General features: G+C 65.7%; 120 protein-coding genes and 5 pseudogenes (1 of these 125 running past the window's edge). 80 read left to right on the forward strand and 45 right to left on the reverse strand.

What is annotated here, in order from left to right; genetic code table 11:
• Positions 1-840: 840 nt before the first annotated feature.
• A pseudogene (locus AWC16_RS25350) lies at positions 841-1,002 on the forward strand (YnfA family protein); the annotation flags it as partial.
• Here the strand turns inward: AWC16_RS25350 and AWC16_RS19000 are convergent.
• The 4 genes from AWC16_RS19000 to AWC16_RS19015 form a co-directional block, all read right to left on the reverse strand.
• A complete protein-coding gene (locus AWC16_RS19000) occupies positions 999-1,262 on the reverse strand; it encodes a hypothetical protein (protein WP_007172605.1) in 264 nt (87 codons plus the stop codon). The pseudogene AWC16_RS25350 and the gene AWC16_RS19000 sit on opposite strands and share 4 nt — an antisense overlap.
• A 143-nt stretch (positions 1,263-1,405) precedes the next feature.
• Complete coding sequence (locus tag AWC16_RS25795) at positions 1,406-1,744, reverse strand: transposase (RefSeq protein WP_033718757.1); 339 nt, start codon at positions 1,742-1,744, stop codon at positions 1,406-1,408.
• An 11-nt stretch (positions 1,745-1,755) separates the two neighbouring features.
• Entirely contained in the window at positions 1,756-4,125 is a 2,370-nt protein-coding gene (locus tag AWC16_RS19010; RefSeq protein ID WP_109561506.1) for a copper-translocating P-type ATPase, read from the reverse strand.
• Between the two features lie 55 nt (positions 4,126-4,180).
• Complete coding sequence (locus AWC16_RS19015; protein ID WP_033718771.1) at positions 4,181-4,477, reverse strand: DUF1490 family protein; 297 nt, start codon at positions 4,475-4,477, stop codon at positions 4,181-4,183.
• A gap of 121 nt (positions 4,478-4,598) precedes the next feature.
• Here AWC16_RS19015 and AWC16_RS19020 point away from each other — a divergent pair, with 121 nt between their 5' ends.
• From AWC16_RS19020 to AWC16_RS19030, 3 genes are all read left to right on the forward strand, one after another.
• Positions 4,599-5,030: a heavy metal-responsive transcriptional regulator gene (locus AWC16_RS19020; RefSeq protein ID WP_007170246.1), complete on the forward strand. Its 432-nt coding sequence runs from the start codon at positions 4,599-4,601 to the stop codon at positions 5,028-5,030.
• 3 nt (positions 5,031-5,033) lie between these two features.
• Entirely contained in the window at positions 5,034-5,804 is a 771-nt protein-coding gene (locus AWC16_RS19025; RefSeq protein WP_007170247.1) for a DUF2182 domain-containing protein, read from the forward strand.
• A gap of 440 nt (positions 5,805-6,244) precedes the next feature.
• Positions 6,245-6,577, forward strand: a complete 333-nt coding sequence (locus AWC16_RS19030; protein ID WP_007170248.1) for a YnfA family protein — start codon at positions 6,245-6,247, stop codon at positions 6,575-6,577.
• 242 nt (positions 6,578-6,819) lie between these two features.
• Here AWC16_RS19030 and arsB read toward each other — a convergent pair.
• A pseudogene (gene arsB, locus AWC16_RS19045) lies at positions 6,820-8,327 on the reverse strand (ACR3 family arsenite efflux transporter).
• Positions 8,328-8,428: 101 nt separating this feature from the next.
• Complete coding sequence (arsM, locus tag AWC16_RS19050; RefSeq protein WP_007170251.1) at positions 8,429-9,229, reverse strand: arsenite methyltransferase; 801 nt, start codon at positions 9,227-9,229, stop codon at positions 8,429-8,431.
• An 88-nt stretch (positions 9,230-9,317) separates the two neighbouring features.
• Here arsM and AWC16_RS19055 point away from each other — a divergent pair, with 88 nt between their 5' ends.
• Positions 9,318-9,704, forward strand: coding sequence for an ArsR/SmtB family transcription factor (locus AWC16_RS19055; protein WP_007170252.1), 387 nt, complete (start codon positions 9,318-9,320; stop codon positions 9,702-9,704).
• 53 nt (positions 9,705-9,757) lie between these two features.
• On the opposite strand, the gene AWC16_RS19060 is transcribed toward AWC16_RS19055, so the two are convergent.
• The 11 genes from AWC16_RS19060 to AWC16_RS19110 form a co-directional block, all read right to left on the reverse strand.
• Complete coding sequence (locus tag AWC16_RS19060; RefSeq protein WP_033718775.1) at positions 9,758-12,046, reverse strand: heavy metal translocating P-type ATPase; 2,289 nt, start codon at positions 12,044-12,046, stop codon at positions 9,758-9,760.
• A 64-nt stretch (positions 12,047-12,110) separates the two neighbouring features.
• The gene (locus AWC16_RS19065) at positions 12,111-12,407 is read right to left on the reverse strand and encodes a DUF1490 family protein (RefSeq protein WP_033718759.1); all 297 of its coding nucleotides are present in this window, start codon (positions 12,405-12,407) and stop codon (positions 12,111-12,113) included.
• Positions 12,408-12,488: 81 nt separating this feature from the next.
• The gene (cmtR, locus tag AWC16_RS19070) at positions 12,489-12,845 is read right to left on the reverse strand and encodes a Cd(II)/Pb(II)-sensing metalloregulatory transcriptional regulator CmtR (RefSeq protein WP_007170255.1); all 357 of its coding nucleotides are present in this window, start codon (positions 12,843-12,845) and stop codon (positions 12,489-12,491) included.
• Between the two features lie 71 nt (positions 12,846-12,916).
• Positions 12,917-13,738: a hypothetical protein gene (locus tag AWC16_RS19075; protein WP_065018912.1), complete on the reverse strand. Its 822-nt coding sequence runs from the start codon at positions 13,736-13,738 to the stop codon at positions 12,917-12,919.
• Between the two features lie 79 nt (positions 13,739-13,817).
• Positions 13,818-14,843 (reverse strand): TniB family NTP-binding protein, encoded by a 1,026-nt coding sequence (locus AWC16_RS19080; protein WP_007172501.1) that lies wholly within the window; start codon positions 14,841-14,843, stop codon positions 13,818-13,820.
• Positions 14,831-16,906, reverse strand: a complete 2,076-nt coding sequence (locus AWC16_RS19085; RefSeq protein ID WP_224860251.1) for a Mu transposase C-terminal domain-containing protein — start codon at positions 16,904-16,906, stop codon at positions 14,831-14,833. Before AWC16_RS19085 ends, AWC16_RS19080 begins: the two co-directional genes overlap by 13 nt.
• A gap of 5 nt (positions 16,907-16,911) precedes the next feature.
• Positions 16,912-17,562 (reverse strand): TnsA-like heteromeric transposase endonuclease subunit, encoded by a 651-nt coding sequence (locus tag AWC16_RS19090; RefSeq protein WP_396879274.1) that lies wholly within the window; start codon positions 17,560-17,562, stop codon positions 16,912-16,914.
• Positions 17,563-17,978: 416 nt separating this feature from the next.
• A complete protein-coding gene (locus tag AWC16_RS19095) occupies positions 17,979-18,668 on the reverse strand; it encodes a hypothetical protein (protein ID WP_085266305.1) in 690 nt (229 codons plus the stop codon).
• A gap of 18 nt (positions 18,669-18,686) precedes the next feature.
• Complete coding sequence (locus AWC16_RS19100) at positions 18,687-19,607, reverse strand: ParA family protein (protein ID WP_085266306.1); 921 nt, start codon at positions 19,605-19,607, stop codon at positions 18,687-18,689.
• A 2,042-nt stretch (positions 19,608-21,649) separates the two neighbouring features.
• On the reverse strand, positions 21,650-22,507 hold the full coding sequence (locus AWC16_RS19105) for a helix-turn-helix domain-containing protein (protein ID WP_085266307.1): 858 nt from the start codon (positions 22,505-22,507) through the stop codon (positions 21,650-21,652).
• Positions 22,504-23,748 (reverse strand): helix-turn-helix domain-containing protein, encoded by a 1,245-nt coding sequence (locus tag AWC16_RS19110; RefSeq protein ID WP_085266308.1) that lies wholly within the window; start codon positions 23,746-23,748, stop codon positions 22,504-22,506. Before AWC16_RS19110 ends, AWC16_RS19105 begins: the two co-directional genes overlap by 4 nt.
• Positions 23,749-24,493: 745 nt before the next feature.
• On the opposite strand from AWC16_RS19110, the gene AWC16_RS19115 reads away from it, so the two are divergent.
• From AWC16_RS19115 to AWC16_RS24075, 7 genes are all read left to right on the forward strand, one after another.
• Positions 24,494-24,814 carry a WhiB family transcriptional regulator gene (locus tag AWC16_RS19115; RefSeq protein WP_420094308.1) on the forward strand — a complete coding sequence of 107 codons (321 nt, stop codon included), beginning with the start codon at positions 24,494-24,496 and terminating at the stop codon, positions 24,812-24,814.
• Complete coding sequence (locus tag AWC16_RS19120; protein ID WP_085266309.1) at positions 24,811-25,179, forward strand: DUF6197 family protein; 369 nt, start codon at positions 24,811-24,813, stop codon at positions 25,177-25,179. Before AWC16_RS19115 ends, AWC16_RS19120 begins: the two co-directional genes overlap by 4 nt.
• Before the next feature lie 143 nt (positions 25,180-25,322).
• Positions 25,323-25,676: a hypothetical protein gene (locus AWC16_RS19125; protein WP_133055993.1), complete on the forward strand. Its 354-nt coding sequence runs from the start codon at positions 25,323-25,325 to the stop codon at positions 25,674-25,676.
• Between the two features lie 628 nt (positions 25,677-26,304).
• Positions 26,305-26,904, forward strand: a complete 600-nt coding sequence (locus AWC16_RS19130) for a DUF1643 domain-containing protein (RefSeq protein ID WP_085266311.1) — start codon at positions 26,305-26,307, stop codon at positions 26,902-26,904.
• Positions 26,905-28,250: 1,346 nt separating this feature from the next.
• Positions 28,251-29,426, forward strand: a complete 1,176-nt coding sequence (locus tag AWC16_RS19135) for a hypothetical protein (protein WP_085266312.1) — start codon at positions 28,251-28,253, stop codon at positions 29,424-29,426.
• On the forward strand, positions 29,427-31,535 hold the full coding sequence (dnaB, locus tag AWC16_RS19140; protein WP_085266313.1) for a replicative DNA helicase: 2,109 nt from the start codon (positions 29,427-29,429) through the stop codon (positions 31,533-31,535).
• Between the two features lie 151 nt (positions 31,536-31,686).
• Positions 31,687-32,892 carry a hypothetical protein gene (locus tag AWC16_RS24075; RefSeq protein WP_133055994.1) on the forward strand — a complete coding sequence of 402 codons (1,206 nt, stop codon included), beginning with the start codon at positions 31,687-31,689 and terminating at the stop codon, positions 32,890-32,892.
• A gap of 396 nt (positions 32,893-33,288) precedes the next feature.
• Here AWC16_RS24075 and AWC16_RS24080 read toward each other — a convergent pair whose 3' ends face one another.
• Positions 33,289-34,230, reverse strand: coding sequence for a hypothetical protein (locus AWC16_RS24080; protein ID WP_133055995.1), 942 nt, complete (start codon positions 34,228-34,230; stop codon positions 33,289-33,291).
• A 224-nt stretch (positions 34,231-34,454) separates the two neighbouring features.
• On the opposite strand from AWC16_RS24080, the gene AWC16_RS24085 reads away from it, so the two are divergent.
• From AWC16_RS24085 to AWC16_RS19160, 3 genes are all read left to right on the forward strand, one after another.
• A complete protein-coding gene (locus AWC16_RS24085; protein WP_112683160.1) occupies positions 34,455-35,249 on the forward strand; it encodes a hypothetical protein in 795 nt (264 codons plus the stop codon).
• Positions 35,250-35,325: 76 nt separating this feature from the next.
• Positions 35,326-35,706, forward strand: a complete 381-nt coding sequence (locus tag AWC16_RS24090) for a hypothetical protein (protein WP_085266316.1) — start codon at positions 35,326-35,328, stop codon at positions 35,704-35,706.
• Positions 35,707-35,831: 125 nt separating this feature from the next.
• Positions 35,832-37,136 (forward strand): IS256 family transposase, encoded by a 1,305-nt coding sequence (locus AWC16_RS19160; protein WP_006242318.1) that lies wholly within the window; start codon positions 35,832-35,834, stop codon positions 37,134-37,136.
• A gap of 452 nt (positions 37,137-37,588) precedes the next feature.
• Here the strand turns inward: AWC16_RS19160 and AWC16_RS19165 are convergent, their stop codons facing one another.
• The 7 genes from AWC16_RS19165 to AWC16_RS19195 form a co-directional block, all read right to left on the reverse strand.
• Complete coding sequence (locus tag AWC16_RS19165) at positions 37,589-37,993, reverse strand: hypothetical protein (protein ID WP_085266317.1); 405 nt, start codon at positions 37,991-37,993, stop codon at positions 37,589-37,591.
• A gap of 137 nt (positions 37,994-38,130) precedes the next feature.
• Entirely contained in the window at positions 38,131-39,150 is a 1,020-nt protein-coding gene (locus AWC16_RS19170; RefSeq protein WP_085266417.1) for an IS110 family RNA-guided transposase, read from the reverse strand.
• Positions 39,151-39,502: 352 nt separating this feature from the next.
• Complete coding sequence (locus tag AWC16_RS19175) at positions 39,503-40,759, reverse strand: DUF3322 and DUF2220 domain-containing protein (RefSeq protein WP_085266318.1); 1,257 nt, start codon at positions 40,757-40,759, stop codon at positions 39,503-39,505.
• Complete coding sequence (locus AWC16_RS19180) at positions 40,707-44,102, reverse strand: ATP-binding protein (RefSeq protein WP_085266319.1); 3,396 nt, start codon at positions 44,100-44,102, stop codon at positions 40,707-40,709. The genes AWC16_RS19175 and AWC16_RS19180 overlap by 53 nt, the downstream gene beginning before the upstream one ends.
• Entirely contained in the window at positions 44,089-44,838 is a 750-nt protein-coding gene (locus AWC16_RS19185; protein WP_085266320.1) for a DUF4194 domain-containing protein, read from the reverse strand. The genes AWC16_RS19180 and AWC16_RS19185 overlap by 14 nt, the downstream gene beginning before the upstream one ends.
• Entirely contained in the window at positions 44,838-46,283 is a 1,446-nt protein-coding gene (locus AWC16_RS19190) for a DUF3375 family protein (RefSeq protein ID WP_085266321.1), read from the reverse strand. Before AWC16_RS19190 ends, AWC16_RS19185 begins: the two co-directional genes overlap by 1 nt.
• 255 nt (positions 46,284-46,538) lie before the next feature.
• Positions 46,539-48,014, reverse strand: a complete 1,476-nt coding sequence (locus AWC16_RS19195; RefSeq protein ID WP_085266322.1) for a serine/threonine-protein kinase — start codon at positions 48,012-48,014, stop codon at positions 46,539-46,541.
• Between the two features lie 195 nt (positions 48,015-48,209).
• Between AWC16_RS19195 and AWC16_RS19200 the strand changes: the two genes are divergently transcribed.
• The 10 genes and pseudogenes from AWC16_RS19200 (at position 48,210) to AWC16_RS24095 (ending at position 55,007) form a co-directional block, all read left to right on the forward strand.
• A complete protein-coding gene (locus tag AWC16_RS19200; protein ID WP_085266323.1) occupies positions 48,210-48,437 on the forward strand; it encodes a hypothetical protein in 228 nt (75 codons plus the stop codon).
• A gap of 7 nt (positions 48,438-48,444) precedes the next feature.
• Complete coding sequence (locus AWC16_RS19205; RefSeq protein WP_085266324.1) at positions 48,445-48,792, forward strand: hypothetical protein; 348 nt, start codon at positions 48,445-48,447, stop codon at positions 48,790-48,792.
• A 96-nt stretch (positions 48,793-48,888) separates the two neighbouring features.
• Entirely contained in the window at positions 48,889-49,092 is a 204-nt protein-coding gene (locus AWC16_RS19210) for a hypothetical protein (protein WP_085266325.1), read from the forward strand.
• 400 nt (positions 49,093-49,492) lie between these two features.
• On the forward strand, positions 49,493-49,777 hold the full coding sequence (locus tag AWC16_RS19215; RefSeq protein ID WP_085266326.1) for a hypothetical protein: 285 nt from the start codon (positions 49,493-49,495) through the stop codon (positions 49,775-49,777).
• Between the two features lie 142 nt (positions 49,778-49,919).
• The gene (locus AWC16_RS19220) at positions 49,920-51,848 is read left to right on the forward strand and encodes a hypothetical protein (protein WP_085266327.1); all 1,929 of its coding nucleotides are present in this window, start codon (positions 49,920-49,922) and stop codon (positions 51,846-51,848) included.
• A gap of 11 nt (positions 51,849-51,859) precedes the next feature.
• Positions 51,860-52,543 carry a hypothetical protein gene (locus AWC16_RS19225; protein WP_133055996.1) on the forward strand — a complete coding sequence of 228 codons (684 nt, stop codon included), beginning with the start codon at positions 51,860-51,862 and terminating at the stop codon, positions 52,541-52,543.
• A 176-nt stretch (positions 52,544-52,719) separates the two neighbouring features.
• Positions 52,720-53,325 (forward strand): annotated as a pseudogene (locus AWC16_RS19230) (HNH endonuclease family protein); the annotation flags it as partial.
• A gap of 228 nt (positions 53,326-53,553) precedes the next feature.
• Positions 53,554-53,679, forward strand: a complete 126-nt coding sequence (locus AWC16_RS25685) for a hypothetical protein (RefSeq protein WP_272937821.1) — start codon at positions 53,554-53,556, stop codon at positions 53,677-53,679.
• Between the two features lie 628 nt (positions 53,680-54,307).
• Positions 54,308-54,739, forward strand: a complete 432-nt coding sequence (locus AWC16_RS19240) for a hypothetical protein (protein WP_133055997.1) — start codon at positions 54,308-54,310, stop codon at positions 54,737-54,739.
• 43 nt (positions 54,740-54,782) lie between these two features.
• The gene (locus AWC16_RS24095; protein WP_112683156.1) at positions 54,783-55,007 is read left to right on the forward strand and encodes a hypothetical protein; all 225 of its coding nucleotides are present in this window, start codon (positions 54,783-54,785) and stop codon (positions 55,005-55,007) included.
• Between the two features lie 32 nt (positions 55,008-55,039).
• On the opposite strand, the gene AWC16_RS19250 is transcribed toward AWC16_RS24095, so the two are convergent.
• On the reverse strand, positions 55,040-55,540 hold the full coding sequence (locus tag AWC16_RS19250) for a hypothetical protein (protein WP_085266333.1): 501 nt from the start codon (positions 55,538-55,540) through the stop codon (positions 55,040-55,042).
• Positions 55,541-55,704: 164 nt separating this feature from the next.
• Here AWC16_RS19250 and AWC16_RS19255 point away from each other — a divergent pair, with 164 nt between their 5' ends.
• The 5 genes from AWC16_RS19255 (at position 55,705) to AWC16_RS19270 (ending at position 59,716) form a co-directional block, all read left to right on the forward strand.
• Positions 55,705-55,983, forward strand: coding sequence for a hypothetical protein (locus AWC16_RS19255; protein ID WP_085266334.1), 279 nt, complete (start codon positions 55,705-55,707; stop codon positions 55,981-55,983).
• Between the two features lie 423 nt (positions 55,984-56,406).
• Positions 56,407-58,260, forward strand: coding sequence for a hypothetical protein (locus AWC16_RS24100; protein WP_133055998.1), 1,854 nt, complete (start codon positions 56,407-56,409; stop codon positions 58,258-58,260).
• Positions 58,261-58,317: 57 nt separating this feature from the next.
• A complete protein-coding gene (locus AWC16_RS19265) occupies positions 58,318-59,046 on the forward strand; it encodes an Rv3717 family N-acetylmuramoyl-L-alanine amidase (RefSeq protein ID WP_085266336.1) in 729 nt (242 codons plus the stop codon).
• A gap of 110 nt (positions 59,047-59,156) precedes the next feature.
• Positions 59,157-59,489 (forward strand): hypothetical protein, encoded by a 333-nt coding sequence (locus AWC16_RS24105; RefSeq protein WP_133055999.1) that lies wholly within the window; start codon positions 59,157-59,159, stop codon positions 59,487-59,489.
• Positions 59,462-59,716, forward strand: a complete 255-nt coding sequence (locus tag AWC16_RS19270; RefSeq protein ID WP_085266337.1) for a hypothetical protein — start codon at positions 59,462-59,464, stop codon at positions 59,714-59,716. Before AWC16_RS24105 ends, AWC16_RS19270 begins: the two co-directional genes overlap by 28 nt.
• Before the next feature lie 25 nt (positions 59,717-59,741).
• Here AWC16_RS19270 and AWC16_RS19275 read toward each other — a convergent pair whose 3' ends face one another.
• On the reverse strand, positions 59,742-60,068 hold the full coding sequence (locus AWC16_RS19275; RefSeq protein WP_085266338.1) for a hypothetical protein: 327 nt from the start codon (positions 60,066-60,068) through the stop codon (positions 59,742-59,744).
• Between the two features lie 200 nt (positions 60,069-60,268).
• On the opposite strand from AWC16_RS19275, the gene AWC16_RS19280 reads away from it, so the two are divergent.
• Both AWC16_RS19280 and AWC16_RS19285 read left to right on the forward strand, forming a co-directional pair.
• The gene (locus AWC16_RS19280; RefSeq protein ID WP_112683153.1) at positions 60,269-60,994 is read left to right on the forward strand and encodes a hypothetical protein; all 726 of its coding nucleotides are present in this window, start codon (positions 60,269-60,271) and stop codon (positions 60,992-60,994) included.
• A gap of 173 nt (positions 60,995-61,167) precedes the next feature.
• A complete protein-coding gene (locus AWC16_RS19285; protein ID WP_085266340.1) occupies positions 61,168-61,467 on the forward strand; it encodes a hypothetical protein in 300 nt (99 codons plus the stop codon).
• A 16-nt stretch (positions 61,468-61,483) separates the two neighbouring features.
• Here the strand turns inward: AWC16_RS19285 and AWC16_RS19290 are convergent, their stop codons facing one another.
• A complete protein-coding gene (locus AWC16_RS19290) occupies positions 61,484-61,906 on the reverse strand; it encodes a hypothetical protein (RefSeq protein ID WP_133056000.1) in 423 nt (140 codons plus the stop codon).
• A gap of 639 nt (positions 61,907-62,545) precedes the next feature.
• Positions 62,546-62,935 carry a heavy metal-responsive transcriptional regulator gene (locus AWC16_RS19295; protein WP_006246584.1) on the reverse strand — a complete coding sequence of 130 codons (390 nt, stop codon included), beginning with the start codon at positions 62,933-62,935 and terminating at the stop codon, positions 62,546-62,548.
• A 105-nt stretch (positions 62,936-63,040) separates the two neighbouring features.
• On the opposite strand from AWC16_RS19295, the gene merA reads away from it, so the two are divergent.
• From merA to AWC16_RS19320, 5 genes are read left to right on the forward strand one after another with little or no spacing between them, the layout of a single operon-like run.
• Positions 63,041-64,465, forward strand: a complete 1,425-nt coding sequence (gene merA / locus AWC16_RS19300; RefSeq protein WP_006246583.1) for a mercury(II) reductase — start codon at positions 63,041-63,043, stop codon at positions 64,463-64,465.
• A gap of 37 nt (positions 64,466-64,502) precedes the next feature.
• A complete protein-coding gene (gene merB, locus AWC16_RS19305) occupies positions 64,503-65,162 on the forward strand; it encodes an organomercurial lyase MerB (RefSeq protein ID WP_085266342.1) in 660 nt (219 codons plus the stop codon).
• A 31-nt stretch (positions 65,163-65,193) separates the two neighbouring features.
• A complete protein-coding gene (locus AWC16_RS19310) occupies positions 65,194-65,487 on the forward strand; it encodes a hypothetical protein (RefSeq protein WP_006246581.1) in 294 nt (97 codons plus the stop codon).
• Positions 65,484-66,008 carry a TlpA family protein disulfide reductase gene (locus tag AWC16_RS19315; RefSeq protein WP_006246580.1) on the forward strand — a complete coding sequence of 175 codons (525 nt, stop codon included), beginning with the start codon at positions 65,484-65,486 and terminating at the stop codon, positions 66,006-66,008. Before AWC16_RS19310 ends, AWC16_RS19315 begins: the two co-directional genes overlap by 4 nt.
• Before the next feature lie 3 nt (positions 66,009-66,011).
• Positions 66,012-66,890, forward strand: coding sequence for a cytochrome c biogenesis CcdA family protein (locus tag AWC16_RS19320; protein WP_048472691.1), 879 nt, complete (start codon positions 66,012-66,014; stop codon positions 66,888-66,890).
• A gap of 48 nt (positions 66,891-66,938) precedes the next feature.
• On the opposite strand, the gene istB is transcribed toward AWC16_RS19320, so the two are convergent.
• Together istB and istA are read right to left on the reverse strand one after the other, a co-directional pair.
• Complete coding sequence (gene istB, locus AWC16_RS19325; RefSeq protein WP_006246577.1) at positions 66,939-67,748, reverse strand: IS21-like element helper ATPase IstB; 810 nt, start codon at positions 67,746-67,748, stop codon at positions 66,939-66,941.
• Entirely contained in the window at positions 67,745-69,463 is a 1,719-nt protein-coding gene (gene istA, locus AWC16_RS19330) for an IS21 family transposase (RefSeq protein ID WP_008720624.1), read from the reverse strand. The genes istB and istA overlap by 4 nt, the downstream gene beginning before the upstream one ends.
• Positions 69,464-69,593: 130 nt before the next feature.
• Between istA and AWC16_RS19335 the strand changes: the two genes are divergently transcribed.
• From AWC16_RS19335 to AWC16_RS19385, 12 genes are all read left to right on the forward strand, one after another.
• Positions 69,594-71,222: a DEAD/DEAH box helicase gene (locus AWC16_RS19335; protein WP_085266343.1), complete on the forward strand. Its 1,629-nt coding sequence runs from the start codon at positions 69,594-69,596 to the stop codon at positions 71,220-71,222.
• Positions 71,223-71,415: 193 nt separating this feature from the next.
• Entirely contained in the window at positions 71,416-71,676 is a 261-nt protein-coding gene (locus tag AWC16_RS19340; protein ID WP_133056001.1) for a hypothetical protein, read from the forward strand.
• 49 nt (positions 71,677-71,725) lie between these two features.
• Positions 71,726-72,055: a hypothetical protein gene (locus AWC16_RS19345; protein ID WP_085266345.1), complete on the forward strand. Its 330-nt coding sequence runs from the start codon at positions 71,726-71,728 to the stop codon at positions 72,053-72,055.
• A gap of 48 nt (positions 72,056-72,103) precedes the next feature.
• Positions 72,104-72,301: a hypothetical protein gene (locus AWC16_RS24110; RefSeq protein WP_133056002.1), complete on the forward strand. Its 198-nt coding sequence runs from the start codon at positions 72,104-72,106 to the stop codon at positions 72,299-72,301.
• A 336-nt stretch (positions 72,302-72,637) separates the two neighbouring features.
• Positions 72,638-72,940 carry a hypothetical protein gene (locus AWC16_RS19355; RefSeq protein WP_085266347.1) on the forward strand — a complete coding sequence of 101 codons (303 nt, stop codon included), beginning with the start codon at positions 72,638-72,640 and terminating at the stop codon, positions 72,938-72,940.
• 42 nt (positions 72,941-72,982) lie between these two features.
• Positions 72,983-73,216 (forward strand): hypothetical protein, encoded by a 234-nt coding sequence (locus AWC16_RS19360; RefSeq protein WP_085266348.1) that lies wholly within the window; start codon positions 72,983-72,985, stop codon positions 73,214-73,216.
• Complete coding sequence (locus AWC16_RS19365) at positions 73,213-73,434, forward strand: hypothetical protein (RefSeq protein ID WP_085266349.1); 222 nt, start codon at positions 73,213-73,215, stop codon at positions 73,432-73,434. Before AWC16_RS19360 ends, AWC16_RS19365 begins: the two co-directional genes overlap by 4 nt.
• Positions 73,427-73,726, forward strand: a complete 300-nt coding sequence (locus AWC16_RS19370) for a hypothetical protein (protein WP_085266350.1) — start codon at positions 73,427-73,429, stop codon at positions 73,724-73,726. Before AWC16_RS19365 ends, AWC16_RS19370 begins: the two co-directional genes overlap by 8 nt.
• Positions 73,723-74,163 (forward strand): NUDIX hydrolase, encoded by a 441-nt coding sequence (locus tag AWC16_RS19375; RefSeq protein ID WP_085266351.1) that lies wholly within the window; start codon positions 73,723-73,725, stop codon positions 74,161-74,163. The genes AWC16_RS19370 and AWC16_RS19375 overlap by 4 nt, the downstream gene beginning before the upstream one ends.
• Positions 74,164-74,188: 25 nt before the next feature.
• Entirely contained in the window at positions 74,189-74,362 is a 174-nt protein-coding gene (locus AWC16_RS24510; protein ID WP_165759269.1) for a hypothetical protein, read from the forward strand.
• Positions 74,363-74,534: 172 nt separating this feature from the next.
• Positions 74,535-74,891, forward strand: coding sequence for a hypothetical protein (locus tag AWC16_RS19380; RefSeq protein ID WP_085266352.1), 357 nt, complete (start codon positions 74,535-74,537; stop codon positions 74,889-74,891).
• Between the two features lie 222 nt (positions 74,892-75,113).
• Positions 75,114-75,362, forward strand: coding sequence for a hypothetical protein (locus tag AWC16_RS19385; protein ID WP_085266353.1), 249 nt, complete (start codon positions 75,114-75,116; stop codon positions 75,360-75,362).
• Between the two features lie 41 nt (positions 75,363-75,403).
• Here AWC16_RS19385 and AWC16_RS19390 read toward each other — a convergent pair whose 3' ends face one another.
• The 5 genes from AWC16_RS19390 to AWC16_RS19410 are packed head-to-tail and all read right to left on the reverse strand — an operon-like array spanning position 75,404 to position 76,651.
• A complete protein-coding gene (locus tag AWC16_RS19390) occupies positions 75,404-75,637 on the reverse strand; it encodes a hypothetical protein (RefSeq protein ID WP_085266354.1) in 234 nt (77 codons plus the stop codon).
• On the reverse strand, positions 75,634-75,849 hold the full coding sequence (locus tag AWC16_RS19395) for a hypothetical protein (protein WP_133056003.1): 216 nt from the start codon (positions 75,847-75,849) through the stop codon (positions 75,634-75,636). Before AWC16_RS19395 ends, AWC16_RS19390 begins: the two co-directional genes overlap by 4 nt.
• Before the next feature lie 33 nt (positions 75,850-75,882).
• Positions 75,883-76,179, reverse strand: coding sequence for a hypothetical protein (locus tag AWC16_RS19400; protein ID WP_112683151.1), 297 nt, complete (start codon positions 76,177-76,179; stop codon positions 75,883-75,885).
• Entirely contained in the window at positions 76,172-76,399 is a 228-nt protein-coding gene (locus AWC16_RS19405) for a hypothetical protein (protein WP_085266357.1), read from the reverse strand. The genes AWC16_RS19400 and AWC16_RS19405 overlap by 8 nt, the downstream gene beginning before the upstream one ends.
• Positions 76,400-76,432: 33 nt before the next feature.
• Positions 76,433-76,651 carry a hypothetical protein gene (locus AWC16_RS19410; RefSeq protein WP_133056004.1) on the reverse strand — a complete coding sequence of 73 codons (219 nt, stop codon included), beginning with the start codon at positions 76,649-76,651 and terminating at the stop codon, positions 76,433-76,435.
• A gap of 537 nt (positions 76,652-77,188) precedes the next feature.
• On the opposite strand from AWC16_RS19410, the gene AWC16_RS19415 reads away from it, so the two are divergent.
• The 5 genes from AWC16_RS19415 to AWC16_RS19435 all read left to right on the forward strand — a co-directional run bounded on the left by AWC16_RS19415 (position 77,189) and on the right by AWC16_RS19435 (position 79,866).
• Complete coding sequence (locus AWC16_RS19415) at positions 77,189-78,097, forward strand: alpha/beta fold hydrolase (RefSeq protein WP_085266359.1); 909 nt, start codon at positions 77,189-77,191, stop codon at positions 78,095-78,097.
• Positions 78,098-78,193: 96 nt separating this feature from the next.
• On the forward strand, positions 78,194-78,529 hold the full coding sequence (locus tag AWC16_RS19420; RefSeq protein ID WP_085266360.1) for a hypothetical protein: 336 nt from the start codon (positions 78,194-78,196) through the stop codon (positions 78,527-78,529).
• Positions 78,530-78,539: 10 nt separating this feature from the next.
• Complete coding sequence (locus tag AWC16_RS19425) at positions 78,540-79,148, forward strand: hypothetical protein (RefSeq protein WP_085266361.1); 609 nt, start codon at positions 78,540-78,542, stop codon at positions 79,146-79,148.
• A gap of 110 nt (positions 79,149-79,258) precedes the next feature.
• A complete protein-coding gene (locus AWC16_RS19430) occupies positions 79,259-79,471 on the forward strand; it encodes a hypothetical protein (RefSeq protein ID WP_085266362.1) in 213 nt (70 codons plus the stop codon).
• Entirely contained in the window at positions 79,468-79,866 is a 399-nt protein-coding gene (locus AWC16_RS19435; protein ID WP_085266363.1) for a hypothetical protein, read from the forward strand. Before AWC16_RS19430 ends, AWC16_RS19435 begins: the two co-directional genes overlap by 4 nt.
• A gap of 42 nt (positions 79,867-79,908) precedes the next feature.
• Here the strand turns inward: AWC16_RS19435 and AWC16_RS19440 are convergent, their stop codons facing one another.
• From AWC16_RS19440 to AWC16_RS19450, 3 genes are read right to left on the reverse strand one after another with little or no spacing between them, the layout of a single operon-like run.
• Positions 79,909-80,883 carry a Gfo/Idh/MocA family protein gene (locus AWC16_RS19440; protein ID WP_085266364.1) on the reverse strand — a complete coding sequence of 325 codons (975 nt, stop codon included), beginning with the start codon at positions 80,881-80,883 and terminating at the stop codon, positions 79,909-79,911.
• Entirely contained in the window at positions 80,880-81,971 is a 1,092-nt protein-coding gene (locus AWC16_RS19445) for a Gfo/Idh/MocA family protein (protein WP_234812350.1), read from the reverse strand. Before AWC16_RS19445 ends, AWC16_RS19440 begins: the two co-directional genes overlap by 4 nt.
• 15 nt (positions 81,972-81,986) lie before the next feature.
• Positions 81,987-83,438 carry a hypothetical protein gene (locus tag AWC16_RS19450; protein ID WP_133056005.1) on the reverse strand — a complete coding sequence of 484 codons (1,452 nt, stop codon included), beginning with the start codon at positions 83,436-83,438 and terminating at the stop codon, positions 81,987-81,989.
• A 122-nt stretch (positions 83,439-83,560) separates the two neighbouring features.
• Between AWC16_RS19450 and AWC16_RS19455 the strand changes: the two genes are divergently transcribed.
• The 7 genes from AWC16_RS19455 to AWC16_RS19480 all read left to right on the forward strand — a co-directional run bounded on the left by AWC16_RS19455 (position 83,561) and on the right by AWC16_RS19480 (position 87,862).
• Positions 83,561-83,935 carry a hypothetical protein gene (locus tag AWC16_RS19455; protein ID WP_085266366.1) on the forward strand — a complete coding sequence of 125 codons (375 nt, stop codon included), beginning with the start codon at positions 83,561-83,563 and terminating at the stop codon, positions 83,933-83,935.
• Positions 83,936-84,172: 237 nt separating this feature from the next.
• Entirely contained in the window at positions 84,173-85,318 is a 1,146-nt protein-coding gene (locus AWC16_RS24115; RefSeq protein WP_133056006.1) for a hypothetical protein, read from the forward strand.
• A gap of 414 nt (positions 85,319-85,732) precedes the next feature.
• A complete protein-coding gene (locus AWC16_RS19465; RefSeq protein ID WP_133056007.1) occupies positions 85,733-85,993 on the forward strand; it encodes a hypothetical protein in 261 nt (86 codons plus the stop codon).
• Positions 85,994-86,200: 207 nt separating this feature from the next.
• Entirely contained in the window at positions 86,201-86,473 is a 273-nt protein-coding gene (locus AWC16_RS19470; RefSeq protein WP_085266369.1) for a hypothetical protein, read from the forward strand.
• A gap of 183 nt (positions 86,474-86,656) precedes the next feature.
• Positions 86,657-86,851, forward strand: a complete 195-nt coding sequence (locus tag AWC16_RS19475; protein ID WP_133056008.1) for a hypothetical protein — start codon at positions 86,657-86,659, stop codon at positions 86,849-86,851.
• Positions 86,852-87,136: 285 nt separating this feature from the next.
• Positions 87,137-87,445 (forward strand): hypothetical protein, encoded by a 309-nt coding sequence (locus AWC16_RS24120; protein WP_133056009.1) that lies wholly within the window; start codon positions 87,137-87,139, stop codon positions 87,443-87,445.
• A 135-nt stretch (positions 87,446-87,580) separates the two neighbouring features.
• Positions 87,581-87,862 (forward strand): hypothetical protein, encoded by a 282-nt coding sequence (locus tag AWC16_RS19480; RefSeq protein WP_085266371.1) that lies wholly within the window; start codon positions 87,581-87,583, stop codon positions 87,860-87,862.
• Positions 87,863-87,928: 66 nt separating this feature from the next.
• Here AWC16_RS19480 and polA read toward each other — a convergent pair.
• Positions 87,929-89,677: pseudogene (gene polA / locus AWC16_RS19485) on the reverse strand (DNA polymerase I); the annotation flags it as partial.
• A 222-nt stretch (positions 89,678-89,899) separates the two neighbouring features.
• Between polA and AWC16_RS19490 the strand changes: the two are divergent.
• From AWC16_RS19490 to AWC16_RS19510, 7 genes are all read left to right on the forward strand, one after another.
• On the forward strand, positions 89,900-90,961 hold the full coding sequence (locus AWC16_RS19490; RefSeq protein WP_109561504.1) for a DNA cytosine methyltransferase: 1,062 nt from the start codon (positions 89,900-89,902) through the stop codon (positions 90,959-90,961).
• 246 nt (positions 90,962-91,207) lie between these two features.
• Positions 91,208-92,047, forward strand: coding sequence for a hypothetical protein (locus tag AWC16_RS19495; RefSeq protein WP_133056010.1), 840 nt, complete (start codon positions 91,208-91,210; stop codon positions 92,045-92,047).
• 323 nt (positions 92,048-92,370) lie between these two features.
• Entirely contained in the window at positions 92,371-92,538 is a 168-nt protein-coding gene (locus AWC16_RS24515; protein ID WP_165759270.1) for a hypothetical protein, read from the forward strand.
• Positions 92,535-92,702, forward strand: coding sequence for a hypothetical protein (locus tag AWC16_RS24520; protein ID WP_165759271.1), 168 nt, complete (start codon positions 92,535-92,537; stop codon positions 92,700-92,702). The genes AWC16_RS24515 and AWC16_RS24520 overlap by 4 nt, the downstream gene beginning before the upstream one ends.
• Positions 92,699-92,932 (forward strand): hypothetical protein, encoded by a 234-nt coding sequence (locus tag AWC16_RS24525; RefSeq protein ID WP_085266373.1) that lies wholly within the window; start codon positions 92,699-92,701, stop codon positions 92,930-92,932. The genes AWC16_RS24520 and AWC16_RS24525 overlap by 4 nt, the downstream gene beginning before the upstream one ends.
• A 17-nt stretch (positions 92,933-92,949) precedes the next feature.
• Positions 92,950-93,309, forward strand: a complete 360-nt coding sequence (locus AWC16_RS19505) for a hypothetical protein (RefSeq protein WP_085266374.1) — start codon at positions 92,950-92,952, stop codon at positions 93,307-93,309.
• Between the two features lie 74 nt (positions 93,310-93,383).
• The gene (locus AWC16_RS19510; protein WP_085266375.1) at positions 93,384-93,569 is read left to right on the forward strand and encodes a hypothetical protein; all 186 of its coding nucleotides are present in this window, start codon (positions 93,384-93,386) and stop codon (positions 93,567-93,569) included.
• Positions 93,570-93,792: 223 nt separating this feature from the next.
• Here the strand turns inward: AWC16_RS19510 and AWC16_RS19515 are convergent, their stop codons facing one another.
• Entirely contained in the window at positions 93,793-94,410 is a 618-nt protein-coding gene (locus AWC16_RS19515) for a TetR/AcrR family transcriptional regulator (protein ID WP_085266376.1), read from the reverse strand.
• A gap of 71 nt (positions 94,411-94,481) precedes the next feature.
• On the opposite strand from AWC16_RS19515, the gene AWC16_RS19520 reads away from it, so the two are divergent.
• Genes AWC16_RS19520 through AWC16_RS19565 form a run of 10 tightly spaced genes read left to right on the forward strand, consistent with a single transcriptional unit; the run spans position 94,482 to position 105,123 of the window.
• Positions 94,482-95,819, forward strand: a complete 1,338-nt coding sequence (locus tag AWC16_RS19520; RefSeq protein WP_085266377.1) for a cytochrome P450 — start codon at positions 94,482-94,484, stop codon at positions 95,817-95,819.
• Positions 95,816-96,670: an MlaE family ABC transporter permease gene (locus AWC16_RS19525; RefSeq protein ID WP_109561505.1), complete on the forward strand. Its 855-nt coding sequence runs from the start codon at positions 95,816-95,818 to the stop codon at positions 96,668-96,670. Before AWC16_RS19520 ends, AWC16_RS19525 begins: the two co-directional genes overlap by 4 nt.
• Before the next feature lie 27 nt (positions 96,671-96,697).
• Positions 96,698-97,555 (forward strand): ABC transporter permease, encoded by an 858-nt coding sequence (locus AWC16_RS19530; RefSeq protein ID WP_085266378.1) that lies wholly within the window; start codon positions 96,698-96,700, stop codon positions 97,553-97,555.
• Between the two features lie 2 nt (positions 97,556-97,557).
• Positions 97,558-98,970 carry an MlaD family protein gene (locus AWC16_RS19535; RefSeq protein ID WP_085266379.1) on the forward strand — a complete coding sequence of 471 codons (1,413 nt, stop codon included), beginning with the start codon at positions 97,558-97,560 and terminating at the stop codon, positions 98,968-98,970.
• A complete protein-coding gene (locus AWC16_RS19540; protein ID WP_085266380.1) occupies positions 98,967-100,019 on the forward strand; it encodes an MCE family protein in 1,053 nt (350 codons plus the stop codon). Before AWC16_RS19535 ends, AWC16_RS19540 begins: the two co-directional genes overlap by 4 nt.
• Positions 100,020-100,033: 14 nt before the next feature.
• Positions 100,034-101,074 (forward strand): MCE family protein, encoded by a 1,041-nt coding sequence (locus AWC16_RS19545; RefSeq protein WP_085266381.1) that lies wholly within the window; start codon positions 100,034-100,036, stop codon positions 101,072-101,074.
• Complete coding sequence (locus AWC16_RS19550) at positions 101,071-102,171, forward strand: MlaD family protein (protein ID WP_085266382.1); 1,101 nt, start codon at positions 101,071-101,073, stop codon at positions 102,169-102,171. Before AWC16_RS19545 ends, AWC16_RS19550 begins: the two co-directional genes overlap by 4 nt.
• The gene (locus AWC16_RS19555) at positions 102,168-103,277 is read left to right on the forward strand and encodes an MlaD family protein (protein ID WP_085266383.1); all 1,110 of its coding nucleotides are present in this window, start codon (positions 102,168-102,170) and stop codon (positions 103,275-103,277) included. The genes AWC16_RS19550 and AWC16_RS19555 overlap by 4 nt, the downstream gene beginning before the upstream one ends.
• Positions 103,274-104,524 (forward strand): MlaD family protein, encoded by a 1,251-nt coding sequence (locus AWC16_RS19560; protein WP_085266384.1) that lies wholly within the window; start codon positions 103,274-103,276, stop codon positions 104,522-104,524. Before AWC16_RS19555 ends, AWC16_RS19560 begins: the two co-directional genes overlap by 4 nt.
• Positions 104,521-105,123: a YfgM family protein gene (locus tag AWC16_RS19565; RefSeq protein WP_085266385.1), complete on the forward strand. Its 603-nt coding sequence runs from the start codon at positions 104,521-104,523 to the stop codon at positions 105,121-105,123. The genes AWC16_RS19560 and AWC16_RS19565 overlap by 4 nt, the downstream gene beginning before the upstream one ends.
• A gap of 114 nt (positions 105,124-105,237) precedes the next feature.
• On the opposite strand, the pseudogene AWC16_RS19570 reads toward AWC16_RS19565, so the two are convergent.
• Positions 105,238-105,510 (reverse strand): annotated as a pseudogene (locus tag AWC16_RS19570) (Rieske (2Fe-2S) protein); the annotation flags it as partial.
• Between the two features lie 180 nt (positions 105,511-105,690).
• On the opposite strand from AWC16_RS19570, the gene AWC16_RS19575 reads away from it, so the two are divergent.
• On the forward strand, positions 105,691-107,082 hold the full coding sequence (locus AWC16_RS19575; RefSeq protein WP_085266420.1) for an ISNCY family transposase: 1,392 nt from the start codon (positions 105,691-105,693) through the stop codon (positions 107,080-107,082).
• An 86-nt stretch (positions 107,083-107,168) separates the two neighbouring features.
• On the opposite strand, the gene AWC16_RS19580 is transcribed toward AWC16_RS19575, so the two are convergent.
• Together AWC16_RS19580 and AWC16_RS25800 are read right to left on the reverse strand one after the other, a co-directional pair.
• Entirely contained in the window at positions 107,169-108,500 is a 1,332-nt protein-coding gene (locus tag AWC16_RS19580) for a GMC family oxidoreductase (RefSeq protein WP_420094309.1), read from the reverse strand.
• Complete coding sequence (locus tag AWC16_RS25800) at positions 108,385-108,909, reverse strand: FAD-binding protein (protein ID WP_420094307.1); 525 nt, start codon at positions 108,907-108,909, stop codon at positions 108,385-108,387. Before AWC16_RS25800 ends, AWC16_RS19580 begins: the two co-directional genes overlap by 116 nt.
• Before the next feature lie 199 nt (positions 108,910-109,108).
• Between AWC16_RS25800 and AWC16_RS19585 the strand changes: the two genes are divergently transcribed.
• Positions 109,109-111,181 carry an alkyl/aryl-sulfatase gene (locus tag AWC16_RS19585; RefSeq protein WP_234812351.1) on the forward strand — a complete coding sequence of 691 codons (2,073 nt, stop codon included), beginning with the start codon at positions 109,109-109,111 and terminating at the stop codon, positions 111,179-111,181.
• 331 nt (positions 111,182-111,512) lie between these two features.
• Here AWC16_RS19585 and ltrA read toward each other — a convergent pair whose 3' ends face one another.
• Positions 111,513-112,502, reverse strand: partial view of a group II intron reverse transcriptase/maturase gene (gene ltrA, locus AWC16_RS19590; protein WP_337339849.1) — the 3' portion only. Its footprint extends 465 nt past the window's final position; 990 of the gene's 1,455 nt are visible here — the last part of the coding sequence; the start codon falls outside the window, past its right edge; its stop codon occupies positions 111,513-111,515.

A 112,502-nucleotide genomic window follows, 5' to 3' on the forward strand; every position in this document is an offset into this window, starting at 1 on the left:
ATGCGGGCCGTGCCCGGGGGGCTCGCTCGGCCCATTGTGGGGCGGGTCGGGGGGTTATACGGGCGACGATCGGGTGCCCGTCGGCACAGTTACAGACACAGTGACCTGCGGGTTTCTGTGTGTGTTCCGATGAGTCCGCGGGAATAGTCTCGTGGTTAACCTCGTCGGGGTCGGGGGCTGGTCCTGGCGTTAACCACTGCCACTGTGGCATCGACGTTGCCACGGCCCCATCAACGCCATTTCTAGGCCCCTGTACGCCCCTGAAAGGGCCTCACCCCGCCCCGGGCGGCCAGGCGTGTATCGGGAGCGGGAGCTAGCTGCCGCGTGTCGACCTAGGGCAGGGCTCAGCGGGACTGAGGCCGTCGACGCCTGCTGAGGGATCGCTTCCAGGAATGTGCCGACGGTTGCCGGCGGTGGCCAGTGCGTCGGTCGACCAGCTGTACGGGGCGGCTAATGGGAGGCGCCGTAGGCGGGGACTCCCGGGCGTTTGCTGCCACGCCGGCGGGCGCGCATGTTGCCCGGTAACTCCGGCGAGTAATTGACGCCGGTCCCACCAGAGCCTCTCCCCCGTCTCAATGCGGCAAGCCGGGTATCGGGTTGCGTCGCCGGGCTGCCGCACAGGCAGTCGCGCCGCTGTTGCGTGCGCGGTGCCACCCAGAGGGTGCGCACGGCTCGGCCGGTGCGGCGGGAATGGACGGTGGTTTGGGTTGCGTTCTCCGGGTGGGGCGCGGGTGTCCGTTGTCGTTCTATCTGAGGCAGGTGCGGGCGTCTGACCTGCGGTGCCTCAGTTCAAATGGCGATCCTGTTGCGGGTGGTTTGTCATCTAATCTGAGGTAAATGGGCCGGATCCTGGCCGCCTACGGGGAGGCGTGTTCGTCGGCGGCTCGCTGGCGTGGGGTATGGCCCTCGGGGGGTTCCGACCCGGCCGCTGGGACGTGCTTGGCGCCCCTGGTTTTCCTGGCCGGCGTTGCCGTGAACATGTACGCTCCTCGCGGCCACTAGCTTTCGGCCGCAATCGCCCGTCGCAGCGCGGTCAGTATGACGTCACGGCTGGGCAGATCCAACCGACAGACGTCACCCGTCGGCGGCCGATCGGGACGCATCACATCGGTGCCGTCAATCAGTATCGACGGTGACGGAAAGGGTCCGACCCGCTCAACGATCGCCGTGTTGATCCCGACCACGGCCAAACAGTCGACCAGCATTTCATGGGCCGTTGCCGCGTTCGGACAGCCCGGGCTGCTCAGAATCTCAATCCGCATCCCACGGTCTCCCAACACCCGTCATTAGCATCTCAGGTGGGTCAATTTTCGCGACCCGGTGACAGTTGCAGCCGGAGTTCGACGCGCCCGGTAGCTCGGCGATTTCGGGTACGCCGTGGCAGGCGCACTCCCTTGCGGCGAGTTCAAGCCGCGGCTCGCCGCTGCTGCGGTCGCAAAGTGTGCCGAGACGCGTCTATGCCGGCCATTTCTTGCGCCTGCTCGGCTGCGGTCTGCCCTAGCCGGACCAAATCCGCTCGCTCCTGGACCGAAAGCGGCTGTTCGCCAGCGACATCTGGCCGCTGGCCGTCACCGCTGCGGGCCTGGGACATCAGCCACCGCTCATCGCGCACCCATGTATGCAGCAGGCTCGTGTCCACGTTTAGCTGGCGGGCTACCTCAGCGACTCGCCGCTGCCCGTCGATCACCATGTGCGCGGCCGTGACTCGATACTGCGGGGTGAATGAGCGCCGATGTTGTGGCATACCTACTGGCTTCACGAATCCCACGTCGCGCTATCTGGGATGTCCACCATGTGGGCGGTCTGGGGCGATCCTTGTCGGGTGTGGCGGCCGAAGCGGCGTAGCCGCAGCGAGTTGGTGACCACGCTGACCGAGGAGAGCCCCATCGCCGCTCCCGCGATGATCGGGTTGAGCAGACCGAGTGCGGCTAGGGGGATCGCGGCGGTGTTGTAGCCGAAGGCCCAGCCAAGGTTCTGGTGGATGGTGCGCAGCGTCTGCCGGGAGAGCGCGATCGCCTCCACAACACCGTCGAGCCGGTCGGACATCAGCGTGATGTCGGAGGCCTCGATGGCCACGTCGGTGCCGGTGCCGATCGCGATGCCCAGATCGGCCTGCACCAGCGCGGGGGCGTCGTTGACGCCGTCGCCCACCATCGCGACCACCCGCCCCTGGTCTTGTAGCCGCTCGATTTCGGTGACCTTGTCCTGCGGCAGCACCTCAGCCAGGACGTGATCGATGCCGACCTGCGTGGCGATCGCGGCGGCCGTGCGGGCGTTGTCGCCGGTGATCATGGCGACCTGCAGGCCCATGGCTTGCAGTTGAGCGACCACGTCGGCGGCGTCGTCCTTGACCGTGTCAGCGACGGCGAGCACGCCCACAACGTGGTCGTCGCGGCCGACGAACACCGCGGTGCGGCCTTGCTCTTCGAGTTCGGCGGCCGCCGCAGAAAGGTGCTCAGGCAGAACCAAATCGTGATCGTCGACAAGTGTGCGACGTCCGACCAGCACGGTGCGGCCGTCGATCTGGGCCTGCACCCCGTGGCCGGCGAGGCTGGTGAACGCCGTCGTGGCCGGAATCTGCAACCCCAGCTCGCGCGCGGCCGCGACGATCGCTGTGCCGATGGGGTGCTCGGAGCCCGACTCGACCGCGGCGGCGATTCGCAGCACCAGATTGGGCTGGCGCCGCTTGCCGGCAATCACATCGGTGACCCGCATCTGGGCGCGGGTCAGCGTGCCGGTTTTGTCGAAGACCACGGTGTCGATCTTCTTCGAGGCTTCCATTACCTCGCCGCCTTTGACCAGGATCCCCAGTTCCGCGCCGCGGCCGGTGCCGACCGTGATCGCCGTCGGGGTGGCCAGGCCCAGCGCACAGGGGCACGCGATGATCAGCACCGCGACCGCGGCGGTCATACCGGCGACTGGGTTGGCGGCGATCAGCGTCCACCCGGCAAATGTCACCGCGGCAACCCCGACGACGGCCGGGACGAACACCGCCGAGACGCGGTCAGCCAGTCGCTGTACCGGCGCCTTGCCGCCCTGTGCCTGCTCGACCAGGCGCACAATCTGCGCCAGTGCGGTATCGGCGCCGACGGCGGTGGCGCGCACGGTCAGCAGCCCGTCGATGTTGACCGTCGCACCGGCAACACGGTCGCCCACCGATTTTTCGACCGGGACGGACTCGCCGGTCAGCATTGACTCATCGACGACGGCGCGCCCGTCGGTGATCTCGCCGTCGACCGGGATCTTCTCCCCAGGCCGTACCCGTACCAGGTCTCCGACTTGTACCTGATCAACCGGCACGAGAATTTCTTGCCCGCCGACGAGCAGGCAGGCTTCCTTGGCGCCCATCTCCAAAAGCTTGCCGATCGCCTCCGACGCCTTGCTCGTGGATCTGGCCTCGAAATAGCGACCCAGCACCACGAACGCAATGATCAGCGCCGCCGTCTCGAAGAACAGTGCGCCACCGGCGAACAACTCATACGTGGAGTAGCCGAATGCGGTCAATGTGCCCAGTGTGATCAGCGTGTCCATGTTGGCGCTTCCCGCCCGCGCCTGCTGCACCGCGCCGCGCAGGAACGGCCACCCGGCGACGAATTGCACCGGTACCGTCGCCGCGAACGCCAACCACCCCGCCCACGGATAGGCGCCGAACACCATCGTCGACACCGACGCCAGCAGCGCCAACGGCATGGCCAGCCACAACCGCCGCAACCAGTTCCGCTGCTCACGCCTGTTCAGTTCACCCGAGGACGCCGTGCCGCACGCACCGCCCTGTCCCTGCCCGCAGCCGCCACTACCCTCGGTGTCGCGCGGCGCGTCGCTATCGGGCCGGGCGCCCAGTAATCGGCGGAGTCCACCGATGGCCTTGCGCACCACCCCGGGGGTGCGCGCATCGCCGGAATGCGGGGCACGGGTGGGCACCAACTCTGCAGGGATGTGCTCGGCTACGCCGATCGCCGACAGCACCGCCGCGGTGTCGCAGCGCTGCGGCGAATACTGGATCACCACCGATGCCGTGCGCGGATAGGCCGTCACCGCCTGCACACCGGGCACCGTGGCCAGAGTCTCCTCGATCGCGACGGCCCGGACCGCATCGACATGAAATCCGGTGATGCGCAGCCGCATCCGCCCGGACGCGTCCGATACGACCGTCGCCGTGGCGTCGGCGGCCGGCAGGACCTCAGTCGTCATGGCCGTCGCCCGGGCTCGTCACGATCGCCGGTTCGGTGTCCTCTCCGGCGCGCTCTCGTGCCTCGGCAACCACGTCGGCGACCGTCAATCGGATCTGTTCCGTGTTCGTTTCGGCCGTGCGCTGCGCTTCGCGGGCGGCCCGGATGCCCCACGCGGTCACAGCAACGGTTGCCGTGCGCAACGGAACCTTCGCCACGGCCGTGCGCACTGCCTCATACGCCGCAACCCCCACCACCCCGGTTACCACCGTGGGCGCCGCCTTCATCAAGAACCCATGCCACGCCATACCAAGCACTCCCTTCCCGTCGTTGCACCGCCAAACGGTGACCAGTCGGCCACGGTCGCTGCGGAGCGACACGAACCCATCCTTGACCTTCCAGTACAGTGGAAGGTCAAGGATGGGTTCCATGCAGATCGGCGAACTAGCGAAACTCAGCAATACCAGCGCGAAAACCATTCGCTTCTACGAGAACGCGGGGCTGCTCCCGCCACCGGCACGCACGGCGTCGGGGTACCGCGACTACGGGCCCGAGGTCGTGGATCGGCTGCGGTTCATCCATCGGGGCCAAGCCGCCGGGCTGACCTTGCAGAAGGTGCGCCAAATCCTGGCGATCCACGACCGCGGTGAGGTGCCGTGCGGGCACGTGCAACAGGTCCTGCACACCCGTCTGGACCAAGTCCGCGCGCAGATCGCCGAACTGGTCGCCCTCGAAGGCCACCTGCAGACCCTTCTCGACCACGCGGCGCACGCCGCGCCCACCGAACATGACCAGTCCACGGTGTGCTGGATTCTGGAAAGCGACCTGGATGCCGACGCCACCGTCGGTCCCGGCCACTAGACCATGAACAGCACCGAAATGCGTGAGTGGTCATGGACTGATGCGTGGTTGCCGGCCGCCCTGCTGGGTGTGGCGGGGGTGGGCTGGTGGTGGTCAGTGGTCAGCATGACCGGCGACGCCATGTCTATGGACACCGAGCCAGGAATGCCCATGGAGACCGCGCCAATGATGTCGTTCGCCGGTTTCCTCATCGCGTGGGTGGCCATGATGGCCGCGATGATGCTTCCTGCGGTCCTGCCCGTCGTTCGCGCCTACGCCCGCGCCGCCACCGGCAGCGCCGCTCCAGCGATCGTCTTCGTCGCCGGATACCTGGCCCTGTGGAGCGCCACCGGGATCCCCGCCTTCTGGGCGTGGAGCCACCTCAACGGGCCACTGGCACACGGATCACCGTGGGTCGGCCGCCTGGCCGGCGCCATAGCGCTGGCCGCCGGGATCTATCAGCTCACGCCGCTGAAAGCAGCGTGCCTGCGGCACTGCTACTGGCCATTGTCGGTTTCCCCGCCGTGCGGCAAGTACCACGACAGCCCGGCCCGGGCGCTTCGTGCCGGTGGGCGCTACGGCGTCTTTTGTCTGGGCAGCTGCTGGATGCTGTTCGTAGTCATGATCGCCTTCGGCACCATGCAATTGGCGTGGATGCTGGCGCTCTCGGTGGTGATCTGGCTGGAGCGAGTCGCCTCCTTCGGCGATTGGCTCACGCGCGTCACGGGGGCGGTGCTCGTAATCCTTGGCGTTGTGCTGCTGGTGCACCCCGCGTTGGTCATCAACCTTGTCTAGCGAGGAGTTAAGTCATGACGACGACGACACAACCACGCACCCGCCCCTGCGCTTTAGCGGCGACATTTTGATCTGGCTGTCCGCTGTCGTTTGATCTGAGGCGCTGCTGGCCGTTTGACCTGCGGCGCCTCAGATCCGTGCGCTTGAGCACAGTATTGCGGGGTTGATCGAGGATGCCGGTGCTGCCTGCGTGAGCGGGTCCAGTGCCGAGTGCCCAGTTCTCGAAGAACTGACTGAACCGGCAGTGCGGCATTCGATTTGAACGCCAACGCATTGCCGTGTTCACGTCGGTTCCCGTGGGTTGGCTCTCTGAGTATGGTGTGCGGGGCAGGTGTCTGTCACGGGTACGCGCACGGGTCGACGATCGGGTTGTGGGGCTGCCGCGTCCGGAAGCCGGGGACGCCCCGATGCCCCGGCACGGTCTCCTAAGATCAGCAATCATGGTGGCGCGTTCAATCCTGTTATTCGTCCTGGCTGCGGTCGCCGAAATCGGCGGTGCCTGGCTTGTCTGGCAAGGCGTCCGCGAGCAACGTGGTTGGCTCTGGGCGGGACTCGGCGTCATCGCGCTAGGAATGTACGGGTTCGTCGCCACCCTGCAGCCCGATGCCCATTTCGGCCGGATCTTGGCCGCCTACGGCGGCGTATTCGTCGCCGGCTCGCTGGCGTGGGGCATGGCCCTCGACGGGTTCCGACCCGACCGTTGGGATGTGATCGGCGCCCTGGCCTGCCTGGTAGGCGTTGCCGTGATCATGTACGCCCCTCGCGGCCACTAGCTCAGCATCACGTGGCGGCCGGGCAGGCCCAAACCGACCCATCGGGGGCGGATCGGGACGCATCACCTCGGCCCCGCCGATCAGTATCGACGGTGACGGAGACGGGCCGGCACGCTCAGCGATCGCCGTATCGATCCCGGGTACGGCCAGACAGTCGACCAGCATTTCATGGGCCGTTGCCGCGTTGGATAACCCGGGGGGATCTCAGTGGCGCAACAGGTTTCGGTGACTGTGGGTTTGGGTTATGTAGTGGTGCCAGGTAGCAGTTCGGCGATCAGGGTCTGGACGCGGTTGGCGATGTCGTCGCGGATGGAGCGGACGACCTCAAGGGCTTGGCCGGCGGGGTCGGGCAGTTTCCAGTCCCGGTAGGTGACTCCCGGGAAGTATGGGCAGGTGTCTCCGCAGCCCATGGTGATCACGACGTCGCTGGCTTGCACCGTGTCGGCGGTGAGCACCGCGGGGCTGTTGGCTGTGATGTCGATGCCCAGTTCGGCCATCGCGGCAACGGCCGCCGGGTTGACTTGGTCGGCGGGTTCGGTGCCCGCGGAACGGACCTCGATGCGGCCACCGGACTGGTGGATCAGCAGTGCGGCCGCCATCTGGGAGCGACCGGCGTTGTGCACGCAGACGAACAGGACGCTGGGTTTGTCGGCCATCAGCGGGCACTGCGTGATTGGGACTCGGGTCCGAAGAGGCGGGTACGCAGCGCCAGGGACACGTAGACGAGTCCGACCAGCACCGGTACTTCGATGAGCGGGCCCACGACCCCGGCCAGGGCCTGCCCGGAGGTGGCGCCGTAGGTGGCGATCGCGACGGCAATCGCGAGTTCGAAGTTATTGCCGGCAGCGGTGAACGCCAACGTGGTGGTGCGCTCGTACCCGACGTTGAGGAGGGCGCCGAGCAGGTAGCCGCCGGCCCACATGATCGCGAAGTAGGCCAGCAGCGGCACCGCGATGCGGGCGACATCGAAAGGCCGGGAGGTGATCTGATCACCTTGAAGGGCAAACAGGATGACGATGGTGAACAGCAGTCCATAGAGTGCCCAGGGGCCGATGCGGGGCAGGAATTGCGACTCGTACCAGGTGCGGCCTTTGGCGCGTTCGCCTAGGCGGCGGGACAGGTACCCGGCCAACAGTGGGACGCCGAGGAAGATCAACACCGATTTGGCGATCTGCCACGGGGAGACCTCGATCCCGGTCTGGGACAGGCCCAGCCAGCCCGGCAGCACCGACAGGTAAAACCAGCCCAGCGCGGCGAACATGAGAACCTGAAAGATCGAGTTCAACGCGACCAGCACTGCGGCGGCCTCGCGGTCCCCGCAGGCCAGGTCGTTCCAGATGATGACCATGGCGATGCAGCGGGCCAGCCCGACGATGATCAACCCGGTGCGGTATTCGGGCAGATCGGGAAGTAGCAGCCACGCCAGGGCAAACATCACCGCCGGCCCGATCAGCCAGTTCAACACCAGCGAGGACGCCAGCAGTTTGCGGTCGGCGGTGACCTCGCCGAGCTGGTCGTAGCGGACTTTGGCCAGCACCGGATACATCATCACCAACAGCCCAAGGGCGATGGGCAGCGAGACTCCGTCGACCTCAATGGCACTTAGGCCCGCGCCCAGGCCGGGCACCAGCCGCCCCAGCAGCAGGCCGGCGGCCATCGCTACCCCGATCCATACCGGCAAGAGCCGGTCCAGGGTGGACAGCTTGGCGGCCACTGCGGGTGCAGCAGTCGATATGGCGGTGTCACTCATGAGGTTTCTCTCCCGTGGCGCGAGCGGCGTACCGCTTCACTGGCAGCTGTCAACGTGAGGTGGGTCGGGGCGCGGTGGCGCGGTCGTTCGCTGCGGCTGTCTCAATCAGACGATGCGGCGGGTTTGGTGGCGTGGATGATCGCGCCGTGCATCCCTTCGGCCACCTGGTGGGTGAACGTGACCGTGGCATCGGTGAACCCGGCCGCGGCCAGTCCGTCGAGGTACTCCTGGCGGGACAGCGCTCCGGCGATGCAGCCGACGTAGGAGCCGCGTTCGGCGCGCTCGGCCGAACTGAGGTGGTCTTCGGCGACGACGTCGGAGATCCCGATCCGCCCGCCGGGGACCAGCACCCGGAACATCTCGGCGATCACGGCCGGTTTGTCGGCGGACAGGTTGATCACGCAGTTGGAGATCACCACATCGACGGCGGCATCGGGCAGCGGGATGTCTTCGATGGTGCCCTTGCGGAACTCGACGTTGGTGACACCGGCCTTGGCTCGGAATTCTTCGGCGTTCCGCCTCGCCAAGGCCAGCATCTCGTCGGTCATGTCGACGCCGTAAGCAAACCCGTCCGGGCCGACCCGGCGCGCCGACAACAAAACGTCGATCCCGCCGCCAGAACCCAGGTCAAGCACCCGCTCTCCGGGGTGCAAGTCAGCGACCGCGGTCGGGTTACCGCAACCCAGGCTGGCCGCAACCGCTTCAGCGGGAATCTCGGAGTGCTCGTCGTCGCCGTAGAGACCGGCGCCGAAGATGGTCCCGATATCGGCTGAGTCGCTGGACCCGCAGCAGCTCGCGGCGGTCAGCACATCGCTGTTGGTAGCGCCCCCGCTGATCGCGGTGGCGGCGGCGCCGTAGCTGGCCCGGACCTGATCACGCAGCTCATTGTGTTCGGCGGTCATCGCACCTACTCTTTCCATCGACAGACATCTATGTGAGCAGTGTGCGGGAAACATCGATGACTGTCAATGCGTGTGTCATACTGGGGCCATGCCCGCCGCGATCGCCTCCCCGACCGAACGCGATGACTCGTTGCTGGTCGCTGACGTTGCGGCGTGCTGCAGCCCGATCACCGACGGCGTACTCGACGCGGCCGCCGCCGAGCGGCTGGCCGGCGTGCTCAAGGCGCTGGCCGAACCGACCCGGCTACGGCTTGTGTCAATGATCGCGGGCCATGAGGGCGCCGAGGCGTGTGTATGCGACCTGACCGCTACTGTGGGGCTATCCCAGCCGACGGTGTCGCATCACCTCAAGATCCTGGTCGAGGCCGGCCTGCTCGACCGAACCCAGCGCGGCAAGTGGGCGTACTACCGGCTGGTGCCCGCGGCCCTGGATGCGCTCGGCGGGGTGTTTGTTGTCCGTTGTCGTTGTGGCTGAGGCAGCGCTTGAGGGCCTGACCTGCGATGCCTCGGATTCAGTGACGGCCGCCGCTACCTTGAGTTGTCCTGCCGCCGGGTGTCTCGTGCTGGCCCCGCAAGAGGCGTTATGCGTCCGGCGCGTACGCCGTTGGCGATGACGACGACTTCGGCAAGCTCGTGCACCAGTACGACCGTGGCCAGGCCGAGGGTTCCGAACATCGCCAGCGGCATGAGCACGGTGATGATGCCCAGGGAGAGTCCGACGTTTTGCACCATGATCTGCCGGGAGCGTCGAGCATGTGCTAGTGCGTGGGGCAGGTGCCGCAGGTCTTGGCCCATCAGGGCGACGTCGGCGGTTTCGATCGCGACATCGGTTCCCATGGCGCCCATCGCGATTCCCAGGTCGGCGGCGGCCAGGGCCGGAGCATCGTTGACGCCGTCGCCGACCATCGCGGTGGGCCGGTGAGCGCCCAGTTCTGCGATCAGGTGAGCCTTGTCCTCGGGGCGCAGTTCGGCATAGACGTGCTCGATGCCGGCTTGGGCGGCGAGCGCCGCCGCGGTGGCGTGATTGTCGCCGGTGAGCATCGTCACCTGGTAGCCGCCGGCACGTAGCGCGGTGATGACCTCGGGAGCTTCTGGGCGTAGTTCGTCGCGCACGGCGATGGCACCGAGCAGCCGGTCATCGCGTTCTACGAGCACCGCTGTGGCCCCGGCTTGTTGCATGTGCGCTACGTGATCGGCGAGGTCGGCGGGGTCGATCCAGCCGGGCCGGCCCAGCCGGATGGCTTGCCCGTCGAGGTGGCCGGTCAGCCCAGCTCCGGCAACGGCGTGCACGTCACTCGCGGCGGCCACCGGCGCTTGGGTAGCGGCCAGGACGGCCGCGGCCAGCGGGTGTTCACTGCGGGTTTCCAGCGCGGCCGCGACCGCCAGCACCTCTTCGCGGGTGGCGTCGTTGGTGGTGGCGATGTCGATGACGGTGGGCCGGTTGGCGGTCAAAGTTCCGGTTTTGTCCAGCGCGATCCCACTGATGGTGCCCAGGGCTTCCAGCGCGGCACCGCCCTTGATCAGTACCCCGATCTTCGAGGCGGCACCGACTGCCGCCACGACGGTCACCGGCACGGCGATGGCGAGCGCGCACGGGGACGCGGCGACGAGCACCACCAGAGCGCGTTCGATCCACACCAGCGGGTTACCGAAGATGCTGCCCGTCCCGGCGATCAGCGCCCCGGCGATCATGATGCCCGGCACCAACGGCTGCGCGATCCGATCGGCCAGGCGCTGGCTGGCGCCCTTGCGGGCCTGTTCGGCTTCCACGATCTGCACGATTCGCGCCAACGAGTTGTCCTCAACGGTCGCGGTGACCTCCACCTGCAGCACTCCGGACCCGTTGATCGACCCGGCGAACACCTCATCACCGGGTCCGGCCTCTACCGGCACCGATTCGCCGGTAATCGCCGAGACGTCCAGGGCGGTGCGCCCGGCAACAATGATGCCGTCGGTGGCCAGGCGTTCCCCGGGTTTGACAATCATCTGATCACCGACGCGCAGTTCGGCTGCGGCCACCACGGTTTCGACACCTGCGCGCAAGACCGTGGCCTGATCCGGCACCAGCGCCAGCAGAGCACGCAGGCCGCGGCGGGTACGGGCCACCGCGTATTCCTCCAAACCCTCGCTGATGGAGAACAAAAACGCCAGCATCGCGGCCTCGCCGACCTGACCGAGTCCAACAGCGCCGAGCGCGGCGATCGTCATCAACGTGCCGACACCGACACGGCCCTCGGTCAGTCGCCTAACGGTTGAGGGCACGAACGTCGAAGCGCCCACCGCGAGCGCCACGACTTTCAATCCCAACGCCACCGGCCCGAATGGAGTCAGCCACGCCGTCACCAGTGAGGCTGTCAGCACCACCCCGGAGAACGCGGCCCGCCGCAGCTTGACAACGCCCCACAGCCGCTCCGACTCAGGGTGGCTGTCGTCGTGGTCGCAGCAGCCATCGCTTCGTTGCACTGGTCGTTGTGAAACCCTGTCAGCTTGCTCGCCGGATAGCGTCCGCTCGCTCCAGTCGAGGATTCTCTGCACCACACCGGGGTTGCCTCCCTCGACCGAGTGCGGCGCCCGGGCGGGCACCGACTCGGCAGGGATGTGCTCGGCGGCGGCGATCGCCGACAAAATGGCAGCGGTGTCGCAGCGCTCGGGTGAATACCAGACCACCACGGAAGCCGTGCGCGGATACGCGCGGACCGCATCCACACCAGCCACCGTGGCGACCGAGTCCTCGATCGCGACAGCCCGCACCGCGTCGAACCGAAACCAGTTAGCACGCACCCGTATTCGTCGCGCACCCGCAGACACGACAACCAGCGCGGCCCCGTGATCGGAGGAAACCTCAGCAGTAGGCACAATCGACCTTTCCCCGTGAAAACGGCTAACCCATCACTTGGCAGCAGTCGTCATCGTCAGCCTTGGCGGCGGGCGGCCGAGGGGCATCGTCGCCGATGCGTCCGCGGGCTTCGGCGACCACGTCGGCGACTTTCAGCCGGGCCGACTCCGCTGCTACCTCTGCGCTCCGAGTTCCGCGCAGTCCCCACTCCGTCACGGTCACCGCTGCCCGGTGAACCGGCGCCGTGCCCACCGCCTTGCGCAGCACCTCGTAGGCGCTCACCCCGACCAGCCCGGTGAACACTGTCCCGGCTGCTTTGGCCACGAACCCATGTATAGCCACTGCTTATCCCTTCTGTTCTGCCAACTCACTACGATTGAGCGACCGCGATCTTCAAGGTCACCGGATCGCTGCCACTGATGGTCATCGACCAACGGTGGCCTCGGCTGCGCCCGATGCGGCGTCCTCGCCGACACAGGGCTGGTCGGTATCCACCGCCAAAACAACCTGGACCAGCTCGCCCAGAGCACGGGCGAGGTGAGGGTCGGCCAGCGCGTAGCGAACCTGCCGGCCCTCATAGGTCGCGATGACCAGCCCGCAGCCCCGCAAACACGACAAATGATTGGACACATTCGACCGTGTCAACCCCAGCTGCGCAGCCAACTGGCCCGGGTAGCACACCCCATCGAGCAGTGCCACCAGAATCCGACACCGCGTCGGATCCGCCAGCGCTCGGCCCAGCCGAGCCAGCGCCGATTCCCGCGTCTCACACGTCAGCATGCACCAAACAGTACAGCCGATACTGATATGTCAGCAAGGGCTGAATTGTGCCATGGCTCCACACGCCGCCGTCAGCCCTGACGCCGCCCAGCTGGCCCAGCCGGGCACGGTGATCGCGGGGATTGACCTGGTCGTGGTTTCCACGCGTCGAAGTGGTGTGCGCGGCGGGTGGCGCTGAGTTGTTGATCGTGGATCCACTGTTCGATGGGGCGGGTTTGGTCGCGGTGCTGGGGAAACCGGGCGCTGACGTTGACGTAGACCGCATCGACGGCGCGGGCACGGGCGGGTGTGGCTGGCGCGGTGCCCCAGATCCGGCGATGAGCGCCGGCCAGGATGGCGGCCAAGGCGATCAGGTCCGGGTAGGCGCCGATGTGCGTGTCGGCGTCGGCGCGGGCAGGCGGCAGCGTAAACGGGCTGGTGCTGCGTGCCCAGCAGCGGTGAATCCGCGCGGCATCCCTGACCGCGAAGCGCGCAGCGTCGCCGTGACACCGATCCAGTCGGGCATGGCGCTGCGCTGCGGCGATCACCGCGGGGGCGCAGCGCAGATCGCGTTGATCGTCGAGGGTGGAGGTGCCTGCACCGATCCATCGGCGGTGGCGGCAGCAGACGGTCGCGTAGTCGGGCAACCAGCAGTAGACCGGCTCATAGACACCGCGGCGTGCCATGCACAGGCGGCATGCGGGCCGGGCGTGGCGGCGTTGGCGGGTGGTGTCGCGGTCGGGGGCGGCCAGCCCGATGAGCCGGGCGTGAAGGATGCCCACGGGCTGGCCGCTGGCGGTTGCCAACCAGTCCGGCCGGGGACGGCAGATCGCTGGACCGTCGGCCAGGTAGCGCCGCAGACCTCGGGGTTCTAGGTGGTTGGCGTGCGCGAGCCGATCAAGATAGGACTGCACCGTTTCGCCACGAAACGGTGTGACGGTGCGCGGTAGTGGCGCGGCAGGCCCCTGCGGCCACGCCGGTGGGGTTGATACGTCAGCTGGCATGGCGTTGCGCCGATGTTTGGGCTGCGTAGTCGATGAGCACCGTGTCCATCAGATCCCTGGTGAGGTTCTCGGTTTCGTCGAGCATGCTGCGGATCGCAGCCGAGCGGATCAGGTGCGCCAGGCTGCCGATCATTCCGCCGGTGCGTCGATGCAGGTATTTGGCTTCGGCGACCAGCGTTCCCGCGGTGTGATGGTGCAACCGCAGGGTGCCTTCCATCGCGGCCACCAGCGACTTCCATTCCCCGGCGTACGGGAACGGGCTGGTGTTGATCACACCGCAGCGCCCGGCGAGCTGGCGTCCGCGGGTGCCGGTGAACACACCGGAGCGCTCGACGTCGATGCCGGCGTAGACGAACGTGGCGGGCAGGTGTTCGGTGAAGTACTTCAGGTGATCGGACAGTTCCTCGCCGGCCCGGGTATCGAGGTTGAGGTTGTGGATCTCGTCGACGATCACGATGTCGGTTCGGGCGTCGATGAGGACCTGGCAGACAGCGTCGGCGATATCGGTGACATTCATCCGCGGTTGCATCGGCGGAAGGCCCAGGAATCGCGCGAACTCCATCGCGAGTTTGCGCGCCGAGCCTTTCGGGGGCGCGGTCACGTATACGATCGGGATCCGGGACTTGTCGGCGAATCGTGTCCTGATACGCAGTTCGTGGAATCGGCCGAGTTGTTTGACCGCGGTGGTCTTGCCGGTCGCGGCCGCCCCGGAAATGATCAGCCCGCGCCGGGCGCCGATCTCGCGTTGGTTGAGCAGGGTCAGCAGCCGGCCTTCGTTGGTGATGCGCTGGATCGCCGACGTGGTGACCACGACCAGTTCACTGTGATGCGCTACCCGGGCTTCGTTGTAGTTGGTCCGTTCGGTCTCCGACAGGGTGCTCCACTGCTCATCGGGTAACAGGGTGAACTCGGGTGGATCGGCATCGACGAAACGGCGCCAACCCTCGAGCGTGGTGGTGGGTTGGCGCCGGTCCTCGAGTTGGCTCACCGGGGCAAAAGTGTTCACAGCCGCCACGATTCAGCCTCCTTGCGTGCATCGAACACCGGTAGTGGAATGACTTGGGCGATCTCGATGTCGTCGGCGTCCTCGTCACCGCCTGGCGGCGGCTCCTCATCGCAGGGTTCTGCGGTATCCGGCGGGCGGGGCCAGGCCGGTGTCGCGGTGGCTCGCGTTCGACCCGCCACCCTGCGATCCTTGGATTCCTGTCGGGTGGGGGCGGGGCCTTGCGCGGCCCGGTCGAGCAGGTCATCGGCCGCGCGGGCGATCTCGGCTTCGGTGGCCTGATCGCATCCGCGCTGGGCCAGCACGGACCGCGCATGCTGCCATACCAATTCGCCGAACGGTACCGGGTGGCTGCGCAAATGCGTCCAGGTCGCGGCCAGCCAGCCCTCGTCGTGATGGTTGCGCACCCAGATCCGCGACACGTCGTAGGGGTCGTAGTGCACCTCCCACTGGCCCTTCTTGGATTCCACCCCCGAGTGCTGGCGGCGGTAGGGGTTGAGTGCCTTAGCGTCGTAGCTGCGGTTGTTGACCCGGATCCCGTAGGAATTGATGCGCCGCCAGCACGACGGCAGTAACTCGATGTAGTCCTCGGCCGACAGCGGCACCGGAACATACCCGGCGACCTCGACCAAGGCGGCGTACTTTTCGTTGGGCGTCAACGCCTTGCCCGGGGTGACGGGGTCACGCAGGCCGTCGTGGGGCCGGTTTTGCCATACCGCGACGATCCACTCATCCAGCAGGGCTTGCAGCTCCACGATCGACCACACTGCGTCCTGTTCGGCGTTCTTGCCGCGCCGCTCGACGCTGGAGCCGACATACCCGGCGACATGCTGGGCGAACAAGGTGGCCACCGACTGCAGGGTCCGCTCGATCTTGGGTTTGTCGGTCGGCGTATCCGGGTGGGCGGGCTGCAGATTGATCCCCAACGTGCAACACGCCTGCCGGAAGGTTTGCGACAGATACGCCTTCCCGTGGTCGCACACTACGGTCTCCGGGGCGATCACCGGCCGGGCGGCCGCATCGGCCAACCGTTGATCCACGCCGGTCAAACAGCGATACGGCAGCACCGACCGCGACATCCGCAGCGCATCGGACCACTCCGGCCGCATCGGTTCTGGCGTCAACGCTCGGGCCAGCAGCAGCGCCGCGTCGACCGCTTTGGTCGTGGGCCGCAACACCGCGGCCGGAATCGAGCAGGTCGCGTCGTCAACCATGCCGGTCAGCTCGACCCGGTCCACCGTGCCGTCATCGAGGACCACCCGCACATCCAGGGGGGTCGAATCGATCTCGACCACCTCGCCGGGGCGCGCCACCGTCAGCGCACCGAACGGGCCGTCGGGCTGTTTGGACAACGAACGCCGGGTGCGCGCGGACCCGAACGTGTGCCGGCCCTCCGACAGCCTCTTCACCAGACGATAGAACGTCCGCTGAGACGGCATCGCCGGTGCGTCCTGGGCACCGTATTGAGCCACCAGCGATTTGGTCACCCGTCGCTGCAGGCGGCTCACCGTCCCGGTCGACACGTCGGTCTCGTCATCGATGGCCTGCCGCACTGCGGCCACCAGCCGCTCGTCGACGCGGCCGAACATCGCCCGCCGGGGAATGTGCCGGCGATCCACAACCCCCAGCAGGCCGTCTCGTTCGTAGGCATAGCGTTGCCGCTGCAACGTGTACAAGCTGATCTCGTGGCCAGCCGAGCGCAGCTCGGCGAGCTTGGCCAATTCGCGCTGCCGCAACGAACGCGACGCCGGATCGAACTCCGGCCGCGGCCGGCTACCCGCCTCGGAATCAACCCGTCGACCCGTCAACACCTCGATCAAGTGCCGTTCCCACCAGCGGGCCCGCTCGGCGGCAGCCTCGGGCACCCCGGCCAACGCTTCTTCGGAACACAAAGCCGGTCGCGATCCTGACACCAACTCCAACGCCGGGTCGCCCAGCAGCCGAGACAGCGGTACCACCGACTGCCCGCCGACCGCATCGGTCAGCCTGGCTGAACTGCCCGAAAGTGTGACAACCGTGAATACGCCGTCGGATAACCGGATTTCATCGCCCTCGCGGATGACACCCGACCGCATACCCGTCATCGTGACAACGCGGGCCCGACGATCGACTCCTCGGTCAAGACAGCCGCGGAAAGATCCACGCCCAGTCGCCGGTGCCACAACAGGTGAAACAGCACCGGCAACACCATGATCGCTTCACCGACCGGTCTCACCCCGGTCATCAGCGGCCGCGCCGAGTCGAACACCGCCTCCAACGCTGCGGCGACCGCCGGGCGGTACACCCGTGGATGCCGATACCCAGACAACCAGCGCAAATTCGCCGTCACGACCGGATCCGCAACGCCCGCTCGCCGATAGGCCCATCCCAGGGAACGGCACGCCTGCTCGGACCGGTCGAACAACTCAGCATCAGCATCCGATATTCGGTCATCGGCCCGCACGTCAAGAACCGTCGCCGTTCCGTCGGACAACCGCACGAAGTAATCAGGCACGTGGTGCCTGCCGTCACCCCAATGGAGCCGGAACGGCTGCGACGCAACACCAACCACCGCGGGATCGGCGTCCAGCGCGATCAAATGGTCACGCTCCGACCACGACTCGTACCCAACGTGCTCACGAGTCGTCGAAAACCACCACAGGCCTGGATAATTGCCCTGCCCGCGAAACGCTGGGAAACCACGCACGGGTGAGCAGTCCAACTCAAAGGCCACTGCGGCACACTCCGCCAGCGGCAAGCGCGAAGAACCCCCGGAGGAGTTGAATTCCACCTCAACGCCACCGTTGACCTGCGGCCATAGCGCCGCCGGCGCCACACTCACCTAAACAACGCTACCGGCGGTACCTCGGATAGATTGGCAAAGACACGCCGATACCGCAGATACGGTGGCAATACATCACATCGGATGTCAACGGACAGCGGGCGCGCCTATCCCCCGCTGTGCCGGTCCGTGGCTGGACGCCTCACTGTGGCCTGTTTTGTGCCTGGTTTCATCAGTTGATCAACCAGCGCGGCGGGGGCATGGAAATGCAGTTTGGTGCATCCCACCGGTTTGCGTAGTCGCGCTTCATGGCAGGCTTGGCGCTGCTCGTCACGCTAGGTTTCGTCACGTGACGCCACATGCCTGTGTGGCCCGCACGTGATCAGCTAGGCGCTGACTAGCGAGCTCTCGTCGTCGAGGTCGTCATCCCCGTCAGCAGCGGCACCACGCCGGCTGCGTCGAGCAGCGGGCCACAGAGGCTCGTAGAGCCGCAGGGCCTGCTCCACGAGCGCAGACCGCGACGGTGCCTGCCACTCCTCGATCAGGTTCTCGAGGATCGCGGCATCGGCGGGGTTGAGGCCGGTGAGGGGAACACGGCCGGGCGGTTCAGAGTGCCGGCGGCGACGCACCGGGGCCGCGGGCTGGCGGGAGAACAGCCCTCCCCCAGCCGCTGCGGCCTCCGGCTGCTTCCAGAAGGTCGACAACTCCTCCTGGCTGTGCTCGATGGCGTCGAGCACGACCTCGGCGTACTTCCGGGCTGTGATGGGGTCGCGGGCCTTCTCGCGGCTGGTGAACCTCCGGAGTGCCTTGTAGACCTCGGGGGCGACTTCGGCGGTCGGGGTGCTGCCGGTGGCGCGCCGGCGGCGTGGGCGCTGCACTCCCCCGGTGGTTGCTGCGGGCGCCACAGGCGCCGACGGTGCCGCCTCAGTCGGGGTGGACGGCGTGGGGGCGGCTTCAGCCGGCTTGTTTGCGGCGGCCGGCTTGGCCGCGGCGGTTGGGACGGGGATCTTCGGCAGGAGGTCGTCGAGATCACCGTCGAGCTGTGAGCTGAAGACGCCCTTCATCTTGCTGGCCATGATGTGTCACTCCCTCTTTCAGCTCGCGTTGGCAGCAAGCGTGGCTTGGACGCGGAGCAGGATCTCCCGCGTCAGGTTCTGGTAGTCGTTCGCGACGGCGATCGGGTCGGCGGCGTGCAGTCGCGGAATGTCCTCGCTGCGGCCTTCCCGGAGGGCCTCCAGAAGCTCGGATTTGTCCTTGTCGGCTTGCGCGACAAGTTCCTCGGCTGCCATGTGTCGGTGTCGTTCGGCCAGGGCTGGGCCGGGTGCGTGGCGGATCGCGGCGGTAAAGGGTTCGACGTCGGACCCGTCGAGCATCTCGCTGATCTGCTTGGTGATCACGCTGTTGCGGGCCGTCGCCCGCGGGTTGACCTGGAAAAGCGCGACGCCGAGCAGGGAGATCTGGGAGCCGCGGGACTTAGCGCGAGCGTACGAGGTGGCGAGGCGCTGCACGCCCTTGATGGATGCCATGTCCTCCCGGGTCGGGACGACCAGGTAGGTGCAAACCTGCAGTAGCGCTAGGAGCAGCATGATGTTGCCGTGGCCGGAGTCGACGATCACGATGTCGTAGCGCTCGCGTTCGCACAGGTCCTGCAGGGCGAGGCGGAGGTTCTCGGCGACGTCGATGCCGGCGTCGGCGGTCAAGTCCTCCTGGGATGACACCAGGGCCAGGCTGGCGCCCCCCATGACGATGTCGAGATTAGGGCGCGCGTTGCGGTAAGGCTCGAGTTTCGCGCCGTATTGCAGCGCTGAGGCGAGGTTTCGACCCTTGTCCCAGGCATCTTCGGGGACGCCGACGTTCTCGACGCTGAGATCGCCTTGCTGGTCAGCGTCGACGAGCAGGACGCGACGGCCACGGCGGGCAATGGAGATCCCCACGTTGGCCACTATCGAGGACTTTCCGACGCCACCCTTCTGGCTGCCGATGAGGATCGTGGGGGGCAGAAGCGACTCTGTCATGTCGGCAATCGTAACGGCCGCAACCCTTTGTCTCGGGCCTTGTCATCGGCGTGTCGCGTGGTTTGTCCTCGCGCTGTGTATGCCGCGTGGCGTCGTGTGTGCCATTCCGGCTGACGTCGCGTCTGCTACCGCGGCTGCTCGTGCGGCGCGTCCTACCCGGTGCCTTACGTGTTCCCTCCCCCGTCTCCTGCCGCTACCCATGCCTGCTGGCGCGCCGCGTGGCCTCTTGCATGGCCGTGTTTGTTGCCCTGCGGTTGGCGCGCCTCGTGCCACCTCGTTATCCCCCACCCCTGTCGTCCCGTGCGTTCGTCCGCTTGTAGTCGTGGCGTGCCACCCGGTGTGCTTTCCGTCTGGCCATGCGGGGTCACCTGCGGCGTCCCGACCGCCTGCCGTGCTGCTGTGCCTCGCGTACTTGCTCGCGGCTGCTGTCGCCTGTTTGCTGCCGTCCTGCCTACCGCGCTGCCATGCGTGTGCGCTCGCACTCCTTCTGTCGCTGCGCCTGTAGTGTTGTCATGCGCTTGTCCATGCGCTTGGTCATGCGCTTGGCGTAGCCCGTCACCTGGGGTGTTTGCAATAGCGGGTCTTTGCGTTTGGCGTACCGCGTTCTCATGCGCGATACATGGCCCCTGCGGCATGGTCGCGCCATGTGTATTGACTCGGGTGTTCCGTGAGGCTTTGCCGGACGTCTTGGTTAGCCCTGTTCGCGCCGCTTGTAGTTCCGCAGGGGCAGGCGCGTTACCCAGCTGGTGGCCACTGGTCTGGTCCGCCGTGGGCCCTTCCCAGTGGTCCGCCGGTTGCCGCATGTCGTTACCCCTGGTCTATAGGCCTTTACCAGCACTTTCTCGACTTCCAGGGTAGGGGATAGTGGATAGCTGTGGGCACCGCTGCGGTGACCCGGCGTGGCGTGTCGCGTCGTGTACTCACTGGGTGGACTCTGCGATCCGCCGACGTGTCCGTGGTGCCAGGCAATCTGGACTGCGACCCCAAATTCGCCTCGCCGGCTCGCATCGCTGGTGACCCTGTCCCTGCCGCGATCTGGCCCTCTTTCAGTGCTTCCGTTTCTGGGTTTCCGATCTCTGGATTGGGGCGTCTTTATGGCCGAAGCGACGTAGCGGCACCGCCCCGGCATCAGCCCTTCGTCGTCCTCGACTGCCGCGCCTCATTGATGCAATTAGGCGCGCTTGAGATGCCGGGGCTCCGCCGCCCTGACCGCACTGTGCACGTTTGGTTCACCGGCTAGCCGCTCACGCATTAACCGTTTTCGGGGCACTCTCTGCGCGCGTTTGCGGGTCCACACCTGCCTGATAGGTGCCGCTGATTTCACGTCGAGTAGGCGCTTATCGACGCAACCGTGTTCAGGGGTTGGTGATCATCTACTGCGGAAGTTTCACTGTGGTACCGGCCCGAGTCGAGTGCCTTGATAGTGGCGGTATCGATTGGGTTACAGGGGTTGCTTTGCGCTCTGTTTGCTGTCCACACGGGGCATGGTGTGGGCGCTGATCGGGGTTGCCTGGCCGTGGTCAGCGTGTCTAGTGCGTTGGTCGGGATCTTTGGTCAGTGCACGGTTTCGGCTCCCGGGATGGCAGTCGCGGCGGATGAGTGCATCGGTACTGACTGCTGCTGACGTTGTGCCGCGCGGGTTGGCTTGGTGGCCAATCACGTTGGCGTAACGCTGACTTGACCTGTCCCGGCTTGCCTGACGCGGGCCCTCGGGTGCTGGCCGGGCGGGTGGGCTCTGCCGGCTCCCTCGGGTTCGTTTCTCGGTGGGGTAGGTGGCATCCCGTGGGCCGGTTTTAGATCTGGGGTCTTCGAGGGGGCCTGGCACGCTTCCGTCCCTTCTCGCGCGCTGACCTGGGCTTTTACCCGGCCGCCCGAAGCCTCGGTGACGGCCGACGTCGTTTTTGCGGCCTGTGTGGCTCTGTGACGCGTCGAGTGGCCTGCGCGGTGTCGTCTATCTAGCTGAGACTGTTTCGGAGCTTGGCGGCACGCCTGACGGGTTTCTGCAGGCCACAGTGGGTGCCACCGCCGTACGCGCCGCGCGGTCAGCCCCAGTTGCTGAGGCCAGGCAGGCGCAAGGTCGGGCGGGGTTGGAGTTTTCCGCTGACGAGGTTGTCGGCGAGTTGGCGGGACTCGTCTTCGCCGGGGGCCAGGGCGCACCAACCGGAGATGACCGTGTTGTTGGCGCTGACACCGTTCCATCGGCCGAAGAGGTAGTTCTCGTGGGTTGGCAGCCACAAGAAGACGCCTTGACGGGTTCGGGTCACGGGTACGGGTGGGCGGTACCAGCCGATGAGGACTTCGTTGTTCCACATCTGTAGTTCTCCGCGCCAGCCCGAGTCGAGCAGGATGCGATCGCCGGCTTGCAGGATGGCGACAGTGTGGGTGTCGATGCTGTTGGCGGGGCCTTGTGCGCCTTGCCAGCTGGCCCACCACTGGCCGTTGAGGTCGACGGGGCGGGGGACTGTGCCGGCTAGTTCCGGCAGTGGCATGTCAAGGGCGGTCGCGATAGCCGTGGCCGCGGCCAGGGTCAGTTCTTCGGTGCCGGATTCGTAGCGTTGGTACTGATCGATCTCGAGGCCGGCGGTGGTGGCGACGGTCAGTTGGGTGAGGCCGATGCGGCGCCGGCGGTTCTGGATCGCTTCGGCGACCGCGCTGGCGGGGGCGGCCGTGGTGGTTGTCGGTATGGCGTCCGTTTGGCCTGCCAGTTCTGAAAGTGGCAGGTCGAGGGCTTCAGCGAGGGCCCGCGCGGTGCTCAGTGAGGGTTCGCGTTCGCCTCGTTCGAAGCGCTGGTACTGGCGCAGCAGTAGTCCCGCTGCCTCGGAGACCTTGGCCTGGGTCAGGTCGAGTTCGAGGCGGCGGGCCCGGATGATCTCGGATCCTGCCCATCCGGTGGGGCTCATGTGAGTGCGTTAATGGTCGAGGTCCAGTCGTAAAGGCGCTCGTCGAGGCTGCGCACGGCGGGCGTGCCCTCCCAGGGGCGTAATTCGGTTCTGACGGCTTTGATGCGTGCCATTGCTGTGGCGTACCAGGTCAGTGCGAGTTCATCAAGGGCGCAGACCAACATGTAGCAGGCCTTCTCGGGTTCTTTGAGGACGGCGGCGGCGGCGCCGAGATCTGCGTAGGTGATGGCGCGTTGTTTGTGTGCGGTGGCCGGCAGCTCGGTCAGGACGCGTTCGAGGGTGAGGCGGGCCTCGTTGCTGTGGCCGGCGGCCAGTAGCGCGTTGCCTTTGAAGCCGTTGAGTTGAGCGGGGGAGAACCAGTCCAGCCAGTCCGGGGTTGGGGCTGTGGGGTCGAAGGTTTCCTCGGCTCGGCGGATGAGTTGTAGTGCGCGGGTGGTGTTTCCCAGCCTGGTTTCGACTTCAGCGTCTACCGCATCGATCCAGGCGCCCAGGACTACGGGTGTCTCTGCTCGTTTGGCGAATGCTCGGGCGGCGCGGACGTGGTCTCGGGCCTCGTCGGCGCGGTTGGGGTCGTCGGAGGCGGCGGGGCCGAGGGCCATGTGGCCGAGGACGGCGGCGCCAAGGGCGTCGTTGGTGGCCTCTTGGGCGCATTCGAGTGCCCAGATGAAGTGGGTGTGAGCCTCTTCGGGGTCGTGGCGGTCGAATAGGGCGATGCGTCCGGAGATGAGGCAGGCCTCGGCGACGGAGTCGGCCAGGGCGGTGCGCGTTGTGGGGGAGACGGCGTCGAGTATGTCGAGGCCGAGCTGGCTGTGGTTGTTGGCTGCGTGTTGCAGGGGGTTGACCGGCAGTACGCCGTAGAGGCGGCGGTAGCACGCAGTGAGCTGGGCGTAGTCGTCGGCGACGGAGTCCGGTAGGTCGTGGTGGATCCGGCGTGAGGCATTGAGGCGTAGTGGCCGGCGGGCCTTGACCGGGTTGTCGGGGTTGGTGGTCTTTCTGGGGGTGAAGCCGAGCTCGGTGAGGGGGCGACCGAATAGTTCTTCCAGGGCTTTGATGTGGGGGGAGTGCGGCCACGGCGGGTCGGTTGATTCCCAGCGGCTGACGGTTCGGGTGGTGACGGTGAGTTGGTAGCCGAGTTTTTCTGCTGTGGCGTTCAGTGCTTTGACGAAGGCTGTCTGCGAGCCGAGGCCGATACTTTCCCGGGCCGCGCGCAGTCGGACGTTGCCGTCGGCTGATGCGGTCATAACTTTGAGGATACCCGGGCAGGTTTGTCCGGTTGTGGCGTCTAGCAGGACATATATGCAGGTATTTGTCGGCGATTCGCCGACGATCAGTTGGGCTTTGTCTGGTGCCGTGCGCTTGATTACGTCCGCCGCGTAGACCGCAGTGGCGTCTACTTTGGCGCAATGCCCTTCAAATGGTTGACGGGGGACCGTCCAGTCGTTACTGTCAGCGTTCAGACGGACGTATTCGTGAACCTGGCCCCCCAAAGCCGCTGGGTTCCTGAACTTTCCGGGAGGTGAAAACCACCAGTCCCAGACCGGCCACGAAAGTTGGCAGGCGACCTGGACTGGGCCCGTGAAATCGACAGGCCCCCGGCGAAGGGGGGTTCACCGGGGGCCTGTACGAACCGCTTTCTCCGATCGAGTGCCACCTCGACCGGACTTCCCTAAGGAGGGAATCGTGTCTTTGCCAGACAAATCCGATCGTATCGCAACATCGCAGTCCAACACGGTAGGCAGGTCCACCAGCGCATCCAGGTCCAACGTCCACAAGCTGCCGACGGCCCAGACCGTACGCCCCAACGTCCTTCTGGTCGGCAACTGGATCGTCCTGCGTGATGTGCCCGAGAAGTTCGAGCACCTGCCCGGTCGAACGGCCACCGATCTCTTCGACACTCTGCGTGAACTCTCGGTCAACGTCCGCGACACGCTCGACGGCGGCATCGCCCTCGACGTGCGGATCGCCCCGCAGACCGTCATTGAACTCATCGACACCTACCGGCTCACCGCGACGCCGCGTGTCTTGGCCGCCTTGGCTGAGAAGGCCCGCAACAGCTGGCAGGAACAAGCCCTGTGCCATCAGTCTGACCCCGAGATGTTCTTCCCTGAAAAGGGTGGTGCCACCAGCGCAGCCAAGCGGATCTGCCGGGCATGCCCGGTTCGCCAGGAATGCCTCAACCACGCCCTGGACAACGACGAGCGCTTCGGTATCTGGGGCGGGCTCTCGGAGCGGGAACGTCGCAAGCTCCGGCCGGGCCACACCGTCGACGCCGCCCCGGCGCAGCTGCCTGTGAGGCGAGTCGGATGAGCGCCCCCACCGTCGAGCCGCCCGTTCAGCCGGCCGGCGAACAGCACTACAGCGATCTGGTCCAGATCCTGGCCGGGGCCGCGATCATCGCAACGAACTTCTGGGACCGTGAGGACTTCGACATCTACGAATGTGTGAAGCGCTCCTGGTCGGTGCGCGGACGGGCCGTGGCCTTTGCCACCGTGGTCCGCGCGACCCGGAAGGTCCTGCCTGGGGGAGACCTCTACGCCTATAACGACGCCCCTGGCCGCACTGCGAAGGAGATCTCGGCGGTGTTCGCCCGAGCCACAGCGCGCGAGCTGGGTGAGTCGCAGCAGCTGCCGCGCGCCATGAGTGCGTCGTTCACCGGGGGAGGGGACCGGTGAACGGCTCAGGTACGGGACGCCGCCGGATGGGGGAGTCTTCGGCGGCGATCCCGTGCCCCCAACCTCGATCGATTGCTTCGGCCGCATCCCGGCTCGGGGCGCCTGACAGCCATGTGCGCGGGTCCCGTGTCGACGGGACCCAGATGCGTGAGCACCTGTTGGCGGCACTTGCCGCCGATGGCGCGGTGCTGAGCACCAACGCGCTGGCGCAGTTGGCTCCGTGGCATGTCCACAGCGTTCGTTCCGGCTGCGCGTCTTGCCATCCCGAGGGGCAGGCCACACCGTGGAACGTCCTGGAGTGCCACGGCAGTTGGCACGTCATCGAGCGGCCCCGTACTGGCCACGACATCCACCCGCACCTGCAGCGCCTGGTTGCGGACGGGCTAGTTGAGCGATCTCGCCCGGCCGGGGATCGCAGGGTGTACTGGGCCGCCACTGTGGGCGCCGGCGCCGGTGGGCCATCTGGCGGCGTCTTGCTGAAGCGGGTGGCGTCATGACCGGGCGTGTCGTTCGGCGAGCTGAGTCTGTCGGGGGTGCCTTCTACGATCAGGGCGCGCGGGCGGTGACCAGGGGGGTTGCGGACCCGGTGCGCCGGGCTTGCCACGGCTCGGCTGCGAGTCGCGGGGGGGTCGACATGTTCGCTTTTGTTTGGCGGTTGCGTTCTGTGCCTGCAGCTTTGGTCTGCGGTGTGTCCGTTCGGCAGGTGTGCGGTGTTTAGCGGGTTCGGCGCCGGTGTCGATTTGGATGCTGCCGCGGTCTCCGACGGGCAACGGTGTTCGTGCTGCGCGCATCTCAGTGTCGACGGTGCCGTGTTGTGCATGCGGTGTGCGACGGCCTATCCCGATCTGGTCTGGGACGTGGCATGAGCGGCGTCGGGATTTTCGTGGAGCTGGCCTTGCCGGGCCGGGTCGTGGTGCGCATGAGTCGTGGGGGTAGCGGCTTCGCTGGGCGCGGTGTGTTTGTTGGTCGTCGAGGGGGCGCTGATCGGGGCGCCTACGTCGCGGGGGGGAGTTGTCCCGCACTGTCCGGCCGCTACGACGGAGCCCCTGCACGGGCCCGTCACGAGGGGTGCGGCCGGGCAGTGCGGGATAGCTCGGCGGTTCATTTGTGTGCGGTGCGTGAGCCATGACTGCCTCCTTGCACCTGCCCCTCCTTCTGCATAGGCATCGCGGGACGCTGTCGGCTGTTCTGAGTGGGGATCGCCGGTACCGCTACCGGTTGGGTCGTCGGTGGGATTGCGAGCTGCCCACGCTCGGTGTGGTGATGCTCAATCCGTCGACTGCCGACGAGCACGGTGACGATGCCACGATCCGTCGTGTGGTCGGCTTCGCGCGGCAAAATGGTTATGGCGGTATCGATGTCGGCAATCTTTATGGGCTGCGATCACGTGATCCGAAGGAGTTGTGGCGGCACGCCGATCCGGTCGGTCCGGACAACGATGCGCACCTGGAGCAGTTGAGCAGGTCACATGATCTGGTGCTGTTGGCCTGGGGTGCCAGTGCTCGGCAGGACCGGGCTGCTCACGTCATGCAGTTGTTGCGGCGAAGTTCTCGCAAGCACGGTGGAGCAGTGGCCGTTCTGGGGTGGACTCAGGGCGGGCAGCCGCGGCATCCGCTGTTCGTTCCGAATCACACCATGCTGGAGTGCTTGACGTTTACCTCCAGTGGTGATCTTCACCAGGACGAGGATCCGCGGTGGTCGCGACTGATGGCGGTGGCAGCGTGAACGAGGATGTCGCTGGCGCGGTGTATGCGCGTGATCAGATGCTGCAGATCGCTGGCGCGGATGATCTGGACTCGGACGTGAAGCTGTTTTCCTTGTGCCTGTTGGCGTTCTTGGCTGGTCAGCGCCGGGACGGTCACGACCGCGGGGATTGGGCCGCTGCGGTGGGGGAGATGTTGTCTCGTCATGGGGTTGATCGCTCGGCTCGTGACTCTGTGAGCTTGTGTCGCAGCATCATTGCCAAGGACATCCCTCACTACGAGGTTCCAGCCCTGGGGGCCGAGCGACTTCGTTGCCCAGTGCCGAGGGGGTCTGGCCGGCGTGCTGGTGATCCGTGCGGTAAGGCGACGGTCGGTGCGCACTTCATCGACTACGACCCGGTGACTGGTGAGGGGACATGGCTTGCCTACTGTCGCGGCCATTCCGATCCTGCTCGACATGAGCAGCGGCGGCTTCGTTACCGGGCATGGGTGGACAACGGTCGCCCCAGTCCGCCGCCGAACACCGGCGGGCTGCTGCCTCGGTACTTCCAGGCTGACTGGACCGCTCTTTATCGGTGGGCTGACCCTGATCGCAGGCCGGCGCCGCAGTGGTGTCCTCCTGGCCCGCCACGGCCTCACCTGACCGTGATTCCCGGTGGCCTGGCGCGTAGTGCGCCGTGCGTGGGAACGCATCTTGGTGGGGCAACAGGCCGGGTGCGGCGGCGCTCGGTGGGTCGTGGCCGGGGCGGCGTCCCGGTGCCGCGGCTCGTTTCCGCGCCGGACAGTACGGCGTTTTGACTATCCATGTGTGACAACAGAATTCACGTTACTGACGAGGGGAGGGGATGCCCGCCGAATCGTGTGGTTCGCCGCGGCTAGATGGCGGGCCCATAACTAGATAGCGGGGCAATGAGACAGGGATGGTCCCCCCGTGTGGGGGGGAGTCAGCAAATCTCCTTGCGACACCGGAGCGAGCACTCCGGCCCATGAGATGGAACTTGAACTTCCGATCTCAGCGCCCCTTCCTTAACTGAAGGGACTTCCACCGTGCAGGGTAGGCAGTTCCAGGGTAGCTCATACCCTGAAACAAGTTCAAGCACTCAATGCAGTGCACCCCACCGTGTTTTCGTGTCTGCGCACGATCACGGTTTGCCGTCCGCGCTACCGTCGCGTCAGCAAACCGCACATGCGCTTGGTCATGTGCTTGGTCATGCGCTTAGCTCTGGGCGCGGGCGCCTCTCGCCGAGCATCACCCGTCCCGGCGGGCGGTGAGCCATGCCTACCGCAACGCTGTTCGACACCCCCACTGATCGCCACCGGCCAGCCCGACGCGGGCCACGCACTGCGATCGCCGGCGCTCGTCCACGAGTGCGCTTCGCTGACGCCTCACGGGTGCGTCAGCGCGTCGAAAGCCACGCCGAGTCACTGAGTCTGCAGGGGGCTCCCCAACACGTTCTGGGGGCCGTTCTGCGGCTGCTGTGCGGCTGGTCGCGGATCGCTGACGACACCGTACGGCTCTCCCAGATCGTCGAGGAGGTCGTCAGCGCCGGCGGCCGCCGCTACGACCTGAAAACCGTTGGGCGCGCATTGAGTCGGCTCGTCGAAGCCGGACTCATCACCTACATGCCCGCGTGCGGCCGCGGAGCTCGCGCCAGCATCGCCATCGACGGCCAGTTCACCGCCGACATCGAGGTCCTCAAGCGCGGCAGCGATGGGCGCGTCGTCGCCGAATCCGTCACCTTTTCTGGACCCGATACCTCTTATAGGCCAAACAACTACCTCCCTACCCTCCTACGCAGACCCGGCAGCGACGACCGCCAGCGACCGACTGAGGTCGATGTTCATCCCGCCGAGGTGAAACTGATCCTGGACCGCCTGCCCGCAGTCTTCGCCGAGCTGCCGACCCGGTTGCGCTGGAAGCTGGGCAGGGAGATCCGCACACGCCTAGCGGCTGGGTTCGAGCCGGAGCAGATTCTGGCCGTCCTGGCCGCACCGTTACCTGCCGAGGTGCAACGGCCATGGAGGTTGGCGCTGTGGCGTCTGCGCACCAACATGCCCGGATCAGGTCCACGTTTAGCCCCGCTGCAGCGGCAGTGGGATCAGCAGGAGATCTCCACCGCCCGCACGGCTGCCTGCGATGCCACCGATCGCTGGTACGGCGAGGTCACCGGCACAACGACGGCCCCGATGCGGGCACGGCTCCTGGCTGCCCTGAAGGCGCGCCTTCGTACGGACGTCAGCGATGAGCGCCACGCGCTGGCCCACGTTGGCCGGATGGCCTCCCGGGAGTTCCCCGGCACAGACCTGGCCGGCTCATTGCGGCGCTGGCTGGACCGCTGGACCCCGACGGCCACCGAAGCCGAGCCCGAGGTTGGTGGGCACCACGACGGCGCCCAGCACGACTCGACCTGCGTGTCGTGCCTGGAGAACCCAGGTGTGGTGCGTGACGAGCTGCCACTGAAGTCGGTGGTGTGCGAGCACTGCTGGGCCGCGCTGGCTGCCCCTGAGCTCGTGCTGGGCAGCAACGACGGTGAGGAGCAGTAGATGACTGCGATCCACGAACGCAACCGCCCCGCGCCCGAATCAGACGCCGGCGACGCTACGCTGCGCCAGCCGCCCCAGGATCTGCACGCCGAGCAGTCGGTGCTCGGGGGGATGCTACTGAGCAAGGACGCCATCGCTGACGTGCTGGAGCGGCTGCGGCCTGATGACTTCTACCGCCCGGTCCACCAGAACATCTTCGATGCCATCCTGGACCTTTACGGTCGCGGTGAGCCTGCTGACGCGGTCACGGTGGCCGCTGAGCTCGATCGTCGCAACCTGCTGCGCCGGGTAGGTGGTGCCCCGTACCTACACACTCTGATCTCGATAGTGCCGACGGCGGCCAACGCCGGCTACTACGCGGGGATCGTCGCGGAGAAGGCGATCTTGCGGCGGCTGGTCCAGGCAGGCACCCGCGTGGTGCAGTACGGGTATGCCGGCGCTGAAGGCGCCGAGGTCGCCGACGTTGTCGACCGCGCCCAAGCCGAAATCTATGACGTGACAAACCATGTCAACTCCGAAGACACCGTGGCGCTATATGACCTGCTGCAGCCGACTATGGACGAAATCGACGCTATTGCCAGCGGGGGTGGACTGGCGCGCGGAGTGCCGACTGGTTTCACCGACATCGATCACATCACCAACGGGCTGCACCCGGGCCAAATGATCGTCGTGGCGGCCCGGCCTGGTGTGGGCAAGGCCTTGGCGCTCGAGACGCCCCTGCCTACACCGACCGGGTGGACCACGATGGGCGATGTACAGGTCGGCCAGGAACTCCTGGGCGCCGACGGCCGCCCCACTCGGGTGGTGGCCGTGACCGAGGTGATGGTCGGTCGTCCGTGCTTCGACGTCGAATTCCGCGACGGCACGACGATCACCGCTGACGCGCTACATCAATGGCCCACCACGCACGGAATTGTGCACACTGAGCAGCTGCGTGAGGGCGCCGTCATGGTGCAGGCCCGCGCTGTTGAGCTCGCCGCCGCAGCCGAGGTGCCCGAGGCGGGTGACGTCGCCCGCTGGATAACCGGCGCCGATACGCCGTCAATTCCCGAGGATGCTCTTCGCCGATATTTACGGGGATCGTTGGCGCAGCGGCGCGCGCTGGTGCGCGCTGTGGATGCTGAGCTACGGCGGCAGCTGGCGGGCTCTGGTCGCATCGGGGTGGGGGAGTGGCCACGGTGGCGCGACCAGACCTGTCGGGAAGCGTTTTTCGAGGTGCGGCGCACTCTGGGCTGGGTCCCTGGGGATGGTGGCGGTGCGGCCGGCGCGCGGGTGGGGCGGGCGCACGTAGTGGCAGGTGTGCGGCCGCGCCCGTCGGTGCCGGTGCGTTGCGTTCAGGTCGACAACTCTGATCACCTGTATCTGGCCGGGGTAGGGATGGTCCCGACCCACAACTCCACTCTGGGACTGGATTTCCTTCGGTCCTGTTCGATCCGGCACGGGCAGTCCAGCGTGATGTTCTCCTTGGAGATGAGCAAGTCCGAAATTGTGATGCGCCTGCTGTCAGCCGAGGCCAAGATCAAGTTGGCCGACCTTCGGTCCGGCCGGCTCTCCGATGAGAACTGGGCCGCGTTGGCCAGGTGCATGGGGCGGATCAGTGATGCGCCGTTGTATATCGATGATTCCCCGAACCTGACGATGATGGAGATCAGAGCCAAAGCGCGTCGGCTGGCGCAACGCCAGAACCTGAAACTCATCGTGATCGACTACCTGCAATTAATGACATCTGGCAAACGATTTGAATCTCGACAACAGGAAGTTTCCGAGCTTTCGCGAAATATCAAACTATTGGCAAAAGAATTAGAGGTTCCGGTGGTCGCGCTGAGTCAGCTGAACCGGGGCCCGGAGCAACGAACAGATAAGCGCCCCATACTATCTGACCTACGTGAGAGCGGAAGTATCGAACAAGATAGCGATATGGTGATGTTGCTACACCGCCCTGACCTTGTCGATTTCAACGACCCTCGAAGCGGCGAAATAGAAGTGCATCTAGCGAAACATCGCAATGGTCCGACACGTAAATTTAACCTTGCCGCGCAGCTACATTTCAGTCGCATAGTCGACATGGCCCCCGAGCATCAGCAGCATCATGTAGGTTCTCAATTTTGACTGTGCTTTCTCACGACTGACTGCACCAACACTGCACTTGTGCAGCGAACTTGAGAAACGTCGGACGGAAGCTGCGGCCAGCAGAGCCGTCATCAGTTTGTCGTCTGTCGCGGGCTGCTGCTTCTTCGTTGTTTCATGAGACACTGCATCGGTGCGTTTGCCAGTAAGTAAGACGGTGGTGCTCGCCTCGTTGGTAGCTATCGCCGCGGCGACTTGGATCGGGGTCGATCTCACACGATCGTCGCGTATCGACCTCTCGTCGCTGCGTGAAGGAACGCGCCACGTTGTGAAAATTCTGAAGACAGCCGAGTGGTTCGCGAACACCGGAATACCGTTGATGGCAACGCTAGTTGGTCTCATGGTCGCGTTCCTCTTTCTCCGGCAACAGCTACGCAGTGATCGCGAGCTCCGCCGCGCCGATCATAGGCGAGACGCAGCGGGCGAGTTGGGTGAGGTACTCATCAAATCTGGAACTCAGTTGGCCAAAAGCCAACCTTTCGACGCCTTTTGGCTTTCCGCACATTGGCCACAATACGAGGTAATCAACGATGTGATACGAGTTGCTGCACCCATCTTGCCGCCCGGGAGTATTGGCAGTGTTCGTGCCTTGGTCGACCTAGTAGCGGAGATTTGGGCCCTTGCGCACATTGGCAGTGTCTTCAACTCGCGAAATGGCAGGGAATTGGTTCAGTCGGTACTTGGGGCCCACCCGACGACGCTCATCGTGCTAGGTGAGCGCTTGCTGGCTTGGAGTGGTGAAGGCCCTATGCCACCGCTTAACACCCTCACCGCCGAGATATCTGGTTCTCCTTCTCTAACAGCCAGCGCTAATGTCCTCCGTTCTCTTACAAAGGTCTTCGGCGAGGCGTCCGCAGCCGCCAACGAATATGAGCGGCGCCAATTGGCGTCGTCTGCGCGCGAGACTGCTGTGTTAGCCACTGCCCTGCTTGTGGGTGAAGATGCGAGCCGGAATCGAGTGAACGTCTTTCGCTTATTAGACGACGGCACTGAGATGGCGCCGGAGATTTCCTACGGCCGTGGAATGCCGTCACAACGAATCCCCCGCGGTGGCGACAAATTTTTTGATTTAGCGAATGCTGGGAGCATGTACTTCGTGAATAACATCGATGAGTTACACACGCCTGAGGGTGTGACAGCGGGATACGAGACCTTTTTCGCATACCCTGTATCGAGCAGTCAGGGTCGCACCTACGGCGTCTTAGTGGTCGAAAGCTTGAAGAGCGGTGACCTCACTTTGCGTCGAGACGCTCCAATTATGGGGCTTTTGGCCCGGCTCATCGGAGCGACCTACGAAATCTCCCTCCCAGAGGTCGACGATCCACAACAACCAGTTTGAGACTATTTGCCAGATACCGCCTCACCGGCTCCAAACATTGTGCTTCCCGTCTGCGACGTGACCAACGGGTGAGGCCACATCATCCCGGCTGTGTCGGCCGAGCCGATTGCAGGGAATGCAGCGGTTCGTGAGACAAACCCCGATTCTGGCGGCGTGAGACAAATCGAATAGTCGCAGTTCAGACATGTAACCAAGTGCAACCCAGTGGGAGAACCTACACATCAGCAGAGGCGGCAAATTCGCAGGAATCGTAGCGGAATCTCACGAGTGCTGGCCGAGTGATAGTGGAACCACCAGGCTCGTGAGACAAGCGGTTGTTCAGCCCCAAGGAGCGTCAGCGACCATGGGCGCCCCAAAGAGCCAAGAGCCGGTATCGGAGATGTCGGGCGTAGGACTTTATGCGAGTCCGTTTGGCCGGCGTGAAAGTTCGACGATCTGCCCGCTGATCGCCCAGCTCGTGCCGGTCGATTCCGGTGCTGCAGTTAGGAGCTCGCCAGCGGTACACCAGTCGTCGGCGGGATTCCACTGCACAGCGGCACCCCGCAGAAAGACCAGTCGAGGTACGGCACCGAGCACCGACCATCGACGGTCGAGTAGCAGGGTCTCGATCTCTGCGGGATCGGCAGGGATAACTTTTGCTAGGCGTGCCGCGACCTCGCCTGAGCTCGAACGGTCAGTGTGGGCTTGGAAAGCGCAGACGACGCCGTCGATGATTTGTTTCACCAGTTCAGTATTCGGCCCGGGTGAGTGGACATGAGGTGGCCGGATTTGCGTTTTGACGGCGAAGGGGGTTCCCGCCGCGAGAGTTGGTTCTGGCTGTCCGCTGCGGCGGCGGGCGAGCGCCAGCCAGACCTGAGCCGGAATTTTATCGCGACGGAATTCGCCGAGGTCGGTCCAATCAAACGACGCCACCGTGCGGCCCTGATCCCAGTCGGCGAATCCGCCATCGCGGGGTGCGAGTGAGTAGCGGTAACCGACTCGATACGCCTCCCCGTTAGGTGCCGCAGGTATATCAAGTCCGTGTTCGAAGCGGATCCCGTTGCGGCCAGGTTGCATGAACGAGTAGTGGAGGTTGCAGAGCGCAAGGTTCTCGATATCCATGCGCGGTGGTTTGTCGCCGTAGAACGTGGCGTGTACGACTTCGTCGGGAGACGGGTCTAGCTGCGCGCATCGAGCTGTAATGGTTTTACGCAACAGCTTTTGCCACTCGGGCTCGTTCTCGAAGTGGATGTAATCATCGGCCCAGGCTGTAACGACTGAGCTGCCCGGCTCCGGCGGAGGTGCGAGATAGCGGGCGTCGGTATTCCTCCTGGTGCCTTCTGATGCTGTGTCTGACACCGAAGTGAGTCTACGGAGCGGATGGGCACTGCACCGCCGGCATGGCTTGGTTACCAGGTGAGGTGGGCCATCCAGTGAAGAAATGCGGCGGTTTAGACAAACCCAGGTGCAGTGGTCGTGGGACAAGCTGAAAGGGACCAAGTCATAGAGGTTGGGGCGCAGCCGAGCCTGAGAACCTGCATCGTTGTTGTGCCAGCCAGATTCGGGGGGCAGTGTAGTGCAGTATGACGCCGACTGAGCGGCTATTGACGATCCTTCGCCACCTGAAGGAGGCAGGCGAAAGCGGCGCGGTCGATGCAGGCACCAGTGCGGTGATTCAGGAGGCGATGGATGGTGTATATCGGGGGCGGTCGGGTAAACGCAAGTGGCGCCGCGACATCCAAGCTCTCCGCGACCGCAGTCTCATCCAAACCGACCTGCCTCCGAACAGGAAAGGCATTCGACTGGCGGGACCCCGCAAACCCGAGCGACTCCACCTCACCTGGCAGGAACACGATGCAATCAAACGAGCGCGGGAAATGCTTCGCGTCGGAATCTCCGAAGCGTCCCCGCTGGGTGAGCAGATGGGCGGTGATTACAGAGAGGTCGATGACGTGACCCGCATTCTTCGCTTCCTGGAGGAGAGCGAAGACGAAGTTTCACTCGCTCAACTGGCCCAATGGTTACATGTCCCGGAACAGCGGGCGTTTGAATTAGTTGATGTCCTTGCCGCCGACGGTGTGTTCGCTGAAGGCCTGGTGGCGACCGTCGAGTTCGGGTACGACGACGAGGAACAGGAGGACCCGCGTCCATGTACCGTCTGGGTTCTCCGTGGCCGCAACCGACGTAGTAGTCCCACCCGGGCACGCGGAATGGACGAACTGGGCTTCTTCCCGTACTCGTCGGCCGAGACCAACGACAGAATTGACCTCATCAACCGGGCCCTTACCAGCGGTAATCAGATCCCCGACGAGATGCACGAGGCGCTCTGCCGCGCGTGCCGCAAGTTGTCGGAGTGGAGAGTCGAATTAGAGCGGTGACCTGGGCAATGTCCTAACTCTCCGGACCCTAGGGGCTAGGGCGGAATCCGCCGCCCCTATCGGAAAGGAACACCTTATGCCCACCGAAGTCACCGCCACCGTCGTCATCGGACCGATCGACGCCAACTCTTATCACGGACAGCCCCACGGCGACCGAAAGCTGTTCTGCCCCAGCCACATGCTGGTGCTCATAGAGGGCTCGCGTCCCACGTGGATCGTTCAGCCCTGCCCGCTGATGGGCCGGGGACAGCCTAGTCGGGCGCGCATCCGCCCGTCTGATCCGCGCCACCTACTGCCGGCGGCACTGCTTGGCTACGCGGCGCTCACCCGGCCAGAGCTGCTCAACGGCTCAGACAGATTGCGGGCCGTGGTGGAGTTGGACCCAACCGGCAGCGATGTCCGTATCCTGCCCCTCGACGACGACCTCGCAGCCCATGCGCTCGAGGTTGAGCAATGATCAGAACCTGTGGATGACCCTCGGTGGGGCGGCATGAAAGTGGGCGCACCTTCCCGGGGATGATCTGAAGTCCAAGGTTCTCTGATCAAGACCGGCGTTGACGCGCTGGTTGGGAAGGTACGCCCATGCTCACCGTAGTTCACGACACCGATGAGGCCAACGCCAATGACGGCGGTGGTCGGTCGTTGTTGGATGAGATCGTGCGCGACGGCGCCCGGCAGATGCTGGCCGCGGCGCTGAAGGCTGAGGTGGCCGCCTACATCGATGCCCACGCCGGTGAGCTCGATGAGAGCGGTCGCCGGCTGGTGGTCCGCAACGGCTCCCACGCCGGGCGTGAGGTGTTGACCGCCGCGGGCGCGGTGGCGGTGACCGCGCCGCGGGTCAACGACAAGCGTATCGACGCCGATACCGGTGAGCGGCAGCGGTTTTCCTCGGCGATCCTGCCGGCGTGGGCGCGCAAGTCCCCGCAGATGACTGAGGTGCTGCCGCTGCTGTACCTGCACGGCCTGTCGACCAGTGACTTCGGGCCGGCCTTGGAGCAGTTCCTCGGGTCCAGTGCCGGGCTCTCGGCGACGACGATCACACGGCTGACCAGCCAGTGGCAGGAGGAGGCCAAGGCCTTCGGGGCCCGGGATCTGTCGGGCACTGACTTCGTCTACCTGTGGGTCGACGGCATTCACCTCAAGGTCCGCCTCGAGCAGGAGAAGCTGTGCCTGTTGGTGATGATCGGGGTCCGCTCCGATGGCCGCAAGGAACTCGTCGCCCTGGCCGACGGGTATCGAGAATCGACCGAGTCGTGGGCCGATCTGCTGCGGTCGTGTCGCCGCCGCGGGATGATCGCCCCGGTGTTGGCCGTCGGTGACGGTGCACTGGGCTTTTGGAAGGCGATGCGCGAGGTGTTCCCGGCTACCCGCGAGCAGCGCTGCTGGTTTCACAAACAGGCCAATGTCCTTTCCTGCCTGCCCAAATCGGCGCAACCCGGTGCGGTCGCGGCGATGCGGGAGATCTACAACGCCGAGGACCTCGACCACGCGCAGGTCGCGATCAAGGCCTTCGAGATCGACTACGGCGCCAAGTACCCCAAGGCGGTCGCCAAGATCGTCGACGACGCCGACGTGCTGTTGGAGTTCTACAAATACCCAGCCGAACACTGGATCCACTTGCGCACCACGAATCCGATCGAATCAACCTTCGCCACCGTGCGATTGCGGACGAAGGTCACCAAGGGGCCGGGATCCCGCGCGGCCGGAATTGCCATGGCCTACAAGCTTATCGACGCCGCACAAGCCCGGTGGCGGGCAGTCAACGCACCCCACCTGGTCGCCCTCGTCCGTGCCGGCGCCGTCTTCCACAAAGGCAAGCTACTCGAACGCCCCGCCGACATCACACCGCCCGAGCCGGCCGAATCAACCGAAACGGAGGTCGCCTGAAACACCCCGATCCACAGGTATTGACAATTCCTCCCCTCGAGGTTTGCTCCCCCGACGTGTACGGGCTGGTCACAACGCTGCCCGGAAGCTCCATCTCCGGCCGCGACCTGCACCTGGCTGCGGCCCACGGCCTGCGCGTCGCGGTATCGGGAATGCCCGCGGTTGACCTCGCAGAGCAACGCACATAACGAGGTCTATCTCCGCGGCCTGACCTGTCCGTGCCCGGCCAGGCCAGGTCGCGGAGCCACGGCTAGCTTCCAGAGAAGTGGAGCGACAAAACGGAACAAGAAGAACGAGCCGAGATCATCGTGGGAAATTGAAGCGGTTCGTGAGACAAACGCCCGTGAAGTCGCCGCGAGACGAACTGGCAAAGACCAGGTCGGCCCCGATTGCTGATGTAGCAAAAGTGTGCGTAATCCGCCAAGTTCGTGAGGCAGGCGTGCTGGGATCTTCTACGGCTCGAGATGATCGGGGAGGAAGCGCCAGATGATCTCCTGCTCGTCGGTGGGGTCCTCGATGCGGACGATCAGGTCGTCGTCTTTGGGTAGGCGCTGTTCATACCCCCAACCTTGGCTGGGGCAGTAGGTGATCACCAGGTTTTCCTGGCGCAACATCGCGTAGAAGGAGCGCAGGCCGCGACGTCGGTCATCGTGCCAGTCTCGCCCTCCGGTTGCGACGTAGTCGCCATGCTCACGTAGGGCGTAGTGGAACGCGTCGGCCTGGTGATCGGGCTGCACATCGAAGGGAAAAGCCGAGCGCACAATATCCAAGGGCTTAGGCCCATTAGCATTAGCTGCCTTAATATCGGCAAAAAACTGCTCCATCATCGCCCTGACGGCGTCGGGAAAATCACTCACACAACGATTTTACAGCGGGCGCCCCGCCCAGCTTCGGCATCCAGTCCCGCCCAGGGAGATGCAAGAACCGCTACCCACACCGCATGCCGCGAACTCGGAGACAGCCGTTCCGGCGACATCTTTCACCGAGAACCACCCTAGGTAGCTTGGGCCTGGAGGCAGCTGAAAACGACTCGGGCCAGGCGGCGTTTCAATGCGTGCAACGCGCGCTGGCGGTTATCGCCTTCGGCGACTCGCCGCCGGAAGTAGTCTTGGCCGAGGCCTCCGTGGACTGTCTGGGTGATGGCTATCCGGTGGATGGCGGAGTTGAGTCGGCGATTGCCGTGTCGGCTCGGGCGCAGGCGGACGGTAGCCGACCCTGAGGTGTGGGGGATGGGGGCCAATCCGGCGTAGCGGGCGAAGGCCGCTTCGCTACGAAATCGCTTGATGTTTGCGACTTCGGCGATGATTCGGGCCGCAGTCAGCTCACCGCACCCTTGTAGGGCGATCAGGCGGGGTGCGATGGGTCGGACATTCTTCTCAATTCTGCGGCGGAGAGCTAGTATTTCGCCGCTGAGTCGTACGACGTCCTCCAGTTCGTCGCGGGCCAGTTCGGCGACTAATCCGTGATGCGTGGCCAACCATTCTCCCAGTATTTTGTGCGCTTTCTGCACATTCCAGTTTGCTGGTGTCTGGTGCAGGGGATCGAGCAGGTGAATCCGCCAGACGAGCCGGTTGATCGTTGCGGTGCGCTGGGCTACGAGGTCCTCACGGCGGTCGATCAATAACCGGAGTTCTATGGAGATCGGGTCGTGGCTGGCGATGGGGAGATCGGGTTCGCGTTGTGTCACCCGGGCAACGGCCAGGGCGTCGATGGGATCAGATTTGCCGCGTTCTCGGGAGGAGGCACGGGAACGACTCATCAGGTGTGGGGGCACTCGAATGACCTTGTGCCCGGAAGTTAGTAGGTCACGCTCGAGGCGGGCAGTCAGCGTGCGGCAGTCTTCGACGGCCCATACCAGGTCATCGCCGAAGGCTATTCGCGCCCACTGCACAGCGAGGGCGTGGTCTTCACTGGTGGTGGCAATGGTCTTTTGCGCCAGTTTGCGCCCGGTGGCGTCTACGGCTACCAGAGTGTGGCTTTTTTTGTGGGCGTCGACACCAATCACAATGGTCATGCTCGACTCCTGGGTGGGGTGCCGCCGCGCCGGCGTCGGCATGGTCCAATGTCAGCCAGCCGTAGCGGCATTTGTTCTACAAGCCAGGCGCCGGCTGCCGGCGGCTGCCGCGGACATCGCAGGTGCTAAATGTCGCGACGTGGCGGGTTTTCGCCCGTGGTGATGACGGATCCGCCATTCCCGCCGCAAGGTCGGCATCGTGTCCGTTAGCCAACCCAGTGGGTGGCACGAGTTCTAAAGGCCAGATTTCACGACGGGGCACGTGGCGCGGGATACCCCCAATGGCTGTGCCCCAAACTTTGCGGAAGCTGCGGTACCCCGGCCGACGTTGCAACAATGTCCAGTTCAAGGTCTACGTGCCTGCTCCGGCGGACTGCTTCAGGATCGCGGCGTGGGCGGTGGATATTGGGATGTGTTCCTGTTCGAGCTGCAGGTCTTGGCCGGTATTTGCATGGTGGGCGTTGAGTCGGCCGTACAACTTGGTCTCGGCGAGGTCTAATCCGCCCGGGATTTCATACGAGTCGGTCTGCGTTGATGTTTCGTGATGCGCGGCGGGGTAGGCGTCGAGGGTGGCTTCGTCCATCAGGAGGGATTTGGCCGGGATACCGGCGCGGCGCGTGGTGGCCAGGATTGCTAATCCGGCGCGGTCGATGTCGCCCCAATAAAGCACCGTATCTGCGGTGTGCGTCCAGGCTAGTTCGGTGAGCGTGGGGGCTCCGGCGCCAAGGCCACAGATTGCTGCGACGCCAGGTAAGTCGGCGGTCAGGGTGTGGGCGAGTTCAAGGTTCTCGATGATGAGAACGACGCGCGGCCGCAGGGTGGTGGTGTTGAGGTCGGCGATAGTCGCTGAGAGCCGGGTCAATCCGGCGGCTTGGGCGCGCAGGCGTGGACAGGCGAGGGTGACGTGCACAGCCGTGGGCTTTGGGCGCAGGCCGATGTGGTTGATGAGTCGAACCAATGGGGGGCCGAGGGTGGGGTCGGCGGGTACGCCGAGCAGCGCGCCAAGCAGGGTTGCGTTGGATTCGATCCATTTGCTGTGCACGCCGGGGATGGCGAGCTGGCGGACCATAGAGGCCTCGCCGGGGCCGAGGACGGCCAAGTGTGTGGCGGCAGCGGTGGCGTTGGTCCAGTCGTCGTCGCCGAGGTCGGCGATCGCGCGGGCGGTCTTGACGGGGATCTGGTCCATGGACGCCCACACAGAGCCGGGTAGGGCGATGGCTTGCTGGAGGCGTGCATTCGCCGCTGCGTGCCGGGTGGCCGTCTCGGGTGCGACGGCGAGCGCGTCACCGGGGGTTGGGAGGATCCAGGTGGTGGGCAGGTCATGGAGGCCGAGTTTGCGGGCCCGGCGGGATTCGGTGCGTAGTTGCCCTGGGATGCGGCCGGTGGTGATGGCGGATTCCCAGGTGCCGGCCCAGGCTTTTGCTGCGATGACGTTGCGGTCGAATTGGTCGCCTCTGGGTGCTCCGAGCGTGACGCTGATTGGCCAGCGGCCTCTGCCGAGGAGCCATTCCAGCCAGTGGTCCTCGCATTGAGCGCGCAGGTAGCGCACGGCTTGGTCAACGGTGAGCATGGGCGCGTCGGGCGGCTTTGTTCTCGGCTGCTCGGTCATGGACGGTGTCGGCGAATTCTGAGACGGTGAAGGCTCGGACCGAGGAGGTGGGGTTCTGGCCAGGTTCGTCGCGCTTGGACACCATCGCAACGCTGTCGATATAGGGCTGGATGGTTGTGGTGTTTTGAACAGCGGCGACGATCAGGAGCTGGAACCCGAACTGGCGGAACGCCGAGAGTGCCTGGTGGGCGAACACCGGATCTGATTTGGAGAACGCTTCGTCGAGCATGAGTTGGGAGAAGACGGGTCGGTTGTCTCCGGTGGCGGGGTCGGCCAGGTTGAAACTCAGCGCGCCGGCGAGGCAGAAGGCCATCAGCTTCTCTTGTTCGCCGCCGGAGTTCGCGCCGGCGTTGCTGTAGGTACGGATGAGTGCGTCTGGGTCGTCGGCGCGACGTTCGGCGCAGTAGAAGGTGAACCGGTTGCGGACGTCGAGGGCGTCTCGTCGCCACTGGCGTGCCTCGGCGGTGTCGGCGGCCAGCAGATTGCGTAGTTCCAGGATGTCGCGGTACTGCTCATGGATCGCCTGTTCGTCACCGAATGTGACAGCGGTGGCTCGGGCCGAGATCCTGCGGGCGCGGTCGTTGAGGTCGGTTACCGCGGGCAGGGGCTTCTCGTCGGCGTGCAAGGTGAGTCGGGTGCCGCGGTTGAATTCTACGGAGCTCAGCCCGAGGCTCACACGCACGATCTGTTCGTGGATACGTAGGGCTTCGTCCTCGGCGAGTTGGTGCAGGTGCAGTGCGGCGGTGGGGGCCTGCTCTGTGATCAGTCGGTGCATTCGTTCGTAGGCCAGGGGCAGTTCGCGGGCCTTGATGCGCTGCGCCAGGGCGACGTAGTCGTGGATCTTCTCGTCGAGGACCGCGCTGTTGTTGGGGATGTCGTCGGGGAATTGTTCGTCGAAGGTGGTGATGATCCGATTCAGGGCTACGACTTGCCGGCGGACGTTCTCTCGCAGTCGCTCCTGGTCGGCGTTGACTAGCCGGATCAGTTCGGCCCGGTAGGGCGCAGGCTCCAAGACGTCGAGGGTGGTCTGCATTGCAGCTCGGTATTGGTCCAGAGCGCCGCGGGCGGCGGCCCCCACCGTGCCGGGGTGCAGGGTTTCTTGGAGTGTGAGCAGGCGGGTCCGGCGGGTGTCGCAGTCAGATTCCGTCGTCTTCAGGAGCGAGATGCGCCCACTGAGTGTCTGCTCGTGCTCCAGAAGGTCTGTGGCTTGCTGCTTCAGTTTGGCCAGATCGGGGTGGGCGGCTTCGAGCTCGTCTAGCTGTTGTTGCAGGCGTGCGGCTTCGGCTTCGGCTGTTGCGGTGTCGATGTCGTCGTAGCGCTCGAATCCATTCAGCAGGCTCTGCCACAGCTCCTTGCTGCGCTCGAGCGCATTCTTCTGGGCAGTCAGTTCGCTGATCGCGGCCTCACACATCTCGAAGTCCGCTGTGGCTTCGGCGAGTTCGGCCTGCAGCGCCTCGATCTTGCTCTCGATATTGCCCTGGAAGATGTACTGGGATCGGCGGAGTTCGGATCGGTCGTCCTTGACTGCACGGGTCTTGTTCTCCTGGCGCAGACCCTGGACGGTGACGGCACGCGGATGGACGCTGAACTCGCTGGTGTGGCTCACCCGAACGTAGTCCCCGGCACGGTTGATCAGCGCCTGGGCCGTGCTGGCGCACTCGTGCTGAGATTCGGTGAGGTGGAGGCACTCCGCGAGAGTTCCTGTTTTCGGCGGCCCCGCCGGGGGCGCGGCGGCCGGTACCTGTTCGACGCGGACCAGGGCCCGCATGTTGTGGTCGTTGAGGTAGCTCAGGGCCGCGCCGTGATGACGCACGGGTACCAGCAGCACCAGCCCGGTGGAGCGTAGGGTGCGCTCAACTGCGGTGCGCCACGATGCGAATTCCGGCCGTAGGTCCATCAACTCGCACACATAGGGCAAGTGCTGGGGTGAAACACCCAGGGCCTCGGCCACTTCGCCCCGAACTCGGTACGCGTCCTCAGGAACGGTAATGCCCTCGACTTCAGCGCGCCGCAGCAGCCTGCCGGCAGCGTCCATCCGTTCCCGGGCGGCTTTTTTCTGCGGGCCTAACTGGTTTCCCCACTTCTCATCCAACGCCGCTACAGCGCTGGTGATCCGGGTCAACTCTTCGCGGCCGGTGATGCGCATGGCCTCGAACTCGCTGGCGTCGTCGACCTCGACGGGGAAATCCAGGTCCCAGAGAATGGTGTTATAGCGCGCGCGTTCCCGGGATGTCGCTTCTGAGCGGGCTTCGGCTGTGGCCAGCTCTGATTGCAGAGTGGCCAGCCCACTGCCGGCGGAGTTGATCCGTTCCATCAAGGCGTCGCGCTGGGCGGTGGCTCGTCTTCGTTCGGTGGTCAACGAGCGGCACTGCTCTCCGATTCTTTCGATCTCAGCGTCCAGCGCGGTGACATGGGGGTCGATGAGTGCCAGGCGGTGTTCATCGACCCAGTCGCGGGCCATCTGCGGGTCGATGACGTCGATGCAGGCCAGTTCGGCGGATTCGCTGACGTAATGCTGGTGGTCCTCGGCGATGCTGCCGAGGACCGTGCTCTTGCGGTGAGCGATAGAAAGGGCGTTGCGGGCGTCGACCAGTGGGGTGATCTGGTCGACCGCTCCGCGGATTGCGGTGTAGGACTCGGGTTCATCGAGCATGTAGACCCGCACGAACTGTTCCAGGCCGCCGACGTTCTTCAGTGATTTGGCTTTTCCGAGCAGTTGTAGGGCGGCGGTCTGCTGCCCGATTCCGGTGGCGGCGTAGAGGCGGTCGAGGTACCAGCCCTCGCGGTCGCGTTTGCCTTGCCACCCGGCTGATTCGAACACGGATCTCGCGTAGCCGCTGTCGCTCCATGTGTTGCACAGGTCGAGAATGTCGGCGTCGGCGTCGATGAGGTGATATGAGCTGGAAGAGTCGGTGGCTGCGCCGGCGGCCAGCCATTTGAGGACCAGTCCGGTGATCACCGAGTCGTCGGTTCCGGTGTAGGTGACAGCGACCGCCGACCAGGCGGGGCCTTCGCCGCGCAGGAACATTGGTTCGGGGCGCTTCCCGGGCTCCTGACGCTCGCCCCACAGCCCGCGGACGTACTTGTCGACGGTGCGTTTCCCCATTCCCGACCGTGATCCGGCCGCGGTGTCGTCGCTGGAGGCGTTGAAGTTCCGGCGTTGAGCCGACAGGAATGCCAGCGACACGGCGTCCAGTAGCGAGGATTTGCCTGTGCCAGAGTCGCCGGTGATCAAGGTGCCGTTGCGGCTGAACCGGATGTCGTGGTAGCCGTCGAAGACTCCCCAATTGATGACCTGCAGGCGTGAGAGCCACACCTGCCGCTGGGTGCTAGTGGAGGTCATCGTCGGACTCCTGGTCGCCATCGATGGGAGCGGCGTCGTCCAGCGGTTCGTCGTCTGTCTCACTGTTGGCATTGCGCTGGTAGAGGCGCTCGTATTCAGCGGTGAGTGTGTCGACCATGTGGCCGTCCATGATGGCCAGGATGACCGGGCTGATGATGAAGTTCTCCTCATCGCCGGAGCGCAGCAGGATCTTGTTCCGCTCGAGCTTGTTGATGGCTTCGTCGACGCGGCCGCGCAGCATGGCCTCGTCCCGGTCGACCTTGTGGCGGTCGGCGGCGAACAGGTCGTGGATGTCGGCTCGGCCGATGAGGACGACGTCGTCGCGGGAGGTCCGTGCGATCTTGGCCAGGTGTAGCGCGACGATGGAGGCGTAAGTGCCCAGCGGCTCACGGCGAAGGACCTTACGGCTATGAGTGCTGGGTGATTCCAGGATCGCGGGCTCGGCGTAGGCGACTTCCAGGTCCTCGAAGATTCGCAGGCGCAGGTCCAATTCGCATAGTCGTGAGGCAAGAACCCGCCGGTGTTCGATCAGCCACGCCCAGAGATCTGGTTTCGCGGGCTTGGTGAGATACCGCCGCGTGAGGAGGTTCTGTAGTACCCAGCAGGCCTGGTTAGGAATGTCGCTGGTGTCGCCGTCAAACCGCGGCAGCCTCGCGGCCATGGTTTCCACGCTGTCGATGGGGGCGACTTCGGGGAGGTCGTCGAAGTTGGGTCCGCCGGCGTGTGTGGTCGTCATCATTCGATTCCTGCCGAGATGTGCTGTGTGAAAACAAGATCGGGAACCTCGATCACGAGGTCGTCGCCGTCGACGGACTGGAACCGTACCGGCCGCGGCCGGGCCGTCGCCGCGGCAGTGGAGTCCTGGCGTAGCGCCAACGCCCAGAGGACCACGACGTCACCCAGATAGGGCGCGTCGACCATACCGACGACTTCCGGCAGTGAGATGGGTCCGGCGGCCACTGCGGCGTTGACTATTTGGGTCAGCGCAGGGACGTCCACCTGGGTGATCAGTCCCCCAAACCCGGCGAGGTCCTCAGGCGGCGGCGCTGCCGCGGCCGGCTTGGGTGGTGAAGGGTCCTGGATGCTGAAGGACACCGCGCCGATGCTGGCGGCCGCCGGCGGGCTGAACGGCAGTTCGGCGGCGGTGGGGGAATCCGCGACAGCGGCCCGAAGCAGGCTGTGCCCGGCGGCTAGAGCATCGTTGATCTGGCGAGATAAGCCGCGTGCCTGCTCGGCTGTCCCGGCGGCGAAGAACCGTTTGATGCGCTGATTGCAGCGCTGCTCGACCCGGCCCACTTCGCTGATCTGGGCTGAGACGCGCTGGAAAAACCGCAGCATCACGTCGCGTAGTTCCGGGTCGATATCGGGCAAGGCTTCAACGACGGTCGTGATGTCCGATCGGAGCCGCGCACGCTGTTCGGGATCTTGGACCGCGCGTGTGAAGGCTAGGTAGGAGGCCTTCTCCGGGGAGGCCCACAGGGCATCGAAGTCGGAGAACATCCGTCGGGTCCGGTCGCGGAAGTCGGTGTCGGATTCGTCAGTCTCTTCGATCAGCCGGGAGGTGATGGCGTCCTGCATGCCCCCGTACCGGACGATGTCGGTGATGACTTGTTCCATCTGGTAGGCAATCGCGCGGGCCTCATCGGCCAGGTCGATAAGGTTTGGCGCCGGCCGTACGCCGGCGTCGAGTTCAGTCATCTGGGCGAACAGTTCTTCGATCTGCGCTTCAAGGTCGGCGCGCAGCCGCGCCGGATCGTCGTCGAGTTGTGAGGCGATGCGTTTGAGGCCGCTGGCGATGTTGACGATGGACCCGCCGGTGGCGACAGTGTCTGCCCTGCGTAGGCGCCGAAGGAAAGCCAGTGCGCTGCGCGCGTCCTCGGTCAAGGAGCACATGTTTTGCCCGCCTTGGCCTGATCCGTCGGAGACGCGGTTGAGCCAACCGGAGCTTGCCCACGTCTTGACTAGGCTGGTGCCGGTTTGGTCAGACAGGCCGACCTCATCAAGGTCGCGTTCCAACCGCGAGACGAGTTCCCCCTCGGGGACCTTGGCGCTCTGGTCAAGGTGGCGATCCATGAGCGTGACATACGGGGCGAGGTTCTTCGCGGCGAATAGGCGCACCGAAGCAGACTCCTGAAGGAGCTTGTTCGACTCGAAGAGCTCCGCGAGCGAAGGTGCTGTCACTCAGGTCTCCTGTCCCTTGGGAGGTGCGGCTCCTAGCATGGACCAAAGGCCGGACATGTGGCACGGCAATGCGCCGACATTGGCCACCCGCAGTACATGTTGGCCAATACATTTGGAGTCGGATTTGAAGGCGCTTTTCCGTGAATCCGCGAGCGAACTCGACAAGCTGATTGCGGTGCTGCCCGACGCACGCATTGATGGTGGACCTCGGTCGGTAAGAATGCGGACGCAGGCTAGTGAGATTCTGCGTACGGGTCATCGTGGAACCAGTCCCCACACGTAGCCGCGGCCGGCGCCGATCTCGCTGAGGTCGATCCATTTGCACTCCATAAGCCCCAGTGGTCCCGGCGCGACGGCGTCTGGGACTGTGCACGGACGCATGGGCATGGGGCCTGCGGGATCGATTTCCTCCGGTTGCGGTGGGGTGTATGGCTTGACGGTTGGGTTGGGGATGTCGTCTGGGGTAAGTGCCCACTGGTAGCTGTCGGTGAATGCCAGCCGTGAGCAGTAATAGAGCGTGCCGTTCGGTCCGGCGCCGATGCCGTTGATGTCTGAGCACCCCGAGCCGAGTGCACCTGCGGGCGGGTATCTCGATGTTGTCTGTGGCGGCGGTGGTGCGCTGCTCGTGGTCAGCGGCGGTGGCTGGGGTTGGGTGGTCATGGAGGACGAAGCCGGCGGCGGTGCTGCGGTTGTGGCTGTAGCTGAGGGGCTTGGCGTGGGTTCCTGGTTGTGATCGGTGTGTCCAGGACGGGTCAGGGCAAAGCCGCCGGCGAGCAGTGCCAGCCCGGCCGCGGCGGCCACGCCCGACAATGCCGGCGAAAAGCGCCTGCGGTGGGGTGTACTGGCCGCCTTGGCCTCTTGGGTGATTGCTGTGGGGGAGCCGATGCCCGTCAGTTCGGCCGCCGCCGTTAACTCGCGTGCGAAGTCTTGGCAGCGCGGGAAGCGTTGGTCGGGGTCCTTGTCCAGGGCGCGGGCGAAGACCGCATCGAATGGGGCCAGTTTCGGATCAACGGTGGAGGGCGCCGCGGGGGCTTCGGTGAGGTGGTGACTGATCACGGCGATCGGATTCGAGTCGGGGAACACGGCTTTGCCGGTGAGCAGGTTGTAGGCGGTAGCGGCCAGTGCGTATTGGTCGGCTCGGCCGTCGAGGGGCTTGCCCATCAACTGCTCGGGCGCGGCGTAGGCAACGGTTCCCAGCGTGAAGTTGGTGGCGGTGAGCCCGGCCGGGTCGTCGAGGGGCCGGGCGATGCCGAAATCGGCGAGATAGATGCGCCGGCTGCCGTCCCGGTCGGGCTTGGCGAGCAGGATGTTGGCGGGCTTGACGTCGCGGTGCAGTACGCCGCGTTCGTGGGCGTGGTCCAGAGCTTGGGCGATGGCCGTTGTCAGTTGCGTGACTTCGTCGGCGGGCAGGCCTGTTTGATGGCGGGCGAGCAGCGTGGCGGCGTCGTTGCCGTCCACGAATTGGGTGGCGATCCAGAGCTGGCCGGCGTCGTCGCCGCGGTCGTGGACTGTGACGATGTTGGGGTGCTCGAGAGCGGCGATGGAGTCGGCCTCACGGATGAACCGTTGCCGGAAGGTGTCGTCGGTGGAGATCTGCGGTAACAGGATCTTGAGGGCTTCCTGGCGGGGAAGTCGTGGGTGCTGGGCCAGGTAGACCTCACCCATGCCACCGCTGCCGAGCTGGCGCACGATGGTGTAGCCGGCGAATACTTCGCCTGGTTGCGCCGTCATGGCGGCGATCTTAATTCGCCGGCCGTTGAGGTGGGCCGGCGTTTGGCGCGGTGGCTGTTAGATCATTCGGGGCCAGCGTGGCGCGGTGGTCTCGGCGATCGCGGTGGTCGGTCGTGGACCCGCAGACGCTGGTGACTGGCCGCCGCGGCGGCAGATCTCTTGTGTGGGTGGCTAGCCACCGGACATACTGGGGACATGCCGTCGAAACACCGGTATCCGGCCATCACGCCGCGCCCCGCACCCGAACTGCGGGACCGCGCCAAACAGGCCGTATCCGAGGTGAATTCCTCACTGAACCGCCACATCATCGAGTTCCTCCGGTGGCTGGTGGGCGACACCGACGAACTCCCCGAGCGGCCCGCTCGACGGATTCCACCAATGGGGCCGGAAACCATCAACAGGAAAGACCACGAAGATGGGTAATCGGCAGATGACCTCCTCGAAGCCCCAGCAGGCAATCAGCACCACCGTGATGTTCTATGCCCTTGTGGCACTGGGGGTGTTGGGCCTCTGCGGCTGGACCGCGATCAGCGTCCTGGCCCTCAACGCCGCATATGCCTGGCCTGTCGGCATCCCGGTATTTGCCGCCGGAGCAGCCCTGTGGATCGTGCGGCCGGCACCGTGGCGAATCTGGGCTGCGGTGATCGGCTGGGCGCTGGCGAGCCAAGCCGCGATCGACGCGTTCGGGTGGGCGGGCGCGGCCGCGGCGCTGCTCGCCGGCGCGGTGTTGTCACACCGCCTGCTGCGTGTGGCCAAAGCCGAGGACGCCACCGCGTAAGGCCAAGTCGGGCGCGCCCCGAAAGCGGGACGTCGACTCCGTGGCCGTGGGAAACTAGGGCGCACCTCAGCAGCGGGACAGGAGGATCCGGTCCTCATGATTGGCGAATTGGCAGCGCGGGCCGCGGGCAAGACGGTCTATCGCAATCACAAAGGGCAGCAAGCCTGGTGCCTGTGTGCCGAGTGCACGGCGAGGCACCAGAGCAGGAACAAGCGGCGGACCCGGCACGACACGTGGGCGATCGACGGCCAGGACTGGCGGATCCACGAGGATCTCGCCCGGAAGGCTCCGGAAAACTAGCCGGCCCCGCCAGGCCCTGGCGCACCCTGGGGCTCAATCCCCAGTTCTGTGATCAACGACGGGCTATAGGACGCGAACTGCGGCCGGCCCTACGAGCACCTGGCAGCCCTCAGCCAGCGGTGGCGAGGACGTCGCGTCGTCACACCTCACGCAGCACCAGGTGGTGTGTCCGCCGCATCCACACGGCTGGTGAAGCACGACAACACGGTTGGGCCCCAGCTCATGGCCGGCGGCGCACCGAGTGGGGGGCCTGGCCATCCAGGCGCCATCCACGCCGCGCACCAGATCGCCTACCGCCGCCGCCATAGTCGGCCACCCTAGTCACTGTCGCGGCAACGCGGTAGACGCGGCGCGACCACTCATACAGCTAAACCGATATGTATGAGGGTACGATGGTGGGATGGCACCACGATCGACGACCGGCAAGAGCCGAGCGGAACGCGCGGCCTACACGCAGCGTCGCGCCGAGCGCACCGCGAAGGCGCCGATGAAGGGTTCTCGTTGGTCGATCGACGATGCCCGCACCGCGTTGGACACCTCTCTGAGCGTTCCCGAGGTGGCCCTGATGTTGGGGAGAACGGCAGCGGCGGTGGAGGGGCTGCGGGCCCGCTGGCGTGCCGGTGAGTTGTCGTCGGCCTTGGCTGACCAACTGCCTCCAGCGCCGTCACCGGTGTTGAGGAAGTAAGTATGTCGGACGGGCACGAGATGGTGGTGTGCGGTAGCGCATTTCGGAACGTCAGCAGCGTTCTGGTGATGGAGGGAGTGGCAGGGATGTTCGCAATGAAGGCAAGCCGTGAGGGCTCGCTGAGCGGGAGTGGGTTGCGGCGATGAGCGCGCCGGCGGGGCCTAGCTACCTGGTCACTCCTTCAGGGACGTTCGTGATCCATGACGTCGACGAAGCCGCCGATGTGATGTGCGTGCTGACCGAGCAGTACGCGGACCCGGTCGGTGAGCCGCTGTTGGCGATGTCTCGTCAGCAGGTCGCTACGCAGCTTGGACGGGGGATTCCGGCGGATTTCCCGGCTGAGGACGTCGTGACGGGTGATCCGCATCAGGGCGGGACGCGGGGATGGTGGGCGTGGACCATCCAACGCTATCTGAGTGAGCAGAACGCGCCTGCGACACCGGGCGGTGAGACGAGCCAGCCTGGACCGGCACCCGCGGCGGAGAGTGTCGACCAGCAGGAGCCGGCGGTCGACGGGGCGTGGCCGTTGAAATCCCAGCAGTGGACCGACGTCAACCTCAGCGGTGTCGACCAGCGGGTACTACTGGCCACCAGCAAGGGCATCGTCACCCCCTCTGGTGTGGTCAAGTCCGCACCTCTGGCCGCACCGGAGCGCCTGGGGGCCATCGTCTGCAATCGCCGTTGGGCCGCAACACCCGGGGGCGCTGCCCCGCAGATCTGGGTGACGGCTGAGGCGTTGGAGGCCATCGGATTCCAGATTGACGATCAGGTCGAAAGCGAGTTGCCTGACGTTGTCGCGGACTTCTTCGGATGCACCGTGACCTACCACCTGTCGGGCTGGTTCGGATGCGAGTTCGACTCCGCGGTGTACGGCGGTGAGTCTCGTGCGGCTGACATCATCTTGATGCCGTACCTGATGCTGGATCCGTCGACCGCGCGGCCCATGGACCGCGGGATCGCTGGGGTCGAGGGAACCGAGACCGAGTTGCCTGATGACGAGGACGCCGCGGCACACCTACTTGGCGACCGCATCGCCTGGCTCCACAGCATTGAGGGCACTCTGCCGGCCTCACGCTGGCCGATGGTCGGCGCCCAGCTCGCGGTCGCCAAGATGCGAACCGCAAAACCGAAGCCCAAGAACTCCACCGGGCCCGCCCCGGAGCTCAAGCCCTGTCCTCTGCCTAGTGAGATCACGCCCACTGGTCGACTCACCAATCAGTGGTGGGGTCCACACGGGGTCGAGGCCCGCGCCGGCGCCGAGGCCGAGCAGCAGGAGCGGCCCGCGGCCAAAGTCAAGAAGGCACCGCACCGCGCACGGGGCAACACGATCGACGTCGAAGTCGACCAGCAGGCGGCGTATCTGCCCTCAGCTGAGGGCCTCTACCTCGGCTACGGGGCGCCGGACTGGGTGGAGCCGGACCCGGAGGTATTCAACCAGCCGAACCCACCGTTCGGGGTTTATCAGATCACCACGCCACCGGGCAGCGAACTCGACGGTCTACACCGAAAGCTGCCCCTGCCGCATCCTGAGATGAGTTGGGACGACGCTACAACGTGGTGGGCGACGACCGCCGACATACGTCATCTGACCGCAGCCCCGGAGATTGGTGGTGCTGGAATTTCATGGGCGGAGTTGCAGCTCGACGCGGCGTGGGTCTGGCCTGAACAACACCAGTGGCTCAAGGGATTCGGCAAGGAGCTGCGTAGCCGGCGCATCGAAGCCACTGCTGCGGGCCGCAACGACTATGAGTCGATGATCAAGGCGATCTACACCAGCTTCCTTGGCCGCATGGCCGCCGTCGGCGATAGTGCCTGGAAGTACCCGCTGCTGCACCTGACGCAACCGGCCTGGTATGCCTCCATCGAAGCCGTCACGCGGGCCCGGGCCATGAAGTACGCGACGCGCATTGCCCGTGAGTTCGACCTCTACCCGACTGGATGGTGGGCTGACGCCTGGTTCTACCGGGTGCCGGCCGACTTCGACCTCACCCAGCTTGAGGACCCGCTGCGTGACGGGGTCCGGACCAACGGTGCTTACCGGATCAAGAACGTCAACCCGCCGCGCTCATGAGAAGAGCACGCATGGCCGGATCGGCAGGCCCGCAACGGGGGTTCCGGGAATGCTTCCTGGATCTGGCTGACCGTAAAGGCCGCGAATTCGGGGCGGCCTGGGATGGCGTCAATGCGCGCAGTCGACGCGCTGAAGCGGGCCGGCGCGGCCGTGAGGAGATGATCCGCAGGATCGAGACCCGCACAGGTCGCCGCTACGCGGCTTCGACGATTGCGCGCTGGGCCGTGCATCAGCAGTGGCCGCCGGGGGTCGACACGTTCTGGCTGGAACGGTGGGCTGCCATCGACCGCGCCGGCGGGATCCGCGCGCTGGCGGAGGCGTTAGGTTCGACGCCGCGGCGCGTGGTGACGTGGAGGGACTCTCTGGACCCGAACGCCCCGCCGCCGGCGCCGGTCTCTGTGGTGCCGCCAGGGGAGGTGCAGGCCATTTGGGTCATCGTCGACGGGTTCGCAACGATCGGCACGACGCGGATCGACAAGAGGGTGCCAACCAGTGCTGACGAGGAATTCCAGGAACTGCAGATCCTCGTCAGCTCAGGGTTTTTCGAGGCATGGATCAACCATGAGATGGACCGCGTCAAGGAGATCCTCGGGGCGGCGATCGCCGACCAGGTGATCGCCGACTGGAATCCCGCGCAGTTCTACGACGTCGACTTCACCGTGGAGGACGTGATCGACCTGAGGACGGAACTTTAGGCGCATAGAGTGCCGGGTCGGCGCGGCACCGCCCAAAAACAGGATACGGGCGTGAGAGAGTCGAACTCATGAGGGGGAGAACACGATTCAATAATGGCCCGTTGCTGGGCGCAGCCATCACTGCCTTGGCGACATTGGTCGCCGGGGCCATCGGCTTCAGCGGCGACCACACACCGATGTCGCAGGTCGCGACCCGCGCGACCTGGGAAGCCCTCCCGACGGGATCCGCGCTGGCGACACTGGACAGCCTGGCGATCAAGGGCCGAGCCCCCAAGACCGGCTACGAACGCAGCCAATTCGGTCAAGCCTGGAGCGATGACGTCACCGTTGCCGGCGGGCACAACGGCTGCGACACACGCAACGACATCCTGCGCCGCGACCTGACCAACATCGACGTCAAGCCGGGGACCAGGGGCTGCGTCGTTCTGGCCGGGACGCTCAACGATCCCTACACCGGCACCGCCATCGACTTCCAGCGCGGCCAGGGCACCTCCAGCGCAGTGCAGATCGACCACATCGTTGCGCTGGCTGATGCGTGGCAGAAGGGCGCCCAATTATGGGATGCCGCTACGCGCCGCAACTTCGCCAACGACCCGCTCAACCTGCAGGCAGTCGATGGGCCGAGCAACCAACAAAAGGGGGCCGGTGACGCTGCCACGTGGCTGCCGGCCAACAAGGCCTACCGGTGCACCTATGTCTCCCGGATCGTCGAGGTCAAAGCGACCTACAACCTGTCGGTGACGCAGGCCGAACACGATGCGATCGCGCGGATCCTGACCGCCGGCTGTCCTACCCCCTAGCGGTGCCCGGCCGGCGCGATTGGTCGGGGGCCTGACGTGTCGCCGACCAATCGGGCAAACCGGAACCGGCACGATGGAAGACAAGACACGCATGAATTGCCGCGCGCTCGGGGGAGAACTGATTTGAGCACTGACATTTGTCGGACCACAGCAGCAGGAGTACGCCCGGGGTGGATCATCGACATCCCCGATGGGTGGGCTCAGATTCGCGTGACTGCGGTCAGTGAAGAACCGGGCGGGTTCATCCGTATCGACGGGGTTCGCACCGACAGTGATCAACCGGCCAGCTACCTGCTCTCGCCGATCGCGCACGTCGCCATCCGTCACAGTGACTAATCGGCACGACAGGCGAGCACGGCGGGGACTAGTCACACACCACCACCACTGACCCTTCGACAACCAGGAGTGAGGACATGTCGAATCCGATGGACGAGATCAACGGCACACACTGCCTGTGGTGTGGGAGCACGCTCAACAACCCCGACTTTCCAGGCCAGCTGTACTGCAGCGCCGGGCACAGCACCAAGCAGCGTGAGCATCGCGCCAAGATGAAGAGCCGCCGGCGGATCGCCTGCCCAACCCCGGGCCAGGACTCCTTCCCGAACCGAGGCACTGCCTTTCGCGCTGCGGCGCTCAAGCAGCAGTTCGCCTATCTGTGTGGGTGCGGGGTGTATCACCTCACCGCGGACCCGAGCCGCACAGGCCGACGAACGGCGACGAAGCGCCGGCCGGTCGGGCACCGCACCATCGAGCAGTTGGCGTCAGAGCTAGACAATGATCGCCCCCTGCGGCGGCGGTCCATTGGTGGGCCAACCTCCCACACCAGCGCCGACCGGCCAGCCGGCGAGCGCGGGAATGTTCGAGGGGCGTGTTCACCGGCGGCCTGAACACGGGCTGCTGATCTTTGCGCCGTCGGGCACCGCTCAATGTCCGGCGAGGGCTAATGCCAAGAGGGGGATTGAAGATGGCTGCAATGGGCAGTGTATTCGTTTCTGCACCAGGGGTTTCCGCGCGTGATATGGCCGAGCGTTTTCTTGCGGGCATGGGTGTTTCGGCGGAGGAGATCGCCAACGCGCAGTTCCGGTCGGCGGCCACCGAGGAGCCTGGATTTGCGATCCCGCGGGGGACTGACTACCACGGGTACGAAGCCGAGCAGGGTTTTCCGGCCTGGATTCGCGTCGGCCAGCTCGACGAGGCCTATCGCGCGCGCACGCTGGCTGATTACGAGGGCTACCCCCAGATCAACGACGCGTTGTTCGGTGCCACACATCTGATTCGACTGGTCTATGGCTACAACGCCGATTCGGAGCGCCGGGTCGCCGAATCGGTTCAAGGGCTGGCATCCGACCATCCTGTGGCATGGCTTGACGATGCGGGTGCCCTACATCGACCGTGACCGTGGACGGCGGCGGCCGGATGGATAGGGGAAACGAAGATGGTTGCACGACAAGGCCTTAGCGGACCGCCTGGAAGGCGCGCTGCGCACCGGTGACCGTGTCCGTCACCCGGAGCACGCGGAGCCTGGCACGGTCGTGCAACGGGTCGCTGCCTGGACTCCGAACGACCTCACCACATGCGCTCCGGACCTGGCAATGGTGCAAGTCGTCTGGGACGGCGAAGCTAATCCGTACTGGGAATATCTCGCCGAGCTCGAACGGGACTGAGCCGGGATTCACGGGTGCAGCACGTAGCTCACTTAGGCCGGTGGGATGTCTAGTGCGCTGATGTTGCTCGGGGTCATGTGTTGGGCCAGGGCATCGCGATGGGCGCGCAGTGAATCGCCGTATTTCGCTGCCGCGGCCTCGAAGTGGTGGGCTGCGGTCAGGGCGGCCTCGGCGCCGGCCTTGTAGTGCTCGACTCCATCCAGGAGATCTTCGACGGCGCCGGCCAGTAGCCGGTTGTTGTGTTCCAGGGCGAGGATGCGGGCGGCCTGGTCGGCGACGACGGAGGTCAGATCGTCAATCTGAGGATCTGGCGACGGTGTGGCGCTGGCCGGTAGCGCATCGCGGTAGACGTACCAGCGCAGGCGTTGGGGTTGCGGCTCAGCGCCACCACGCAGTGTGCCCTTGATGATCATGGCCCGCACCGTGCGGTGGTCACGGCCCAGGATGCGCGCGGCGGCGCGCAGGGAAACGATATCGGTGCTGGTCGGGACTGTTTCTACGCCAGGCGGCGGGTACTTGAGGCTGTGTGTCACGGCACCGCCTCTCGTGGATGGCCAGCTACAAAATGTCGCTATGTGATCTTAATCGTTGCATGCCGATTACCCGACACGAAGGCCATCTAGGACACCGAAGGACATTTTTTGCTCTACAGTGGCCTTCAGTAGTGGCGGAATCATCGACGGAGTAGGAGCGGATCGTGGCGAGTTCACGAGCAGTGGCCTACGGTGCCCGGCGCCGGACGCACAGCAGCGCCCCGGCGGCCACGCCCCGGCGTGTTGAGAATCGCGTGCTCGATGCCTTGATCGGGCTACGGCTGCAAAGCGATCACCAAAAGGCGCTGGACTGGAAGGCCAAGCAGCTGGGCTACAAGACGGCGCAGGACTGGATCCGGGACCGGATGATGCCCGAGATCGAGCAGGCCGTGGCCGAAATGCGTTCGGCTAACCAAGAAGAATCACTGGCTACAGCCTCCTAATCGGCTCCGCCGGCGTCGCGCCGCCGGAACGCAGCGATGGTTAACCATGCGCGTGTCCTACGTGGTTAACCATCGCAGTCATGCGACCATTCCTCGTGAAACACCCACGCGAGGGAGGTATTCGATGACCCCACGTCACCAATCACGGTGACACCTGCCGCCCGGCCGGCACCCCTACCGCACGAAATACCTGTCGATGCTCCGCCGCATTCCCACAGGCACATTCGTTGCAGATCTCACGCGGACACCCCCAGAAAAGACTTCAACCCCCGGCTGGAACCGAGGGTTGAGAGTCCACCGCCGAGTTACCGCTCGGCCGGGATGATCACGCGCACTGCCCTCTGACAAAGGGAACTGCTCAATGACACCTCTGACGATACCGCATGCCCATATGCAGGTTCGGGACAATCGAGCCGACACGCGGTGACCACTCTCGCTCCGGCGCGCCCGGTAGACGACACCTCACCTGGACCTGGCCCCGACCAGCTGTGGGCGGCCCTGGCACCCCGTATTGCAGCGCGCCCCACCATGCGCTTGTGGTCGCCTCAGCGCCGGTTCGGCCAGATCCGCCGGCTCACCGCGAAGGTTCCCAGCGCTCCGGCAGCGGTACCGATCTACGTACGCGGCCGCACCCGGCTCCTGGCGTTCGACCTCGACGCCAAGCATGGCGGCTCGGCGGCTGTGGCAGCTGACCGGCAGCGAATCCTGCACTGGCTCACCACCTGCGGCGCGCGTGCTGTCGTCGACCGTTCCACCAGCGGAGGCAGCCACATCCTGGTACCCCTAGCCGGGTGGGTCGGCTTGGAGACGCTTCGGCCACTGCTGGGGCAGGCCGCCGCGGCCTGCCCTTCACTGGACACCTCGCCGATGCTCAACCCGGCCTCGGGCTGCATCACCGTCCCTGGCTCACCATGCCGCGAGGGCGGCCACCGTCAACTGCTCGGCCAGACACTCACCCAAGCACTAGCCGTCTTAGCCAGCCCGAACCCAACTGACCTCATTGAGCGGCTCACCAGACACCTGGGCGCCTCGCCTGTCGAGGCGCCCGTAGCACCGTCTGCTTCACCTGCCAGTTGGTACTTCACCGGCACCGGCGCACACATGACCCTCCGGGAGCGCTACCAGCGCCGCACACCGATACCTGCCCCGGTGATCGCCTTCGCGGAGAGCGGCCAGCTCAAGGCGGGGAGCCGGTGGCAGAGCCGATCCGAGGCCCGCATGTCCGTTCTCGTGCATGCCCTGTGGCGAGGGCACAGCCTCGCTGACGTGCGCTCTCTAACGGGTCGCGGGCAGCCCTGGCACGCAGGCTTCAGCGCTGCTTACGAGCGCTACGGACAGCGTTCCGACGAGGCCTTAGTCCGTGACTGGGAGGCCGCCAGAGCGTGGCTGGAATCGATCCTGCCGACTGTCCAGCTAGGTACGCACAAGAGTCAAGAGCACACAGGGGGTAGGGGACCCACTCCCTCCCGGGCGGTCCACCAAGCCTGGCTGGCTCACGCGGTGCGCTGGTGCGACGTGACGCTACGTTCGAGTCCGCGGCGCTGGGTGATCGCTGCAGTCTTACAGGGGCTGGCGGTCTCGGCGGTACGTGCGGGTCAGGTGATCAATGGGGTGCCGGTGGTGGGTGTCGGTGGCCGGTCGCTATCACTTGCGTGCGGACTGATCAGCGAGTCGGCGGTGTGGTCGGCGCTGCGGCTGCTTCGAGACACCCCAGGATCTCCGGTGTTGCTGGTTGCGCGGGGGACGGGGCTGGGTGCGGATCGCTACGCGTTAGTCACTCCGGACGTGCGCGACGAGTATCCGGAGGGGCCGGGCCGGCCGCCGGTCGCCGGGGTGCACCCGGTCTGGTCGATTCTCGGACTGCAATACCGGAGGCTCTACGAGACGGTGCTCGACGGGGCCGTTGAGGCTGCGGAGATCGCCACAGCGGCTGCAGTGTCGCGCAGCAGCGGCTATGACGGCATCGCTGAACTGTGCCGGGTCGGGCTGCTGCGCAAGAACGGCAGTCGAGTCGAAGTGACCGACACCAGCCTGGATGACCTGGCCGTGCAATTGGGCGTCGCCGAGCAGCGGGCCGCCAGAATCGCAGCTCACCAGCAGGCCCGATCGCGGTGGCGACAGTGGCTGCAGGCCAGGGAACAACCGATCGTCGAGCCGGTCGGGCGTGACCAGCCGGCGGATCCTCCTACGGTGTGGCTGTCAGTCGACAGCGAGGTGGACCGGCAGGACTATCTGGCCTCGGTTCTGGCCACCGGTCCACCGCGTCTAACGCCCTGAATCGCCACCCCCATCGCGCATACTTAAACTGCGCGGTAAGAATCGGGGGGAGGGCGGATGATGCGATACGTCAGCGCAGTGGCCCTGCTGGTGGCTGCCGTCACCCTCCCACTCTCGCCGCCGGCGAACGCATCACCGAACATCGCGGGACTGATCGTCTTCCTCGACCCCGGACACAACGGCGCCAACGAGGGCAACAGCCGCCAGGTCCCCACCGGTCGCGGAGGAACCAAGGAATGCCAGACAAGCGGGACTGCAACAGCATCGGGCTATCCCGAGCACACCTTCACCTGGGACACCACCTTGCGGATCCGTGCAGCACTGACCGACCGCGGCGTACGCAGCGCGATGTCACGCGGCGACGACGCAAGCTCAGGCCCGTGCGTTGACGCCCGCGCCTCCGCAGCCAATGCCGTTGTGCCGGCGGCGATCATCAGCATTCACGCCGACGGAGGCCCGCTAGCCGGTAGGGGATTCCACGTCAACTACTCCGACCCGCCACTCAACGGCGTCCAGAGGGTCCAGGCCCCGGTTCTGGCCAAGACGATGCGCGACCAACTCGTCGAAGCGGGACTGACCCCCGCGGGCTACATCGGCACAGCAGGCCTCTACGGTCGGGCTGACCTCGCTGGCCTCAACCTCGCCCAATACCCGGCCGTGCTGGTTGAGTTGGGAAACATGCGCAACCCCCAGGACGCGGCGGCGATGGAAAGCCCCGAGGGCCGGCAACGCTACGCCGACGCCGTCGTGGCAGGAATCGTCTCTTACCTCACCACGCTCAGATAACTGACACCCCGGCGTGTCGTGGCCGCTGAAGTGTCAGACCGCCGCCATAGCCTCGAAGATGCGCCTCTCCTTAGGGAAGAGGTTGGTACGAAGAACAACCCGGGGGAAACGTGAGCAGCATCGCCACCTACCAGTGCATTGCTCAGGGCTGCACGGGGGCGGTCGAACAGCAGGGCGACGTGTGCACTGACTGCCGCGCGGTGTTCGACGGCTACATGGTCTACAACCCCGAGGGGCAAAGGCCGACCTCCGCTGAGGTCGCCGCCGCCGATGCGCGACTGCGGCACGCGTACGAACAACAGGCCGCCACGGAACTTGGTGTTGCACAACAGGATGCAAAACCGCGTCGCCGCAATCAAACGTGCTGGCTATGCACAGAACGCCGCACCTGCACACAGGAGGAAATGGGATGGGAATGCGACTTGTGTCGACCGGTTCAGTAGCACCGATCGAAGATGAGACGGTCGAGATCTTCTCCAGGCCGGTCGGCGGTGTGTACTGGCGACTCCAGGCCTCAGTCGACGTCACGGTGTCCAACCTCACCGAGTGGCTGACAAAATGGTTGCAGGACAACGACATCGTCGACGGTGAATGGATCGCGGGGAACAAGTGGGGTGGCAACGACAGTGCCATTGTCACTGCACACCCCACTACGACCCATGCCGCCTAAGTCCCTCTAAGACGGCCCCGGAGCGTCAAGGGGCGGCGACCGCGTCCCAGCAGTGGATGCGACCATTCCAGCGCCGCAGGTTCGTCGCTTCGGGATGGGTGGACATGTTGACCTCGGTATCGGCGAACACGCCCAGTTCGACAAGTTCGCGACGCAGGTGGACGCGGGTCTCAGCCTCCACCCTCGCCGCCGGGTGCAACGCGGCCTCACCGCGGCGGATATGAACCGTCACCGCAACATGGCCATCCCAGAGGTGGACCGCCTGCACGTCATAACCATCACTGGTCGACGTGCCCGGCTCGATGCACTCGGCCGGCACCGCGTAGAACAGCTCACCACCCACACCCGCCACCCAGTGCTCCTATCACCTGCGAACTACGCCACCCAGTACACAGCATCGCCGCTGCCACGCTCGGCGCGAAGCACCGCCACACCCGAGCCTGGACTCGTCACCGCAGCCTCGTCACAGTGCTTGGCCGCCGGTACAGTCAGATCAGGTCACAACGGCAACAGCGGGCCAGGGCACAACGGAACTGCGAGGAGGGGGGCGCGATGGCCGATCCGCGAATCCGGCTGACTCCAGCAGAAGCGGCCGCGCAAATGACAACGATCGGCGGCAAGCTCGAAAGCACCGCCGGCCAGGTCTCCAGCACCGCCGGGTCCGGCATCGACTCCCGCATCGCTGCCGCGGTGAGCCAGCAGGTCCAGACCAGCCGTGAGCTGGTCACCGCCGCGTCCAAGACTTCTGACAAGAGTAAATCGGCCGCAGAGGCACTCGGCGAGCAAGACAGGGCCAACCGCGGCAAGGTTGAGGCCGTCAAGTCCGACCTAGATGGGATGAAAGGCCGAAACGGGCCGTCGGGCCCTCGCCTTCCCCAGGACGGCGGCGGTGCATCGGGCCTGTCGTGGAAGCCCGGCGACAAACGCCGCCGGCCCTACCTGGTCGAACCCGGAGCACTTGGCCCGCCGGTGAACCCGCATGACCCGCTGATCGAGGTCGGTCCCCGATCAGGCATCTTCGTCCCCGAGAACGAGCTGCCCGGCGTCAAGGTCTACAGCCCCGGCGCCCTAGGCCCCCCGGTCTACCCGGACGATCCCTACATGGAACTCATCCCGGGCTCTGGGGTATGGGCACCTCAGAGCGACTTCCCCGGCGCTCAGTTCCTCAGCCCAGGTGCACTCGGGCCCAGTACCCAAACCGGTACCGGCGCCCCCGCCTACACCGAATGGCTGCCCGGCTCAGGGATCTGGCTCCCCAGCCAACAACTGCGCCCCTAACCTGGCCTACATCAACCACATCGCCCGGCGCACAAAGTCTGCCCCGCCTGGTGTCGCTGCACCCCTGGCCACCAACGCGGCGCATACGGTCACTAGAACCGGGCCAAACCAACCTGCTCACACGCACGCGGCCCGGCTGACCGGAACATGTTCCAGCACAGGGGGAATCAGCAATGGATGAATTCTGGGCGAACGTCGACGCCTGCCTGGACGCAGTCGAAATGGCCTCAACTGTCGACGAAGTCATGTCGATCCTGAACCACCACTTCCTGCCGTCTAGCGGCGAAGCATTCTTCGGAGGCTCCGGCGGCGACCGCCAACTCATCCACGCGCTGCGTGAGGCCGGGTGGCGAATTGTTTGGGCCGAAGCCGACTACTACTTCGTTGCCAGCGACAAGAACGGTGACCTGTTGACCTACGCCGAAGGCGACGTCGAGCGCGGCGACAGCCGCCCAGCAGAACTCCGCGACTGAGCACCGTTTAGCTGCGCTATTCCCCGACCTGACGCAACCGCTCGTCAGCTTCGATAGCGTACGCGTCGCCCAGCCACTCAGTATTCGGCAGGTCAGTACCGATCTCCTCCGGATCAATTCTCACCGCGCCGGCGTCGGTATTGCCGGTGTAGGGCACCATCGGTCGATCCACCCAATGCCGGCCGACCACGCCAACGGCGTGAACGGTGACCGGGAGGAACCGCTTCTGCTGCGCGAGCCGGGCGGTGTGCCTACCCAAGCAATCGTCGCAGATATTGAGGACCAACTCCTCGCCGTCGAAGCTGTCCCAGAACGTCGAACCGTAGTGGCCGTACGTCCGAAACTCGGTGCCCTCCTGGGGCTGGTTCTCCGACTCTACGAAGGTGTTCAACAACGTTTTGCCGCATGCAAAGCAGGGCAACATGGCTTCTCTACTCATGGTCTTCCCCTTTCATGTCAGACAAGCTGGCTTGATCGCTCCGGTGTCAAAGCCATGCCGAAAATGGCTGGCGACAAGGGGGGTGAAACAACAGGCCTGGATTGCATCCGGGCAACCAACCCCTCCCCACGGAACACCGCAGTTAGTCGGCCCGTGCCCGTGTTGCAGCCGCGAACCCCACAGACGGCGCGCCACGATGAAACGAGCAGCTGGGTGAAGTGACGGCCAACCGGGGGAGTCGGCCAGGCGTCCCAGCGGAGGTCAGGGGGAGCAGGTGCAGTTCGAGGCCAGTCGTGAGGACGCCGGCACGTACCGCAGTGCAGCGAGGAAACATGCTGCCCAATCCGGACCGGGTCGCCTCGGCCGCGAACTGGTGGCGGCACGTCGGGCCATCGGGGCGGCGGCGCGGTGACCGCGGCAGTCTCGGCGCTCCCGGACCGCACGCAGGATGTCGGCGCCGGCCCGCCGTTGCGGGGATGGCAACGCCGGGCCCTGGTCAAGTACCTGGCGGCCAAGCCCCGGGACTTTCTCGTGGCTGTGTCAACCCGATCTGGGACCACGATGACGGCCTGACTGGGACCCACCTGGCACCGGCTAATCACGCCCTTGGTCTCGGTGGTCACTGCCGAGTGGCGAGGGCTATAGGTATCTGCAGACCTGATCGGGGCTACAGGTTTCGGGCTCTGGGAGGGCTGCATCGTCGCGGAGCGCAGCCACGTTGTCGCGAAGTGTTGTGAGGTCGGCGATCTGCGCGTCGATGTCGGCAAGGCGCGCGTCCAGCAGGTCACGTACGTGGCCGCAGGGAGCTTGGCCGTGGTCGCGGATGTCGAGGATCTGCTTGATCTGGGCGAGGGTGAGCCCGGCCGCTTGGCCGCGGTGGACGAAGTCGATCCGGCTGACCGCGTCGGGGGTGTAGTCGCGGTAGCCGGCCGGTGTGCGTTCGGCCGGGGGCAGCAGCCCTTGCTCTTCGTAGAACCGCAGAGTCTTGGTGGTCGTGCCTGCCGCCTCGGCGAGTTCTCCGATCCGCATCCCGGCCTCCATCGTGTCGCAGGTCTCGCTTGACCTTCCCCTTTACTGGAAGGTCCAGTATCGCTGCATCAGGAGCGTTTCCCAACAGTTCTGGGAGGAATCGGGATGCAGACCAGGTACGACCTCGCGATCATCGGATCCGGCGGCGGTGCGTTCGCGGCGGCCATTCGTGCGACCTCTCTGGGCAAGTCGGTGGTGATGGTCGAGCGTGGCACGTTCGGCGGCACGTGTGTGAACACCGGCTGCGTGCCGTCGAAGGCACTGATCGCAGCCGCGGAGGCCCGGCACGTGGCCGCGGACGCGCCGACCCGGTTCCCGGGCATCGCCAGCGTCGCGGGCGCGGTGGACATGCCGGCCCTGATCGGCGGAAAGCAGGATCTCGTCGAGGCCCTGCGGGGTGAGAAGTACGTCGACGTCGCCGACTCCTACGGTTGGCAGGTCCGCCGCGGCAACGCCGCGTTCGCCGGCACTCCGGATTCGCCCCTGCTCGAGGTCGCCGCGGCGGATGGCAGCGTCGAGACCATCGAGGCAGCGCAGTACCTGGTGGCCACCGGGTCCCGTCCCTGGGCCCCGCCGATCCAAGGGTTGGAGGAGGCCGGGTACCTGACCTCGACTACGGCGATGGAGTTGACCGAGGTCCCCGACTCGCTGCTGGTGCTCGGTGGTGGCTACGTGGCCCTGGAGCAGGCGCAGCTGTTCGCCCGGCTCGGGTCGACGGTGACCCTGCTGGTTCGGTCCCGGCTCGCGTCGAAGGAGGAGTCGGAGGTCTCCAAGGCGCTGCAGGAGGTCTTCGCCGATGAGGGCATCCGGGTGGTCCGCCGAGCGGTCCCGACCCGCGTGACCCGCGACGCCGCCACCGGCCAGGTGGTGGTGACCGCGGACGTCTCCGGTGGCGCGCAGGAGTTCCGCGCCGACGAGGTTCTGGTCGCTCTCGGCCGCCGACCGGTGACCGACGGGCTCAACCTCGACGCGGTCGAGGTGAAGACTGGCGAGGTCGGCGAGATCGTGGTCACCGACCAGCTGCAGTCCTCCAACCCGCGGATCTGGGCGGCCGGTGACGTGACCGGGCACCCCGAGTTCGTCTATGTCGCCGCCCACCACGGCACCGTGGTCGCCGAGAACGCCTTCACCGACGCCGAGCGGTCGGTGGACTACATGCGGCTGCCCCGGGTCACGTTCACCAGTCCCGCGATCGGCGCAGTCGGGATGACTGAGGCCCAAGTCCTCGCGGCCGGGATCCGCTGCGACTGCCGGGTGCTCCCGCTGGAATACGTGCCGCGAACGCTGGTCAACCGGGACACCCGCGGCTTCATCAAGATGGTCGCCAACGCCGACACCGGCGAGATCCTCGGCCTGACCGCGGTCGCCAAGGACGCCGGCGAACTGGCCGCCGCGGGCGTCCACATCATCGGCAAGACCATCGCCGAGGTCGCCGACGCCTGGGCGCCTTACCTGACCATGACCGAGGGCATCCGGATCGTCGCGAAGGCCTTCACCACCGACGTCTCCAAGCTCTCCTGCTGCGCCTGACCCGCACCCACCCCACTCAACGAAGGAGGCATCCGCGATGTCGGACCTCAGCACCCAACTGCCCCAACGACTCACCCGACCCGAGGAGACCGGCCTTGACGCCGGCCTGCTGATCCCGCTGCTGCGGCTGCTCGTCGACGGCGACCCCGTCACCGTCGAGCAACTCGCCGCGGCCGGGAGCCGCACCCTCGATGACGTACGGCGCGGTCTCGCGGCGGTGCCGGACACCGAGTACGACGATCAGGGCCGGATCATCGGCCAGGGCCTCACCCTGCGCCCCACCCCGCACCGGTTCACCGTGGCCGGTGAGGAGCTCTACACCTGGTGTGCGCTGGACACGCTGATCTTCCCCGCCCTGCTGGACCGCCCGGCAAAGGTGGAGTCGGCCTCCCCGGTCAGCGGCGAGCCGGTTCGGGTCAACGTCGACCCCACAGAAGGTGCAACCAGCGTCGATCCGCCCACCGCGGTGGTGTCGCTGGTGAACCCGGAGCAGATCACCTCGATCCGTTCCTCCTTCTGCAACCAGGTGCACTACTTCACCTCCCCCGAGGACGCCGCGGGCTGGCTGGCCGAGCACCCCGGCGCGGAGGTGGTCCCGGTGGCCGAGGCGTGCCGGATCGGGGCCGCCCTCGCCACCGGCCTGCTCAACCGCCTCCAGGCGCCCGCCGCGGCCGACGACAGCCACAGCTGCTGCTGACCCATACCCACTGAAGGGAATGAGAACACCGATGATGTCCAACCACGACGATCGCCCGGGAGGCAGCGGCCTGCTCCTCGGAGCCGGCGCCGCGCTGCTCATGGTCGCCTGTTGCGCCTTGCTCCCCATCCTCATCGCCGGTGGCGCGATCGCCGGTATCGGCGCGTTCCTCCGCAACCCGTGGGTCATCGGCGCCGGGATCGCCCTGGCGATCCTCGCGCTGATTGCCATCTCCCGCCGCGGCGGCGGCACCGCCGGCCACGGCTGCTGCCCGCCCATGCCCACCAACGAAAACGTCGACCCGAAGGACGAGCAGAACCGATGAGAATCACCCGCCGCCACCACGCCGCGCTCTCGATCGCCGCCGTACTCGCCGCCGGATCGCTGACCCTGACCGCCTGCGGCAACAGTGCCGACCCCGCGACCGCCGGTTCCGGTTCACCCGCCACCGTGACCAGCGTCGATGGCCAGCAGATCAGCCTGCCCGCCAACGGGAAGCCCACCGCGGTGTTCTTCTTCTCCGTCGGGTGCGGCGAATGCGTCAACGGCGTCCGGTCCCTCGGCGAGGCCGCCACCACCGCCGAGAACGCCGGCACCGTGGCAAGCTTCCTCGCCGTCGACATGGACCCCGGCGAATCCAAGGCCCTGATCGGCGACTTCATGGAGTCCGTCGACGCCGAACACGTACCGGCCGCAATCGACGATGGCGCGGCACTCTCCCGGCGATTCGAGGTGGCCGCTCTGTCCACCCTGATCGTCGTCGACGCCGACGGCACGGTGACCTTCCGCGCCACCGACCCCGACGCCGCGACGATCACCGCCGAACTGGCAAAGGCCGGAGCCTGACCCATGGGCGGACTGCTCACCCTCGCCTTCGCGGCCGGCATGGTCGCGCCCGTGAACCCGTGCGGGTTCGCGCTACTCCCGGCCTGGATCACCCACACCCTCGGCGACACCGATGCCTCAACGGTCCCGGTGCGGCTGCTGCGGGCGCTGCGGGCCGGTCTCGTGTTGGCGGTGGGGTTCGCCGGCACCCTCGCGGCAGCTGGCCTGGTAGTCAGCGCCGGCGCCCGAGGGCTGATTCGCGCCGCGCCGTCGCTTGGCCTGGCCGTCGGCATCCTGCTGGTGGTTCTCGGCCTGTGGATGCTAGCCGGACGCTCGGTCTCGGTGCGGGTGCCTCGGATCCCCGGCCGGGCAGCCGCGGGACTCCCACCCACTGCCCGGATGGCTGCGTTTGGGGTCGGCTACGCGCTGGCTTCGCTGTCGTGCACGTTCGGGGTGATCCTCGCGGTCATCGCGCAGGCGCAGGCCACCTACAGCTATGCCGGGCTCCTGCTCGTCTTCGGTGTCTACGCTGCTGGCTCGGCGACCGTCCTGCTGCTGCTCGCCCTGGCCACCGCCGCGGCAGGCAGCGGACTCACCCGCCACGTCGCGCGATTGGCCCGCCATGGCCCACGGGTCACCGCTGTCGTCCTGCTGCTCACCGGCGCCTATCTGGCCTGGTACTGGTACCCGGCGGCCACCAGCGACGCCCCGGTCGCCGCGGGCCGTGGTGGCGGACTCACTGACGTCTCCGCGGTGGTCTCCAGCTGGATCCAGACACGGGCGACACTCATCGGCGCGCTCGCTGCCGCGTCTGCGCTGGTAGTGCTGGCGCTCGGGGTTCTCCAGCGACGCCGCCGGATCCTTCGGGGGCGCCCGATGACCACGCGGGACAGCACGCAGTGACAGCCCACCGGGTGCGGCGTGCGCACGAAACAGGCTCGGTTGATTGCGTCACCGCGACGCGTTCCCTGACCGGGTCGACGCCAGCCGGTAGGAGTCGGTACCAGTTTCGATGATGTTGCCGCCGAAGGTGAGGCGGTCGACGATGGCCGCGCACAGGCGCGGGTCCGTGAAGGTCTTGGTCCAGCCGGCGAAGCCCTCGTTGGACGCGATTGCCACGCTGTTCTTCTCCTCTCGCTCGGTGAGGACCTGGAAGAGGAGTTCGGCGCCGCGGCGGTCCAGTTCCATGTAGCCGAGCTCGTCAATGCAGAGCAGGTCGACGCGGCCGTAACGAGCGATCGTGCGGGCCAACTGCTTCTCATCGGCTGCTTCTACAAGCTCGTTCACCAGCCTCGTGGCGAGGGTGTACTTTACCCGGAATCCCTTTTCCGCGGCTGCGGTCCCCATGCCGATGAGCAGGTGAGACTTGCCGGTGCCGGAATCCCCGATCAGGCACAGCGGCTGGCCCTTCCGCACCCACTCGCCGGTCGCCAACTGGTGGATGGTGGCGGGGTTGATGTTCGAGTTGGCGTCGAAGTCGAAGTCCGCGAGGAACTTGCTCCGCGGGAACCCGGCGCCGTTCACGCGCCGGATGGTGGACCGACGGTCGCGGTCGTCGCACTCGGCCAGGAGCAGCTCGGCGAGGAATCCGGTGTAGGTCAACTGGTCCTTGTTCGCCGCCGCGACCGCGTCGCCAAGCAGGGCCCGCATGGTCGGGAGCCGGAGCCTCCGGCAGGCCTGGTCGACCGCCGCTACGGCGGCTTCCTCGGTCAGGCCGCGGCGGCGGCGCAAGGTGGTGGTCACGCTGGTGACTGTGCTCATCGGGGTGCTCCGCTCTCATCGGGACTCATCGGGTCGGGGTGGTGGTCGGTGCCGGTGCGGCGGCCGAGCAGTTGCTGGTATTTCTCCATCGACGGCAGCGGCCGGGTGTCGGGCGGGAGGCCGGCGATGACCGCGGCCGGGTCGAGCAGCAGGCGTTCGGTGAGGGACACGACCTTCCGGCTGCGCTTGGCGTCGCCATCTCGTCGTTCGCCATCGCTGGGCTGCGCAACGGGATGACGGTCTGAACTGGCCCCGGTGGGCGCTGCGAGGGTGGTGTGCAGGCGTGCTTCGACCGCGACCACATCAGCTGAGACTGCACCGACGCTCACTGCGGCGAGCAGCCCGGCTTCGACTTCGTCGGCGGCCATGGCGCGGTGCAGTAGGAGCACGTCGATCAGTTCCCGGGTGCCGACCGCATCCCCGAGCCGCCTGCGGGCGTTCGCCCAGAACGCCTCATGCGCAGGCGTGAACGCCCCCGATTCGCGGGCCTGCGCCAACGCGGTGGAGCCTGGCAATGCGCCCGGCTTACCCTTGAGCACCTCGAGGTAGTGGTCGAGGTTCACCGACTGGCCACCCCTTGTGATGACGCGGGCGTGCCGGGCGATCTGGAGTCGGCCGTCGAACACGACGACCTCGGATGCGCGCAAGGAGACGCGGACGCGGCGGTGGATGAACCGCGCCGGGACGGAGTACCGGGCCATGCGGACGGTGATCATCGCGGAGCGGTCGACCATCGGGTTCAGCATCAGCCCGGGGTCGAACCCCTCGACCGGGAGCGGCGCGAGGTTCTCGCGTTCGGTCGCGAAGTCCTCGCCGACGGTCCGGATCCGCGACGAGATCCGTCGGCGGTCGTCGGCGGCGTCCAAGGCACGGACCTTCTCGTTCAGCTCGTCGAGCGAGTCGACGACGGGCATGGGCACGAGGTGCTGGCGGCGGAACCGGCCGACGTCGCCTTCCACACCGCCCTTCTCATGTGCCCCGGCGATGCCCGGCTGGCAGTAGAACGCGTCGAACCCGAAGTGAGAGCGGAACAGCACCCAGCGGTCGTTCTCTACCCGCTCACGACCGCGCGCGTTGACGACCCGGGTGACTGCGGCGGTGAGGTTGTCGTACCGGACGTGCCGGGCGGGGATGCCGCCGATCTCGTTGAACGCGGCGATGTGGCCCTCGAGGAACGCCTCTTGGCCTTGGGTGGCGTAGATCCGGTGCACCGCCTTCCCGGAGTAACTCAACCTGAATGTGAAGAGGAAGACCTTCGTCTTCACCCCGGCCAGGATGACGTAGAGCTCGCCGAAGTCGACTTCTGCTTCTGCGCCTGGCGCGTGCTCCTGGGGGATCATGACTTCGACCCGGCGGCCAGCTTCGAGGCCGATCTGCGTGCGGCGGATGCGGACGTAGTCGCGAACCGTCGAGTACGACACCTCAATGGCGTCGTGTTCCTCGATGAGGCGGACGTGGATCCGGCGGGCGGTGTGCCGTTGCTTCCGCGGCGCCTCAAGGTCGGCGCGGAGCATGTCGTCGATGGCCGACTTGAACGGATCCAACCGGGGCGAGGAACGCACCGGGGTCTTCCGCGGCGGTGGTTCCGCGGACGTGAGGGCCCGGCGAACGGTGCCGCGTCCGACTTGGTGCTTGCGTGCGAGCGCTCGGATCGACATGCCCTCGACCCGGGCGTCCCGACGGATCGCAGCGAACAGTTCCACACGCACCCTCATCCCGAAACCCACTTCCGGTGCCGCGAGGACCGCTGGATGCGGGTCCTCCTGACGCCACGGAAGTGGGTCCAGATCAAGCCGTCACGACGCCACGCCGAAGCCCGGGTGGGTCCCGAATCAGACCGTCACACTGGTCCCGAATCAGACTGTCACCGCCATTCTCGCGGTGGCAACCCCAGGCTCAGGAAAGACCACCTTCGCGCTGCGGATCGCCGCCGAGCTGTTGGTCGAGGGCACAGTCGATCACGTCACTGTCGTGGTACCCACGGAGCACCTCAAGATCCAGTGGGCCCATGCGGCCGCCAGCTTGGGTATCGCCTTGGACCCGAGGTTCAGTAACTCGGCCGGCCACACTGCCCCGGACTACAACGGCGTTGTCGTTACCTACGCCCAGGTCGCCAGTCACCCCAGCCTGCACCGAATTCGCACCGAGAATCGCAGCACCCTGGTGATCTTCGACGAGATCCACCACGGGGGCGACGCCAAGTCCTGGGGGGATGCGATCCGAGAGGCGTTCGATGACGCCACCCGCCGACTCGCGTTGACCGGCACGCCATTTCGTAGCGATGACAGCACCATCCCGTACGTCACATATGCCCCCGATAACCACGGCATGATGCGCTCCCGCGCAGACCATGCCTACGGCTACGCCGAGGCCTTGGCTGACGGTGTGGTGCGGCCTGTGGTCTTCCTGGCCTACTCAGGTGAGTCCCGCTGGCGTGACAGCGCCGGCGCCGAACACGTCGCCAGGCTCGGCGAAACACAGAGCACCGAACAGATCGCGCGTGCCTGGCGCACCGCGCTCAACCCCGCCGGTGAATGGATTCCCGCGGTGATCACCGCCGCCGACACCCGGCTGCGGCGACTGCGCGAACACATCCCCGACGCCGGCGGCATGATCATCGCGTCAGACCAAGCCGCCGCCCGCGCCTACGCCGACCTGCTGACCACGATCACCGGCGAAGCCCCTACGGTAGTGCTCTCCGACGATCCAGGGTCATCGGATCGGATCGCCGAATTCGCGCGGGGCACCAGCCGCTGGCTGGTAGCGGTGCGCATGGTCTCCGAAGGCGTCGACGTGCCGCGGCTGTCGGTAGGTGTCTACGCCACAAGCGCCTCCACACCACTGTTCTTCGCTCAGGCCATTGGCCGGTTCGTTCGCTCGCGGCGCCCTGGGGAGACCGCCAGCATCTTCCTTCCGTCGGTGCCGAGCCTGCTGAAGCTGGCCAGCGAAATCGAGCAGCAACGGGATCACGTTCTGGGAAAGCCACACCGTGACAACGAACTCCCAGACGCACAGCCGGCCCGCCGCGGCGAGCCGGCGGATCCCGACGACGGCTTCGAAGCGCTCGGCGCCGACGCAGAGCTCGACCAGGTCATCTTCGACGGAGCCTCGTTCGGCACCACGGCCGCGGCCGGCAGCGACGAGGAGGCCGACTACCTCGGCATCCCCGGCCTGCTCGACGCCGGCCAGATCCGGGAACTGCTGACTCGACACCGACACCAACAACCCGCAGAGCCGCCAGCCGTAGGCCAAGCGCCGGCCCGGGCCCTGGTGCACGACCAACTGCGTCAGTTGCGCCAGGACCTCAACGTCCTGGTGTCAGTAGCCCACCACCGAACAGGTTTGCCTCACGGCGCAATCCACAACGAGCTGCGCAGACTGCGCGGCGGCCCACCGGTCGCGGCCGCCAGCGTCGACCAGCTCCGTGAACGCATCGAAGCGGTCAAGACCCTAGGCAGGGGCGGAAGGCGATGAACCGCCCAACCGCACTCGGCGCAGAGCGTGCCGGCTCCCTGGCCGGCTGGTGCTAGGTAACGGGGGAGAGAACACTCATGCACATCTACGAACTGGCCATGCAGATCAAGGCCGAAACCGAAGACGAAGCGCGCGCGATCGCCGTTGAGAGGATCCAGCGCAACGACGGATTCGACCTCGACCGGGTGGGCGAGTGATGGCCGGCACCTATGACCTTGATTTGTCCTGCAGCGGCGATGGTTGGGCAGGCACGTTCGCTGCCCTGATCGTGGCCACCGCCGATGATTTCCTCGCCGACGGCCCCTATGGCCCGGTCGAAATCACCCGAGACGACGGCGTCACCTTCACCGGTGAATTGGCCAGCCGATCTGGAAACGCGTTGGTACTTCAGGACCGTGCCAGCAACGCCTACCACGGGATCCACGTGGACGCCGTACTCAGGTTCCGGGCGTAGACCGCGCCACGCAATCCATCGGCACCACAACAAGGGGGGGAACACGAACATGGCAGATGTCCAGTCCACAGGGGCCCTTGCCGACGACCCGATCGGCGGACTGCTCACCGTCACTGACGGCATGATGCACTACCTGACCCGGTGCTGCGGTGCCAGCGCAAAAGGATCGGCCAACGGTTCGACCGGGGTGGTGTGCAGGGCGTGCTACTGCGATATCGACCCGGAGATCGGGAACGCCTGGATGGTCGACGACCCCGCATCGTGGAAGCAGTATCAGGACCGGTTGGCCGCCTACTTCGGTGACCAGGCGGCCGTGGTGGCCAACCAACTCCGTGAGCGAGCCCTCGAGCGAACCTACGGGTCCAGCCAGGCTGTCTAGGTCGAGGCAGCGGGGAGGCGAAGGAACGTGTTCACAGCGTTGGAGCGAGTGATCATCAGACCGAGGTCGGGTGCAGCACCACTGACCGGCCACTTCATGGGCTACAACCACTTCGGCGACCCGATGGTCGTGTACCACGACCATCCCCAAGGGCAGGAGTGGGGCCTGAGGCGTCGCGACGAAGTGACCGGCAACGGCGATCCCTGCGACTGCCCCGCTGCGCAGCTGGCGCGCCAACAGGCCTGAACCCCAACACCATGGCTGGGCCTGCGCGGCCCCGCGGAAACCGGCGAGAGGAACCACCCGAATGCGCTATCAGCACACCCACAATGCAGCGGCGTGCCCTGACTGCGCAGCCTGTACCCGGCGGTGGGGTCCCGGCCACCGCTGCGACAAGGTCCACGACCTGCGTGAAGGAGATGTCGTCACCGTCGGTAACAGCATCAAGCCGTGGCTGGTCAGATTCGCCGGGGACGTAGTAGTCACCGCCATCGATCCCGTCGGCCGGTATCACAGCTTCGGCCGCGGCTGCCCGCGTCCACTGTCAGAGCTCACGCCCGTCGGGCACCAGGAATCCGCGTGATGACCGGAGCCACCGATGGCCCCACCATGAAACATGCGCTGGTGACCATCAGCCACGATCGCACCGACAGCTGCGACGGCGTCTACGACTCCTACGACGACGCACTGGCCGCGGTCAACAGCATCTGCGCCACCTACGGGTGGCGCTACAACCTAGCCGCGGGCGTCATGCTCGGCGACCCGTTCGCTGAACCCCGAAACACCCCTGACCCGGCTCTGGACTGCCAGCAGGCCCCCGGCGAACAGTGGGCGGATATCGACGTCGCCATGTACTTCCGCATCACACCAGAAACAGCCGGCTGACCAGCCAGCTGACCTATAGGCAATGGACAGAAGGAGAGTCAGATGACCGAGGCCGAGGCCGAAGAGCTCGGCCGCCAGGCCCGCCGCGACGAGCGAGGCAATGTGCCCGTGGCGGATCCCCTCATCTACGCCGAGGTCGAAAACTCCCAAGTCGGCGAGAAGACCCACCTCATGCACGCCTTCAATCGCGGCTGGCATGCCGAGAATGCGGCAGCGGCCGACGAACCGGTGCGCCGCGTCGACGTCCACCCAGGCAGCACGGAGGACCTGAGATGAGCGCCAGCGAGGAGCAGGACCTGACGACCTGGAGTGTCGTGGGGCACTGGGAGTGCGGCGAGATCGTCGTCGAGTACGTGGTGGAAGGCGACCACCAAGACCCGCGCATCGATACCGGCTACTGGGATGAAGGCCTCTTCGCCGCATCCGGCCAAGGCCACACCGTGGAAGAGGCGATTGCCGCAGTGCGCGCAGAATATGAGGTAGCCCATGGCTGAGCAGACCGAGCTGGCGGCCGCGTGCGAACTCCTGCGGTCCGTCGTCAGCCGGTGGTATCGCCAAGGCTACGCCGGGGAATGCCTCGACGCTGCCGCAGCAGCCCTCGATGGGCTGGACGCACTCGAGGCCGCAGGCGGTGAAAGCACCGGTGACCCAACGGTATTGAAAGATCTGAGGGACCGGCTACAGGCGGCCGTCGACCGCCACCGCGAGTTGGGCCACGGCGGCAGCCTCACAGCCGCCGGCGCGCAGCTCGTCATGGCCATCGACAATCTGCGCCTGGGCCAATGAACCCCACAGCATTGCCAAAGCACTCGGTGAGCGTCGCCGGAATCGTCATCGACCCCGCCGGCCGGGTCCTGACGATTCAGCGCGCCGACAACGGGCATTGGGAGCCGCCAGGAGGCGTCCTGGAACTCAACGAGACCTTGGAGGAAGGCGTCCGCCGCGAGGTCTTCGAGGAAACCGGCGTCACCGTCGACGTGGAACGCCTCACGGGCGTCTATCAGAATCTCGCTAAAGGAGTCGTCGCCCTGGTCTACCGCTGCCGGGCGGTAGAGGGTACGGCGCATCCGACCGCTGAAGCTCGTGCTGTCCGCTGGATGGACCGCGAACAAGTAGCCGACGCCATGACAGAAGTCTTCTCCGTCCGCGTATTCGACGCCTTCGACGAGCGGGCCCACTCACGCACCCACGACGGAATCCGACTCTGCTACAGCGGGCACTGAGGACCAACAGGGGAGGAGCGGTGCGATGGGCACGGTGTGCGGGTGGAACGGCTGCCGCGAGCCGAAGGCCGACGCCGAGGACCGGTGTGAGGAGCACGAGTTCTCGCAGTGCGGCACTGAGGGATGCGACGGGGACGCTGACAGCGGCGACAGCTACGACGGTTACTGCGGGAACTGCGCCGACCGGCGCTACGGATGATCCTGACCGCCGCAGCATTCAGGGGCACGAGTCCCCGGAGAATCCGGCGTCGAGGAAGTCGGGGTCCGGACGCGTCACTACCTGATGAAGATGGGCCTGCTCGCTAACGTCGATTCATAGGGGGAATGACCGGCGGGACCGCATCAGCGGCCCGCCAAAAATGGGGGGAACTATGGCAATTGACGTCCGCGTGCTGTTGAACCAATCGGAGGAGAATTTCCGCGGGTACCGGCACGGCGCCACACTGAGCGAGGTTGCCGCCTTCGAGCTACCCGAGGAACTCGTCAGTCAGATCGCCGACGGAGTTCCGGTGCAGGCACTCGAATCCGTGTTTCGTGAACTCAATATCGACACCCCCACCGCGGAGTGGGCGCTGCGGTACCGCCTTAACCGCAACCGAAGCCTCAGTGTGGGCGACGTCGTCATCGTCGGCGAGCTCGCCTACGCGGTGGAGAGCTGCGGCTGGGCGCCGGTAGCGCTTGTCGCCGAACAGATCACCAACCGTGCATCCGAGAGCCCGGTCGGATGAGCCTCGACCCTGACGACCGGGTGTACGCAAACGCCAGCGGAACCGGGGAACCGGTTGCCTGTCAGTGGTTCGCGCGGTGCAGCAACCCGGCCAACGGATTGCGCGACGCCGGCCCGCTCGGCCAAGTGCCGATCTGCTGCCGTTGCGACAACAAGGTCACGTCGCTTCAATGACCGGCCCGCACCGCAACACCATGTTCACCGACTTTGGGAGGAGTCACCAATGAGTTCGATCCAGCAGCTCGACCCGCAACAGATCGATGCCATGCGCCGGGAGATCAACCACGGCCTGATGGTCACATTCATCAACGCTGAACTGCTCGAGCGGGCCAGTCTCGACGTCGGACGATCGGTCGTGTTCTACGACGCGGACCACGGCTTCCTCTACGCCGTCGCTGAGCTACCCGACACCGGTATGCTGCAGCGTCTTTACGACAACACCTCGATCCGATTCTGGTCGTACGGCTGCTGAACCCGCCTGGTAGCGCGCGGCGGGCCCGCGGCGGCTTGCTGCTACACGGCGGGGTGCGTCTGAACGAGGTAGGACAGCGTTACCCACAGTGCGCCCAGGCCCAGCGCGTAGAACAGCACTGCCCGCAGGGCACGTCGCGCGGCCTGCAGCGGGCGTAGGACGCGGCGGCGCAGGGCCCGCACCGACGACAGAGTCACATGGCCAGTTGCGCCAGCGGAAGCTGTCGCCGCGAGGTAGTCGGCGTGGGCGTGGGCAAGGTCCAGTAGTGCGTTCATCGGGGCTCCTGTGCCGGATCGTCGTAGGTGACCAGAGCCTGGTCGCCGGTATTGAGGCTCACCCACGAAACGACGTCACTGTCTGCGACGTCGGCAGGAATGCAGTAGAGGTAGCGCACGTAACCCAGTGCGGCGGCCTCGGTTTGGTGCGCGGTACAGCTCAGGCCGTGTCGAGCGCTGTAGCGCGCAACCATCCAGACAAGATCATTCACTGTGCCGGTGCTCCTTGTGCTTCGCTGGAGCGTTCACAGTTTGGCCAGCGCGTCTAGGTAGTCGGTCAGGTCGAAGCGCAGTGCCCAGTAGGTCCAGTCCTGTTCTGTTCCGGGCTCGACCGAAGGTGGCTCGATCGAAATCAGGCGGGCATATTCGCGCTCTGCCCGCGTGACGAACCCGTGCTGCAGAGCCAGCGCAATGCGCTCCGGATCCGTTGTGCACTGCGCGGTGGTGCCCAGCAAGACGCGACCACCGCCACTGGACACCTCGTCGATCCTGGTGCCTCCCGAACCCGGCTCGCATCGCAGCCATATCACGCATTCACTCATCGTCGAACCCGTTGCAGTAGTCGGCTTCCCCGCTGCAGAGGTCCTCAAGAGAGATGGAATCGCCGCAGTGGCACCGCCCGCCGCCGCCACGCGTGCGAACGTAGCGGTGCGTGCAGGTGAGCGGGTCAGGCTCTGGAGCGGCCGCAAGGGCGGCCCGGTATTCGTCACGCTCGGCCTCGTGAATCGGGTTGGGCTCCCGATCGTCCCAGCGGTAGCTCATAGACACATCCCCCTGGTCACCGTCGCGGTAGCACTAGTCGCGGCCGAAGTTGGCGACGTCGACGTCGGTAGCAGGGCATACGAGCAGATTCGACTCACGGCACTCCAGATAGGCCTGGACTGCAGCTTCCTGGGTGTCGGCTTCGATAATGGAAACCTGATCCATCGCCAGGTCGTCGATGCGCCAATTGGCCATACCGTCTTGCCCCCCGATTCGCATGCCGCACGCTGCGGCTTTGCCATCGAAATCCACGCTAACGTGCCCTGAGGGCGCCGCTCTGGCCGCGACACGTCGATGCCCCCGGTTTGACCCGCCAGGGACCCCTGCGGCGCGCCGCTAGCATCCCAGCGAACACGGTGCGCGGCGATAAACTCGGTACGGCGCCGGGGCCGATACCCCCCCCTTCTTCGTGATCTCGGCGCAGCGCGTGTGGCGAGCACACGCGACCCGGCTCGGCTCGATCGCAGACCCCCCTCTGCGGTGCCGCCGAGCCGGGCTCTATTAGGCCCAGCGTCGAGCTGCGCTCCGGCCGCGTGGATCGGCAGCGAAAATCCGCCGGGCGGCGTGGCGATGCCCAGACTGGCTCCTATGCCGGTGCCATCATCGGAAATGAGGGGGGCACAGTGGGCATGAGAGCAGTCTGGCGGGGCGAGCACCGAGCCGGCGTTTCGGCGGCGCCCGTGTCAATTCGCGAGACTGCGAGCAGGTTTCAGATCGCCGCTGACAGTGCGCCTTCCTTTCCAAACGAAGGCCACGGCGAGGCCGCATAGCGCGATCTCAGGGGGGACCATGAGGGGGCAGCGAACGCAGCGCATCAGCGCGGCAGATGGAACCGAGCTGGCCGTCGAAGAAATCGGTCCGCCCGACGCGGCCCTGACCGTGATCTTCAGCCACGGCTTCTGTCTGAGCAAGGCCGCCTGGGCTCCCCAGCGCCACCACCTGCCCGAGCATGTCGGAGACGATGTGCGGATGGTGTTCTACGACCACCGCGGTCACGGCGCCTCGGCCCCGGCGCCAGCTGAGACGTACACGATCAACCAGCTCGGCGATGACCTGGACACGGTGATCTCACAAACCGCACCGCAAGGGCGGGTCGTGCTGGCCGGACATTCGATGGGAGGCATGGCGATTCTGGCGTTCGCCGCACGGCACGCCGAAACGCTGCGACGAGTGGCCGGGGTGGCGCTGGTATCGACCGCCGCCGACGAACTAGGCAGTCACGGGATCGGGCGCGCTCTGCACACTCCGGCAGTGCCCTTGCTGCAGCTGGCTGCTCAGCGGTTTCCCCGCCGAACCACTCAGGCCTGGGCGATGGCCCGCACCAGTCTGGCGCCATTGCTGGGCATTCCGGCGATGAAATCGCCCGCGATGGCGGCTAACTCGCAGTGTTGTCGCATGATTGGGCAAACGGCGATCTCGACCATCGCCGCGCTGCTGATGGAGTTCCGGGCCTACGACCAGAAGCAAGGCGTATCTGCGCTGACGCACCTGCCTGCGCTCGTTGCCTGCGGTGAGCAGGATCCGATCACCCCATTGGCCCACTCCGCGGCGCTAGCCAAGGTGCTTCCCTATTCGGAATTCGTGCGCGTCCCAGGCGCTGGGCACATGCTGGAACTCGAGCGGCCACGTTTGATCAGCACCGCCATCGGCAAACTCGTTGCCCGCGCTCGCGCCTACGACCTTGCCTGCGTCGGCTGACGCGCGAACCCTGCCCTGCGAGCAGCGCGGTGAAAGTCCGGCCGGTCGCGTGTCGTGCCGCAGTTCCGTCAGGGCAGTCTCGCCAGACTGACAGACATGACGACTTCGCTCTACGCTTGGATCATCGACCGTGATCATCTCGAACGCTCACTGAACGAGTTCAACCACAACGAGCCCGTCGGGTGTGAAGGGGTTTACGGGCCACGGGGTGCCAACGGCGACACCAAAGCCGCCCTGGACGCCAACTACGAACACCACCACACGTTCGAGATGCGCGATGATGACGGAATCCTCTACGTGACCGGAACCCTGTACTGGAACGGTGACCCGGAATTCGAGGTCACCTACATGCCGCTGCGTGACTACGGAGCGCCGGCCATGGGGTGCGTTCGGGTCAGCTACCCGGGACATCCGGAGTGGGACTGCGGCTAGCTCGACCACGATGGCTGACATCAGATTTCCGGACGACGTCTACCTGATAGCAGGTGGATGGGTCGAGTTCGACCTCGGCCTGCTGGACTACACCTGGCTGCACCGAATCAACGCCACGGACACACCGTCTACGCCACGTGACGTTGTTCGCGCCCACCTGCAGGCGAGAGACCCGGACGGCGTGCAACGGCGGGCCGCGGCCCAAGAGATCCTCGACTCAGTGCCCGCCGGCGCGACGTTGTCCGATGGCGCTGGCGCGGTGCTGGCCGAATGCCGTGCCCTACTCAACTGGGACGCGCTGGCATCTGTGCGGGCTCGCTTCGCAGCAGACGCGCCGCACACGATTGTGTGCGGGCCCGGCTGGTATCGCGTCATTGCTGACCTTGACCAAGAGATCGCCGCCGCCGATCCCGCGGCGCAATACCTGCACATCGCGCAAGCGGATGGGAATCTGACCATCGACACCACCAGTAGCGAACTTCAGGTGCGGGCGTTGATCGCCCAGGCGCAGATCCGCGCCGCTGCGGTGTGCGAGAGATGCGGTCTGCCAGGAGAACTACGCGATCTCCGCAGCAGCGCGACGACGCTGTGTGAGCCCCATTGGGAAATGCGTGGTTGACCGATGACCCCACCGTGTCGGGAGCCCCGCCAAGCGATGCAGGCGTGTCGAGCGCGCGAATCACGCAGCCAGACTGCATCACAACACCGACAACTGAGGAGACCGTTGGCATGTATGTCGAGGATATGGATCTCGATGAGGCGATGTACATCAAGATGGCCCTGGAACGGCGGTACCAGGAAGCGTCAGCGGGCAGCTCTGAACGAGAGCAGCTGGACTGGGACATACAAGACCTCGAGGGCCGTATCGGCGATCTGAGTCGCAACCTGGAACCGCCGGCGTTCCTCGACGCGTCGGTCCCGCACCCAGGCGTGACGCCATGAGCAGCGAGCAGATCGGCTTGGATCTGTGGCCCCGCGAACACGACCTGCCGCCGCGCTGGGACGGACTGGCCGTGCAGTGGGGTGATTGGCGGCCGCCCCTGGAAGTATTCGTGTGCCCGCCGCCCCGTGCGCCGCAGTGCTGTACCCGCTGCGGTGATACCCGGCCGCCGGCCATGAACGTCGGGCGGATCTGGACTGATCCCGCGACCGCGCCGCCTGCGATCAGCCGCGCTCGACTGTTGGCAGGGCGTCAGCTGGTCGGCGTCATGACCGCCTTCCGATGCCCACACTGCGGCCACGACACCGTCCTTGGGCCCGACGGGGAACTCTGGGACCTCGATGCCACGGACTACACCGATGACGGATCATGGAACAACGCCGTCGATAAGCGGTAGCAGTGGTGGTGGTGGCGCTAGGTCTGGTGTGTCTCAGGACAACTAGCGCTGGACGGCGGTGGGGCGACCGCTGTCGAGTGATGCCAGAGCAGCGTCGATAACCGCATTGACCGCGTAACCGTCGTTAGCGGTTGCGCCGACGACGTTGGTGCCGGCGGCGATTGCAGCGAGCCAGCCGGCGTCCTGTGCCCGGTAGGCGTGAGCAAAGCGTTGCATCCATGCTTCGGCCTCCACGTCGAGGGGGGCCGGGTCGGATGGGTCAGGTTCGGTGGGGGTCAGAGCTAGGGGGCCGGTTCCGGTGACGATCTCACAGCCGATGTCGTAGGACAGGCCGGGGCCCCGGACGAGCTCGATGACTCCAACGATGCCGGTCTGGGAAGTCAAGGTGAGGACGACGAGCACGGTGTTGCCGTCGCTGCTGGTGGTACTGGCTGTCGAAACCTCGGCGATGTCATCGCCGGTCAGCCACCGGAAAATGTCGATGTCGTGAGAGGCGGAGCTGGTGATGAGTTCGCGTTCGTCGAAAGTGATGACCGACAGCGGGTTTCGGTGCCGTTGGCTGATGAGCACGGGTGAGCCACTGCCGGCGGCGTGCAGTTGAGAATGCAGGGCGAGGTAGTCGGGGTCGAAGCGGCGCATCCAGCCGACCTGCACGAGAGGGCGGCCGGCGGCATGTTCGGATTCGACAATCTGGCGCGATTCGTGGGCAGTTGTAGTGAGCGGCTTTTCGCACAGCGTGGGAAGGCCTCGCTTGATGCAGGCCTGCGTGATGGCGAAGTGAGTGTCGTCGGCGGTTGCGATCAATACTGCGTCGATGTCGGCGTTGTTGACGCAGTCGATCGGGTCGTAGAAGACCCCGGCGGCCGGCACGAGGTGAGCAGCGCGGTCTGCGAACGGGACGTGGGTATCGGCGATCGCGGTGATCGTGGCTTGCGGGAGGCCGGCGACGATCTTTAGGTGGGTATTGCCCATGCCACCGAGCCCGATCAGCGCCACCCGGATTGGATCGACCGTCATTGCGTGGCTCCTGCGATCATGGGCGCTGGGACCCGCGCCCACGTGCCATTGGCCACGGATTCGGCGATGGCGGCGTGGATGGTGGCTGCACGGACCCCATCGGCGAACTGCGGTAGACCGTCGGGCGCGGTCCCGGTCGCAATGGCGTCGTAAACGTCAGCGACGAACGCGTTGAAGCAGTCTTGGTAGCCCTGTGGGTGCCCGGCGGGCAGCAGCGAGTAGCGGGCCGCGGCGGGGTCGAGAATCGCGGCGTCACGCAGCAGCGTCGTAGTCGAGGCCAGGCCGCCGATGATCAATTCGTCGGGACGTTCACCGTCGAACTGGATCGCGATATCGCGGGCATCGAAGGAGAACGCGAGCTGGTTCTTCCTCCCAGGTGAAGACTGAGTGACCACGATACTGCCGATGGCACCGCAGTCGGTACGGAAGGCCACGACTGCGCCGTCGTCTTGGCGGATGGTGCTGCGCGGGGCGCAGGCCTCGGCGGCGACGACTTCGGTGATGCGTTGCCCGGTGACAAACTCGGCCAGATCGCACCAATGCGAGCCGATGTCGGCGAAGGTAGCCGACACCCCGGACTGGGCGGGGTCCGAACGCCACCCAGTGGGCTCGGCCTCGGCCTGGTGGTCCTGAACGTAGCCACCATGAAGCATCCACACCTGCGTCCCGGACAGGCGGTGTCGGGCCTCTCTGACCATCGGGTAGAACCGGTAGATGAACGACACTGCGGCCACCGTGCCGGCTTCGCGTGCGGCAGTTGCCAGGGCTTGAGCGTCGGCAACGTTTGTTGCTAAAGGCTTTTCGCAGATGACATGTTTGCCAGCGGCCAGTGCGGTCAGGACTTGCTCGAAGTGCAAGTTGTTGGGTGTACAGATGTGCACGACGTCGACGTCGTCGGCAACGAATATCTCTTCGGGGGTGGCTGCCCTGCCGGCGCCAAGCCGGGCGGCGGCCACGTCGCTGTTGTGCGGCGTGCTGGCGGCGATCGCTGTGAGCTGGCCGCCGGCACGGTGAACGGCGTGTGCATGTACCGATCCGACCATGCCGGCGCCGATGATCGCGCTGCGTGGAACCTGTCGTTGCCTCACGTGCCTCTTCTCGTTTCAGGGCTGGGACGGGTCGATCACCGAGACAGTGTTGTCGTCGTTGGCGGTGTACACGGTGTGGGTGACGGGATCAACGTCGACGGTGAAGGTTTCCTTGCCGATCCGGATAGCGCCGGCGACCACCAATTTGTCGGTGTCGATCACCGTCAGGCTGCTGTCGTGATTGGCGGTGTACGCCGTATGGTATCCGCGATCGACGGTCACCCCGAACGGACTGTTGCCGACATGAAGTGTTGCGGCCACACGCCGCGTCGCGAGGTCGACAACGGTAACGGCCCCCTCCGCTTCGTTGGTGACGAGCGCAGTGTGGTGAGCGGTATCGATAGCCACGCCTCGCGGATCGTTGCCGACCGGAATGGTCGCCTCAACGGCGCGTGTGAGGGTGTTGATTACCGAGACAGTGCCGTCGCTGCTGTTTGCGACATAGGCCGTGTGTGAAGCGTGATCAATGGCGATGCCGTACGGGTTTTTCCCGACTGGGATCGTTGCGGTCACGGTGTGGCTATCGAGGTTGACTACCGACACGCTGTAATCCCACATGTTGGCCACATACGCTGCGCGATCCGTCGGATCGATCGCCACGCCCCACGGGTTCGTACCGACCTTCACACTGGCGACAACGGTGTTGTGAGCAGTGTCGATGATCGATGCGGTGTCGTCACGATTGTTCGTGACGACGGCGGTGTGGCTGGCAGGATCGAGTGCCACGTCAGCTGGTCCGGAGCCCACAGGGATGGTCGCGGTCACCGCCTGTTTCCCGGCATCGATCACTGACACCGTGCCGTCTCCGTAGTTGACGGTGTAGATGGTGCGGGACGTTGGGTCGACGGCCACAGCTTCAGGGCGCTTCCCGACAGGAATGGTCGTGACGATGCGCGCCACCGTGGCTGCTGGCCGACTGCTGGGGGGTTGGCCGGTGGCACTGTCGGGATGTCGCCCGGCGATCCAGCTGGTGGTGATCACGGCGGCAATAACCACGGCCAACCCGGCCGCGGACAGCGCCACCATGTTGCGGCGGCGTGTCGGGCGCTTGGAGGGCGCCACCAGCGGGCGCTGGGAGGGCGGCACATCGGGTGGTGGCGCTGGCAGGGTGGGCGCAACGGGCGGTACGGGGATGTCGATCGACTTGCAGGCCATCCAGAGCTGCCGGAATCTGTCCGAATCGCCGCCCAGGTGCGCGACAACGGCTTCTAGGGGATCCCACTTCGGTAGCGCGGCGCAGGTGAAGATCCTGCTGACCGTGGCCCGACTCCACCCCGTTTTCTGGGCCACCGAGCGCAGGCTCGGCTCACCCGCCGCCAATCGCAGCCGGTAGAGCTCACTGCGCAAAAAGGTCAGGCGCGGGTCCAGATCATCAAGAGCGTCGTCGTCAGTCAGCCTGCCTCCCCAGTTACCGCGGGTTGCATGGTTAACGCCAGCGTGGACAGTGACTGTTAACCATTGGCTCACTATGGCACAAAATGGCTCAAACCCTGCTCAAGGGTGCTTGCGTCCATTGACGGCCCCTTGGCTGGTTGCTGACGATGGGATCACGAAATCAAGGACGATCCCACTCCAATTGGGGGCAACCAATGCTTATCGACGACCGCACCAACACGATTTCAGGCGCAGAAGATGATTCCCCGACCGTCGAAGTGACGATGGTCTGCGAGGTATCCCAGGAAACACCGGACAGCCCCCTGCAGGCCGCCCTGATCCGGGAAGAAACGCGACAGTGGCCGGACGACCCCACACCGGACGTCATCGAGACCGTGGTCTCGGAGACGCTGCTACCCCAACCCGTGCCCGACGTCTTGGCGGCCGTCGACCACTGGCTGCAGGCCGTCCACCACCTTCACGTCGTGCCAACGTCGTGGGAACCCGGCAGCACCGGCCCCGACACGGGAGTCGTCCTTCTTCTGCAAGGCCGCGCCGAACCCGCCCCAATTGCGGCCCACGCCGCATAACAGGGCAAGCATCCTCGGCTACGCCGCGGGACATTGAACTAAGGGTGCCCGGCCTGCCCTGCTTGGACCCGCCGCCAGACGGTTGCCCCCGTGGCGGTGTCGCCCAGGCCGTCGATTCGCTGAACCTGCAGGTTGCGTCTCGCTTGGCCTAGGGCCCCGGCGGTAGCCGGTTGCAGTCAACGCCTTCTTCTCGCTCGAGGTCAGATAGTTGCGCTTGCCCGCGTCGACGTGGTGACGATGTCGGATGTCGCCGCTGCAGCACGCGGCTGCCGGGCGTTTGCTGTAATCATTTTCATGATGGTCACCGGTTGGGTGGTGCGTGCAGTGCGAATCGTGGTTCTCGTGGTTGGCGCCACCGTTGCCGCCGCTGGGTGCGCAAAGGATGATCCCGGTTCGACCCGATGGTCAGCGCTTCCTCACACCATGGGTTGCCAGCCAAAGGGTAATGATCCCAGCCCCATGGGTCCCGCGGTCACGCGGGTCCAGCAGGTAACGCTGTCCCATGCGGGTGGACAACGCCTGCAGTTGGAAGTGACTTTTGCCGTAAAGGTGCCGCGCCCTCCGCGGGTGGTTCGGGGCCCCTTCGGTCCCGTAGAAGCACCCGGCAGCATCGATATTGTGTTCGAAATTATCCCAGCGCACGACGACCGGCCGATCTATGTAACGTCGCCGGCGCCGAGCGTAGGTTGGGGCTGGAAGGCCGATGTTTCAGAGTTTGACAAATCGGCTCCCAAGAACGTGTTGGTCTCATCCACGGCCGATGGACAGGTCCTCACCCTGGTCCTCGATTTGGCTGGCCAGCGCGAGATACTCGGCAGTGGACCATTCAAAGCTAACGTAGACGTACAACCAGCGGTGTTTGGGCGGCAGGACTCAGACGGCGATCTGGACAGCCTTTTCTTCCGCACGCTTGAGTGTCATTGGAACACGCCGCCTCCGGCTCCTGAGCGCCGGCAATCGCCTCCGTCACCAGAAACAGCTCAGCCCCCGCCGTGGCCGGAACCTCCTCCACCGCCCCCGCCGAACGTATCGGTTCCCGGATCAACCCCGCCGCTCCCCGTCTCCGGTGCGGACACTCAAGGATTTCTGGGGTCCCCTTCCGCGCGCTGCGATATCGCAGATCATGCGGCGATGCTCCTGCGAACTGCTTCGTCACTCGTGGTGATTTGTTACGGACCGGGCGAAAGCCTCTATTACAAGGGAGTGCGGCTGAGTGACTCAGCGGCGATCCGTGTCGACACGGTCACCTCGAACTCGAACGGCTTCACCGCGATCAACCCTGCTGATGGCACCCGATACGAAGCGACATCCGAGGGCCTGAGCATCGTGGTCGGCGGCCAGGTGGTGGCATCGGAGCCCTCCGTGGAATGGGCATTCCTATAACTGCGCAGGGGAACGAGCACGGACAATACCCGCAGAGCTGCTGCCCCTTATTGGTTCCGACGCCGGACGCGAATCCGATGAGTCGACCACGGCCTGCGGCCCGGCATCTTCACGATCCAATGGGACGAAACCTCATGCTCGGGCGCCGTGCCGCGGATGCGTTGCATCAGCGGTGCGCTGCTGTTGTGGGGTCGGCGCGGTAGCTAGCTGGGCGGGGTGCGGGCGCTGCCTTGTTTCCCCGGCACTGAAGGGCCCGGGGTTTAGTTGGCCGGCAGAGCTACCTGCAGGCGGTGATGCTGTCCTGAGTGCTCAGCTGTGGCTGCTGAACAGCTCCTGGCCGTTGTTCATTGAAACTCCGGGGCCCCTCCGCGTCGCGCAGCTGTTTCGGATGGGCTGATTCGTATGTTGGATTGCATGAGCAAAGTCAGTGGCATCACGCCGCGCTCCATGGAGCTGTTCCTCGCCTATGCCGCGGATGCCGGGAATTGGGGTGGCAGTCCACTCGTGGGTGGGAATGTCGGTGGTGCAAAGGAAGATCGGGGGAATCTCACTCAGCTCAAGCAGGCTGGGCTCATCACCACCTTCAGCGACGAACCAGGCAGCACCTGGGTCCGGTTCACGGATGTCGGGCGGGCCTTGGCTACTGAGCACGGGATAGAGATACCGGACTGGTAGCGACGGTGAGGGATGTCGCCCAGATGCGCGGCCAGGTGGTCCGCCGGCGGCGAAATGCTTCCAGAAGCAGCGTCGTGGTTGTGCGTCCCGGCCCTCGATGCGCGTTCCTGACCTGGGGGTGCGGTGCGGTTACTGCATGTGACACCACGCTCGTCGGCGGAGTCGATCCTGCGGCACGGGTTCGAGCCGCGGATAGGACTTCGGTCTGTGTACCTGGAGACCGAGCCTGCGACGTACTTCTTCACCGACGAGCAGGCGCTGAGCGATGCGTGCTGGAACTGGCTCAGCGAAGCATTCGAGCACGTCGACGAGGACCTGATCGTGCTCGTCGCGGACGTAGACGAGGAGATGGTGCACGTCGATCTTCGGATCGGGTTTGAAGCGGTCGTGTTCGAAGCTGTTCCGCCGTCAGCAATCACGCGGGCCTATGACCTCGACACCGGCGAGCCGGTTGTCCCGGTCGGCGGCCCGACGCAGTAGGGCCAGCGAGCTGGCGGTCCGGGACCGCGTAGAACACGGGCCGCGGGTGTCAGGCACCGTGCGTACCATCCGGGCGCACGGTGCGCCAGGGGGAGTGACGACAAAAGGGGAGGTCTCGTGGGTACGTGGGAGCCGAACGGGGGCTATGGATTTCGGCGATCGTATGTGCGCAAGTTGGAAGGCTTGGACCGAATCAGGGTGTACGTCGACTTTGAACAGTGGGACGACGAAGACGCGCCGCTCGAGTACCAGTGGCAGGTCAGCGATGGATCCTGCGGCAGGAAGCTCGACTACGGGTCGGTGGATGGCGATGCGGGTCTGGCCGCGGCGATGGCGGTTGCGGACGCGGCTGCCGCACGCCTGTTTCCCGGGCACTGAGGGAAATCGGGTGTCGTGCAGCATCCAGCCCGCATGGGGGCGTAGTCGCGCTGTGTAGTCGCGGCGTCGGGTCGGCTGAGGTGAACGCGGGCGCGCCACTGGTGGGCGGTGTGTCGGTTGTCGGGAGGGCAGTGGATGCGGTTGCGGTAGTGCCGACTTCGACGTGTCGCAGACCGAAATGGGCGGGCGTGGCGAGCAACACTGGATCGAGCTGACCAGGATGACCGGCTGGCGCAGCTGACCGATTGATTGGGAGCGTTCGAAACTGGGGGAGCAATGGGGGCAGTGAGAAAGGGGCAAGCCGAGGCAGTTCTGGCTGCGGTCGCAGCATGGCTGGGTGATCGTGGGTGGGGCGACGAACCGGGGGTACCGGTCCCGACCGGTCCGGAGGCCGCCAGGCGTGCGCTAGGTCCTGAGTTGGTGATGGACTGGGACTGGCCTGGCCGGCCGACGCCGTCGGTGCTGCTGGAAGGTGGGCCCGACTCCTGGGCCATCGAGGCGGCCTACGACACCAGCATCAGGCAGCGAGCCGAGGAGCTGGGCGTATTCCTCGAGCCCTACGCCGCCTACGCCCTGTGCATCTACCCCGCATAGGGGTCTCGGGCGTTTCGAAACTATCGCCGACGCGCTCGGAGGTCAGCGCCCACTCCGATCAGGCAACCGGTCGCAACAGCCACGACAAGTTCTTGGGGGATCATGAGCGACACAATTCGAGTCCGGGCTTCTCACGTGAGTGAAGATCAGGCCCGCCGCGACGTCGAGAGCGTATTCGCCGGCGGTGGCCGTGAGGTCGAGCCGGAAACCGCTGTCACCATCGCGTCGTGGTGGCAATCACCTGGGTCCATCGGCCATGTCCTGGCGGCTTTCGCCAGCGGGGCCGCGGTGTCCAAGAGTGATCTGCTTGATGACATCGCCGCCACCCGAAACGCCCACGGCTACCACACGTTCGACATGCTGCCCTCGGACAAGCGGGCACTCGATTGCCTGGGAACCTTCGTCATCAACGCCTAGTGGGTGGGCGAGCCTGACGCCGCGCCGGCCAGCACGGCTGGGCGCGGCTAATGGGCCCGCCGGCAACTAGTGTGCGGCGGCGTCCCAACTGCGCCCGTAACCGACCGCCACCTCCAGGGGAACGCTGAGCTCGTGGGCGCTGCCCATCTTGTCGCGCACGAGTGCCTCCAACGGTTCGCGTTCGCCGTCGGCGACCTCGAAGAGCAGTTCGTCGTGCACCTGCAGCAGCATCCGCGACCGCAGCCCGGAGGCCTTCAACGCCTGGTCGACGTTGATCATCGCGACCTTGATGATGTCGGCGGCGCTGCCCTGGATCGGGGCGTTGAGTGCCGCGCGTTCGGCGGATTCCCGGACCTGGCGGTTGCTGCTGTCGAGCTCCGGCAGGTAGCGCCGCCGGCCCAGCACGGTCGAGGTGTAGCCGTCCTTGCGGGCCTGCTCGACGACCTCGTGCAGGTAGTCGCGCACCCGCCCGAATCGCTCGAAGTAGGCGTCCATCTGCTCTTTGGCCTCTTCGGTGGAGATCTTGAGCTGGGAGGCCAGCCCGTAGGCGCTCAACCCGTAGGCCAGGCCGTAGGACATCGCCTTGACGCGGCGCCGCATATCCGGGGTGACCTCGTCGATGGGCACGCCGAAGGCGCGCGACCCGACGAACGAGTGCAGGTCCTCGCCGGTGTTGAACGCCTCGATCAGGCCCGCATCGCCCGACAGGTGCGCCATGATGCGCATCTCGATCTGGCTGTAGTCGACGGTCATCAGCTCCGTGTAGCCGGCACCGACCACGAAGGCGTCGCGGATCTGCCGGCCGGCATCGGTGCGGATCGGGATGTTCTGCAGGTTGGGTTCGGTAGAAGAAAGCCTGCCAGTCGCAGCGATGGTCTGATTCAGCGTGGTGTGGATACGGCCATCGGAGGCAACGGATTTCAGCAGCCCGTCGACGGTCACCTTCAGCCGGGTGACGTCGCGGTGGGTCAGCAGGTGGTCTAGGAACGGGTGGCCGGTCTTGTCGAACAGGGTCTGCAGCGCGTCGGCGTCGGTGGTGTAGCCGGTCTTGGTGCGTTTGGTCTTAGGCATGCGGAGCTGGTCGAAGAGTACGGCCTGCAGCTGCTTGGGTGAGCCGAGATTGATTCGCCGGTTACCGATCGCGGTGAAAGCGTTGAGCTCGGTTGTATCGATGGCAGCGCAGAGCTGTTCGTGCAGCTCGTCGAGCCGGTCGAGGTCGATGGCGATCCCGGTGCGCTCCAAATCGGCCAGTACCCGCTGCAACGGCAGTTCGATGTCGGCGAGCAGGGCCACGGAGTCGATGCGGGCCAGCTCGGCGTCCAGGGCGCCGGCGAGAGTCAGCACGGTCTGTGCGTGACGCAGCGCGGTGTGTCTTTCCGGTGCATCATGGCCGCCGAAGTCTGTCGGTCCGATCGTGGTGGCCGCGTGGTGCTGCTCCGGTAGGTAGTGCGCCGCGAGGTCGTCGAGGCTGACGCTGCGTTGCCCGGGCCGAACCAGGTAGGCGGCCAGGGCGGTGTCGCAGGTGACACCGTTTAGCGTCCATCCGCGCCCGGCCAGAGCGTGCATGGCCAGCTTCGCCTCGTGTAGCGCCTTGGGCTTGGTCGAGTCGGCAAGCCAGGCGCTCAGCGCGGCGTCGGCGTCGGTGGTCAGCGCCGCGGCGTCGATGTAGCCACCCTCACCGGCGGCGGTGGCGATCGCCAACCCGGTGGCGTCGCTGTCGAAGCTGCGGTGGCTGCCGATCACGGCCAGCCCGGCACGACGCCCGTCGGCGACGTGTTCGGCCAGCCACGCGGCGACAGCGCCTGGAGGCAGCGCGCTGCCGGTGCATGGGAAAGCGTCGGCGAGGGAGTCGTCGGGCGCTGTCGTCACCGCTCAACTGTAGGGGCCGGGGTAGTGCGCGGTGGTGGCATGCGCAGCGCGTCGCTCGGAGCCCGCTGGCTGCGCCGGCGGTACGCTCCCCACTACAGGGGCCCTTGGGGTCCACCTTGATTCCGGCCAGTAGCCGGGATGTGAGCCCGGGAAGGGGCGTAGCTCACGATGACCAGACTTCGGAACCTGCGGGAGCATGAGGGTCGCCGCGGAGCGGCGGCGCGGGTGCTCGATGCCTTCGCCGGCCCCGGTGGCTGGGACGTCGGTGCCGCGATCATCGGCATGGATCCGGCCGGCATCCTTGGCGTCGAGATCGATCACCTGGCGGCAAGGGCGGCCACCGCCGCCGGCCACCGCCGCATCGTTGCCGACATCACCACACTGGAGCCCGCCGACTTTCCGGGGATCACCGGCTACATCTGCTCGAGTCCGTGCCCCACGTTCAGTACCGGCGGCCTCCGCAGTGGCACCCACGACATGCAGATCATCCTCGATGTCATCACGCACGCGGGAAGCCATGAATGCACGTGCTCATGGGACGACATTGCCGAAGAGTTGCGGGCCGCATCAGACCCGCGTACCGCGCTGGCAGCGCAGACCATCCGTTTCGGCCTTGGTCTGCCGGACCTGGAATGGATTGCTCTCGAACAAGTTCCGACAGCGGAGTTCATGTTCGAAGACATCGCCGCCGAACTGCTGTCCCAAGGGTGGGAAGGCGTGGACGTCTTCACTCTTGACGCGGCCAACCTGGGAATGCCGGTTCGCCGGAACAGGGTCTTTCTGGTCGCAAACCGGTGGCGCCCGGTGTGCGGCGCCGACCACTACCCGCCATTGGTTCGCTGGCCTCAGCGCAGCATCGCCGACGTCCTCGGGTGGCCCGCCGGCGAGGAAATCCGCACTCGCGGTAACCGGCGTGCCACCGGCGGCAACCTGTTCTCGGCCGACAAGACCGGCTGGTGTCTCACCGAAAAAGCCCGATCATGGGTCCGCGAGTCCACCGGCGAACAGTTCTCAGCCTCCGAAGCCGGGCTGCTGCAAGGTTTCCCGCGGAACTACCCGTGGCAGGGAAGCCGCACCCGACAGTTCCACCAACTCGCTGACGTCGTCGCTCCGCCGGCGGCCGCCGCAGTCCTCGCAGCCGCCACAGGGTCCCCCTGGAGCTCCGCCCCCCGCCGGTACCTCGACGCCCTTTACCAGGCGGAGACTGCACGAGAGGCGATGGCTTCATGACCCGCGGGGAAGGTGTAGGGCGCTGGTGTCGCGGTCCGTTGAGCACGATGCGAGTGGGTAGCATCGACAGCAGCCGCCTCACCGCGATGCGGCCACTCCAGACGGGAAAGCGAACCGCACTCGCATCCCGGCGTCACGGAGGAATGTCCCTCGGGCAACGCGGCAGTGCCACCACCATCCTGATTCCGCAGGGGCGAGGCGTGAGTGCGGAACACGGCTGCGCCCATGATCAGGAGGGTCACTGACATGTCCAACACCCCAAGCGCGCGCAAAGAAGCCGCCCGCAAACACCAGAGCGAAAACGGTGGTTCCTACACCGCGGCCCTCGCGGCCGTTTCAGAGGAAGCAGCAGCCGCAGCACACCAAACGCCGCCAGTACCAACCACGGATACCGCGGCGGCAGCCGTCCAGGCCGTGCGTCACTTCGACGAAGCCACCGCCGCCGTTGTGGGCCAGGGTGACGCGCTGCAAAAGCTACGCACCCTGCTGATCCAGTACGTCATGGTCGGGGCAGGCTGCAGCGAATCACCTGCACTCGATCTCACAGTCCGGATCTTTGCTCCCGAGCAAGGGCTCTGGGAAACGAAGATCGCCACGGCGTTCGCGCAAGCCTGGGTGCTAGGAACCACGGGCTCGATACCGGCCGCTGAAATCGAACCAGCGCGAAATGCCTCACCATTGCCGAGTCAGATCATTCGGATTGGTGGGACCGCCATCTACGACCCGGCGTATTTGGACCGTAACCGCGCGAAGTGCGGTCTGGCAGTCGAGATTACATATCGATGGCAGGGCACTACCCCGATCGAGCTTATCTATCTGTCAGACGAGGACCTCGTCGCCATCACAATGCAGCGCATCGGCGAGATGACCGGGACCGCCCTCGGCTTCACCATCCAAGATGTCATCGACGCCAGACTCTCCCGGAAACCAAGCAGAACTGTGCTGCAGGGAACCGCCGATCAGGCCCATGACCTCGCTGACAAGGCCATCGCCCAAGCGCTCCTGCGTTCCAGCATTGACGAACAAGGCTCCTCGGCGGACGTGACGCTCGACGACGTCGCCGCAGCATTCGAGTTTCTCATCTGAACACCTAGCGGCCGGCGGGGATGGATGAACGATAAGTCGGCATCCCCCCCGCCGCCCCGGGCCGCGCGCTCATCGCGGCAGTCGTCGAACAACCTGTCCGCGACGTGCCAACCGCTGCGGGAGACACGGCACCCACCAGGGCAATTGGCCGATTGATCGATCGCATTGCTGGGAAGCCTGAGAATGCTTTCCGGCACGGTTTTCTGAAGTGCGCGGGATCTGCCGCCTGGGCGCGTCGCGGCGGCAGATTCCGCCTTCCTGCTGCGTACGGTGAAGGTTGATGTACCGCGCGAAGCGGAACTACCCGCAGCCAAGGAGACCTCGTGCAGAAGCTCGACAACCGATCAGCCGGCGTCATCGTCGACCTCGACACCGGCACTGTGATCGGCACGAATGTCCGCTACGTGGCCGAGGGCGTCGACGTCGACCAGTCGGACTCGGAGATCAGCGACGAGGCGGAGCGCAACGGAGTGGAGGTGTACGTACCGTGAGGAAGCTCGAATACGGGTCCGACGGAGTCCTCATCGATATGGACACCGGCGCCGTGATCGGTACCAACGTCCGCTGGTGCCCGCTCCTGCGACTCGATGACCCGCAGGACCAGGTCATGGCCTGGGCCGAGGTGCACGGGAAGGATGTGTTCGTTGATGGGTGACCTCGCGGGCCTCGCCGCGATCCGTGGGCGCTTCGCTGCCCCTGGCCTGGGGCAGGGCTGACACCATGGGCGAAACGTATCGTGTCATCTATCGTGACGGCACCTATATGGACACCGGACAGCCGCCGCCGGTCGATGAAACAGTCTGGGCCATCATCAATCTCGAGATAACAGACGGTGGCGACGCCTATCAACAACTGCTACGCACTCTCGGCGCTGCGCCGACCTAGCCACCGGGAGCATCACGATGGGGACCAACTACTACGTCACTGGACCTGATATCGCCGAACTGGCCGGCGCTGAAACGGCCGGACTGCACATCGGTAAGAAGTCGGCGGGGTGGGACTTCTTGTTCCGGGCGCACCCACTGCTCCAGCTGGATTCGGTTGCCCAGTGGCGCGAGTTCGTTGCCAGCGCAGGGCGGGCGATCGTATCGGAGTACCACGAGGTACAAGACGTCAACGCCTTCTTTGAAATGGCGACGAGGCGCCCGGCCGACGACCCAACAGTGAAGACGCACATCCGCACTTTGTCGGCAACGGCAACCGGCTACACCTATGACATGGCGACGCGCGGTGTGCCGTTCCTTGCCTGCGAGTTCTGCTGAGGCTCCCAACCCAGCCATCAGCGTCACGAAAGTACCGGAAGTACCGGAAGTACCAATCCACAACGGAGGCAGCGATGGACCAGAGTTTTACCATCAACCAGCCAGTTCAGGAAATTGCGACCGGACGTGTTGGCACGGTAGGGGTGATCGCCGGAGAGCCCATCGGCAGCCGCATCGGCGTCGATTGGGACACCGACGACGGCACGATCTCCTACTACATGGTTGATAGCTTTATCTGTAACGGGTCGCGGGGTGTGTAGGACTGTTACCGACGTGCGGTCCGCTATGGAGTTTCCACGTCGAACACGGCGTTATCTGTAACGGTGTAACCGGCTAGCGGGTGCGGGCTTCGGTCATGCCTGCGCTTCAGCTATACCTGCTGCCGCGTAGACGCTCGCGGCCCATTCCTCGGCGAGATATCGACCTCTGCTCAACGATCTGCGCCGGAATTCGGGCGCATGGGCTCGAGGTGGTCCGCGTTGATCAGCGTGGTGGTGTGGGATCTGCAGTAGCCGGGAGGACGGCGTCGAGGAGGAGTCGTCCCGCTTCTTCCATTCTCGGCCGCTCGCCCAGCACGCGGTCACGCAGGGCGCGGGTGGCCGGTGGTAGCCGCGGTGCGTCCAGCGCGAAAACCATTCCCAGGACGGCCAGCGAGACCAACTCTCTGGCGGGGAAGTCCGCATCGGTGCCCAGCGCCGACACGATGACGTCGATCACCGGGCCGAACTCCCGGTCGATGACCTCGGCGCCCCGGCCCGCAACCAGTGCTTCGGCCGTGATGGTGACCAACATGTTCCGATCTCGAACCGAAAACGCCGAGATGCGTTTGGCGAGAACGGCCGCGCCGTCACCGGCGGAACCGAATTCGGCCGGATCGAGGTCGGCAATCTGCCGTTGGTAGAAGGCCGACACCACTGCGTCGTAAAGGTCTTCCTTGGATGCGAAGTGATTCGCGATCGATTGGGCTCGGATGCCCACCCCTTTCGCGATTTGGGCGAGTGACGTATCGGCGTAGCCCTGATCGGCGAAGAGTTCAGTGGCCACGTCGACGATGCGCTGCCGAAGCGACTCCGGGCGTTCGGCTTTGCGTGGTCGTGCCATGGCCCTCCTAACTCGGCGGACGAATCCGATCCTTGCACATTCAGAAACCTGATGGTATCAGTTTAACGGTGATGAATCCCCCGGAGGTGCAAGGACTCGGCCGTTTGCCTGCGCTTGGGCATGCCCTGCCCTTGCTGCGGGATCCACTGGGCCTGCTCCGTGCCGCCTACCAACAGGCCGGCCCGGTGTTCGCGCTGCATGCCCCGGGGCGCGACTTCGTCGTTCTCGCCGGTGCCGAGGCGAACCGATTCGCCCAAAAGGAAGGCAAGAGTGCGCTCATCAGCGGCCCGTTCTGGAACCGACTTCTGAAAGAGCATCAGGCCGTGCACCAGATCGTCGCCCTGGACGGGCCGGAGCACCAGGCACAGCGACGGCTCTACGGCGACGTGCTGTCCCGCAAGGCCGTCGGCGAGTACCAGCAGACCGCCGACGTGCGGATCCGGGAGACCCTCGATTCCGCCGTGGGCGGTGCTCCAGTCGAAATCAACTCCACCACACGACTTCTGGTGACCCGGCTGGTCCACCATGTGACCACCGGCGCTGCCGAGGCGGTGGAAGAACCCGTGGCCAGGGCCATGATCGAGACCTTCCGCTGGCAGTCGAACGCCCTGCTACTCGGGAAGTGGCCGAGTGCTGCGCTGCGGCTTCCCGCCTACAAGCGGAGCAAGCAGGTCTGGGACGCGTTCCTGTCCGACCTGACCGCCCGGGAGATCGACGGTGATACACCCGCGACGGACGGCTGGTTCGCCCGTGTCCGCACTGGGAGGCAGCAACTTCCCGAATCGTTCGGCGCCGCAGATACCCGCACGGCAGCCGCGCTACCCTTCATCGCCGGCGTGGACACGGTGGGCGCGACCCTTGGTTTCGCGCTCTACGAACTGCACCGCCGCCCCGAACTTCTTGCCCTGGTCCGGGCCGAAGTGGACGAATGCTACACGGCCGCAGGCGGTTCACCAGATGTAACCGCCCTGCGGGCATGTCCGAACCTGTCCGGCCTCATCCACGAGTGTCTGCGGCTCTACCCCGCCGCGTTCGCGATGTATCGCACCGCTGTCGACGATTTCGACTTCGCCGGCTGCCGCATCCGTCGCGGGCAGGACGTCTTGCTGTACACCACGGCCGACCATTTCGACGCCGAGAAGTTCCCCTCTCCCATGCGCTTGGACGTAGGACGGCTGGAACGTAGTGAGTACAAGGGGCGCTCCTTCGCCCCGTACGGCGCCGGTCCGCACATCTGCCTGGGTGCCAGCATGGGCGATGCCCTGCTCCATACGGCGGTGGCATCCATCGTCCACCACTTCCAGATCCGCCTCGTGGACGCCGAGAGGCCGCCGCGGATCGTCTACGACCCATCCCTGACGATCAGCCACCGGCACCGCATGCACGTGCTGTCCGCCCGGGACGCATGATGCCGGCTATCGGGCTGTTGAGTCCCAGCCGGGGAGCAGTGGCCGTCGATGCCGCACGGTCGTATCTGCGTGCGCATCCGGTCGCTGCCATCGAGACGGTGGGAAGCCAGGCGGTGCTGGGGGTGCGCTGTCTGCAATACCTCGTCGTCGACGTCCTCGCCAGGCGCTTTCCGGCCAAGGAGTTCGTCCGCCAGGGTGCGTTCATGGCCGGAAGTGCTGTGCTGCCAACACTGTTGGTCGCGATCCCGATCGCGGTCACGCTGTCCATCCAGTTCGCGTTGTTGGCCGGGCAGGTGGGCGCTACCTCACTGGCCGGTGCGGCCAGCGGACTGGCGGTGGTGCGCCAGGGGGCCTCGTTGGTGGCAGCGGTGTTGATGGCATCGGCCGTCGGATCCGCGATCTGCGCTGACCTGGGATCGCGGACCATGCGCGAAGAGATCGACGCGCTGGAAGTGATGGGGGTGTCGCCGATTCGTCGATTGGTGGTCCCACGGGCGGCGGCGGCGATGCTCGTGGGCGTCGGCCTCACCGGAATCACCTGCCTGGTGGGGTTTTTGGCGAGTTACCTGTTCAACATCTACTTCCAGCATGGGGCGCCGGGCAGTTTCGTGGCCACTTTCTCATCGTTCGCCACATCCGGCGATCTGCTGATCGCGTTACTGAAGGCTGTGCTGTTCGGGCTGATCGTGGCGGTCGTCGCCTGTGACAAGGGACTGCGCACCACCGGCGGCCCTGCGGGGGTGGCCAACTCGGTGAACGCGGCGGTGGTGGAGTCGATTCTGGTGTTGATGGTCATCAACGTCGCGATCAGCCAGGCGTATGTGCTCCTGGTACCACGGCACGGGTTGTGACCTGATGGGCACACAGGGCGTCTCGGCATGGCGCTAGCAACCTACCGGCCGCCCGGTGCGCAGGTGCTGCTCACGGCGGCAGGCACCGTCGCGCAGAGCATGCGCAGGCTCGGCCACATGCTGTCCTACTTCATCGAGGCCATCGCATCGATCCCGGTGGCGCTGCGCCACTACCGGCATGAGTTCTTCCGGCTGCTCTCGGATGTGACGTGGGGTAACGGATCCTTGGTTGCCGGCGGCGGAACAGCCGGAGTCGCCGCGGTTCTCGGTATCACCGCCGGGGCGTTGATCGGGATCGAAGGGTACAACCTGCTGGATCTGTTGGGCTTGGGTCCGGCGACGGGATTCGTCTCCTCGTTGGTGTCCACCCGCGAACTGGCTCCGATGATGGCCGCGCTGGCGTTCGCCATGCAGGCAGGTTGCCGATTCACCGCACAACTCGGGGCGATGCGGATCAACGAGGAGATCGACGCGCTGGACTCGCTGGCCATCCGGCCGATTCCCTACCTGGTGACCACAAGGCTGCTGGCATCGGCGGTGGCGGTGGTACCGCTGTACATCATGTGTCTGGGTATGAGCTATGTGTCGGCCCAGGTCGTGGTCCGGTTCTCCGGCGGTGGCTCCTCCGGGGCGTACCTTCATTACTTCTCAATGATGTTGAGCCCCAACGACGTGGTGCTCTCGGTGCTCAAGGCGGTCGTCTTCGTGTGGATTGCCGCGGCCATCCAATGTTACTTCGGGTTCTTCGCGAGGGGTGGACCCGAAGGTGTCGGGGTGGCCGCCGGTCATGCCATGCGATCGGCCATCACCGTCGTCGTCACCTTGAACATGCTGTTGACCATGGCGCTGTGGGGGATAGACGCCGGGGCGAGGTTCGGCGGTTAGGTATGGCGAATTCGTTCGATGTCAGTGGACGCGGCTGGTCCGACCGCCAACTGTTGCTCGGCGGTGCGATCGTGCTTGTCGTCATCGCGCTCGTCACCGGTGTACTGCTGGCCAAGTCGCAGGGACGACTTGACCAGCGGGTCCGGGTGCGCGCCGAAATGGTCAACGTCGGCGATGGCCTGCCGGAACGGGCCGACGTGAAGTTCCGCGGGCTGCTGGTCGGCGCGGTCAACAGGGTGGAACCGGCCCAGGACGGTCAACCCAACATCGTGCACATCGACCTCAAACCCGAAGCAGCGCTGGGGATACCAAACACCGTCACCGCGCGGGTAGTACCGAGCAATGTGTTCGCAGTCTCGTCGGTTCAGCTTGTCGACCATGGTTACGGCGAACACCTGCACGACGGCGCGGTCCTCGCCGAGGACGCCGAACTACCGACGGTGTTGTTCCAGAACACCACCGATCGGCTGCGCCAGATCCTGGCGGCGACCGAACGCTCCGACACCGACCCGCCCGTGGGGATCATGAGATTGGCTGCCCAGGCCACCGACGGACGCGGCGACGAACTGCTGCGCTCGGGGGCGCGCCTACAGCGCATCCTCACCGAGTTGAACCAACTCGTATCGGCCGACCCACACGGGCCGTCCACCGTTACGGCGCTCAACGAAATGACGCGCGCACTCAATTCCACTGCCCCGGGCCTGCTGGACTCGTTGGAGCAAGCCGTCGTTCCGCTGCGGACGGTCGCCGAGCAGGAGGCGCAACTGGACAGTCTGCTGTCGGCGGGACTACGAACCTCCGGAACCGTGTCGACGGCGATCAACAACCACATCGACCGACTGATCGGTATCACCACCCATCTCGAACCGGTGATCGGCGTATTGGCTATGAACCAGGACCAGTTCGTGCCCATCGCGACCCGAATACGCCGACTGTCCGACGCCGTGCTGACCCAGGGGTGGAATTCTGAACGTCAACTGTTCGCGATCAAGGTGATCGTGTCCTTCACGCCGGTATGGACGTACCTGCGTGCCGACTGTCCGCGCTTCGGGCCACTCAAGGGGCCCAGTTGCCAATCCGCCCCCGATGTACCCGCCCGTTACGCCCTGCCGGACAAGCTGCTGCCGGAAAGCTACCGACCACCGCCGGATCTGGCGCCGCCGCCGGACGCGGTGCTGCCGGCACCGGACCTGATCGCCGACCCCGACGCCCCCGCGCCGTCGCCCGCCGGGGTTGTCGCACCGGCCTCCTACGGCGGCAACGTCGGCCCGGTGGGCAGTCCCGGTGAGCGCGACGCACTTTCGGCGATCCTCGGCGGGCAGGTCAGCCCGGCCCAGCAACTGCTGCTCGGGCCGGTGGCGCGCGGAACCCAGGTGAGTGTCAGTCCGGATCCGGATGCGGCGGGTGGGTCTTGAGATCCCGATCCGCCGGTATCGGCTTCGCGTTGTTCCTGGTGGTGGCGGCCGTGGCGACCACTCTGGTGTACGGCACGCTGAGCCGGGACACCACCGGACGCACCGATGAGTACTCGGCCATGTTCACCGACGCAACCGGTTTGCGCGAAGGAGACGACGTGCGCACCGCCGGGGTGCGGGTGGGCCGGGTCGAATCGGTTTCCCTCGCCGGGAGCCTCGCGAAGGTGACCTTCCGCATCCACAGCGACCAGGTGATCTACGGGAACACCGTGGCCTCGGTGCGGTATCAGAACATCGTGGGTCAGCGATATCTGGGGCTGTCCCGGGGCCGGATCGGCGACCCCGCCCGGCGGCTGTCCCCGGGTGCTGAACTGCCGGTGGACCACACCGAACCGTCGTTCGACGTCGGAGCCCTGCTGAACGGATTCGAACCACTGTTCACCCTGCTCGACCCCGCGGAAGCCGACAAACTGTCGAAGGCCCTGCTGGACGCCTTTCAGGGCGATTCGGCCGCCATCGCCCATTTTGTCTCCCAGAGCACCGAACTCACCGCCGCCTTCGCCGGCCGCGACCAGATGCTCGGTGACCTCATCGACGGCCTCAACTCCGTCGCGACGGATCTGGCACGCCAAGACGACAACCTCAACAGCGTCATCGACAACGCACGCCGGGTGGTGACCGAGCTGAACCAGCGTCGCGACACCGTGGTCTCGTCGGTCGGCGCGCTGCGACACGTTTCCGAACGCCTCGCGGCCATCGGCGACAACACCTACCCGCAGTTCAGCGAGATGGTGCACCGGGAACCGGGATTCGCCGCACACATGGTCGAGAACCACGACCAGATAGCGTTTCTGGGTTCGAATCTGCCGCTGCTGCTCAAGGGTCTGGCGCGGGTGTCGCAGGACGGCAGCTACGGCAACGCCTACGCGTGCAGCCTCAACCTCATGGGCTTCTTCCCCGGACTCAACGATCTGGTGCCCGCGATCGTGCGACGTGCCTCACCGGGCGACGACGTGAAGAACTCACAGAAATGCAGACCGGCCGAATGAGATTCAAGCAACGAATGTCCGCAACGATCCGAACGGTGCGCGATCGCCCGCTGGAGTCCTACCCTCCGCTGTGGGTCGGTGTGATTGCGCTGTCGCTGGTGGTGGTGCTGCTGGCCGGGCTGCTGATCGGCCGATCCGCCGGGGCCGGCTACACGCACTATCAGGCCGATTTCCTGCAGGCCGCTCAATTGCGGGCTGGTGACAATGTGACGGTGGCGGGCGTGAGCGTGGGTGAAGTCCAACGGGTGAGTCTGGCCGGGACCAAGGTCGTCGTGGACCTGCGGGTACGAAGCGATGTCCCGCTGGGCAGCCAGACGCGGGCTGCGATCAAGTTGACGACGTTGTTGGGTTCGCGCTACCTCGAACTGCGGCCGGCCGGGCCGAATCGCCTCCAGAACAACCGGATTGGGATGTCCTACACCGAGGTTCCCTACGATCTGCAGGCGTTGCTGGCCGACGCGACCACCACCGTCGAAACTCTGGACACCGCGCAGATGGCCAGCGCGATGGGCGTTCTCGCCAACCAACTCGACGGGTTGCCGGCCGCACTGCCCCCGGCGATGACCAATCTGCGCACGCTGTCCGAGATCATCGCCGACCGCCGTGATCAGATCGGCGCCCTGCTGGAAGCAACGCAGACCATCACCAGCACCCTGCAGCGCCAGCAGGCCGGCCTCGGTCAACTGGTGTACCAGGGGCGGGACCTGCTGGGCGAGTTCGTTTCTCGCAGGGCGGCTTTCAGCCAGATGATGGCCGCACTGACCCGGATCGTCGACCTGCTCAGCCGCGCTGTCGGGCCGGACCGCGCAGCGTTCGAGGAGATGCTGGTCAGCATGCGTGACCTGACCGCGATGATCAGCGAACACGACGACCTGTTCCGCAACCTGCTGCAGGCACTTCCGCTCCCGATCCGAAACATCACGAACGCGACCGGCTACTCACCGTCGCTCGAGTTCAATCTCACCAACGGACTGCTCGTCGACGACTGGATGTGCGCGATCAGCGGCCGGGCCAAGCAATTCCACATGATCGAATACTTCAAGGATTGCGCATGAGGAAGATCTTCATGGCCGGCCTCGCGATACTGCTCATGCTGGCGGGATTCGGCTACCTCGTCGTCTCCAGATCCACGGGCGAGCGCGGTCCGATCACCGTCACGGCACTGTTCGACGAGGCCTCCGGCCTCTACGAAGGCAACGCCGTCGAAATCCTCGGCATCCAGGTCGGTTCGGTCACCCGTGTCACACCGAAGGACATGTACGTCGAAGTCGAACTCAGCATCGACCGCGATGTCCAGGTGCCCGCGGATGTGATGGCGGCGACGATCTCGACGTCGGTGCTGACCGACCGCCGGGTTGCCCTGTCGCCGCCCTACACCGAGGGTCCGACGCTGCAGAACCACGATCTGATTCCACCGGACCGGACCCGAACACCGGTCGGTTTCGACCGGGTGCTGGCCATGATCGACCGGCTTGCCTCGGACATGGGTGGCGACGGCCAAGGTGGCGGGCCGCTGGCAGAATTGGTCAACGCCGGGGCCTCGGCAGCGGCCGGCAACGGCGAGAACATCAAGTCCGCCCTCGGGGAGTTGTCGAAGGCCTTGCGGATGACATCCGACGGCGCGGACACCAACGACGACCTCAGCACGATCATCACCGGGCTGCACTCGCTGACGAAAGCCATGTCGGACAACGATGCAACGGTGCGGCAGTTCGGGTCGATGGTACGTGCCACCAGTGAGATCCTCGCCGCCGAACGGTTCGGCACCGGGACCACCGGAAGGAAAATGAACGAGGTGCTCGAGCAGGCCGCCGCACTGCTGGAGGACAACGAGGACACCATCAAGGGACTGCTGCAGAACGGTGCCGCGGTGACGAAGTCCGTGAACGACAATCAGCGCGAACTAGCCGAGACGTTCGACGTGCTGCCGCTGATGATCGACAACGTCGACAATGCGATCGACCCGCACACCGGGACACTGCGGGTGCATGCCCTGGTCGACAAGATCCTGTTCGACAGCCAGTTCGCCAAGGAACTGTGCAACATGATGGGTTTGCGCCAACTGGGCTGCAGTACCGGAACATTGCAGGACTACGGGCCGGATTTCGGCCTGAGCTTCATGCTCGATTCGATGACGCGGATGGGCCAATGACGCCGGATCGGAGACCCGCGGCGCAGGTACGGCGCATCGCCGCGGCGGCAGCGGTTGCGCTGGTTCTCGCCGGATGCGCCGCACCGGGCCTGGACAAACTGCCGCTGCCGGCTCCCACGTTGGGTGCCGATTCGTACACGCTCACCGCGACCTTCGCCGATGCGCTGAATCTGCCCGCCAAGGCCAAGGTGCGGTTGTCCGGCGCTGACATCGGCGAGGTCCAGTCCATGGCGGCCGTTGACTACACGGCAGTCGTCACCCTGCGTATCCGCGACGGCGTCCGGCTGCCGATCGGGTCGACCGCCGAGTTGCGCACCGCCACGCCGCTCGGCGATGTGTTCGTCGCGGTGAAACCACCGGTGACCCCGCGCGACGGCTACCTCGCCGACGGCGAGCGACTGGGATTGCCGTCCACCGCGTCGGCCGCCACCGTCGAAGGTGTCCTGACCTCGGCGGCGGTACTGGTCAACGGCGGCGTGGTTCGCGACCTGTCCAAACTCGTCAACGGACTCGGAAAGAGCGCCGGTGACCACGGCGAGGTGTTCGGCGATCTGATCGACCAATCGAACCGCTTGCTGGGCACGCTCGCCGGGCGGTCCGCGCAGATCCAGTCCACCCTGGAGGCCACGTCGCGCCTCATCGACACCCTGAACAGTCGCCAGGACACCATCGACGACCTGCTCGACGCCTCCGCACCCGCGCTGGGTGCTCTGGACACCACCCAGCTGGCCGACCTGGCCGACTCGCTGGGCGGCATCGCCGCGCAGGTGTCGAAGTTCCCCTCGATTCAGGGCACCGACACGCGCAGCACCATCGCCGACCTCAACGCCATCTCCCGTGCCTTCAACGACGTTGCGCTGCACCCGGACACGAGCCTGGCCGCGCTGAATCGGCTACTTCCCGTAATCACCAGAGCCACGTCGGGAACCTCAATCGGTGTCGATGTCACGATCTCCAAGCTGGCGCTCGGTAACTGGCCCGACATCGGCTATCCCGGCGACCCGGCGTTCCACGGCCCGAAGCGGGCCGACTGGAACTATCTGGTCGGCAGCCTGAAGTACGTTCTCTTCCGACTGCAGGAACGCGTCGTGGGGCAGGGCCCATGACCGGCATCCGGACGAAGCTCTCGGTCCTGTCGCTGGTCGTAATCCTGGTGGCCGGTATAGCCTACCTGTACTTCGGAGCGTTGCGCATCAACCCAGCCAGCCGCACGTTCGAAGTGGTTGTGCCACTGGCAGAGTCGGGTGGCCTACTGCCCAACCAGGACGTCACCCTGCGCGGGGTGCCGATCGGTCGGGTCACGTCGTTGACTTTGGAGAACGGCGGCGTGACCGCGCGGGTGTCAATCGAACAGCGCGTGCACATCCCCGTCGACACCGCGGTTCGGGTGTCCGGTCTCTCGCCGGCCGGTGAGCAGTACCTCGACTTCCGGCCGCAGTCCAGCGGCCCACCCTTTCTGACCGACGGCGCCGTCATCGAACCCGGTCGAGCCACCACACCCGTCACCCTCGCCCAGGTGCTGGCCGACGCCGACGGTGCGCTGGCCCAATTGGATCCCGCGAAGCTGGCCGTCATCCGTCACGAACTCGGCGTCAGCGCGGAGGGCCCCGACAAGCTGGGGGCGATCCTCGACGGCGGAACGTTCCTGATCTCCACCCTCGACGGCGTGCTGCCTCAGACAGTGGACCTACTGAAAACGAGCCGCATGTCGTTCTCGACGCTGGTCGACACGAATCCCGGATTGGCGGCCACTGGTTCCCAGTTGGGCAGTGTGTTCGCCGGAATGCGGCAGATGGACGGCGGGTACCGCACCCTGCTGACGCAAACCCCCCGCACCCTCGGTGCCGTCGACAGCCTCTTCGCGAACAACTCCGAAACCATGATCCAGCTGCTGGGAAATCTGGCCACCGTCGCGCAACTGTCCTATGTCCGGGTGCCAGCGCTCAACGCGTTGTTCCCCGGGCCCGAGGTGCGGGGGTCGATGCTGGAGAACCTCACGACCATCTTCCATGAGCACGCGGCATGGGCGATCGCCGACATCTACCCCCGATACACGTGCGACTACATGACACCCCGCGGGGTACCGTCGGCGGCCGACTATCCAGAGCCACGGCGAAACACGTTCTGCCCGAATGCGGACCCGTCGGTGCTGGTCCGGGGCGCGCGCAACGCGCCGCGTCCCGCCGGCGACGACACCGCGGGCCCGCCGCCCGGCGCCGACCTGAACCAGACGGCCGATCCCACGCCGCAGACACGATGGACCGCACCGACCCCCTACGGGGGACCTGTTTGGCCGATGCCAATTCCCGGTGACGCCCCGCCACCACCGGAACCGAGGCCACCATCACGATGACTCGACGACCACCAAGGACACCTATGACCTCACGCACTGACGGCGACCTCGAAGGCGCCGACACCGATGACAGCGCTGTGCCCGACCAGCCCGAAGTGTCGGTGCCGGTGCCCGGCCGCTGGGACAGTGGCCGCGCCGTGCGCTGGGTCGCGGCGATCATGGTGCTCGCCGCGGGGGCTGTGGCCGGTTACGAAGGCTGGCTACTGTATCGACAGCATCAAGCAGATGTGGCCGCAGCGCAGGCACTGAACACGGCCAAGACCTATGCCGTCACGCTCACCAGTATCGACACCAAGAGCCTGGACCAGAACTTCTCGGCCGTCCTCGACGGTGCGACTGGCGAGTTCAAGGATATGTACGCCAAATCGAGCACGCAGTTGCATCAACTCCTCGCCGACAACAAGGCGTCCGCGCACGGCACCGTGGTCGACGCGGCGATCAGATCAGCGACCATCGACAAGGTCGAAGTACTGCTGTTCGTGGATCAATCGGTGAGCAACCTGGCAGTCCCCGACCCACGGATCGACCGCAGCCGCATCAAGATGACGATGGAGAAGGTGGACGGTCGCTGGTTGGCCGGCAAGGTCGAGTTGCCGTGAGATGAGCGGGCGGTCCCAGATCGCTGCGGGCGGTGGAAGCTGGGTTCAGTTTTCGGCTGCGACCGGTGTGGAGATGCAGGGTGATTCCACGCCGACGTGCCCGCGGTCGCCGTGTCAGAGTGCGGCGACGATGGCCCCGTCTGTTCCAGAAGCTTGGTAGGTGGTCAGTGGCGTGGTGGCGGGTCCGTTGAGTACGGCACCGGTGGTGATGTCGAAGCGTGATCCGTCGCACTGGCACATGATCGTGGTGCCGGTGAGTAGGCCCGAGGAGAGCGGGACCTCGTCGTTGGGACACAGGTCGTCGAAGGCGTAGAGACGGCCGTCGACGCGGGCCACCGAGATGCGTCGTTTGAGGTCGTGCAGGTAGTAGGGGTTGACCGCACCTTCGTCGAGGTCGGCGGCACCCCGAGACGGCGCGGTGTGCTTGTCGTCGGCATGCTCATGGTGTCCTCGCTTTCGGACTAGCTACTTCGACCTGAAAAAGTCGTGGCGTGGCGGTGGCTGAGCGGGCGGTGATTTGACGCGATGATGGCCTCGAACCCTTGGGTAGAAGGGATCGAGGCCATCGTGCTCAGAACTGTAAATGACCAGCTGTCGTTGTGGGATGCAATCCTGCCTGCGGAGCTGTTGGTGTTGCCCGCCGAGTTGGCCCGGGTGGACGCTCTGCTGGATGATCCGGTGTTCTTCGCGCCGTTCACGCCGTACTTCGATCCGCGGATCGGGCGTCCGTCGGTGCCGATGGAAACCTATCTACGGATGATGTTTTTGAAGTTCCGCTACCGGCTGGGCTTTGAGTCATTGTGCCGTGAGGTGGGCGATTCGATTTCTTGGCAGCGGTTCTGCCGTATCCCGTTCGGGACACGGGTGCCGCATCCGACCACGCTGATGAAGCTGACCAGCCGTTGCGGTGAGGCAGCGGTCGCCGGGCTCAACGACGCCTTGCTGGCCAAGGCGGCTACGGCGAAGCTGATCCGCACTGACAAGGTCCGCGCCGACACCACGGTGGTGGAAGCCGCGGTGGCCTATCCGACCGATTCAGGGTTGTTGGCCAAGGCCGTCGGCGGGATCGCCACGACGGTCAGACGGATTCAGGCCGCCGGCGGAGCCACCCGCACTCGGGTGCGTGATCGCAGTCGTTCGGCAGGTCAGCGGGCCCGGGCGATCGCAGCCAAGCTGCGGCTGCGCGGTGCGGCCGCCCGTGAGGAGGGTCAGGCCGCGGTGCTGCGGATCACCGGCCAGTTGGCCGACGTCGCCGCAGCGGCCATCGCCGACGCCGACGCGGTCTTGCGCAACGCACGCAGAGGATTACGCACTGCGACGGGTCGTCGCCGCGGACGGCTGCAGCGGGCGATCAACGACCTGGCCACCCTGCTAATACGCACCGGGCAGGTGATCGCGCAGACTCGCAGTCGGCTGGCCGGGGTGATGCCGGATTCGGCGAGCCGGATCGTGAGCTTCCACGACGTCGACGCGCGCCCGATCCGCAAGGGCCGGCTCGGCAAGCCGGTGGAATTCGGCTACAAGGCCCAGGTCGTCGATAACGCCGACGGAGTCATCCTCGACCACAGCGTGCAGATCGGTAACCCGGCTGACGCGCCACAGTTGGCTCCGGCGATCGCCCGCATCACCGACCGGACCGGGCGTGCCCCAACGGCGGTGACCGCCGACCGCGGCTACGGCTACGCCTCCGTCGACAACGACCTGCATGAGCTCGGAGTCCGCAGGGTGGCCATCCCACGTGCCAGTAGACCCGGCGCTGCCCGGCGGGAGTTCGAACATCGAAAGGCTTTCCGGGCCAAGATCAAATGGCGGACCGGATGCGAAGGGCGGATCAATCACCTCAAGCGCAGCTACGGATGGAACCGCACTGAACTGACCACCCTGACCGGAGCCCGCACCTGGTGCGGACATGGAGTCCTCGCCCACAACCTGGTCAAGATCAGCGCTCTGGCCGGATGACAACCGATGTCAGCGCCAGAGTCCCCTCGACGCCAGAACCACCATCGAGCCGCACCGACCATCAATCCTTTTTCAGGTCGAAGTAGCTAGTAGAGGTAGTCGGGGATGACGTCTTCGTGGCGGGCGTCCAGGCGCAGTTCGGCGGGTGCGCCGGCGGGGACGACCGGCCGATGAGGCACGACCGCGGCGATGCGCTGGTAGCCCGATCCCAGTGGTGGGCGGGTGTCGGGTTCGCCTTTGTTGGGCCACAACGACATTGCGCGTTCGGCCATCGCGGTGATCATCAGGGAGGGGTTCACGCCGGGGTTGGCGGGCATGACGCTGCCGTCCATCACGTGCAGTCCGGGATGGCCGAACACCCGCTGATACGGGTCGACGGCACCACTGTCCGGACTGTCGCCGATGGGGACGCCGCCGATGAAATGCGCGGAGGCGGTGCGGTTGACCACTTCGAACAGCAGCGCGTTCTGTCTGCTGTCCATGTCGGCGGCGAGTCGGCTGGCGAACTCTTCGACGACCGGGATGTGCACGGGTGGTGGTGGGGTGCCGCCGCTCTTTCGGCTGCGCAGCATGCCGTGCTTCCAGTACAGCTCGATCGAGGTGTCGCCGGCCTGCATGCACAACAGCACGGCCATCCGTTCGGACCAGTGCCGGATGTCGTTGGCGCTGAACACCTCCGCGGGATCGCTGATCATCTTCTTGAACCATTCCCGGGTGGGGTGTTGCTGTTCACCGTGCTGGTGATAGGTGAACAGGAAGGCCATGATGTTGCTGCCGGGCCCGTAATAGACGGGTTCGATGCTGGTCTGGGCGTCCGGCCACACCCCGGAGGTGATCGACACCGAGCCCGGGGTGATGTGGATCTGTTCGGGATGTTCCCGCCATTCGCCATGGGGGCGGATCACGTTCAGCAACTGCTCGGAGTTGGTGCGGGCCCGCTGCCCGAGCTCACTGGACATGCCGGTGAGCTTGCCGTCAGCCTGCATGTGCAGCAGCAGTTTGGCGGTACCGTAGGCGTGCGCCGCCACGATCACTTGATCGGCGGTGTAATGGTGGTGGTGCAGGTGCACGGCGCGCTGGGCCCATCCGGGGTGGCGGGTGCGGACCTCGAACCCGCCGGCGTCGAGTGGGGTGCGTTCGTAGACCTCGCTGAGCTCATGGATCTGGGCGCCGAGTTTCTCGGCCAGGTACAGGTAGTTGACGGTCAGTTTGTTCTTGGAGTTTCGTCCGCCGCCGATCATGCAGTCGCCGCAGTTCACGCAGCCGGTGCGGCGCGGGCCGGCACCGCCGAAGTAGGGGTCGTCAGCCTCTACACCGGGTTGGCCGAAGTAGACCCCGACCGGTGCCCGGTTGAACGTTTGCCCCATGCCCATGTCGGTGGCGACTTTGCGCATGTGCCGGTCGACGTCGGTTGGCAGGTAGGGCACGGACCACGCCGAGCATGCGGCGGGCCTGATCGATGTAGGGGGCCATCTCGTCGGCCCAGTCGGTGATCGACGCCCACTCGCGGGCGTCGAAGAACTGCTTGGGCGGCACGTAAAGGGTGTTGCCGTACACGTGGGAGCCACCGCCGACTCCGGCTCCGGACAGCACCAGCACGTCGTCGAGGAACTCGACGCGCTGGATGCCGAACATCTCCAGTTCGGGCTGCCAGACGAACTTGCCGACCTCCCAGTTGGTGTTCGGGATGTCCTCGTCGGCCCAGCGTTTGCCGGACTCCATCACCGCGACGGAGTATCCCTTTTCGGCGGCCCGCAGGGCGGCCACGCTGCCGCCGAACCCCGATCCGACGACGATGACGTCGTAATGCGCGTCGATACCACTCACGTCCGTACTCTCCTTGGGCTGTTGGAGCGCGGAAGTTGTTTCAGACGTTACGGCCAACGCGGACCCGAATATCGCTATTCGGCGCACCACTATTGATGACGCCTGACCGGAATCTGTGCGTCTGCGTGTTTCGGCTATGTGGGCGGCGCGGTTGGGCATAACGTCTGCAGACATGGAACCGACGAATTCTTCGCAGTCTGTGAATGATGCTGGCGTCGCTGAATTCGGTGGGCGATTGTCCCGCCGCTCGATGTTGGCCCGGCTGGGCCTGGTCGGTGTCGGTACGGTCGCCGCCGGCAGTGTGCTCAGTGCGTGCAACTCCAATGGCGGCGGTTCGTCGTCGGACGGCGTGGAAGCGCTGCAGTTCGACAACACCGTCAAGGGCGCCAGCGATGCGACCAAGGCCGCCAACCAGAAGGTGCTCGACTCGCTGCCGTTCAACGACCGGTCCGATTTCGAGGACGCCGCCCGTGGTCTGATCGACCGCCCGCAGACGCTGACGATCAAAAACGACAACGGCGACGTCATCTGGGACATGGAGGAGTACAAGACCTACATCGCCGATGACAAGGATGCGCCCGACACCGTCAACCCGAGCCTGTGGCGCAACGCCCAGTTGTGCATGCACTACGGGCTGTTCGAGGTGGTGCCGGACAAGGTCTACCAGGTGCGTGGCTACGACCTGTCCAACATCACCTATGTGCAGGGTGACACCGGATGGATCGTGTTCGACCCGTTGATCTCACCGGAGACTGCGAGGGCCGCACATGAATTGGTCACCAAGAACCGTGGCGACCGGCCGATTCACGCGGTGGTGCACAGTCATTCGCACGTCGACCACTACGGCGGTGTGCGCGGCATCGTCAACCAGGCCGATGTGGACTCGGGCCGAGTCAAGATCATCGCGCCGGAAGGGTTCGTCGAGCACTCCGTGAGCGAGAACGTGATCGCCGGCAATGCGATGTCGCGTCGCGCGATCTACATGTACGGTGCGTTGCTGCCACGCAATGCCCAGGGCGGCGTCAACGGTGGGCTCGGCCAAACGACCTCGACCGGCGAGCCCACCCTGATCATCCCGACCGACATCATCAGCACCACCGGCACCAAGATGACGATCGACGGCGTCGAGATGGAGTTCCAGATGACGCCGGGCACCGAGGCACCGTCGGAGATGAACACCTTCTTCCCGCAGTTCAAGGCGATGTGGATGGCCGAGAACACCACCAACACCATGCACAACATCCTCACGCTGCGTGGCGCCGTGGTGCGCGATGCCCGGATCTGGGCGCAGTACCTGGATGAGACCATCCGCACCTACGGGCCGAACACCGAGGTGAAGTTTCAGAGCCACCATTGGCCGATGTGGAGCAACGAAAAGATCATCGACTACTGGAAGCGCCAGCGGGACATGTACAAGTACATCCACGACCAGTCGGTGCGGTTGATGAACGAGGGTTACATCGGCTCGGAGATCGCCGAGGAGATCTCGTTCCCGCCGGAGATCAACGATTTCTGGCCGGACCGTGGGTATTACGGCACGTTGAAGCACAATTCGCGGGCGGTGTACCAGCGCTACATGGGGTGGTACGACGGCAACCCCTCAGATCTCGACGATCTGCCGCCGGAACCGGCGGCCAAGAAGTACGTCGAGTACATGGGCGGTGCGGACGCTGTCCTGGAGAAGGCCAAGGCGGATTTCGACAAGGGTGAGTACCGCTGGACGGCGACGGTGCTCAAGCAGGTGGTGTTCGCGAACCCGGAGAATGTCGATGCCAAGAACCTGCTGGCCGACAGCTACGAACAGATGGGCTATCAGGCCGAATCGGGACCGTGGCGCTCGGTGTATCTGCAGGGCGCCTACGAGTTGCGCAACGGTGTGCCCACGGCCGGCGGGGTCGACACCGCGAGTCCCGACACCATCGAGGCGATGCCACCGGAAATGATGTTCGACTACCTCGGTGTGCGGCTCAACGGCCCCAATGCCGCGGGCAAGAACATCAAACTCAACGTCACATTCGACGATCTGAACCAGGACTACACGCTGGTCGTCGAGAACGGGGTGCTCAACTACGCGCCGGGCACCATCGGCGATGCCGATGCCAGCCTCACGCTGACCAAGGACACCATGAACCAGATCCAGATGGGCAACCTCAAGCTGACCGACGGTATCGATCAGAATCAGGTCACCCTGGACGGCAATCGCCAATCGGTGGAGGACTTCGTCGGCCTGCTCGACACCTTCCCGTTCTGGTTCAACATCGTCACGCCCTAGCCTCGATCTTTCATCAGGCCTGCGATGTGTTGAATGTTTGTGGTCGGGCTGGGTGATCGAGAGGGGTGCAGGTTTGTACCCCGGCGCTGAGTTCCGCCGGTTCTCCTGATCCTGGTCGTCGGGGTACGGGGTGTGGTTTTAGCCGGGTTGTAATGTGGCCCAGCCATGTTCGATGAGGTGGCTCCATGGCCAGTTCCGTGGCAGTCGCAGCCGCCGACGACGTGTAGGCGTCGACCCCGGGCGTAGTGTTCCGGATTTCGCCGGAGCTATTTCCCGGGGCCGCGCCCCCGAACCGGACGTGCGACTTTCGCCGCATCCGGCTCTCCATAGATCACGCTGGGACGGCGAGTGGGTTCCAAGGGGTGGGGATCTTGTTGCCGCGGAAGCGATAGCGCTGGATGGTCATCGCTGCCGGGTGGTAGAGCCGCACTCCTGCGTATTCCGGTTTCCGGTCTACGTGGTAGAGCCGGAACAGTTCGCGCCTGCGGGTGCGGGGGTGTTTGTCCCGCATCCATCCCCAGACCCGCCACCGCAGGTAATGCCCGAGGTCGTGGTAGGCGGCGCTGGAACTGCCGTGCCGGAAATACTGCGCCCAGCCCCGGACGACCCTGTTGAGCCGGTGAAACAGCACGGCCGGGGATTGGTAGGTGGATTGACGTGTGGTCATTGCCTTGATCCGGCGGCGAATCGATTGCATCGACTTGCGCGACGGATAGCTGTAGACATATGACCGGTGGCTGCCTTTCTGGGTGTGCCGCTGGATGCGGAAGCCCAGGAAGTCAAACCCCTCGTCGATGGAGACGACCTGGGTTTTCTCCGGGGCCAGACGCAGCCCCATCGTGGCCAGCAGGTCGGCCACCTCGTCTTGCACGTGCACCGCGTGTTCGCGGGTGCCGAACACCATCACCACGAAGTCATCGGCGTAGCGGACCAGCCGATATGTTGCGCCGCCGCGGCGGCGATGCCGCCGGCGGGCGGTTTCGTTGGTGTGGGCATTCCACCGGGTCTCGAAGTGGTCATCGAGAGCCGACAAGGCGATATTGGCCAGCAGCGGCGAGAGGATGCCGCCCTGGGGAGTGCCCGAGACGCTGTGACGGACAAAAGCTGATTCGTCTAGCACACCGGCCTTCAGAAACGCTTTGACCAATCCCAGCACGCGTTTATCGGCGATGCGGCCACGGACCCGACCCATCAGGGCGGTGTGGTCGATCTCGTCGAAACACGAGGCGATATCAGCCTCCAGCACCCATCCATATCCGCGGTGGGCGTAGAGGCGGATCGCCTCGATTGCGTCCTGGGCGCGTCGCCCGGGCCGGAACCC

The organism is Mycolicibacter longobardus, from assembly GCF_002102265.1.
Taxonomy (GTDB): domain Bacteria; phylum Actinomycetota; class Actinomycetes; order Mycobacteriales; family Mycobacteriaceae; genus Mycobacterium; species Mycobacterium longobardum.

Coding starts and splice junctions, on each gene's coding strand:
- AWC16_RS19000 (WP_007172605.1), bottom strand. CDS start 1,262: ATGCGGATTGAGATTCTGAGCAGCCCGGGCTGTCCGAACGCGGCAACG.
- AWC16_RS25795 (WP_033718757.1), bottom strand. CDS start 1,744: ATGCCACAACATCGGCGCTCATTCACCCCGCAGTATCGAGTCACGGCC.
- AWC16_RS19010 (WP_109561506.1), bottom strand. CDS start 4,125: ATGCGGCTGCGCATCACCGGATTTCATGTCGATGCGGTCCGGGCCGTC.
- AWC16_RS19015 (WP_033718771.1), bottom strand. CDS start 4,477: ATGGCGTGGCATGGGTTCTTGATGAAGGCGGCGCCCACGGTGGTAACC.
- AWC16_RS19020 (WP_007170246.1), top strand. CDS start 4,599: ATGCAGATCGGCGAACTAGCGAAACTCAGCAATACCAGCGCGAAAACC.
- AWC16_RS19025 (WP_007170247.1), top strand. CDS start 5,034: ATGAACAGCACCGAAATGCGTGAGTGGTCATGGACTGATGCGTGGTTG.
- AWC16_RS19030 (WP_007170248.1), top strand. CDS start 6,245: ATGGTGGCGCGTTCAATCCTGTTATTCGTCCTGGCTGCGGTCGCCGAA.
- arsM (WP_007170251.1), bottom strand. CDS start 9,229: ATGACCGCCGAACACAATGAGCTGCGTGATCAGGTCCGGGCCAGCTAC.
- AWC16_RS19055 (WP_007170252.1), top strand. CDS start 9,318: ATGCCCGCCGCGATCGCCTCCCCGACCGAACGCGATGACTCGTTGCTG.
- cmtR (WP_007170255.1), bottom strand. CDS start 12,845: ATGCTGACGTGTGAGACGCGGGAATCGGCGCTGGCTCGGCTGGGCCGA.
- AWC16_RS19085 (WP_224860251.1), bottom strand. CDS start 16,906: ATGCGGTCGGGTGTCATCCGCGAGGGCGATGAAATCCGGTTATCCGAC.
- AWC16_RS19095 (WP_085266305.1), bottom strand. CDS start 18,668: ATGGCCAGCAAGATGAAGGGCGTCTTCAGCTCACAGCTCGACGGTGAT.
- AWC16_RS19100 (WP_085266306.1), bottom strand. CDS start 19,607: ATGACAGAGTCGCTTCTGCCCCCCACGATCCTCATCGGCAGCCAGAAG.
- AWC16_RS19105 (WP_085266307.1), bottom strand. CDS start 22,507: ATGAGCCCCACCGGATGGGCAGGATCCGAGATCATCCGGGCCCGCCGC.
- AWC16_RS19110 (WP_085266308.1), bottom strand. CDS start 23,748: ATGACCGCATCAGCCGACGGCAACGTCCGACTGCGCGCGGCCCGGGAA.
- AWC16_RS19120 (WP_085266309.1), top strand. CDS start 24,811: ATGAGCGCCCCCACCGTCGAGCCGCCCGTTCAGCCGGCCGGCGAACAG.
- AWC16_RS19125 (WP_133055993.1), top strand. CDS start 25,323: ATGCGTGAGCACCTGTTGGCGGCACTTGCCGCCGATGGCGCGGTGCTG.
- AWC16_RS19130 (WP_085266311.1), top strand. CDS start 26,305: ATGACTGCCTCCTTGCACCTGCCCCTCCTTCTGCATAGGCATCGCGGG.
- dnaB (WP_085266313.1), top strand. CDS start 29,427: ATGACTGCGATCCACGAACGCAACCGCCCCGCGCCCGAATCAGACGCC.
- AWC16_RS24085 (WP_112683160.1), top strand. CDS start 34,455: ATGACGCCGACTGAGCGGCTATTGACGATCCTTCGCCACCTGAAGGAG.
- AWC16_RS24090 (WP_085266316.1), top strand. CDS start 35,326: ATGCCCACCGAAGTCACCGCCACCGTCGTCATCGGACCGATCGACGCC.
- AWC16_RS19160 (WP_006242318.1), top strand. CDS start 35,832: ATGCTCACCGTAGTTCACGACACCGATGAGGCCAACGCCAATGACGGC.
- AWC16_RS19170 (WP_085266417.1), bottom strand. CDS start 39,150: ATGACCATTGTGATTGGTGTCGACGCCCACAAAAAAAGCCACACTCTG.
- AWC16_RS19175 (WP_085266318.1), bottom strand. CDS start 40,759: ATGACCGAGCAGCCGAGAACAAAGCCGCCCGACGCGCCCATGCTCACC.
- AWC16_RS19180 (WP_085266319.1), bottom strand. CDS start 44,102: ATGACCTCCACTAGCACCCAGCGGCAGGTGTGGCTCTCACGCCTGCAG.
- AWC16_RS19185 (WP_085266320.1), bottom strand. CDS start 44,838: ATGACGACCACACACGCCGGCGGACCCAACTTCGACGACCTCCCCGAA.
- AWC16_RS19195 (WP_085266322.1), bottom strand. CDS start 48,014: ATGACGGCGCAACCAGGCGAAGTATTCGCCGGCTACACCATCGTGCGC.
- AWC16_RS19200 (WP_085266323.1), top strand. CDS start 48,210: ATGCCGTCGAAACACCGGTATCCGGCCATCACGCCGCGCCCCGCACCC.
- AWC16_RS19205 (WP_085266324.1), top strand. CDS start 48,445: ATGACCTCCTCGAAGCCCCAGCAGGCAATCAGCACCACCGTGATGTTC.
- AWC16_RS19210 (WP_085266325.1), top strand. CDS start 48,889: ATGATTGGCGAATTGGCAGCGCGGGCCGCGGGCAAGACGGTCTATCGC.
- AWC16_RS19215 (WP_085266326.1), top strand. CDS start 49,493: ATGGCACCACGATCGACGACCGGCAAGAGCCGAGCGGAACGCGCGGCC.
- AWC16_RS19220 (WP_085266327.1), top strand. CDS start 49,920: ATGAGCGCGCCGGCGGGGCCTAGCTACCTGGTCACTCCTTCAGGGACG.
- AWC16_RS19225 (WP_133055996.1), top strand. CDS start 51,860: ATGGCCGGATCGGCAGGCCCGCAACGGGGGTTCCGGGAATGCTTCCTG.
- AWC16_RS19240 (WP_133055997.1), top strand. CDS start 54,308: ATGGCTGCAATGGGCAGTGTATTCGTTTCTGCACCAGGGGTTTCCGCG.
- AWC16_RS19265 (WP_085266336.1), top strand. CDS start 58,318: ATGATGCGATACGTCAGCGCAGTGGCCCTGCTGGTGGCTGCCGTCACC.
- AWC16_RS19270 (WP_085266337.1), top strand. CDS start 59,462: ATGCGACTTGTGTCGACCGGTTCAGTAGCACCGATCGAAGATGAGACG.
- AWC16_RS19280 (WP_112683153.1), top strand. CDS start 60,269: ATGGCCGATCCGCGAATCCGGCTGACTCCAGCAGAAGCGGCCGCGCAA.
- AWC16_RS19285 (WP_085266340.1), top strand. CDS start 61,168: ATGGATGAATTCTGGGCGAACGTCGACGCCTGCCTGGACGCAGTCGAA.
- AWC16_RS19290 (WP_133056000.1), bottom strand. CDS start 61,906: ATGAGTAGAGAAGCCATGTTGCCCTGCTTTGCATGCGGCAAAACGTTG.
- AWC16_RS19295 (WP_006246584.1), bottom strand. CDS start 62,935: ATGCGGATCGGAGAACTCGCCGAGGCGGCAGGCACGACCACCAAGACT.
- merA (WP_006246583.1), top strand. CDS start 63,041: ATGCAGACCAGGTACGACCTCGCGATCATCGGATCCGGCGGCGGTGCG.
- merB (WP_085266342.1), top strand. CDS start 64,503: ATGTCGGACCTCAGCACCCAACTGCCCCAACGACTCACCCGACCCGAG.
- AWC16_RS19310 (WP_006246581.1), top strand. CDS start 65,194: ATGATGTCCAACCACGACGATCGCCCGGGAGGCAGCGGCCTGCTCCTC.
- AWC16_RS19315 (WP_006246580.1), top strand. CDS start 65,484: ATGAGAATCACCCGCCGCCACCACGCCGCGCTCTCGATCGCCGCCGTA.
- AWC16_RS19320 (WP_048472691.1), top strand. CDS start 66,012: ATGGGCGGACTGCTCACCCTCGCCTTCGCGGCCGGCATGGTCGCGCCC.
- istB (WP_006246577.1), bottom strand. CDS start 67,748: ATGAGCACAGTCACCAGCGTGACCACCACCTTGCGCCGCCGCCGCGGC.
- istA (WP_008720624.1), bottom strand. CDS start 69,463: ATGAGGGTGCGTGTGGAACTGTTCGCTGCGATCCGTCGGGACGCCCGG.
- AWC16_RS19345 (WP_085266345.1), top strand. CDS start 71,726: ATGGCAGATGTCCAGTCCACAGGGGCCCTTGCCGACGACCCGATCGGC.
- AWC16_RS19355 (WP_085266347.1), top strand. CDS start 72,638: ATGACCGGAGCCACCGATGGCCCCACCATGAAACATGCGCTGGTGACC.
- AWC16_RS19360 (WP_085266348.1), top strand. CDS start 72,983: ATGACCGAGGCCGAGGCCGAAGAGCTCGGCCGCCAGGCCCGCCGCGAC.
- AWC16_RS19365 (WP_085266349.1), top strand. CDS start 73,213: ATGAGCGCCAGCGAGGAGCAGGACCTGACGACCTGGAGTGTCGTGGGG.
- AWC16_RS19370 (WP_085266350.1), top strand. CDS start 73,427: ATGGCTGAGCAGACCGAGCTGGCGGCCGCGTGCGAACTCCTGCGGTCC.
- AWC16_RS19375 (WP_085266351.1), top strand. CDS start 73,723: ATGAACCCCACAGCATTGCCAAAGCACTCGGTGAGCGTCGCCGGAATC.
- AWC16_RS24510 (WP_165759269.1), top strand. CDS start 74,189: ATGGGCACGGTGTGCGGGTGGAACGGCTGCCGCGAGCCGAAGGCCGAC.
- AWC16_RS19380 (WP_085266352.1), top strand. CDS start 74,535: ATGGCAATTGACGTCCGCGTGCTGTTGAACCAATCGGAGGAGAATTTC.
- AWC16_RS19385 (WP_085266353.1), top strand. CDS start 75,114: ATGAGTTCGATCCAGCAGCTCGACCCGCAACAGATCGATGCCATGCGC.
- AWC16_RS19390 (WP_085266354.1), bottom strand. CDS start 75,637: ATGAACGCACTACTGGACCTTGCCCACGCCCACGCCGACTACCTCGCG.
- AWC16_RS19400 (WP_112683151.1), bottom strand. CDS start 76,179: ATGAGTGAATGCGTGATATGGCTGCGATGCGAGCCGGGTTCGGGAGGC.
- AWC16_RS19405 (WP_085266357.1), bottom strand. CDS start 76,399: ATGAGCTACCGCTGGGACGATCGGGAGCCCAACCCGATTCACGAGGCC.
- AWC16_RS19415 (WP_085266359.1), top strand. CDS start 77,189: ATGAGGGGGCAGCGAACGCAGCGCATCAGCGCGGCAGATGGAACCGAG.
- AWC16_RS19420 (WP_085266360.1), top strand. CDS start 78,194: ATGACGACTTCGCTCTACGCTTGGATCATCGACCGTGATCATCTCGAA.
- AWC16_RS19425 (WP_085266361.1), top strand. CDS start 78,540: ATGGCTGACATCAGATTTCCGGACGACGTCTACCTGATAGCAGGTGGA.
- AWC16_RS19430 (WP_085266362.1), top strand. CDS start 79,259: ATGTATGTCGAGGATATGGATCTCGATGAGGCGATGTACATCAAGATG.
- AWC16_RS19435 (WP_085266363.1), top strand. CDS start 79,468: ATGAGCAGCGAGCAGATCGGCTTGGATCTGTGGCCCCGCGAACACGAC.
- AWC16_RS19440 (WP_085266364.1), bottom strand. CDS start 80,883: ATGACGGTCGATCCAATCCGGGTGGCGCTGATCGGGCTCGGTGGCATG.
- AWC16_RS19455 (WP_085266366.1), top strand. CDS start 83,561: ATGCTTATCGACGACCGCACCAACACGATTTCAGGCGCAGAAGATGAT.
- AWC16_RS24115 (WP_133056006.1), top strand. CDS start 84,173: ATGTCGGATGTCGCCGCTGCAGCACGCGGCTGCCGGGCGTTTGCTGTA.
- AWC16_RS19465 (WP_133056007.1), top strand. CDS start 85,733: ATGAGCAAAGTCAGTGGCATCACGCCGCGCTCCATGGAGCTGTTCCTC.
- AWC16_RS19490 (WP_109561504.1), top strand. CDS start 89,900: ATGACCAGACTTCGGAACCTGCGGGAGCATGAGGGTCGCCGCGGAGCG.
- AWC16_RS19495 (WP_133056010.1), top strand. CDS start 91,208: ATGTCCAACACCCCAAGCGCGCGCAAAGAAGCCGCCCGCAAACACCAG.
- AWC16_RS19505 (WP_085266374.1), top strand. CDS start 92,950: ATGGGGACCAACTACTACGTCACTGGACCTGATATCGCCGAACTGGCC.
- AWC16_RS19510 (WP_085266375.1), top strand. CDS start 93,384: ATGGACCAGAGTTTTACCATCAACCAGCCAGTTCAGGAAATTGCGACC.
- AWC16_RS19515 (WP_085266376.1), bottom strand. CDS start 94,410: ATGGCACGACCACGCAAAGCCGAACGCCCGGAGTCGCTTCGGCAGCGC.
- AWC16_RS19520 (WP_085266377.1), top strand. CDS start 94,482: ATGAATCCCCCGGAGGTGCAAGGACTCGGCCGTTTGCCTGCGCTTGGG.
- AWC16_RS19525 (WP_109561505.1), top strand. CDS start 95,816: ATGATGCCGGCTATCGGGCTGTTGAGTCCCAGCCGGGGAGCAGTGGCC.
- AWC16_RS19530 (WP_085266378.1), top strand. CDS start 96,698: ATGGCGCTAGCAACCTACCGGCCGCCCGGTGCGCAGGTGCTGCTCACG.
- AWC16_RS19535 (WP_085266379.1), top strand. CDS start 97,558: ATGGCGAATTCGTTCGATGTCAGTGGACGCGGCTGGTCCGACCGCCAA.
- AWC16_RS19545 (WP_085266381.1), top strand. CDS start 100,034: ATGTCCGCAACGATCCGAACGGTGCGCGATCGCCCGCTGGAGTCCTAC.
- AWC16_RS19550 (WP_085266382.1), top strand. CDS start 101,071: ATGAGGAAGATCTTCATGGCCGGCCTCGCGATACTGCTCATGCTGGCG.
- AWC16_RS19555 (WP_085266383.1), top strand. CDS start 102,168: ATGACGCCGGATCGGAGACCCGCGGCGCAGGTACGGCGCATCGCCGCG.
- AWC16_RS19560 (WP_085266384.1), top strand. CDS start 103,274: ATGACCGGCATCCGGACGAAGCTCTCGGTCCTGTCGCTGGTCGTAATC.
- AWC16_RS19565 (WP_085266385.1), top strand. CDS start 104,521: ATGACTCGACGACCACCAAGGACACCTATGACCTCACGCACTGACGGC.